Origin of the sequence: Micromonospora sp. DT178 (assembly GCF_049841695.1) — a bacterium.
Lineage (GTDB): Bacteria > Actinomycetota > Actinomycetes > Mycobacteriales > Micromonosporaceae > Micromonospora.
Window position 1 is genome coordinate 1 of record NZ_JBNCKV010000026.1, and the last position, 88,697, is coordinate 88,697.

At 74.4% G+C, this 88,697-nt stretch carries 35 protein-coding genes and 2 pseudogenes; 31 read left to right on the forward strand and 6 right to left on the reverse strand.

Translation table 11 applies throughout. The annotated features are described in order from the left end of the window. The first annotated feature begins 450 nt into the window (after positions 1 to 450). From ACLQ22_RS30080 to idi, 7 genes are read left to right on the forward strand one after another with little or no spacing between them, the layout of a single operon-like run. Positions 451 to 624 (forward strand): hypothetical protein, encoded by a 174-nt coding sequence (locus tag ACLQ22_RS30080; RefSeq protein ID WP_425695283.1) that lies wholly within the window; start codon positions 451 to 453, stop codon positions 622 to 624. Between the two features lie 55 nt (positions 625 to 679). Continuing rightward, positions 680 to 1,471: a thioesterase II family protein gene (locus ACLQ22_RS30085; protein WP_425695284.1), complete on the forward strand. Its 792-nt coding sequence runs from the start codon at positions 680 to 682 to the stop codon at positions 1,469 to 1,471. A 45-nt stretch (positions 1,472 to 1,516) separates the two neighbouring features. Continuing rightward, complete coding sequence (locus ACLQ22_RS30090) at positions 1,517 to 4,264, forward strand: AAA family ATPase (RefSeq protein ID WP_425695285.1); 2,748 nt, start codon at positions 1,517 to 1,519, stop codon at positions 4,262 to 4,264. Next, the gene (locus tag ACLQ22_RS30095) at positions 4,261 to 5,247 is read left to right on the forward strand and encodes an L-tyrosine/L-tryptophan isonitrile synthase family protein (protein ID WP_425695286.1); all 987 of its coding nucleotides are present in this window, start codon (positions 4,261 to 4,263) and stop codon (positions 5,245 to 5,247) included. Before ACLQ22_RS30090 ends, ACLQ22_RS30095 begins: the two co-directional genes overlap by 4 nt. After that, positions 5,244 to 6,050, forward strand: coding sequence for a TauD/TfdA dioxygenase family protein (locus ACLQ22_RS30100; protein WP_425695287.1), 807 nt, complete (start codon positions 5,244 to 5,246; stop codon positions 6,048 to 6,050). Before ACLQ22_RS30095 ends, ACLQ22_RS30100 begins: the two co-directional genes overlap by 4 nt. Before the next feature lie 59 nt (positions 6,051 to 6,109). Beyond that, complete coding sequence (locus ACLQ22_RS30105) at positions 6,110 to 7,075, forward strand: UbiA family prenyltransferase (protein ID WP_425695288.1); 966 nt, start codon at positions 6,110 to 6,112, stop codon at positions 7,073 to 7,075. A gap of 21 nt (positions 7,076 to 7,096) precedes the next feature. Continuing rightward, positions 7,097 to 7,681 (forward strand): isopentenyl-diphosphate Delta-isomerase, encoded by a 585-nt coding sequence (gene idi, locus ACLQ22_RS30110; RefSeq protein ID WP_425695289.1) that lies wholly within the window; start codon positions 7,097 to 7,099, stop codon positions 7,679 to 7,681. A gap of 49 nt (positions 7,682 to 7,730) precedes the next feature. On the opposite strand, the gene ACLQ22_RS30115 is transcribed toward idi, so the two are convergent. Then, the gene (locus ACLQ22_RS30115) at positions 7,731 to 8,864 is read right to left on the reverse strand and encodes a sensor histidine kinase (RefSeq protein WP_425695290.1); all 1,134 of its coding nucleotides are present in this window, start codon (positions 8,862 to 8,864) and stop codon (positions 7,731 to 7,733) included. A 673-nt stretch (positions 8,865 to 9,537) separates the two neighbouring features. Here ACLQ22_RS30115 and ACLQ22_RS30120 point away from each other — a divergent pair. The 13 genes from ACLQ22_RS30120 to ACLQ22_RS30180 all read left to right on the forward strand — a co-directional run bounded on the left by ACLQ22_RS30120 (position 9,538) and on the right by ACLQ22_RS30180 (position 27,210). Next, positions 9,538 to 10,560 (forward strand): 3-oxoacyl-ACP synthase III family protein, encoded by a 1,023-nt coding sequence (locus tag ACLQ22_RS30120; protein ID WP_425695291.1) that lies wholly within the window; start codon positions 9,538 to 9,540, stop codon positions 10,558 to 10,560. A 76-nt stretch (positions 10,561 to 10,636) separates the two neighbouring features. Beyond that, on the forward strand, positions 10,637 to 11,650 hold the full coding sequence (locus ACLQ22_RS30125; protein ID WP_425695292.1) for a hypothetical protein: 1,014 nt from the start codon (positions 10,637 to 10,639) through the stop codon (positions 11,648 to 11,650). Then, entirely contained in the window at positions 11,637 to 14,186 is a 2,550-nt protein-coding gene (locus tag ACLQ22_RS30130; RefSeq protein WP_425695293.1) for a heavy metal translocating P-type ATPase, read from the forward strand. Before ACLQ22_RS30125 ends, ACLQ22_RS30130 begins: the two co-directional genes overlap by 14 nt. 45 nt (positions 14,187 to 14,231) lie before the next feature. Further along, complete coding sequence (locus ACLQ22_RS30135) at positions 14,232 to 15,077, forward strand: alpha/beta fold hydrolase (protein ID WP_425695294.1); 846 nt, start codon at positions 14,232 to 14,234, stop codon at positions 15,075 to 15,077. Between the two features lie 105 nt (positions 15,078 to 15,182). After that, on the forward strand, positions 15,183 to 16,055 hold the full coding sequence (gene scoE, locus ACLQ22_RS30140) for a (3R)-3-[(carboxymethyl)amino]fatty acid oxygenase/decarboxylase (RefSeq protein ID WP_425695295.1): 873 nt from the start codon (positions 15,183 to 15,185) through the stop codon (positions 16,053 to 16,055). Between the two features lie 93 nt (positions 16,056 to 16,148). Next, entirely contained in the window at positions 16,149 to 16,385 is a 237-nt protein-coding gene (locus ACLQ22_RS30145; RefSeq protein WP_121396260.1) for a phosphopantetheine-binding protein, read from the forward strand. Further along, the gene (locus ACLQ22_RS30150; protein ID WP_425695296.1) at positions 16,378 to 20,211 is read left to right on the forward strand and encodes an amino acid adenylation domain-containing protein; all 3,834 of its coding nucleotides are present in this window, start codon (positions 16,378 to 16,380) and stop codon (positions 20,209 to 20,211) included. Before ACLQ22_RS30145 ends, ACLQ22_RS30150 begins: the two co-directional genes overlap by 8 nt. After that, positions 20,208 to 21,689: an MFS transporter gene (locus ACLQ22_RS30155; protein ID WP_425695297.1), complete on the forward strand. Its 1,482-nt coding sequence runs from the start codon at positions 20,208 to 20,210 to the stop codon at positions 21,687 to 21,689. Before ACLQ22_RS30150 ends, ACLQ22_RS30155 begins: the two co-directional genes overlap by 4 nt. Then, positions 21,686 to 22,714 (forward strand): ABC transporter substrate-binding protein, encoded by a 1,029-nt coding sequence (locus tag ACLQ22_RS30160; protein WP_425695298.1) that lies wholly within the window; start codon positions 21,686 to 21,688, stop codon positions 22,712 to 22,714. The genes ACLQ22_RS30155 and ACLQ22_RS30160 overlap by 4 nt, the downstream gene beginning before the upstream one ends. Before the next feature lie 5 nt (positions 22,715 to 22,719). After that, entirely contained in the window at positions 22,720 to 23,820 is a 1,101-nt protein-coding gene (locus ACLQ22_RS30165; protein ID WP_416612981.1) for a FecCD family ABC transporter permease, read from the forward strand. Further along, positions 23,817 to 24,599: an ABC transporter ATP-binding protein gene (locus tag ACLQ22_RS30170; protein WP_425695299.1), complete on the forward strand. Its 783-nt coding sequence runs from the start codon at positions 23,817 to 23,819 to the stop codon at positions 24,597 to 24,599. Before ACLQ22_RS30165 ends, ACLQ22_RS30170 begins: the two co-directional genes overlap by 4 nt. 288 nt (positions 24,600 to 24,887) lie before the next feature. Then, a complete protein-coding gene (locus ACLQ22_RS30175) occupies positions 24,888 to 25,463 on the forward strand; it encodes a sigma-70 family RNA polymerase sigma factor (RefSeq protein WP_425695300.1) in 576 nt (191 codons plus the stop codon). 547 nt (positions 25,464 to 26,010) lie between these two features. Next, on the forward strand, positions 26,011 to 27,210 hold the full coding sequence (locus tag ACLQ22_RS30180) for a histidine kinase (protein ID WP_425695301.1): 1,200 nt from the start codon (positions 26,011 to 26,013) through the stop codon (positions 27,208 to 27,210). On the opposite strand, the gene ACLQ22_RS30185 is transcribed toward ACLQ22_RS30180, so the two are convergent. The 3 genes from ACLQ22_RS30185 to ACLQ22_RS30195 all read right to left on the reverse strand — a co-directional run bounded on the left by ACLQ22_RS30185 (position 27,106) and on the right by ACLQ22_RS30195 (position 31,658). Next, positions 27,106 to 27,702 carry a response regulator transcription factor gene (locus tag ACLQ22_RS30185; protein ID WP_425695314.1) on the reverse strand — a complete coding sequence of 199 codons (597 nt, stop codon included), beginning with the start codon at positions 27,700 to 27,702 and terminating at the stop codon, positions 27,106 to 27,108. The genes ACLQ22_RS30180 and ACLQ22_RS30185 overlap by 105 nt on opposite strands. 137 nt (positions 27,703 to 27,839) lie before the next feature. Continuing rightward, on the reverse strand, positions 27,840 to 29,309 hold the full coding sequence (locus tag ACLQ22_RS30190) for a SagB family peptide dehydrogenase (RefSeq protein WP_425695302.1): 1,470 nt from the start codon (positions 29,307 to 29,309) through the stop codon (positions 27,840 to 27,842). Between the two features lie 42 nt (positions 29,310 to 29,351). After that, positions 29,352 to 31,658, reverse strand: coding sequence for a TOMM precursor leader peptide-binding protein (locus tag ACLQ22_RS30195; protein ID WP_425695303.1), 2,307 nt, complete (start codon positions 31,656 to 31,658; stop codon positions 29,352 to 29,354). A 292-nt stretch (positions 31,659 to 31,950) separates the two neighbouring features. Here ACLQ22_RS30195 and ACLQ22_RS30200 point away from each other — a divergent pair, with 292 nt between their 5' ends. The 11 genes and pseudogenes from ACLQ22_RS30200 (at position 31,951) to ACLQ22_RS30250 (ending at position 73,950) form a co-directional block, all read left to right on the forward strand. Then, the gene (locus ACLQ22_RS30200) at positions 31,951 to 32,979 is read left to right on the forward strand and encodes an AfsR/SARP family transcriptional regulator (RefSeq protein WP_121396250.1); all 1,029 of its coding nucleotides are present in this window, start codon (positions 31,951 to 31,953) and stop codon (positions 32,977 to 32,979) included. A gap of 55 nt (positions 32,980 to 33,034) precedes the next feature. After that, positions 33,035 to 33,607, forward strand: coding sequence for an FcoT family thioesterase (locus tag ACLQ22_RS30205; RefSeq protein WP_425695304.1), 573 nt, complete (start codon positions 33,035 to 33,037; stop codon positions 33,605 to 33,607). 36 nt (positions 33,608 to 33,643) lie between these two features. Further along, positions 33,644 to 35,212: a fatty acid--CoA ligase gene (locus tag ACLQ22_RS30210; RefSeq protein WP_425695305.1), complete on the forward strand. Its 1,569-nt coding sequence runs from the start codon at positions 33,644 to 33,646 to the stop codon at positions 35,210 to 35,212. Between the two features lie 5 nt (positions 35,213 to 35,217). Continuing rightward, positions 35,218 to 35,553 carry a hypothetical protein gene (locus tag ACLQ22_RS30215; RefSeq protein ID WP_425695306.1) on the forward strand — a complete coding sequence of 112 codons (336 nt, stop codon included), beginning with the start codon at positions 35,218 to 35,220 and terminating at the stop codon, positions 35,551 to 35,553. A 48-nt stretch (positions 35,554 to 35,601) separates the two neighbouring features. Beyond that, a pseudogene (locus tag ACLQ22_RS30220) lies at positions 35,602 to 40,791 on the forward strand (type I polyketide synthase); the annotation flags it as partial. A 4-nt stretch (positions 40,792 to 40,795) separates the two neighbouring features. After that, a complete protein-coding gene (locus ACLQ22_RS30225; protein WP_425695307.1) occupies positions 40,796 to 51,157 on the forward strand; it encodes an SDR family NAD(P)-dependent oxidoreductase in 10,362 nt (3,453 codons plus the stop codon). Positions 51,158 to 51,218: 61 nt separating this feature from the next. Beyond that, a pseudogene (locus tag ACLQ22_RS30230) lies at positions 51,219 to 62,027 on the forward strand (type I polyketide synthase); the annotation flags it as partial. A gap of 27 nt (positions 62,028 to 62,054) precedes the next feature. After that, complete coding sequence (locus ACLQ22_RS30235; RefSeq protein ID WP_425695308.1) at positions 62,055 to 71,312, forward strand: type I polyketide synthase; 9,258 nt, start codon at positions 62,055 to 62,057, stop codon at positions 71,310 to 71,312. Between the two features lie 58 nt (positions 71,313 to 71,370). After that, a complete protein-coding gene (locus tag ACLQ22_RS30240) occupies positions 71,371 to 72,567 on the forward strand; it encodes an alpha-hydroxy acid oxidase (protein ID WP_425695309.1) in 1,197 nt (398 codons plus the stop codon). Positions 72,568 to 72,795: 228 nt separating this feature from the next. Beyond that, positions 72,796 to 73,617, forward strand: a complete 822-nt coding sequence (locus ACLQ22_RS30245) for an FG-GAP-like repeat-containing protein (protein ID WP_425695310.1) — start codon at positions 72,796 to 72,798, stop codon at positions 73,615 to 73,617. Between the two features lie 87 nt (positions 73,618 to 73,704). Continuing rightward, positions 73,705 to 73,950, forward strand: a complete 246-nt coding sequence (locus tag ACLQ22_RS30250; RefSeq protein ID WP_425695311.1) for a ferredoxin — start codon at positions 73,705 to 73,707, stop codon at positions 73,948 to 73,950. 239 nt (positions 73,951 to 74,189) lie between these two features. On the opposite strand, the gene ACLQ22_RS30255 is transcribed toward ACLQ22_RS30250, so the two are convergent. Together ACLQ22_RS30255 and ACLQ22_RS30260 are read right to left on the reverse strand one after the other, a co-directional pair. After that, positions 74,190 to 87,227 carry an SDR family NAD(P)-dependent oxidoreductase gene (locus ACLQ22_RS30255; RefSeq protein ID WP_425695312.1) on the reverse strand — a complete coding sequence of 4,346 codons (13,038 nt, stop codon included), beginning with the start codon at positions 87,225 to 87,227 and terminating at the stop codon, positions 74,190 to 74,192. A 56-nt stretch (positions 87,228 to 87,283) separates the two neighbouring features. Next, on the reverse strand, positions 87,284 to 88,495 hold the full coding sequence (locus ACLQ22_RS30260; protein ID WP_425695313.1) for a cytochrome P450: 1,212 nt from the start codon (positions 88,493 to 88,495) through the stop codon (positions 87,284 to 87,286). Between the last annotated feature and the right edge of the window lie 202 nt (positions 88,496 to 88,697).

Below are 88,697 nucleotides of genomic sequence, written 5' to 3' on the forward strand. Positions count from 1 at the left end.
GTCATTGGGTTGGCAGTGTGGAGTTGCTGGTCAGGCATTGTCGGGTGGTGGTGGGGCATGAGACCGTCACCCGGGTCGGGTGAACGGCGCACGGCCGGCCGGGGAACGGTGCCGGTGAGCTGCCGAAGGTTGCTCCCACGACCGGTGGGGAGCAATTCCCCCGGCCCGCTCCGCCGGCCGCCGCAGCGCACCTGAGGCCCTGTCACGCAAGGGATTCCCTGGTCGCGGATCCGGCCTGGAGGCCGCGCTTCCGGCGCCTGGGCGGCCCGCTAGGGTATTGACAAAAGTCACCGGGCCTGCCGCGCGTGACGGGTATGAGCGATTCACGAATGCGCTGTGATGAACCTTCGTGTAGACGATGAACGCAGACCTTGTTGAAACCCGTACCCGTACAGCAGGTTTAGGTGGCGTTCGGTACCACCGGGCCAAGCTGTGCGAGAGGGGACTCCCATGTCTGTCAATGCGACCGAGATTCTCAATGCCTTCTTCTTCGACGGCGCCGACGCTCCGGCGGAGAGCGACGTCCGGATCGACGTCGTGGACAGCTGGACCACCGGCGACCTGGCGGCCGTCCGGCCCACCACCATCAGCTGGAGCGAGGCCCGGGTGGACGCGGGCCACTGACGGAGCCCGGGGCGACCGCCACCGGCAGCCACCATCCGATTCGCGGGGGAACGAGATGACGGACACCGACCTGTGGGTGCGACGGTTCCACCCGGCGGACGACGCGGCGACCAGGCTGCTGTGCCTGCCGCACGCCGGCGGCTCGGCGAGCTACTTCGCCCGGGTGGCCAGGACGCTCGCACCCGAGATCGACGTGCTCGCCGTCCAGTACCCCGGTCGGCAGGACCGGTTGCGGGAGCCCGGCCTCACCTCGGCCCACGAGATCGCGGACCGACTGGTGGCGGCGCTGCTGCCGCTGGTCGACCGGCCGATCACCGTCTTCGGCCACAGCCTCGGCGCGACCATCGGCTTCGAGGTCGCGCTGAGGCTGCGGCGGGCGGGCGTCGGCCCGACCGCGCTGTTCGTCTCCGGCAGGCGGGCGCCGCACCTCCACAGGGAGGAGCGGACCCACCTGCGGGACGACGCCGGCCTGATCGCCGAGGTACGCGCCCTGGCGGGCACGGACAGCGCGCTGCTGGAGGACGAGGACGTGCTGCAGATGGTCCTGCCGGCCATCCGCTCCGACTACACCGCTGCCGAGACCTACGAGTACCGGCCCGGGCCGCGCCTGGACTGCCCGATCGTCGCGCACATCGGCGACAGCGACCCGCGGGTGACGGTCGACGAGGCGAAGGCGTGGCGGGAACACACCGACGCGGAGTTCGAGTTCGTCGTCCACCCCGGTGGTCACTTCTATCTCAACGACAACATGTCCGCGGTGCTGCGCAGCATCAGGGCGCACACCCGGTCGCTCAGCTCGGCCTCGCGCGGCGCCGCCACGGTCGCCAACGCCGAACAACCGGGGTGAGTCGCCGGTCGACCCGAGCCTCAGGAGTGTCCGGAGGTGACCCACATGGCACTGATCGAGAGAGAACACCTGCTGTCCGACCTCGCCGAGGCGTACGCGACGGCTGCCGCGGGACAGGGCCGGGTCGCGCTGGTCGACGGCGGCGTCGCCAGCGGGAAGACCCGACTGGTGAACGCCGTGACCGAGGTGGCCGTCGGCGAGGGCGCGCTGGTGCTGACCGCCGCCTGTTCGGTCGCGGAGAGCATGATCCCCCTGGGGGTGGTGGGACAGCTGTTCCACAGCCTCCGGGCCCAGACCACCTCGACCGACCACCTGCCGCTGCTGCGGCGCGACACCGGGCCGGCGGGGGACCCGGACGCCCCCACCCTGCGGCACGGTGACGCGCAACTGCTGGAGGACGTCTGCCAGGTCCTCCTCGACGTCGCCGCCGACCGGCCCCTGGTGGTGGTCGTCGACGACGTCCAGTTCGCGGACTCCCTGTCGTTGCAGGCGCTGCTGTACCTGCAACGGCGCATCCGTTTCGCGCGGGTGCTGCTCGTGCTGAGCGGATGCGTGGGCGCGCGGCCCGAGGCGGCGGCGTTCCGTGCGGAACTCACGCGCCAGCCGCACTGCCGTCACCTGCGGCTGCTCCCGCTGTCGCCCGACGGCGTCGGGCGGCTGCTCGCCGAGCGGATCCGGCCGGAGGCCGCCCGGCGGCTCGCCGCGTCGGCGCACGCCGTCAGCGGCGGCAACCCGATGCTCGTGCACGCGCTGCTCGACGACGCCCTCACCGGCGCCGACGGGGAGGTCGCGCCGACGGTGGGCGCGTCGTTCGTCCAGGCCGCGCTCGCCTGCCTGCACCGCAGCGACCCCCGGCTGCTCGACGTCGCCCGCGCGCTCGCGGTCGTCGGCCCGGCCGCGTCCGCCGGGCTCGTCACCGGGCTGGTGGGCCTCTGCGCGGCGACCACCCGGCAGGTGCTCGGCGCGCTCGCCGAGGCGGGCCTCACCGAGGGGCACTCCTACCACCATCCGGCGGTACGTGCGGCGGTGCTCGACGACTGCCCGCCGCAGACGCAGTCGGCACTGCGGTCGCGGGCCGCGCGCCTGCTCCACGAGGACGGCGCGTCCGCCGCCGAGGTGGCCGCGCACCTGGTGGGCGTCGGTGAGCCGGCCGGGTCCTGGGCCGCGCCGGTGCTGGTCGCGGCGGCCGGGGAGGCCGTCGCCGGGGGCGCCGCACGGCACGCCGTGGACTGCCTGGAACTGGCGCTGCGATCCACCGAGGACGCCCGCGAGCGGGCCGCCGTGGAGGCGGCCCTCGTCCGGGTGCACTGGCGCAGCGACCCCGAGGCGGTTGCGCGGCACCTGTCGTCGCTGGCGGCGGCGGGGCGCGCCGGTCACCTCGACGAGGCCGACACGCTGCTGCTCGCCCGGTCGCTCGCCTGGCAGGGCCGGCACGACGAGGCGATGGAGGCGTTGGGCGCGGTGGGCGACCTCACCACGCACCCGGACCCGGACCTGGGCGCCGACCACCTCGCGACGCGCGAGTGGCTGCGGCACTGCCGCCCGCACGGCGGCGACGATCCGGGCGACCCCGGGCCCGGCGCGGCGGTCGACCGCGCCGAGGAGGTGCTGCAACGCGCCCGCCCCGGTGACTCCCTCCTGGTGTCGGTGTGGCACGCGCTGCGGGTGCTGATCGGCGCCGACCAGCTCGACCGCGCCGCCGACTGGTGCGAGAAGCTGGCCGAGGAGGCCGAGGCGCACGGGATCACGAGCTGGCGGGCCGTCCTGACCGACGTACGGGCCGCCGTCGCCCTGTGCCGCGGCGACCTCGCCGCCGCCGAGCGGCACGCGCGCGACGCGCTGGCCACGATGCCGCCCGCCGCCTGGGGCGTCGCCGTCGGATCGCCGCTCGCGCACCTGGTGCTGGCCTGCACGATGACCGGGCAGCTCGCCCGGGCCGAGGCCGCCCTGCGGGAGCCGACGCCGGCCGCGATGCGCCAGAGCCTGTTCTGGCCGCAGTACCTGCGGGCCCGGGGCGTCTACTACGACGCCGTGGACCGGCGGCACGCCGCGCTCGCCGACTTCCAGACCACCGGCCAGCTCGCCGTGACCTGGGGCGCCGACGATCCGTCCGCGCTGCCGTGGCGGGTCGACCTCGCCCGGCTGTACGTGCGGATGGGCCGGCCCGACCAGGCCCGGAAGCTGGTCACCGAACACCTGGCGCTGCCGGGTGGCGACGCCCCGCGCGCCAAGGGCATGGGGCTGCGGGCGCTGGCGGCGGCGTACGCGCCGAAGCAACGCCAGGTGATGCTGCGCGAGGCGATGGACCTGCTGCACGCCAGCGGGGACCGGCACGAGCTGGCGCACGTCTTCGCGGACCTGAGCCAGACCGGGCACGCGCTCGGCGAGTTCGGGCGCGCCAAGATGATGGGTGCGCACGCCCTCCAGCTCGCCGAGGGGTGCCACGCCGAGCTGCTGCGACGCAAGCTCAAGCCGTCCGACGACACCCTCGACCCCGCCGTGGCCGGCGGGAAGGACGGGCTCGCCACGCTGACCGACGCCGAGCGTCGCGTCGTGAACCTGGCCGCCCGCGGGCACACCAACCGGGAGATCGGCGACAGGCTGTTCATCACCGTCAGCACCGTCGAGCAGCACCTGACGCGGGCCTACCGGAAATTGAAGATCAGCACCCGTACGGAGCTGGTGCACATCGACCCGCCGAAGGGCGCGCGCGGCGCGCGGCGCCGGCGCGTCGCCCCGGTCGGTCCGCCCTCCGGCGACAAGGAAACCACGATGCGATCGGACACGACATGACCGTTGCCGAGGACGAACAGGTCGGCAGCCGGGAGCGCACGCTCGCCCGGCAGATACTCGAACTGGTCTTCCGCTTCCGCCGTCTCGAACACGCCGACGACCCGTGCGCAGCGCAGCCGTGCGACGACTGCTTCGCGACCCACGAGGAACGGGTGGGCCGGTACGTGCGCAGCGGCGAACCGCTGCACTTCGTGCTGCCGGCGTTCCCCGCGAAGTCCCGCAACCCGGAGAAGGTGGTCGGCTCGCTGCCCGACCTCGGCGAGCGGATCTCCGTGGAGTTCCTCCAGTCCTTCTGCGAGCAGGTCAGCCACTACCACCCGACGGGCGCGCGGATCCTCATCTGCTCCGACGGCCACGTCTTCTCCGACCTGCTCGGCATCCCCGACGAGGACGTGACCGCGTACCGCACCGAACTGCAACGCATCATCGACCAGACCGGCGCGTCCTCGGTCTCGATGTACTCGCTCGACGACGCGTTCGGGGCGATGTCCTACGACGAGATGCGCGGGCGGCTCCTCGCCGAGTACGCCACGCCGTTGGAGGACATCCGGGCCGAGGTGCTGACCGACCTGGGCGCCCGGTCGCTGTTCAACGGCATGCACCGGTTCATGCTCGAGGACCAGGGCCCGCTGCACCCCGACCTGAGCCGGACCAAGCTGCGCGAGCACTGCAAGGAGTTCGCGTACCAGATGATCCGGCGCAGCCGCGCCTGGGGAGACCTGGTCGGCACGAAGTTCCCCCACTCGCTGCGGCTGTCGATCCACCCGCAGCCCCGGCACGCCGAGAAGATCGGGCTGCACCTCATCCGTACCAGGGACAGCTGGCTGACGCCGTGGCACGGCGTCGTCCTCGACGACGGCGTGAACCTGACGCTGGTCAAGCGCAGCCAGGCCGAGCGGGACCGGGCCTCGCTCGTCTGGCGCAACGGCCGGCCGAGCCACTACGTCAACCCCCACTTCCGGCAGGAGGAGATCGCCTCATGACCACGGCAGACGAGCTGCGGGTGGAGCGGACGGCGCTGGCGCCGTTCGGCACGCTGGTGACCGCGGAGCACGACGGCGCCGACCTGCGGGACATCGCGCCCGCGACGCTGGAGCGCTGGACGATCGAGTCCAAGGTGGTCGTGCTGCGCGGCTTCCCCCTGCTGAGCAGGGAGGACCTGATCGCCTACTGCGAGACCTGGGGCGAGGTGCTGACCTGGGACTTCGGCGCCGTCCTGGACCTGGTGGTCCAGGAGGACCCGAAGAACTACCTGTTCAGCCGTACGGACGTGCCGTTCCACTGGGACGGCGCGTTCGCGCGGGCCGCGCCGCGGTACTTCCTCTTCCAGTGCCTCGAGGCGCCGGTGCCCGGCGGCGGTGGCGAGACGGTGTTCTCCGACAGCACCGACGTGATCCGGCGCGCCTCGCCGGAGCTGGTCCGCGAGTGGGCGACGACGGAGGTCAGCTACCGCACGGAGAAGCTCGGCTACTACGGCGGCGAGACCGTGTCGCCCCTGCTCACCACGCACTCGGAGACCGGCGAGACGATCATGCGGTACGGCGAGCCGCTCGACCCGGAGCGCTACCGGAACCCGGTGTGGGTGTCCATCGGCGGCAGGTCGGCGGAGGAGGCCGAGCCGTTCATGGCCGACCTGCGCGACCGGCTGCACCACCCGGACGTCTGCTACCACCACGAGTGGGTCGACGGCGACATCGTCGTCGTCGACAACCAGGCGCTGCTGCACGGCCGCAACGCCTTCCGCGGCAACTCCTCCCGGCACCTCCAGCGGATCCAGATTCTCTGACCACGGTCAGGGCCGCTCACGGGCGCCATCGAAGGTCCTCAACCCCGAAGGAAGACACCATGACCGTCGAAGAGGCGCGCGCGGGCGCGCCCACACCGACGCCGACATCCGCGCGGCGCCCGATCTACCACTCCATCCGCATCCGCCGGGTCGAGTTCCTGCCCGTGATGCTGGCCATCTACGCGATCCCGTCGCTGCTGTCGGTCGACGAGCTGAGCACCCTGGCCTCGGTCCACTTCGCACTGGTGATCGTGATGGCGCTGTCCATCATGCACTTCATCGACATGACCAACGCGTACGCGGACCGCGACGTCGACGCCGTGTACAAGACGTGGCTGTCCCAGGCGGTGTACGGGCTGGGGCTGCGCAACGTGCGGTGGCAGATCGCCGCCACGGGCGCGGGTGTGCTGGCCCTCGCGACCTACTTCACCTTCCGCACCGGGCACTGGGACATCCTGCCCCTGGTCGCGTTCACCCTCTGGATCGGCGCCCAGTACTCCATCCCGCCGGTCCACCTGAAGAGCTCCGGCGTGGGGCAGATCCCGGGCCTCGCCGCGGTGCTGATCTGGCTGCCGATGCTCGTCGTCGTCCGGTCCGTGCCCGGTGAGCTGTCGTGGCCGCTGCTGGCCGTGATCATCGGGTTCGGCGCGAACCAGGTCGGCATCGTCATGGTCAACACCGCAGAGGACTGGCCGGAGGACGCCGCGTTCAACATCCGTACCTGCGTCCGCGCGCTGGGCCTGTCCCGCGCGATGGCGGTCGCGAGCGGGCTGATCGCGGTCGGCGGCTCCACGGTGTGCGTGTCGGTGCTCGCCATCGGCGGCTTCACCTGGGGCGCCGTCCCGATGATCGCGGCCATCGCGTTCGCGCTGGTGCACGTGTCGGGAACCTGGCGCGGCGTGCGCGGCAAGCCCCTCGCGGACGCGCTGGCGTTCCTGCGGCCCCGGGCGAAGCTGGTGCCGTTGCAGGTGGCGAGCACCGGGTGGGGAACCGTGATCGCCGCCGCCTTCGCACAGGCGAGCTGAATCCCGGTGGGGAGGGACACCATGGCGCAGGTCGTGCTGCTCGACGAGGAGGGACGGCCGGTGGGTGCCACCGAGGGCGCGACGGTGCACCACCTGCGTACGCCGTTGCACCTGGCGTTCTCCTGTTACGTCTTCAACAGCGACGCGAAGCTGCTGCTCACCATGCGCAGCGACCGGACGCGCACCTGGCCGGGGATCTGGACGAACTCGTGCTACGGGCACCCCGCGCCGGGGGAACCGGTCCCCGCGGCGGTGACCCGCACGGTACGCGCCGAGCTCGGCCTGGCCGCGCCCGCGCCGGAGCTGGTCCTGCCCTCCTTCCGCTACCGCGCCACGATGGACAACGGCGTGGCGGAGAACGCCGTGTCCCCGGTGTTCCGGGTGGTGACCGACGAGCGTCCGACCCCCGACCCGGCCGCGATCGGCGACTTCGAGTGGGTCGCCTGGGCGGACTTCGTGTACGCGGTGGGCACCGGCGACATCTCCGTGTCGCCGTGGTGCCGCCTCCAGGTCGCCGAACTCATCATGCTGGGCGACGACCCGACGCGGTGGCCCACGGCCGACGAGTGCCTCCTGCCCGGCGGAGCGTTGACGGCCACCGGCTGAGCGGCGTGCGGCGGACCGTGCCCACCGGCGGGGTGGGCGCGGTCCGTCGTCATGCCGCGGTGGTGCTGTCGGGCCCGCCGGCCCGGACGCTGGCCACCACGGTGAACGTGCCGTCCTCCCGCCATGTGCGCAGGGTGCCGCCCGCGTCCCGCAGCCGGTCGGCCAGCTCCGGCAGCCCGCTGCCGTCGAGCTCCGGAGCGCCGTCGCCGGCCCCGTCGTTGACCACCGTCAGCCGCGCCCCGGACCCCTCGCGGGCGATCTCGATCGTGCACCACCGCGCCTCGCCGTGCCGCAGCACGTGGGCGCCCGCCTCCCGCAGCACGGACACCAGCGGCCCGGTGAGCGCGGGCGGTAGGTCGCGCTCCGGCTGCGTCACGGAGCACCGCACGCCGGCGTTGCGCAGCACCCGGGCCACCGTCTGCGCCTGCTCGCGCAGGCCGACGCTGCGGTAGCCGTGCACGGCCTCGCGCATCCGGGCCGACGCGGCCGCCGCGAGCGCCCGCATCTCGGCGGTCTCCTTCCTGGTCCGCTCCCCGTCGACCATCGCCAGCCGCGACGCCAGCTCCGCCTTGAGGACGAGTGCCGACAGCTCGTTCGCGAGCAGGGCGTAGACGTCCCGGGCGCACCGTAGTCGCTCCTCGGCCGCCGCCAGGCGGGCCAGGGCGTCGCGCCCCTCCCGGGCCTGCGCCCGGAACGTCCAGAACCACAGGTGCAGCACGTTCCACGTCGCCACCGTCAGCCCGAGCACCACCGTGACGGTCACCGCGTCCCGCACGGGACCGCCGAGCCACCAGGCCGTCGCCGCGGCCACCAGCACCGTCCCGGCCATCAGGGTCACCGCGTAGCGGACCGGCAGCAGCAGTGGCGCGGCCCCCACGAGCGCGGCCCCCACGAACGCCCAGGCCCGGCCCGGGGTGCCGCCGACCGGCCCGACGAGCGGGACGGACAGCACGGCGGCCGTGGCGCAGCCGGCGATCAGCCACCGGCCGGTCGCCGCCGGCCACGGCATGACCGAGCGGTGCAGCGCCCCGGCCAGCGCCACGACCAGGAGCAGCGCCCCCGCCGCGCCGGACACGATCCCGCGCGGGTCGGGCTCGCGACGCAGCTCCAGGGCGGCGAGCAGCACGCACGCCGCCACCCCGCTCGCGGCGCCCGCCAGGATGCACAGCCTCGCCCGCCGCATGCCCGGGGTCGACAGGGCTTCAGCCGGCCCGGCGGGCCGGATCCCGGTGACCATCAACGCCACGGCTCCCGGCGGACGTGGCGCGTGCCGGGCGGCGCCGGCACGCCAGGACGCGCCGCCCCGGGCGGCGACACGCCCGGTATCGTCGCCTGCCGGATCCCGATCGCCACGGAATGCATGGTATCGGTCACGATCAGTTCGTGTCGACGTGGACCCGTCCCCGCCGTCGCGTCCCGGGGCCGCCACCCGTCGGGCTCGCCCGTGGGGTGGGTGGTCTCGAGGAGCTGCGCTGTCATCGGAGGGCCTCCGTCCGGTCCTGGTCGCGTGGGCGCCGGCGGGCGCCGGTCCGCCCCGCGGGTCGCCGGCCGTGCCGCGGGCCGTCGCCACGCGGTCGGTCGTGCCGTCAGCATGGCGGCGACGACACGTCGGATCCCATCCCCGGGTGTCACGTCCGTCCCGGGAGAACTGCACGGGTGAACCGTGCGTCGATGGGTCGACGGCGGGTTCCCGGGCGGCCCGGAAATTGCGCGTTCCATCGCCTCGAAATTGTTTCCGCCATCGTCCGGTAATTTGCGCCGTGGGCTCTGTCGACAGCTGGCGCACGTGATTGCGGTCGATGGTTCCACTCGGCTAATTTGCAGACACGAAATGCCTCTCCTCTCTGGAGGCTGCTGTGTCCTCATCCGTCGGAATTCTGGGCACCGGATCCTGGGTGCCCGCGCGAGCATTGCCGAACGAGGAAATCGCGCGTCGCGTACCGGGAGCCAGCCCGGAATGGATCGTACGCAAGACCGCCATTCGTTCGCGCCGTTTCGCGGCGGCGGAGGAGGCCACGTCGGACCTCGCCGTGCGGGCCGCGGCCCGCGCGCTGCGGGACGCGGGCCTCGGCGTGGACCGCGTCGACTACCTCATCGTGTCGACGTCGACCCCGGACCACCCGCAGCCGCCGACGGCCTGCCTGGTGCAGGACCGCCTCGGCGCGTACGGGGCGGCGTGCTTCGACGTCAACGCGGTGTGCGCGGGATTCGTGCACGCCCTGGTGCTGGCGCAGTCGCTGGTGGCGGACCGGCCGGGCACCCACGCGCTCGTGGTCGGCGCCGACGTGTACTCGCGCATCCTGGACTTCGAAGACCGGCGTACCGCCGTGCTGTTCGGCGACGGCGCCGGCGCGGCCGTCGTGGGGACGACGTCACCGGGGCGCGGTGTCGTCGAGTACGAGCTGGCCAGCCGGGGCGACGCCAGCGACCTGATCGGGGTGGCGGCGGGTGGCAGCAGGCTGCCGGCGTCCGCGACGACGGTGGCGGACGGCGGCCACTTCTTCCGCATGCACGGCCGCGACGTCACCGAGCTCGTCCTCCAGGAGGTCCCGCCGTTCGTGGACAAGCTGCTGGCCAGGGCGGGCGTCGGCGCGGCGGACGTCGCGCACGTGGTGCCGCACCAGCCCAACGGCCTGCTCCTCGACGAGCTGGTACGCGCGTGCGGGCTGACCGCCGCGCACACGCACCGCACGGTGGAGGAGTACGCGAACGTCGGCAGCGCCTCGGTGCCGCTCACCCTCGACCACGCCAACCGGGCCGGGCTGCTCCGCGACGGCGACCTCGTCCTCCTGCTGGGGTTCGGCGGGGGGATGTCGTTCGGGGCGTGCCTGCTGCGGTGGGGCCGGACGCCCGGCCCGGACCCCGGTGGTGACCGGTGAGCCCGCCGGCCGGCCACCGGACCCCGCAAACCCTGCCCGCTTCCACGCCAACCCTGTCGAAACAGGACGGTTATTCATGAAGACCTTGACGAAACTCGGCGCGTTCGCGCTCGCCCTGGTGCTGGTGCTCGGGAGCGCCTACACCGTCGGCCGCGTGGTCGGGCCCCCGCCGACCGCCGCACCCGCAGCCGCACCCGCCGCCAAGCCGGCCGCCGTGGCCGAGGAGTCCTCGTACGGCCTGACCGTCAACCACGAGAGCATGAACCTGAAGGTGATCACGGACAACGTCCGGGCGGGCACGAAGCAGACCTTCGCCTTCCAGATCCTGCAGCACGACGGCACGCCGCTGGTGAAGTACAAGCCGCAGCACGAGAAGCTGATGCACCTCATCGTGGCGCGGCGCGACCTGACGAACTTCCAGCACGTCCACCCGAACCTCGGCGCGGACGGCGTGTGGCGGGTGCCGCTGACCTTCGCGGCGGCGGGCGAGTACCGGGTCTTCGCCGACTACATGCCGCTGTGGGGCATCCACGGCGAGACGCTCGGGGCGGACGTGTCGGTCTCGGGCGACTACCGGCCGGAGGCGCTGCCCGCGCCGTCGACCACCTCGACGGTCGACGGGTACACGGTGACCCTCGGCGGCGAGCTCAAGCCCGGCAAGAGCGGCAAGCTGACGCTCAGCGTCGCGAAGGACGGCAAGCCGGTCACCGACCTGGAGCCGTACCTCGGCGCGTTCGGGCACCTGGTCGCGCTCCGCGACGGCGACATGGCGTACCTGCACGTCCACCCCGACGGCACGCCGGGCGACGGGAAGACCGCCCCCGGTCCGGACGTCCTGTTCCACGCCACCGCGCCCAGCTTCGGCGACTACCGGCTGTTCCTGGACTTCCAGCACCAGGGCGTCGTGCGCACGGCGTCGTTCACCCTGCGCGTGAACGGCCCCAACCCGCCGCCGCACGGCCTGACCGAGGAGGCCTTCGCGGCGGCCAAGGCCCGCAACGAGGAGGCCGTACGCAACGGCGGAGCCGCTGTCCCCGCCGACACGACCGGCGGCGGCACGGAGGGGGGCACCGAGCATGGCCACGGCTGAGAACCACCTGGAACTGCTGATCGGCGGCATGACGTGCGCGGCCTGCGCGGCGCGCATCGAGAAGCAGCTCAACTCGATCGACGGGGTGGAGGCGACCGTCAACTACGCCACCGAGAAGGCGAAGGTGCTGGTCCCGCCCGGGATCACGCAGGCGCGGGTGATCGCCGCCGTCGAGGAGATCGGCTTCACGGCCCGGCCGGTTAGGCCGCGTACGGCCAGGGCCGAGAACCACCTGGAACTGCTGATCGGCGGCATGACGTGCGCGGCGTGCGCGGCGCGCATCGAGAAGCGCCTCAACGACATCGACGGGGTGGAGGCGACCGTCAACTACGCCACCGAGAAGGCGAAGGTGCTGCTCTCGCCCCAGGTCTCGCGCGAGACGGTGATCGCCGCCGTCGAGGAGATCGGCTTCACGGCCCGGCCGGTGCAAGCGCCCGAGGCGACGACGGCGGACGCTCCGGATCCGGCGGCCGAGGAGGCGGCCGAGCACGACCGTGAGCTGCGGGCGGCCCGCCATCGCCTCTGGGTCGTCGCCGTGCTGGCGGTGCCGGTCATCGCGATGTCGATGTTCTCCCAGCTCCAGTTCGAGTACTGGCAGTGGGCCTGCCTGACGCTGAGCGCGCCGGTCGTGGTGTGGGGGGCGTGGCCGTTCCACCGGGCCGCCTTCGCCAACCTGCGGCACGCCGCCGCCTCGATGGACACGCTGGTCTCGGTGGGCACGCTCGCCGCGTTCGCGTGGTCGCTGTACACGCTGTTCCTCGGCACCGCCGGCGAGCCCGGCATGCGGCACCCGTTCCGGATCACCCTGGAGCGGACGCCCGGCGAGGGCAACATGTACCTGGAGGTCGCCGCGGGCGTGACCCTGTTCATCCTCTGCGGCCGGTACTTCGAGGCCCGCGCGAAGCGCCGCTCCGGCGCCGCGCTGCGCGCGCTGCTGTCGCTGGGCGCCAAGGACGTGACGGTGCTGCGCGACGGCGCCGAGGCGATCGTGCCGATCTCGGCGCTCGCGGTCGGCGACCGGTTCCTGGTGCGGCCGGGCGAGAAGGTGGCCACCGACGGCGTCGTGGAGGAGGGCTCCTCGGCCGTCGACGCGAGCATGCTGACCGGCGAGTCCGTGCCCGTCGAGGTGGGGCCCGGCGACGAGGTCGTCGGCGCCACGGTGAACGCCGGCGGGCGGCTCGTCGTCCGCGCCACGCGGGTGGGCAGCGAGACGCAGCTCGCGCAGATGGCCAAGCTCGTCGAGGAGGCGCAGACCGGCAAGGCCGACGTCCAGCGGCTCGCGGACCAGGTGTCGGCGGTGTTCGTGCCCGGGGTGATCGCGCTGTCGCTCGCCACGCTGGGCTACTGGCTCGGCTCCGGCCAGCCGGCGGCGGCCGCGTTCACGGCGGCGGTGGCCGTGTTGATCATCGCCTGCCCGTGCGCGCTGGGGCTGGCGACGCCGACCGCGCTGCTGGTCGGCACCGGTCGGGGCGCCCAGCTCGGCATCCTCATCAAGGGACCGCAGGTGTTGGAGTCCACGCGGACCGTCGACACCGTCGTGCTCGACAAGACCGGCACGGTGACCACGGGCGAGATGTCCGTCGTGGAGGTCGTGCCCGTCGACGGGGAGAGCGACGTCCAGCTGCTGCGGCTCGCCGGCGCCCTGGAGAGCGCGTCGGAGCACCCCATCGCCCGGGCCGTCGTCGCGGGGGCCAGGGACCGGTGCGGCGAACTGCCCCCGGTCGCGGACTTCTCCAGCGAGACCGGCGTCGGCGTGCGCGGCACGGTCGACGGGCACGAGGTCATCGTCGGCCGGGCGTCGCTGCTGGGCGCGTGGGCGACCGACCTGCCCGCGGAGCTGACCGCCGCCAAGGCGAAGGCCGACGCGGCGGGCCGTACGTCGGTCATGGTCGGCTGGGACGGCGCCCTGCGGGGGATGCTCGTCGTGTCCGACCGGGTGAAGCCCACCAGCAGGGCGGCGGTGGCGCAGTTCAAGCGGCTGGGCCTGCACCCGATCCTGCTGACCGGCGACAACGCCGCGGTCGCGGCGGCGATCGCGGCGGAGGTGGGGATCGACGACGTGGTCTCCGAGGTCCTCCCCGCCGGGAAGGTCGAGCTGGTCAAGCGGCTCCAGGCCGACGGCAAGGTCGTCGCGATGGTCGGCGACGGCGTCAACGACGCCGCCGCGCTCGCGCAGGCCGACCTGGGCATCGCGATGGGCACCGGCAGCGACGTGGCGATCGAGTCGGGCGACCTGACGGTGGTACGCGGCGACCTGCGGGTGGTCGCGGACGCCATCCGGCTGTCGCGCCGCACCCTCGGCACGATCAAGGGCAACCTGTTCTGGGCCTTCGCGTACAACGTCGCGGCCATCCCGCTCGCGGCGAGCGGGCTGCTCAATCCGATGCTGGCGGGTCTGATCATGGCCGGCAGTTCGGTGTTCGTGGTGTCGAACAGCCTGCGGCTGCGGCGGTTCAAGGCGCTCGCGGGCAACGAACTCCCGGACCGGGCCGACACGACCGAGGCGTCACGCGCCCCGATGGTCACCGCCTCCTGACGCGTCGAACGGGCACGTCCGCACGGAAAGAAACGGAGCCGCACCATGGCCGAGCCGAGCCGGCTCGCGGAGGATCCTCAGCTCCTGCTGCTGCACGCGGCCGGTCTCGGCCGGGCGAGCTGGGACGCCGTCGTCGAACGTATCCCGGGCTTCGCCCGGACCCTCGCGATCGACCTGCCCGGTCACGGCAGCGTGCCGGGGCTCGCGTACGACCGTGACGTCGTGCCGAGGCTCGCCGAGTACGTCGCGGAGCGGATCGCCGCGCTGGGGCTGCGCAGGCCGCACGTGGTCGGGCACTCGCTCGGCGGGGTGATCGCGCTCGAACTGGCGCGTCGGGTGCCCGTCGCGGCGGTGACCGCCCTGTGCAGCATCGGGTTCCGGGCGGTCTGCCACGCCTCGATGTGCGTGGTGCGGACCCACGCGATCCTGCGGATGACCGGCGCGGTGGGGCCGAGGACGCGGGGGCGGCTGCTCAACAGGGGGGTGGTCCGCAGGATGGTCATGGGCAGCGTGTCGGCCCGGCCCGCCGCCCTCCGGCCGGACGTGGCCGCCGCCGACGTGACCTCGATGATCACCAGTGACCTGTCCGCCCTGAGCCGGTACGCGGGGCTCTACTCGTTCCGCGCCGACGCCACCGACACGACGCCGGTGAACCTCGTGTGGGCCGACCAGGACCGCGTGGTCCCGTTGCGTGACGCGCTCCGGGCCCGGCGGGTGCTCCCGAGGGCGCAGCACTTCGTCATCCCCGGCAGCGGTCACTTCGTCGTACGCGACGACCCGCACGGCGCCGCTGCCGTCATCCACGCCTGCCACACCCAGGTGCTGCGGGAGAGGCAGGCCGAGAATCGCAGAGGAGCCCGCGGAAATGTGAACCCACAGCGCGGTAATTGAGCTGGCAATTTGGCCCCGCACACCTGTCGGGGCGGGAACTGTTGACCGACCGGACGCGACTACTGAGGTACTCGGATCCCGGGACCACCGCTCAGAGGAGTGCGAATGAAAATCACCCCGCAGGCTGGAAAGAAGTTCGGCGTGATCGTGGAGGGTTTCGACGCGGAAACCGCCTCGGCGCAGGACATCGTCGAGCTGAAGAAGGCCATCTACTCGAACAAGATCGTCGTACTGAAGAACCAGGACCTGTCGCCGCAGCAGTTCCTGGCGCTCGGTCAGCGGCTGGGCCGGGTCGCGGAGTACTACGAGCCGGTCTACCACCACCCCGAGGTGAAGGAGGTGTTCGTCTCCTCCAACGTCAAGGAGGAGGACGGCCGCCAGATCGGGGTGCCGAAGACCGGCAAGTTCTGGCACTCGGACTACCAGTTCATGCCGCGTCCGTTCGACATCACCATGATCTACCCGCAGGTCGTGCCGTCGAAGAACCGTGGCACCTACTTCATCAACCTGGCGACGGCCTACGAGCAGCTCTCCGAGGAGCTGAAGCTGGCCGTCAAGGACACCACGGCGACGCACAGCGTGCTGCGGTACTTCAAGATCCGGCCGACCGACGTCTACCGGCCGATCTCGGAGATCATCGACGAGGTCAACGCGAAGACCCCGCCGGTGACGAGCCCGCTCGCGTTCCCGCACCCGCACACGGACGAGACCCTGCTGTACATCAGCGAGGGCTTCACGCTGTCGGTGCAGGACGCGGACGGCAACGACCGGCCGGAGCTGCTGGCCGAGCTGCTCACGGCCACCGGCCAGCTCGACCGCACCTACCAGCACGAGAACATCCACCTCCAGACGTTCGAGAAGGGCGACATGCTCCTCTGGGACAACCAGAGCCTGGTCCACCGGGCGCTGCACACCGCGACGCCGGAGCCGGCCGTGTCCTACCGCGTCACCGTCTACGACGACGTGGACGCCGCTTAGTCCCTCACGGACGTTCGATCCGCGGTGGGATCCGGCGGTGTCGACCGTCGGATCCCACCGGTGTCCACATCGCACGAGGTCGAGAGGCATGACGTGGCAGACCAGTTGACGGCGGCGACGATCCGGGCGGACGTCGCCGAGATGCTCCACCGTCGCCCGGACGAGAGCTTCGACACGGAGGACCTGTTCGACTGCGGCCTGGACTCGGTGCGGTTGATGACGCTCATCGAACGGTGGCGCGACGCCGGGGCCCGGGTCAGTTTCGTCGACCTGGCCGAGCGGCCGACGGTGGAGCACTGGGTGAAGCTGCTGGTGGGCCGGGATGACTGAGCCGCTGCCGTTGGGCGCCGCCCAGGAGGGGATCTGGACCGGTCAGCAGTTCGACCCGGACAGTCCCGCCTTCAACACCGCCGAGTACGTGGAGATCCGCGGCCCGGTCGACGTGCGGCTGCTGGAGGCGGCGGTGCGCGGGGCGGTCGGCGAGGCCGAGGCGCTCAACGTCGTGTTCGAGGAGGACGCCGACGGCCGCCCGTGGCAGCGTCCCCGCGAGAACCACGGATCGTGGCCCCTGCACCTGGTCGACACCAGCGCCGAGGCGGATCCGCTCGCCGCCGCGACGGCCTGGATGCGCGCGGACCTCGACAACCCCGTCGACCTCCGCAAGGACCCGCTGTTCCGGCAGGCGTTCCTCCGGCTCGGCCCGGACCACCTCCTGTGGTACCAGCGTGTCCACCACATCGCCCTGGACGGGTACGGGCTGTCGCTGGTCGCCCGCCGGGTGGCCGAGCTCTACACCGCCCTCGTCGAGGGGCGGGAACCACCGCCCCGCACGTTCGGGTCGCTGTCCGCCGTGGTCGACGAGGACCGGGCCTACGCCGACTCGGACCGGTACGCCGCCGCGCGCGAGCACTGGACGTCCCGGGCGCAGGGCAGGCCGGCGCCGGTGGTGCTCGCCCGCCGCACGGGGAAGCTGGCGCGGACGGTGGTCCGCGCCACCGCCGACCTCGACGCCGCCGGCATCGACGCGCTGAAGGCGGTCGCCAAGGCCACCGCGACCACGTGGAGCGAGACCGTCATCGCAGCCTTCGCGGCGTACCTGCACCGGATGACCGGCGCGGACGAGCTGACGCTCGCGCTGCCGGTCATGTCGCGGCTCGGTTCGGTGTCGCTGCGGGTGCCGTGCATGGTCACCAACGTCGTGCCGCTGTGGGTCCGTGTCGAGCCCACCGCCACGCTGGCAGGCCTCACCGCGCAGGTCGCCGCGGAGCTGCGGGCCGGGCGCCCGCACCTGCGCTACCGGTACGAGCAGCTGCGCCGCGACCTGCGGATGGTCGCCAGCGAGCGCAAGCTGTTCGGCCCGTCGGTCAACATCATGCCGTTCGACTACGGCCTGAGCTTCGCCGGGCACCGGGGCGTCGTGCACAACGTCAGCGCCGGGCTCGTCGAGGACCTGGTGGTCCACGTGTACGACCGGGCCGACGGCAGCGGGCTGCGGATCGTCCTCGACGCCAACCCGAACTGCTACGACGACGAGGAACTCACCGGTCACCTGACCCGGTTCCTGGCCTTCCTGCGCCGCGTGACCGACGCCGCCGACACTCCGGTCGCCGACGTCGACCTGCTCCTCGACGGCGAGCGCCGGCTGCTGCTCCAGGAGTGGAACGACACGGCCCGGCCCCTGCCGGCGGTCACCGTGCCCGCGCTGTTCGCGGCGCAGGCCGCCGCGACGCCGGACCGTACGGCGCTGGTGGCCGGCGACGCCACGCTGACCTTCGCCGAACTCGACCGCCGCGCCGACCGCCTCGCCCACCTGCTCGTCGCCCGGGGGGCGGGCCCCGACCGGCACGTGGGGCTCCTGCTGCCCCGCACCTCGGAGGCGATCGTGGCGCTGCTCGCCGTGCTCAAGGCCGGCGCCGCGTACGTGCCCGTCGACCCGGACCTGCCCGCCCGGCGGGTCGCGGCGATGCTCGCCGACAGCGCACCCGTCGTGCTGCTCGCCACCGGGGCGCTGTGGGCCGGCCACCGGCAGTCGGAGGTCCCGGTCCTGCTCGTGGACGACCCCGCGACCGTCGCGGAGCTGGCCGAGGCGCCCGACGTGCCCGTACCGGACGCCGGCCTCGCGCCGGAGCACGCGGCCTGCCTCATCTACACGTCCGGCTCCACGGGGGTGCCGAAGGGCGTCGTGGTCGAGCACCGTGGGCTGGTCAACCTCTTCCACCACCACCGCGACACGATGATCCGGCCGGCGGCCGGCGGTCGGGTGTGCCGGGCCGTGCTGTCCGCGTCGCTGTCGTTCGACACGTCGTGGGAGGGGCTGCTGTGGCTGCTCGACGGCCACGAGCTGCACTTCGTCGACGACGACCGGCGTCGGGACCCGGCCGCGATGCTCGACTACGTCGACCGGCACGCGATCGACTTCATGGACATCACCCCCACGTACGCCGAGGAGTTGGTGGCGAACGGGTTCCTCGACGCCGGCCGGCACCGGCCCGCCGTGCTCGCGCTCGGCGGCGAGGCCACCGGCCCCGCGCTCTGGACGGCCCTGCGCGACGCCGGCATGACCGTCTACAACCTGTACGGCCCCACCGAGTGCACGGTCGACACCCTCTGGTGCCGGCTCGCGGAGAGCGCCGAGCCGATCGTGGGCCGGCCGCTCACCAACACCAGGGCGTACGTGCTGGACCCGGCGCGCAGGCTCGTGCCGCCCGGCACGGTGGGCGAGCTGTACTTCGCCGGGGCGCCGGTCGCCCGCGGCTACCACGACCGCCCCGAGCAGACCGCGGAGCGGTTCGTGGAGGACCCCTTCGGGCCCCCGGGCGGTCGGATGTACCGCACCGGCGACCTGGCCCGCTGGCGGCGCGACGGCACCCTGGAGTTCCTCGGCCGCGCGGACGACCAGGTCAAGATCCGTGGCTTCCGCATCGAACCGGGGGAGATCGAGGCGGTCCTGCTCGCCCACCCCGCGGTCGCCCAGGCGGCGGTGGTGCCCCGCGAGGACGCGCCCGGTCAGGTGCGGCTCGTCGGCTACGTCGTGCCGGCGGGCGACTCCGCGCCGGAGCCCGCCGCGCTGCGGCAGTTCGTGGCGGAGCGGCTGCCCGACTACATGGTGCCGCCCGCGTTCGTCGCGCTGGAGGCGATCCCGCGTACCACGAACGGCAAGCTCGACCGCGCGGCCCTGCCCGCGCCGGACCTGACCGCTACGGTCGGCGGTCGCGCGCCGCGCGACCACCGCGAGGCGGTCCTGTGCGGTCTCTTCGCCGAGCTGCTCGGTCTGCCCGAGGTCGGCATCGACGACGACTTCTTCTCGCTCGGCGGGCACTCCCTGCTCGTCGCCCGGCTGATGGGCCGGGTACGCGCGGAGTTCGGCGCGGAGATCAGCATCCGGACGGTGTTCGAGGCGCCGACCGTCGCGAAGCTCGCGCCGGCGCTCGCCACGGACACCGGCGGTGGCTCCACCGAGGTGCTGCTCCCGTTGCGGACGCGGGGGAGCGGGCCGCCGCTGTTCTGCGTCGCGCCGGCGACCGGGCTGGCGTGGTCGTACGCCGCGCTGCTGGCGAGCCTGCCCGACCGCCCGCTGTACGGGCTCCAGTCGGTCGCCGCCACGGACTGCGCCAGCGTCGCCGACCTGGCCGTCGACCACGTACGCCGCATCCGTGAGATCCAGCCCGCCGGGCCCTACCACCTGCTCGGCGCGTCGTTCGGCGGCCTGGTGGCCCACGAGATGGCCACGCAGCTCGCGGAGTCCGGCGAACCGGTGGCCCTGCTCGCGCTGCTCGACTCGTTCCCGGTCCCGGCCGCCTGGCGGGAGCTGCCGCCGCCCGGCGAGCACGACGCCGCCGCCGCGGTGCTCGGCCAGGCCGTGCTCGGCGGCCTCGACGAGGCGCAGCGTCGCCTCGCGTACGACGCCTTCGCGCGCAACTCGCGGCTGGCCGCCGGCTGGACGCCCCGGCGCCTGCGCGGCGACGTGCTGGTGATCGAGGCGACCGACGGCAAGACACCGGACTGGCCCGGTCCGCAGAGCTGGGAGCCACACGTCGACGGGCGCATCGACGTGCACCGGCTCGACTGCACCCACGACGGCATGCTCGCCGCCGGTCCCCTGGCGCGGGTCGGCGCCGTACTCCCACCAGTCGGCGACCTTCGGAGGGCAGCATGAGCGAACGACGTGAGTGGCTCGGACTCGGCGCGGTCCTGGCCGCGACGTTCATGACCCAGGTGGACGGGTTCGTCGTCAACGTGGCCAGCCCGTCCATCCAGCGCGACCTCGACGCGGGCTTCGACCAGATCCAGTTCGTCGGCGCGGCGTACGTGATCGCGTTCGGGGCCCTGATGGTCACCGGCGCGCGGCTCGGCGACCGGGTGGGGCAGCGCACCGTGTTCCTCTGGGGTGTCGCCGGCTTCACGCTCACCTCGCTCCTGTGCGGCATCGCACCGGACGCCGACCTGCTCATCGTGGCCCGGTTCCTGCAGGGCGCCACGGCGGCGTTCATGGCGCCCCAGGTGCTCGCGATCATCCGGGCCACCGTGCAGGACCCGGACCGGCTCGCGCGGGCCATCAGCGTCTACGGCGTCGTCATCGGCCTGGGCGTGATCAGCGGCATCGCGGGCGGCGGCCTCATCGTCGAGGCCGACATCCTCGGCCTCGGCTGGCGGCCGGCGCTGCTCGTCAACGTGCCCGTCGGGATCGCGATCCTGGCGCTGGGCGGGATCCTGCCGCGTACCGTGCCGAAGGCTTCGCAGCGGCTCGACCTCGCGGGCGCGGCGCTCACCATCGTGGCGGCGCCCGCCCTGCTCGTGCCCCTGGTCTTCGGGCCGGGCGGCCCGGCGTGGCTGTGGCTCGGGGTGCCGGTCGCGCTCGCCGTGGCCGTCGTGCTCGTGAACCAGCAGCGGCGCCTGCACCGCGAGGGCGGCAACCCGCTGTTCCCGCCGCGGGTCGTCACCGCCCCCGGGATGCGGCTGTCCCTGCTGACCGTGCTGGCGCTGTTCGCCACGAACTCGGGGCTCTTCCTCGTGTTCACCTACTACCTGCAGACCGGGCTGCGCTTCACGCCGCTCACCGCGGCGCTGATGTTCGTGCCGCTCGGGATCGGCTTCTCGCTGGGCTCGGCGGCGAACCGGCGGGTGGGGCGCCTCGTGACGACACCGACCCCGGTCTGGGGCTGCGGCCTGCTGGCCGCCGTCCTGCTGGCGAGCGCGGGGGTCGTCCAGGCTCCCGAGTCCGCGCAGGCACCGATGCTCGTCGCGGTGGTCACGCTGGCCGGCTTCGGGCAGGGCCTGGTCGTCTCACCCCTGGTGGCCGGGATCCTCGGCCGGGTCCGGCCCGCCGAGGCGGGCGCGGCGTCCGGCATGGCGACCACCGTGACGCAGTTCGGCCTGGCGCTCGGGGTCGCCGTCGCGGGGGTCTGCTACCGCACCGTGCTCGGCGCGACGCCCGGCGACCCCGACGTGCCCTTCGCCGACCACGCGACGGCCTTCGCGGTCACCGCGCTCCTGCTCGCGGCCTCCGCGACCTGCGCCGGCCTGGTCAGTGTCCGTCTGCACCACCTGCCCGGGTCCGCGGCCAAGGCAGCGGAACCGGAAGCGGCGGCGGCGCCGTCGCCCGTCGCCACGTCAACCGTTCGGAGGACCGGATGAATCTCAAGCGTTTCCCCCTCGCGGCGGCCGTCGCCGCCCTGCTGCTCACGACGGCCTGCACGGCGGCCAGGAGCGAGGCCGACCAGCCGAACGACCCGCCGAAGGCGGGCTACCCGGTGACGATCACCAACTGCGGCAAGAAGTACACCTACCAGCAGGCGCCGAGCCGCGTGGTCGTGATGAACGGCGGGTCGGTCGCGGAGGTCTCCGCGCTGCTGGAACTCGGCGTCGCCGACCGGATCGTCGCCAACGCGCAGTCCTACGGCGCCTCCGAGGTCGACGGCCGGGTCGACGCGATCAAGAAGCTGCCGACGGGGAACATCAAGCTCAACGACATGTCGGACATCCCGCGCGAGGCCATGATCGGGCTGACGCCCGACTTCGTGATCTCCACCTACGACGGGGGCTTCCGCGCCGAGGCGGGCTTCGCCACCCGCGACGACCTCGCGGCCGTCGGGGCCAACACGTACGCCCCGAAGAGCTCGTGCGGCGAGGTCGGCACGGTCTCCGGCACGCCGACCGTCGAGGACAGCTACGCGCTGCTGCGCGACCTCGGCGCCATCTTCGGGGTGTCCGAGCGCGCCGAGAAGATCATCGCCGACTCCAAGGCGCAGATCGCCGCCGTCGGGGCGAAGACCGCGAACCTGCCGAAGCAGAAGGTCATGCTGATCATCCCCGGCATGGCGATGGGCGGGGAGTTCAGCTCCGTCGGCGGCAACGGGATCTGGAACGACATCATGGCCAAGTCGGGTGCGGTGAACGCCTTCGAGGGCGCCACCGACCAGATGTTCGCCAACCTCTCCCGCGAGCAGGTCGCCAAGGCCGACGTGGACGTCCTGCTCGTCGTGAACTACATGTCGAAGGATCCGGACGCGGACGCGAAGAAGCTGCTCGCCCAGTTCCCGCAGTGGGACGCGGCGAAGAACAACCGCTACGTCGTGTTGTCCGACTCGATCTACCTCGGCCCCAGCAACCACCTCGCGGTCTCCAAGATCGCGCAGGCCGCGCACCCCGAGGCGTTCTGAGCGCCATGACCACCTTGTCGCGTTCCACGAACGGCCGGGTGTCGGCCGCGCCGAAGCGCAGCACCACCCGGCCCGCCCCACTGCACGGCGCGCCCCTCCCGCTGTGCCTGCTCGTGCTCGGCGTACTGCTGGTCGTCCTGATCCTCGTCGCGGCGGCCGTCGGCTCGGTGCCGGTCTCCATCGGGGACACCGGCCGGATCGTCTGGGCGCACCTGACCGGGGCGACCCCCGCCGTCGATCCGGCCCACGACCAGATCGTCTGGACCTTCCGGATCCCACGGGTGCTGCTGGCCGCGCTGTGCGGCGCCGGGCTCGCGGTCGCGGGCGTCGTGCTGCAGGCCCTCGTGGCCAACCCGCTCGCCGATCCCTTCATCCTCGGGGTGTCGGCGGGCGGCTCGGTCGGCGCCGTCACCGTGATGGCGCTGGGCGCGGGCGCGGCCGGCGGACTCGGGGTGTCGGGCGCGGCGTTCGTCGGCGCGATGCTGGCGGTGGCGCTGGTCTTCACCCTCGGGCAGCAGCACGGCCGGCTCAACCCGGTCCGGCTCGTGCTCGCGGGGGTCGCGATCAGTTACGTGTTCACCTCGATCACGAGCCTGCTCCAGTTGCAGACGACGCCCAACAACATGCGTCAGATCATGTTCTGGCTGCTCGGCAGCGTCGCGGGCGCCCGCTGGGAGCAGCTCCAGGTCGCGGGCGTGGTCGTCCTCGCGGTGACCGTGCTGCTGACCCTGTACGCCCGGCAGTTCAACGCGCTGGTCACGGGCGACGAGTCGGCGACCGCCCTCGGGATCGACGTCAAGCGACTGCGGATCGTCTCGATCGTCCTGACGTCGCTGCTCGCGGGCGTGCTCATCGCCGTGGCCGGCGGCATCGGCTTCGTCGGGCTGATGGTGCCCCACCTGGTGCGGCTCGCGTTCGGCGTGGACCACCGCCGGGTGCTGCCCCTCGCGGCCCTCGTCGGCGCGGTCTACCTCGTGATCGTCGACCTGCTGTGCCGGACGGTCGACCCGCCGAACGAGTTGCCCCTCAACATCCTGACCGCCCTCTTCGGCGCACCGTTCTTCATCTGGCTGATGCGCCGGGATAGGAGCCTGTCCCACTCATGAAGCTTCAGGTGCAGCAGGTGTGCGTCTCCATCGGCGGCACGCCGATCCTCCGCGACGTCAGCATGGAGGTGGCGCCCGGCGAGGTCGTCGGCCTGATCGGCCCCAACGGCAGCGGCAAGTCCACGCTCCTGCGGACCATCTACCGGTCGGTCCGGCCCGCCGGCGGGCAGGTGCTGCTCGGCGACGAGGACGTCTGGTCGCTGTCGGCGCGGGCGGCAGCGCGGCGGACCGCCGCCGTGTTGCAGAACAGCCCCACCCCGCCGGGCCTGACCGTGCGGGAGGTCGCCGCGCTGGGCCGGACGCCGCACAAGGGGGTCTTCGACCGCGAGACGGCCGACGACCACGACATCGTCGTCGACGCGCTGGAGCGCACCGGCATGCTGGGGCACGCGGAACGGATCTACGGCTCGCTGTCCGGCGGTGAGCGGCAGCGGGTGCTGCTCGCCCGGGCGCTGGCGCAGCAGCCGCAGCTCCTGGTGCTCGACGAGCCGACCAACCACCTGGACATCCGGGCCCGGTTCGAGCTGTTGGAACTGGTGCACACGCTGGCCGTCACCACGCTGGCGGTGCTGCACGACCTGGACCTCGCGGTGCGCAGCTGCGACCGCCTCGTCGTGCTGGACCGCGGGGAGGTGGTCGCGTCGGGGCCGGTGCTGGAGGCGCTCACGCCCCAGGTGCTGTCCGGGGTCTTCGGGGTCACCGCCGAGACGGAACGGCACGACGACGGGGTCGTCCGCGTCACGTACGGCGCCCGGCCGCTGGCCAGGACCGGCGGCTGAGTCGGGGTGCGGCGGACGTGCCCGCCGCCCGGCCGGGCCCGGCCGGGCGGCGCCTCGCCGGGCGGCCGGCGCGCCCTGGGCGCACGGCCCTCGCCGGGCTTGCGCCCGTCGGCGGACCCGTCGCCGGGTTCCCCGCGTCCGCGCGCCAGCCGCGGCGCCGCGCGGTCCCCGGGACGCCCGACACGCTGGCCGAACGGTTCCATCGAATTCTGGTTCCCGGCGATGAGGCCGGCTGGACCGCCACTGGAGTCCGTTCTTCTCGGCATTCCGTACGATTACCGTGAATTCATGTCGGAGTCACTGGGAGAAGGCGCGGTCACGGCACTGGTCCTGGCCGTCGGGCGCGGCGACCGTTCCGCGGCGGATCGTCTCGTCCGCAGCACGCAGCGGGACGTCTGGCGGTTCCTGGTCTACCTGGTGGGGCACGCCGACGCCGAGGACCTGACGCAGGAGACGTTCGTCCGCGCGCTGGGCAGCGCGCACCTGTTCACCGGTCGCCACCACGCGCGGTCCTGGCTGCTGGCCATCGCGCGGCACGTGGCCGCCGACCACTTCCGCGCCGCCGCGAGCCGGCCCCGGATCGTGTCCGACCAGGACTGGCAGGCCACCGCGGAGCGCTCGGGGGCCCACCACCTGCCCGGCGTGGACGACACGGTCGCGCTCAACCTGGCGGTACGCACGCTGCCCGCGGCCCGCCGCGCCGCGTTCGTGCTCACCCAGGTCGTCGGCCTCGGGTACGCGGAGGCGGCCGAGTTGTGCGGCTGTCCCGTCGGCACGATCCGCTCCCGCGTCGCGCGGGCCCGCCGCGACCTCGTGTCGGTCCTGGCGCCGGCCCCGCGGCGGCTTCCGGCGCTGCCCCGGTAGGCCCTCGCCGCCGCCCGGCGGCCCCCGCGTCAAATGTCCCTACTAGAGGATATGACGTGACGGTGGCAAATGTTCCCTAGCATCGATTAGGACCCTTTCGCGCTGCGGTGGCCAGGGGCGGACGGCTTGACGGCCGTCATTTTTTTGTGGAAAGGTCGACCCTCAAGGGGGAAGGTGTCCGTAGGGGCACATCGCAATTCGGGGCCGGGAATCCGTCAAAAACGTTTGCGTTGCGTAACAACTCTGTGGGCTGCGGCGCCTGTCGGCGTCCGATCGGCCGCACCGGGTTCCTACGCGGGTCGACGTGACCATTCCCGTCGTCGGGTCGATCGCTGGGGAGAGTGTGTCGTGGTTGTTGGATCGTCGCCCGTCAGCGGGCATCGTGGCCGCCGGGGGGCCGGCCACACCGGGTGCGGGGCGAGTTGGCCTCTGGGCGTACGCCGGCTGCGCTAGAGCAAACGAGAGCGCTGCTGCCGTGAACCTCTCCGTCACACCAGGGCGCTCATCATCGCGAGAGGTCGCGCCGCTGCCGGCGCCCCGGCTCGCGATGGGCGTCGTCACCGCCGTCTTCGCAAGCATCAGTCTCATCGGCTTTCTCCACGTCATGTTCCTGCCGGTCGGTCCGGTCGCGATCGCGCTGTCGTTCACCTGCATCGCCGTGCTGATGGCGATGCAGTTGCTGTGGTATGGCCGGGACAACGGGCGCCTGCGTACGCCGCTGGGCTACGGCGTCCTCGCCACCCAGGCCGCGCTGGTCTACCTGCCGATCCTGACCTTCGGCCAGGCGTGGGTCGGCATGCCGGGCTTCCTGGCCGGCAGCGTGCTGCTCGTGCTGCGGGCGGTAACGGCGTGGGTGACCTTCGCCCTCATCGTCGCCTCGATGGCCGTCGCCCAGTGGCTCTTCACCCAGGCGCCGATCGACATGCTCTACACCGCGATCTCCACCGTCACGACGGGGCTCGTGGTGTACGGGCTGTCCCGGCTGACCGCCCTCGTCGTCGAGGTGCAGGAGAGCCGCGCGGAGATCGCGCGCATGGCGGTGCTGCGGGAGCGGCTGCGGTTCGCCCGCGACCTGCACGACCTGCTCGGCTACAGCCTGTCTGCCATCTCGCTCAAGATCGAGCTGGTGCACCGGCTGATGGAGAAGTCACCGCAGGAGGCGAGCGACCAGCTGCTGGAGATCCTGGAGATATCGCGGGTCGCCCTCTCCGACGCGCGGACCGTCGCCAGCGGCTACCGCGAGTTGTCGCTGGAGGAGGAGTGCCGCTCAGCCGTGTCCGTGCTGTCCGCCGCGGACATCCAGGTGCGGCTGGACAGCGACCACCTGGACCTGCCGGTCCAGGTGAGCACGGTGCTCGCCACGGTGCTGCGGGAGGGGGTGACCAACATCCTGCGGCACAGCAAGGCCAAGCGCTGCGACATCACCATCCGGCAGACGCAGGACGACGCCTGGATCGAGATCGTGAACGACGACCTGGCCGTCGGCCCGCCGCGGGACCCGGGCAGCGGTCGCAACGGGCTGCGCAACCTGTCCGTACGCGCCGAGGAGATCGGCGGTTCGCTGACGGTCGACCAGCAGCCCGACCAGTTCCGGCTCTGCGCCAAGGTGCCGCTGCGGCTGGAGCGCCACGGGGCGACCCGGTCACAACCAGCCGGCCTCCCGGGCGACCCGGATGGCGTCGACGCGGTTGCGCGCGGAGAGCTTGTTGACGATCGTGGTCAGGTAGTTGCGGACGGTGCCGACTGACAGGAACATCTGCGCCGCGATGTCGACGGCCTGGAGTCCCTCCGCCGTGAGGCGGAGGACTTCGGTCTCGCGCGCCGTGAGCGGGCACTCGGCGCTGTCCCAGGCGGACATGGCGAGCTGGCTGTCGACGACCCGACGGCCGGCGGCGACGCTGCGGATGGCGTCGACCAGCTGCTCGGTCGGGGCGTCCTTGAGCAGGAAGCCGGTCGCCTTGGCGGACAACGCCCGGCGCAGGGTGCCCGGTCGGCCGAGCGCGGTCAGGACCAGGGTGCGGATCTCCGGCAGGTGGGCCTGGATGTCGGCGATGGCGGAGAGCCCGTCCTTGCCCGGCAGGTCGATGTCGATCACGGCGACGTCGGGCCGGAACCGCTGCGCCATGGGCAGGATCTCCGTGCCCGAGGCGACCGCGGCGACGACCTCGATGTCCGGCTCCAGGTTGAGCAACGCGACCAGCGCATCTCGGACCATGTGCATGTCCTCGGCCAACAACACCTTGATCAACTTGGCATCCCCTGTCGGGCCGGCGCAATTAACCCCGTTCTATCACGCGCCAGCACGCATCATGAATGCTCTTTTCGCGCCCGCGCGCGAGGTGTCGCAAAGCCATTTCCGACGGTCGATCGACCCATTCACATTCCGTGTACGCCCAGATACTCCTCGTTACAGGAAATGTCGTTTTCGGGTAGTCCGACGGCAAATTCGCCGACGCCGACCTCCGCCGGCCAGTCGAGCCCGAAAGCCGATGCGGAAACCCTGGCGTCGCCCATGGTGAGCGCGCACGTGGCGAGCCCGAGCATCGTGGCGACGAGGCAGAGCGTCTGCTGGAGCATGCCGACGTGCTTCAGGGTGCTGGCGTAGGAGATGCTGTCGTACACCCAGGAGAGCCGGCCCACCCGCGCGGTCATGGTGATCAGCACCGGCGGGGGCCGCCGGCCCCCGACGGAGACGCGGGCGTTGTCGAGCAGTTCGTCGACGTCCGCCGGGCTGGCGTTGACGAGGGTCAGCGCGTGCTCGGCCGGGCTGTAGTGGTAGATCCCCCGCCGCAGGTCCGGGCAGCGGTCCACCGTCAGGTACAGCTCCAGCTCGTACAGCGAACCCGCGCTGGGATACGGCCGCCGCGTCACCGTGTACCGCACGTTGTCGGGAGCCGTGGCCACCGTCTGCATCCGGACCCTCGCCGCGTGGAACAGCAGCTCCCCGAGTTCGCGGGTCGACGGCGCCGCCTCGGCGAACGTGCGGGTGGACCGGCGCCGGTCGAGGGCCTCGGTGAGCGTCATCCCGTGCGGAACCGTGACGGGCGGCCGGTACATCGGGATCCGCGGCCCGGCGGGCGCCGGCTTGACGGCGGGCGGTGGCGGCAGGGTCGCGACGTGACGGAACGTCGCGCCGGCGGGGTCGTCGTGCGTGCCGAGCCTGCTGCGCGAGTGGAACAGCAGGTCGTACGGCGACCACATCGCCAGCGTGGGGTCGGAGTCCTCGTGGAACCGCGACGTGCCGGCCTCACCGACGACGACCATGCCCGCGCCGACCAGGTAGGCGACGATGTCGGCGACCCCCGGGAGCGCCAGGCCGACCCGCCGCGCCACCTCGACGACGGTGGTCGCGCGGGGAAGCGCGCCGAGCACCAGCGACACCTGCGGCCGGTGCAGCACCACCCGGTGGTGCGACAGCGGGGACTCGAGCACCAGCTCGCCGTCCCGCTGGTGCGCGAACGCGAAACGGGACAGCCTGACCGGTTGGTCCTCGGCCACCTCCGGCAGCTCGAACACCCCCAGCGGGGACACCGGCTGGACGGACAGCAGCGGCACCGGCGAGTCCCGCGAGCCGAGCGAGCGGACTATCCGGCCGGGCAGCCGGTCGAAGACCGCCCGCAGGACGCGCCCGTCCAGCCCGGCGACGTTGCCGAGCGCGACCGGCCCGTAGGTCATGCGGTGCAGGACCTCCTCGACGGCGGGCGCGGGGCGGCCCACCGGGACGTCGCCCCAGCGGGTGAGGATGGTCAGACTGCCGTCCTCAGCCGTCTCGATGGTCACGTCGTCCCGGAAGGACCACAGCGACAGGCTCGGTCCGGGGCGGGACGTGTCGGCGTCGGATGGCAACCTGGCTCCTCGACGGGCGTGGCCGGGCCACGTGCGCCCGCTCTACACGAAAAGTGGTATCGGGTTGAGGTTCTCGTACTCCGTGGGTCGGTCGAGCCTGCCGAGCTGCACCGGGACGTCGAACAGTCTGCCCGGCGCGAACCTCGCCCAGAAGCCGCGCATCCCCGGCACGATGGCCTTCACCACGGGGAGCCCGACGTCCGGGCGGGTCTGGTCGAGCACGAGCACGTCGAGTCCCAGCGCCTCCAACCTGTGCTGAACCGAGCGGACATCGGACAGCAGATCATCCGTCGGGGTGTGGCGGTAGTCGCTGAGCCGGCGTGCCGGCACCGCCGGATCGGGCCGCAGGTAGGCGTCCCCGGCCCAGGTGGCGGTGCGCCACCACCGTACGGCGTCGGGATCGGACCAGCCGTACCCGTCGTCGTCGTCACCGCCGACCTCGGCCACGGTCGGCATCAACTGGTTCATCTCGGTGAGCGCGCGGACCAGCGCCGCCCGCGGGTCGGGGTGGGTGCCGAAGCCGAACATGATGTCCTCGCACCGCTTGTCGGTGCGCCGGGACAGCGCGGCCATGGTGGGGATCCCGACGTCCGACGACACGTCCAGGACCCACACCTCGCGGTGCAGGCCCGCGTAGACCTCCCGCAGCTCGTCGATCCAGCGGTCGCGGAAGCTGTCCAGGTCCACGGCGGGGGCCTGGGTGCGGTTGTACCACCAGAGGGCCACCGCGTCGCGTTCCACCACCTCCAGCAGGCCCTGGAGCAGCGCGTCCTCCAGACTGCTGCCGGCGGCGTTGCCGTTGGAGTCCGCGCACAGCGACATGCCGCCGTGCTGCTCCGGCACGTTGAAGTAGAGCATCGAGGTGGGCAGCAGGCGGTGCCGCTGCTCGGTGAGCGACCACACCGGGGTCCAGCTCGTCACGGCCGCGTCGTCGAACGGCGCGCACACGTACTGGAACGGCGAGCAGGTGGCGTTCCAGCGGGCGCGGTCGGCGTACTGCCGCTCGTCGAACAGCAGGCAGTCGTCGGGATGGATGGCGGTGTCGGCCAGCTCGGTGTAGCTGCCGGTCACCCGGGCCTCGTCGCCGTGGAAGTAGGCGCTGTGCCGCTCGATGGCCTCGCACAGCGCGCTCACCTCGGCGTGCACGGGGGTCACCCCCTTGCCGCCGTTCTCGGCCCGGAGCGCGAAACGCATCTGCTCGGCGTTCCTGCGCGTGGTCATCGCGAGGTTCGGGCCGGAGCGGAACGAGTTGAAGAAGGCCGGGCCCCGCCCGTCGCGGGTGATCTCCTTGACCACGCCGCTGACCGGGCTCACCAGGTGCCCGTAGTCGCGCAGCACCCGCTCCGGCGGCAGGGCCCGGTGGCTGCCCCCGGAGCGGGACGCCTTCGGCCGGCTGCGCAGCGGCACCGGGCGGAACGCCCGGTCACGCTCGATGCCGGGGTCGCCGCACTCCGGGCACTGCGGCCGGGCGCGCACCTCGTGGTGGGCGCCGCGCAGCGTGACGCTGTCCAGCGTCCACACCGCGCGCTGCCCGTCGTGCCGGAGCCCGGCCGTCCACTTCGCGGCCTCCAACGCCACCAGGTGCAGGGCGGCGGCGCCGAGCGGGGGCAGCGACACCGGCGGAGTGCTGATCTCCGCGTCGGAGCCGACGACGGCGCGCAGGCGCGTCTCGGCCTGGCGGTGGCCGCGCAGCCGGTGCCCCAGGCAGTGCCAGCACCCCGTCGCGGCGGCGGGGTCGAACACGGGCCCCACCCACACCTGTGCGCCGCCGGGCTTCGCGAGGAGCCAGGGCCGGCGTGCGGCGCGATGCGCGGCGTCGACGGCAGCCAACCCCTCGTCGAGGTAGTCCTCACAGAGCACAATCGATAAGTCGGTCGGCGGGGCCGATAAGTTCCCGGACTCCCGCGTCACCGTCAGACCGGCCGCGCGCAGCGCGGCCTCCGCCGCCCCGGCATCCTCCGCACGACCGCCGACGCGGACGAGGCCGACGCGGGCGGCGGTGGTGGCCCGTACGGCGGCGGTGGGGTCCAGACCCGCCGACTCCCAGTACGCGAGCGCGGGCTCGTCGGCCTCCGCCTCCTGCGCGGGCCGCAGCGTCACCAGGCCGGCGTCGACGAGGCGCCGGACGACCGTGCCGATCTCGGCGGGCGACATCCCGGCAGGACTGTCGCGGACGAGTTCCGTCAGGTCCCGGGTGCCGTCGAGCAGCGGGGCCAGCGCCTCGACGTGCGCCCCGCTGACCGAGGTCGCCCCACGCTCGGAGAGCAGGTAGACCGCGTCACCGCGTACCACGTGGGCCCGCAGGTGCCGCTTGAACCCGACGCGCAGTTGCGCATCCCCACCCGACATGGCTGCTCCCTGCTCGACCAGTGCCGCTCCAGCGACACTCCAGCGTGCCTCCAGCCAGCCTCGCGGCAGCGCAGGCTGCGGGCAAGTGCCGCGGTCACATGCTCCCCCCTCGTTTGGTCACGCCCGTCCATGACGCGGTCACTATCGGCTCGACCTTGACTTGGAATAGCGTGGAAGCCTGTCCTGACTCCCCCTGGTCGGAATCGTCGCTCCCGTCACGGAACCAGTACGCCGACACCACTCGTCGGCGGTGGAAAGTGCGGTGGATCCGACTGATAGCGAGGTCGGCGAAATGATTACCAAGTTTGCGGAACTGGGATCGATGTCGCACGAGGAGAAACTGACGCTCCTCGCCGCGTTGCTGGAGTCGGCGGCCGACCCCGCAACGGAGATCCGGCGCCCCGAGCCGCCGCCGGTCGCGCCGCCGCGGCACCCGGCGGGAAACCCGCTCGCCGGACTGCGGTTCGAACTGCTCGGACCGCTCGTCATCCGGCACGACGGGGTCGACATCGCACCGAGCGCACCGAAGCTGCGGCTGGTCCTGTCCGCGTTGCTGTTCAACGCGAACCAGCCGGTCGGCGCGTCGGTGCTCGTACGGGAGCTGTGGAGCACGGGGGCGCCCCGCACCGCCCACGCCACCCTCCAGACGTACATGTTCAAGGTGCGCAAGCTCTTCCGCGGCGTGCTCGGCGGCTCCGTCGAGGACATCGCGCGCGACGTCCTGCTCACCTGCTCCGGGGGCTACACGCTGCGGGTGGACCCGAAGCAGCTCGACATCGTCGAGTTCGACGAGCTGGTCACGGCGGGCACCGCGGCGATGCACGCGGGCGACTACGAGCAGGCGGGCGCGCACCTGCGCCGGGCGCTGGCGCTCTGGCGCGGCAACGTCGTGCACCAGGGGCAGTGGGGCCCGCAGCTGCGCGCCCAGGCCGCGCGGCTCGAGGAGCGCCGGTTCTACGCGTACACCACCAGGATCGACGCCGACCTGTGCCTGGGCCGGCACCGGGAGGCGACCTCCGAGCTCGCGTCGCTGGTCGTGGAGCACCCGCTGCACGAGTCGGCGCACACGATGCTGATGCTCGCGCTGCACCGGTCGGGCCGCACGCCGGCGGCGCTGGAGGTCTACCTGCGGTTCCGCCGGCGGATGATGGGCGAACTCGGCATCGAGCCCTCGGAGCGGATCCAGGCGCTGCACCTGGCGCTGCTGTCGACCGACCCGCTCCTGGCCGATCTGTCGCTCACCTCCGACATGCTGCTGGACCGGCTCGTCGGTCGGGCCCGCCAGGGGCGTCGGCTGAGTTCTTCCGCTGTTACCGGGTGATGGACCGGCCGCGATTACCTTCAATTTCGCACTCGTGCGCAAAGGAGGAATAGCAATGACCACATCGCCGGTGAAGAACAGTGCGCCTATCGGGCGTGCGACATTTGCCAACGACCCGGGACTGCTTTCGGACGTGCTGCGCCCGTACGCGAGGCCGAAGACCCAGTACCTGAAGTCCGCGACGGTCACCGTCGCCAACGGGCTGGCGAGCGCGGAGGGCGAGTTCGCCATCCCGTACCCGTGCTACATCGACGACACCGGTCACCTCAACTCGGTCGAGGTGAACATCTGCTTCAACCAGCTCATGTACTACCTGATCGCCAAGTGCGTCCAGGACCGGGCGGTTCCCGCGCTGGCCGCGTGGACGATGGACGACTACTGGGCCAAGCAGTTGCCGGACATGCTCATCGCGAACTTCACCAGCAGGTTCCGCCGGCCGATCGACTCGTCGTCGTTCCGCGGCGAGGTGTCCTTCGCCGAGTTCAGCGAGCGCAACCGCAGCAAGCCGGTCCAGATCATCGACATGCCCTGGCGCTTCTGGGACGCCCAGGGCGGCGTCGCCGACGGCGAGGTGCGGATGGCGCTGGTCAACCCGCCCGGCATGCGTTTCCAGGCCGACGCGGCCTGAGCCGCCCCCACCCGCACGTCCCCTGAGGAGGACCCGGTGACTGTTCAGTTGCGCACCCTCGTCGACGTGGTGCGCAGGCACGCCGTCCAGCAGCCGGACGTCGTCGCCATGGTCTGCGAGGGCCGGCGCGTCGACTACGCCACCCTGCACCGCGTCAGCAACCAGGTCGCGCGCGGCCTCCAGGCGGCGGGCCTGCGCCCCGGCGACCGCATCGCCTACCTGGGCAGGGAGTCCGAGCACTACTACGAGCTGCTCTTCGGCGCCGCCAAGACGGGCGTGGTGCTGGTGCCGATCAACTGGCGGCTGGCCGCCGGCGAGGTCGAGCACATCCTGCGCGACTCCGGTGCCGCCCTGCTCTTCGTCGACTCCGACTCGGCCGCCACCGCCGAGAAGCTGGCGGCGGAACTGCCGACGCTGACCGGGGTGGTCGGGCTCGACGAGCCGGGTGCCGCCGGCGCCGGCTTCACCGCCTGGGTCTCGGCGCAGCCGGACGCGAACGTGCTGGCCAGGGTCACCCCCGACACGCCGCTGGTGCAGATGTACACCAGTGGCACGACCGGGCTGCCGAAGGGCGTCGTCCTCGCGCACCGCAGCTTCTTCGCGGTCCGCCAGGCCCTCGCCTCGGCGGAGCTGGACTGGATCGACTGGCGCGAGGGCGACGTCAGCCTCGTCGGCATGGCCGGTTTCCACATCGGCGGCCTGTGGTGGGCGACGCAGGGCTTCGTGTCGGGCGTGACGAACGTGGTGATGCGCGAGTTCACCACGGCGGGCGCGGTCGAACTGATCAGGACGCTGCGCGTCACCACCGCCTGCCTGGTGCCCGCGATGCTGCGGCTGCTGCTGGCGGAGCCCGGCGTGTCGAGGGAGGACTTCACCTCGCTCCGCAAGGTGATCTACGGCGGCGCGCCCATCTCGGCGGCGCTGCTGGCCCGCTGCGTCGAGGGCTTCGGCTGCGAGTTCGCCCAGATCTACGGGCTGACCGAGACCGGCAACACGGCCATCTGCCTGCCCCCGGCCGACCACACGCCGGACAGCGGCAGGATGCAGGCGGCGGGGCGTCCCTACCCGGGTTTCGAGGTCAAGATCGCCGACGACAAGGGCCAGCCGCTGCCGCCCGGCGAGATCGGCGAGGTCTGGCTGCGGACCCCGGCGGCGATGGTCGAGTACTGGAACATGCCCGAGGCCACGGCGAAGACGCTTGTCGACGGCTGGGTCGTGACCGGGGACGCCGGCGTGCTGGACGAGGACGGCTACCTGTTCATCCGGGACCGGATCAAGGACATGATCATCGTGGCGGGGGAGAACGTCTACCCCGCGGAGGTCGAGCACGTCATCGGACGCCACCCGCTGGTCGCCGAGTCGGCGGTCGTGGGCGTGCCCGACGAGCGCTGGGGCGAGGCCGTGCACGCGTTCGTGGTGCCGGTGGAGGGCCAGCAGCTCACCGAGAGCGACCTCGCCCTGCACCTGCGCGGCAAGCTCGCCGCCTTCAAGCAGCCCCTGCACTACGAGTTCATCGACCGGGTGCCGCGCAACCCCAGCGGCAAGATCCTGCGCCGTGAGCTGCGTGAGCGATTCTGGCAGGGTCACGAGCGCAGGGTGAGCTGAGCGCGATGACCGCGGCGACCATCGGGCGCGACACCCGTGCCCCGCTGTACCGGCTGCCCGGGCCGGCGCGGCGGCACGGCGGCACGCCGCTCGACGCCCTCGCCGAGGTCGCCGCCATCCACCGCACGACGATCGCGGCGCCCGGAGAGACCGGACGCCGCGAACTCGTGGCGCGAGGCGTCGCAGCCCACGTGCGCGTCGTGGGCGGCCCCGACCGCGCACCCGACCCCGGCGTGGTCGACGAGGTCGTCCGCCCGGAGGAAACCCGGGCCCGTCCCGTGTCCGCGCTCGCCGCCGGCCTCGTCCGGCGACGTGGCGCGCACGGGCACGTCCCGCTCTGACACACGATCCCCTACCGGTCCGCTCTTGGAGTGACGTCGATGCCCGACAACGAGGAAAAGCTGCTCGACTACCTCCGGCGGACGACAGCGGAGCTGCGCGAGACGCGGCGGAAGCTGCGCGACGCGGAGGAGGCCGCGCACGAGCCCATCGCGATCGTCGGCATGGCGTGCCGGTATCCGGGGGGCGTGCGTACGCCGGAGGACCTGTGGGAGCTGGTCGCCGCCGGACGCGACGGGATCGGCGGCTTCCCCACGGACCGGGGCTGGAACGTGGGGGAGTTGTACGACCCGAACCCGGGCGCCCCGGGCCGGTCGTACACCCGGGAGGGCGGCTTCCTGCCCGACGCCGCGGACTTCGACGCCGAGTTCTTCGGGATCAGCCCGCGCGAGGCGTTGACCACGGACCCGCAGCAGCGGCTGCTGCTGGAGACCTCGTGGGAGGCGTTGGAGAACGCCGGCATCGACCCGGCGGGGCTGCGGGGCAGTGCCACCGGCGTGTTCGCCGGGATGATGTACCACGACTACGCGGGTAACAGCTCCACGGGCTCGATCGCCTCGGGCCGGGTGGCGTACACGTTCGGGCTGGAGGGGCCGGCGGTCACCGTCGACACGGCGTGCTCGTCGTCGCTGGTGGCCCTGCACCTGGCCGGGCAGGCGCTGCGCAACGGCGAGTGCACGCTGGCGCTGGCCGGCGGCGTGACGGTGATGGCGACCCCGGAGACCTTCATCGAGTTCTCCCGGCAGCGCGGGCTGTCGCCGGACGGCCGGTGCAAGTCGTTCGCCGCCGCCGCCGACGGGACCGGCTGGTCCGAGGGCGTCGGCGTGCTCGTGGTGGAGCGGCTGTCGGACGCGCGGCGCAACGGCCACCGGGTGCTGGCGGTGGTCCGGGGCACGGCCGTCAACTCCGACGGGGCCTCGAACGGCCTGACCGCCCCGAACGGGCCGGCGCAGCAGCGGGTCATCCGGGCCGCGCTGGCCAACGCGCGGCTGTCGGCGAGCCAGGTCGACGTGGTCGAGGCGCACGGCACGGGCACCGTCCTGGGCGACCCGATCGAGGCGCAGGCGATCCTGGCCACCTACGGGCGCGACCGGGACCGACCGCTGTGGCTGGGCTCGATCAAGTCGAACATCGGTCACACCCAGGCCGCGGCCGGCGTCGCCGGCCTGATCAAGATGGTGGGCGCGCTGCGGCACGGGCTGCTGCCGCGCACGCTGCACGTCGACGAGCCGTCCCCGAAGGTCGACTGGTCGGCGGGGGCGGTGTCGCTGCTGACCGAGCCGGTGGCGTGGCCCGCCGGCGACCGTCCGCGGCGTGCCGCCGTGTCGTCGTTCGGCATCAGCGGCACCAACGCCCACGTGGTGCTGGAGGAGCCGGAGCCGGCGGAGTCCCCCGAGCCGGCCGCCGCGGCCGAACCGCCGGTGATCCCGTGGGTCCTCTCCGGACGGACGCCGGAGGCGGTACGGGCACAGGCCGCGCGCCTCGCCGGCGCGGTGGCGGGCCGCGACCCCCAGGACGCCGGGTTCGCCCTGGCCGTCGGGTTCACGCTGGCCGTGGGGCGCACCGCGTTCGAGCACCGCGCCGCGGTGGTGGGCCGCGACACCGAGGAGCTGGTACGCGCGCTGGAGGCCGGCGTGCAGCCGACCCCGGCGGGCACGGGCGGGCGGCTCGCGTTCCTGTTCACGGGGCAGGGGGCGCAGCGGTTGGGCATGGGCGCCGAACTCGCCGCCGCGTACCCCGTCTTCGCCGCCGCGTTCGACGAGGTGTGCGCCGTCCTGGACAAGCACCTCGACCGGCCCCTACGCGAGGTCATCGACACCGACGAGCTGCACCAGACCGGCTACACCCAACCCGCCCTGTTCGCCTTCGAAGTCGCCCTCTACCGACTCGTCGAATCCTGGGGCATCCGCCCCGACCACCTCGCCGGACACTCCATCGGCGAACTCACCGCCGCCCACATCGCCGGCATCCTCGACCTCACCGACGCCGCCACCCTCGTCACCGCCCGCGCCCGCCTCATGCAGAACCTCCCCACCGGCGGCGCCATGATCGCCGTACAGGCCACCGAAGACCAGGTCGCGCCCCACCTCACCGATGGGGTCGGCATCGCCGCCATCAACACCGCCACCGACCTCGTCCTCTCCGGCGACGAGACCGCCACCCACACCGCCGCCGAAACACTCGCCACACTCGGACACAAAACCAAACGCCTCACCGTCTCCCACGCCTTCCACTCCCACCTGATGGAACCCATGCTCGACGACTACCGTGCCGTCGCCGCGTCCATCACCCACCACCAACCCACCATCCCCGTCATCTCCACCGTCACCGGCCGACCCCTCACCCCCACCCCCGACTACTGGGTCGACCAGGTCCGCCACACCGTCCGCTTCCACGACGCCATCACCACCCTCACCACCACCTGCAACGTCGACACCTTCCTCGAGATCGGCCCCGACACCGTCCTCGCCACGGCCGCCGCCACCGGCGACACCACCGCCATCGCCACCACGCGCCGCGGACAACCCGAAACCGCGACCCTCGTCAGGGCCGTCGCCGCCCTCCACACCCACGGCGTCCCCGTCGACTGGCCCACCTTCTTCGCCGGCGCCCGGACCACCGACCTGCCGACGTATCCCTTCGAACGCCAGCGGTACTGGGTGGAGAACGCGGCCGCGACCGGGGCGGCGAGCCGGCTCGGGCTCGCCGACACCGAGCACCCCCTGCTCGGCGCGGCCGTCGCGCTGCCCGACTTCGACGGCGTCGTCTACACCGGCCGGCTGTCGACCGGCACCCACCCGTGGCTCGCCGACCACGTCGTCGCCGGCGCCGTGCTCGTCCCGGGTGCGGCGCTTGTCGAACTCGCGGTGCACGCCGCGGACGCGGTCGGCTGCCCGGTGGTGGAGGAGCTGACCACCGTCGCCCCGCTGGTCCTGCCCGCCGACGGCGCGGTGCAGCTGCGGCTGCGCGTCGGCGAGCCGGACGAGCAGGGCCGCCGCACCGTCGAGATCCACTCGCGCGGCGAGCACACCGAGACCTGGACGGCGCACGCCACCGGACTCGTCACCGCGGAGGCGGTCACCGTGCCGGACACCGTGACCGAGTGGCCCCCCGCCGACGCCCGGCCGGTCGACCTGACCGACGCCTACGACCGGCTCGCCGACCGGGGTTACGAGTACGGGCGGGCGTTCCGTGGCGTCACGGCCGTGTGGGAACGCGGCGACGAACTGTTCGCCGACGTCGCCCTCCCCGAGGCGGACGAGCGCTTCGCGCTGCACCCCGCCCTGCTGGACGCGGCCCTGCACGCCCCGCTGCTGGCCGACCAGGCCGGTACGGGGAGCGCCGTGCTGCCGTTCTCGTGGCAGCAGGTGGTGCTGCACGCCACGAACGCCACCGCCCTGCGGGTCCGGATCGTCCCGGTCGAATCCGGCTGGGCGATCACCGCGACCGACGGCACGGGCGCCCCCGTGGTGTCGGTGGGCAGGCTGGAGACCCGGCCGGTAGGCGCGCTCGACGCCCGCCCGGGCCACCACGACTCGCTGTACGAGCTGACCTGGACCCCCGTGCCGGCCGCCGGGGAGCAGGACGGGGACGTGCGGGTGCTCGACACGACCACGTTCCCGCCCGGCCCCGCCCCGGCGGACACCCCGGCCGGCGTCCGTGCCGTGCTGCACCGCGTCCTCGACGAACTCACGTCGTGGCTGGCCGAACCCACCGGCGCGCGCATCGTCGTGCGTACCCGGGGGGCGGTGGCCCTGCCCGGCGAGGACGTCACCGACCTCGCGGGCGCCGCCGTGTGGGGGTTCGTCCGCTCGGTCCAGGCCGAGCACCCCGACCGCGTCGTCCTGGTCGACGGCGACGTGGTGCTGGCCGACGACGAGCCACAGCTCGTGGTCCGCGACGGCGTCCCGCACGCCGCCCGGCTGGCCCGGGCGACCACCGCCGACCCGGTCGACACGGACTTCGGCTCCGGGACGGTGCTGGTCTCCGGTGCCTCCGGCGCGCTGGGCGCGGTGGTGGCCCGGCACCTGGTGACGGTGCACGGGGTGCGTGACCTGCTGCTGGTGTCCCGTCGGGGCGCGACCGCGCCGGGCGCCGCGGAGCTGGCGGCGGAGCTGACCTCGTCGGGCGCGTCGGTGCGGTGGGCGGCCTGCGACGTGGCCGACCGGGACGCGGTGGCGGCGCTGGTCGCCGGCTGTGAGCTGTCGGCGGTGATGCACGTTGCCGGCGTGCTGGACGACGGTCTGCTGGCGTCGTTGTCGCCGGAGCGCCTGGACCGGGTGCTGGCGCCCAAGGTGGACGCGGCGTGGCACCTGCACGAGGCGACGGCCGGGACGGGGCTGTCGGCGTTCGTGGTGTTCTCGTCGGCGGCGGGCGTGTTCGGCAACGCGGGCCAGGCGGCGTACTCCGCCGCGAACGCGTTCCTGGACGCGCTGGTCGTGCGCCGCCGGGCGGCCGGCCTGACCGGGCAGTCCCTGGCGTGGGGCATGTGGGACGGCGGGATGGCGGGCGAGCTGACCGCCGCGGAGCGGCAGCGGCTGGCCCAGGCGGGCGTACGCGCCCTGCCGGTCGACGAGGCCCTGCGGCTCTTCGACGCCGCGCTGACCTGCGCCGCGCCGGTCCTCGTACCCATCGGGCTCGACCTCGGTGTGGTCGACGGTCCGCTCTACCGCGGCCTGGTGCGCCCCCGGACCCGGCGGGCGGCGTCCACCGGCAACGGCCTCGCCGCGCGCCTGGCCGGCAGGTCCGGCCCGGAGTGCGCGGACCTACTGCTGGACCTGGTCCGCACGAACGTCGCGACGGTGCTCGGGCACCGCGACCCCGACGCCGTCGACCCCGGTCGCGCCTTCACCGAGCTGGGCTTCGACTCGCTCGCCGCGCTGGAGCTGCGCAACCAGCTCAACGCCGCGACCGGCCTGCGGCTGCCCGCCACCCTGACCTTCGACCGCCCCAACACCCGCGCGGTCGCCGAGCTGCTGTACGAGCGGCTCGTCCCCGACACCGGCGGCGACGGCGGGCTGCCCGAGGACGAGGTCCGCCGCATCCTGCTCGCCATCCCCCTCAGCCGGCTGCGGGACGCCGGCCTGATGGACAGCCTGCTCGAACTGGGCGGCGTACGGGTCGCCGCCGCCGAGCCGGACGCCGCACCCAGCGGATCCATCGACGACATGGACGCCGACGCACTGATCAGCATGGCGCTCGCCGACCTCGGTGAAGCGACGACGGAAGCGGGGAGCTGACCACATGGCCAACTCGGAGGAGAAGCTCGTCACCGCGCTGCGGGCCTCGCTCAAGGAGAACGAGTGGCTGCGGGAGCAGAACCGCAAGCTGAACTCGACGCTGCGCGAGCCGATCGCCATCGTGGGCATGGCCTGCCGCTACCCCGGCGGGGTGCGGACCCCCGACGACCTGTGGGACCTCGTGGCCGCCGGCGGGGACGGGATCACCGGCTTCCCCACCGACCGCGGCTGGAACGTCGCGGAACTCTACGACCCCACGCCCGGCACGCCGGGGCGGTCGTACACCCGCGAGGGCGGCTTCCTGCACGACGCGGCCGAGTTCGACCCGGAGTTCTTCGGGATCAGCCCGCGCGAGGCGCTGACCATGGATCCGCAGCAGCGGCTGCTGCTGGAGACCTCGTGGGAGGCCTTCGAGAACGCGGGCATCGACCCGACCGGGCTGCGCGGCAGCGACACGGGCGTCTTCGCCGGGATGATGTACCACGACTACGCGGAGAACAACGCCACCGGCGCCATCGCCTCCGGCCGGGTGGCGTACACCTTCGGCCTGGAGGGGCCCGCCGTCACCGTCGACACCGCGTGCTCGTCGTCGCTGGTCGCCCTGCACCTGGCCGTGCAGGCCCTGCGCAACGGCGAGTGCTCGCTCGCGCTGGCCGGCGGGGTCACCGTGATGGCGACCCCGGAGACCTACGTCGCGTTCTCCAAGCAGCGCGGGCTGTCGCCGGACGGCCGGTGCAAGTCCTTCGCCGCCGCCGCCGACGGCACCGGCTTCGCCGAGGGCGTCGGCATGCTGATCGTGGAGCGGCTCTCCGACGCCCGGCGCAACGGGCACCCGGTGCTCGCCGTCGTCCGCGGGACGGCGGTCAACCAGGACGGCGCCTCCAACGGCCTGACCGCCCCGAACGGGCCGGCGCAGCAGCGGGTCATCCAGGCGGCGCTGGCCAACGCGCGGCTGTCGGCCAACCAGATCGACGTGGTCGAGGCGCACGGCACCGGCACCACCCTGGGCGACCCGATCGAGGCCCAGGCCATCCTCGCCACCTACGGCCAGGACCGGGACCGGCCGCTGTGGCTCGGCTCGGTCAAGTCCAACATCGGTCACACCCAGGCCGCCGCCGGCGTCGGCGGCATCATCAAGATGGTGCTCGCCATGCGGCACCGGCTGCTGCCGAAGACGCTGCACGTGGACGCCCCGAGCGACCAGGTCGACTGGACCGAGGGGTCGGTCGACCTGCTGACCGAGGCCGTCGCCTGGCCCAGGGGCGCCGAGCCGTCCCGCGCCGGCGTCTCGTCGTTCGGCGTGAGCGGCACCAACGCCCACGTGATCATCGAGGAGCCGCCCGCGCAGGAGACCGCGCCGCCCGCCGAGGCGGCGACCGGGCCCGTGCCCTGGGTGCTCTCCGGCCGTACGCCCGAGGCCCGCCGCGACCAGGCGGCCCGGCTGGCGGCCCACCTCGACCTGCACCCCGCCGCCCCGGCCGACGTCGCCGCCGCCCTGGCGACGCGCGCCCGGTTCGAGCACCGGGCGGTCGTGGTCGGCGCGGACCCCGCCGAGCTGCGGGCCGCTCTGGCCGCCGTCGCGGCGGACGAACCCGCGCCGACCGTCGCCACCGGCGCCGCGCTGGGCGACGAGCCCCGGGTCGTCTTCATGTTCCCCGGCCAGGGCTCGCAGTGGGCGGGCATGGCCGTCGAGCTGATGGACACCGCCGAGGTGTTCGCGGACCGGATGGACGAGTGCGCGCGGGCCGTCGACGCGTTCACCGACTGGTCGCTGCTGGACGTCGTCCGGGGTGTGCCCGGCGCGCCGTCGCTCGACCGGGTGGACGTGGTGCAACCCGTGCTGTTCGCCGTGATGGTGTCGCTCGCGGAGCTGTGGCGGTCGTACGGCGTGCGGCCCGCCGCCGTGGTGGGGCACTCGCAGGGCGAGATCGCCGCCGCCGTCGTCGCCGGCGCGCTCAGCCTCGACGACGGCGCCCGCGTGGTCGCGCTGCGCAGCCGGGCGATCGCCGCCGGGCTGGCCGGGCGCGGCGGCATGGCCTCCGTGGCGGCGCCCCGGGCCGACGTGCAGGAGCGCCTCGCCCGGTGGGGCGAGCGGATCTCCGTCGCGGCGGTCAACGGTCCCGCCGCCACCGTCGTCTCCGGCGAGCCCGACGCCCTCGCCGAGCTGCTGGCCGCGTGCGAGGCCGACGGCGTGCGGATGCGGATGATCCCGGTGGACTACGCCTCGCACTCCGCGCAGGTCGAGGCCATCCGGGACGAGCTGTTGCGCGTCCTCGCCGACGTCCGGCCGCGCAGCGCCGACGTGCCGCTGTACTCCACGCTCACCGGCGAGGTCGTCGACACCGCCACCCTCGACGCCGGGTACTGGTACGCGAACCTGCGCGGCACGGTCCGGTTCGAGGAGGCGATCGACCGCCTGCTTGCCGACGGGCACGACGTCCTCGTGGAGATCAGCCCCCACCCCGTGCTCGGCATGGGCGTACGCGAGATCCTGGACCGCGCCGACGCCCCGGCCGCGCTCGTCGCCTCGCTGCGGCGCGACGAGGGCGGCCTGTCGCGCTTCCTGCTCTCCCTGGCCGAGGCGTACGTCCGTGGGGTCGCCGTCGACTTCTCCCGGCACACCCGCGGCGTCCCGGCCCCGCTGCCGACGTACGCGTTCCAGCACCAGCGGTACTGGCAGCTCGCGGCGGCGTCCGCCGTGGACGCCCGCGGCCTCGGCATCGACGTCGTCGGTCACCCGCTGCTCGGTGCCGCGCTCACCGTCCCGGAGCGGGACCTCGTCGTGCTCGCCGGCCGGATCAGCCTGGAGACGCACCCGTGGCTGGCCGACCACGCCGTCCTGGACACCGTCCTGCTGCCCGGCACGGCGCTGGTCGAACTTGCCGTGCGGGCCGGCGACGAGGTCGGCTGCCCGGCCGTCGAGGAACTCGTCATCACCTCCCCGCTCGTCGTCCCGGCACACGGCGGGGTGGCCCTGCGGCTCACCGTGGAGGCACCGGACGAGCACGGCCGCCGCGCGCTCGGCGTCTACGGGCAGACCGACACCGAGGCGAAGATCGGCATGTGGACCCGGCACGCCACCGGTGTCCTCGCCGCCGCCACGGGAGCGGGGGAGCGCCTCACCCAGTGGCCGCCCGCCGACGCGTCGGCCGTCGACCTCGGCGACCTGTACGACCGGCTCGCCGGCCTCGGCCTCCAGTACGGCCCGGTGTTCCAGGGCCTGCGGGCGGCGTGGCGGCGGGGCGACGAGACGTTCGCCGAGGTGGCCCTGCCGCAGGGGATCGACGTCGACGGCTTCGGCCTGCACCCGGCGCTGTTCGACGTCGCCCTGCACGCCCTCGCCGCGGACGTCGGGGACGGCGCGGCGAAGCTGCCGTTCTCCTGGAACGGCGTGACGCTGCACGGGGCCGGCGCGACGAGCCTGCGCGTCCGGCTCACCAGGACGGGGGCGGACAGCGCGACCCTGCTCCTCGCGGACCACACGGGCGCCCCGGTGGCCACCGTGGCGGCGCTCACCGTACGCACGGTGGCCCCGCAGGCCCTCAAGGGACGCAGCGGCTTCGTCGAGTCGCTGTTCCGGCTGGAGCAGGCGCCGCTGACCGCCGGCCGGGGCGAGCGCGGTACGTGGCAGACCCTGGGCGGCACGGCGGTCTTCGGCGCGCCGCCGGTGGCGCTGGCCGACGTGGCCGCCGACACGCTGTTCCTGCCGTGCTTCTCCGACGCGCCCGGCATCTCCGGGGTGTCCGACCTGACGGCGTACGCGCTGGGCACGATCCAGCGGTGGCTCGCCGATGCCCGGCAGGCCGAGACCCGGCTCGTCGTGGTGACCCGCCCGGACGACCTCGCCGGCGCGGCGGTGCACGGCCTGGTCCGCTCCGCGCAGGCGGAGAACCCGGGGCGGATCGTCCTGCTGGAGGCCGACGACACCGCCGACGAGCTGGTGGCGGCGGCGCTGGCGACGGGCGAGCCGGTGCTCACCGTCCGCGACGGCGTGGTGCGCGCGCCCCGCCTGGCCCGGGTGCCCGAGCAGGACGTCGCCGGGCCGGCGGTGTTCGGCCCGGACAGCAGGGTGCTCGTCACCGGTGGCACCGGCACCCTGGGCGGGCTGGTCGCCCGCCACCTGGTCACCGCGCACGGCGTACGCGACCTCGTGCTGACCAGCCGCCGCGGCCTCGCCGCCGCCGGCGCGGAGGAGCTGCGCGACGAACTCGCGGAGCTGGGCGCGACCGTGACGGTGCTGGCGTGCGACGTCGCGGACCGCGACCAGGTCGCGGCCCTGCTCGCGGCGCACCCGGTCACCGGCGTCGTGCACACCGCGGGCGTGATGGCCGACGCCACCATCGCCACGCTCACCCCGGAGCGGCTCGCCGAGGCGCTGCGCCCCAAGGTGGACGCGGCCTGGCACCTGCACGAGCTGGCCGGCGACGTCACCGCCTTCGTGCTGTTCTCCTCGGCGGCGGGCATCTTCGGCAGCCCCGGCCAGGGCGCCTACGCGGCGGCGAACGCGCTGCTCGACGCGCTCGCGGCGCGACGCCGGGCCGCGGGACTGCCCGCCCACTCGCTCGCCTGGGGGCTGTGGGCCGAGCGCAGCGAGATGACCGCCGAGGTGGGCGGCGCGCAGCTGAGCCGGATGGCGCGCAGCGGCATGAGCGAGCTGTCCAGCAAGGACGGCCTGGCGCTGTTCGACGCCGCGATCCGGACGGCCGACGCGCTGCTGGCGCCGGTGCCGGTGGACCTCGCCGCGTTCGGCCGGGACGACCGGGAACCGCCGGAGCTGCTGCGCGGCCTGGTCCGCGCCCCCGCCCGCCGGGCGGTGGGCGGCTCCTCCCTCGCCCAGCGGCTGGCCGAGGTGCCCGCCGAGCGCTGGACCGAGGTCGTGCTGGAGGCGGTGCTCACCCGGGTCGCGTCCGTCCTCGGCTACGCCCGGGCGGACCGGCTGCCGGCGGGCCGCCCCTTCAAGGAACTGGGCTTCGACTCGCTCACCGCGCTCGACCTGCGCAACCAGCTCGGCGTGGCGACCGGGCTGCGGCTGCCGGCGACCCTGGTCTTCGACTACCCGACGCCCGAGGCGCTGGCCGGGCACCTGGTGGAGCAGCTGGCCGGCGGGCGGACCGCGACGGCGGACGTCGCCGTGGCCCGGCACGACCACGAGCCGGTCGCGATCGTCGGCATGGCCTGCCGCTTCCCCGGCGACGTGCGCACCCCCGAGGACCTGTGGCGGCTGCTGGTCGGCGGCGGCGACGCCATCGGGCCGTTCCCCACCAACCGGGGATGGAACCTCGACGCGCTCTTCGACCCCGACCCGGACACGTCGGGCACCAGCTACGTCGACCAGGGCGGCTTCCTCCACGACGTGGCCCACTTCGACCCCGGCTTCTTCGGCATCTCCCCGCGCGAGGCGCTGGCGATGGACCCGCAGCAGCGGCTGCTGCTGGAGACCTCGTGGGAGGCGTTGGAACGGGCCGGCATCGACCCGACCACGCTGCGCGGCAGCCGGACCGGCGTGTACGCGGGCGTCATGTACAACGACTACGGCACCGTGCTGAGCGCCTCCGCCGAGTCCGTCGACGGGTTCCTCTCCACCGGCAACTCCGGCGGCGTGATCTCGGGCCGGATCTCGTACACGTTCGGGCTGGAGGGCCCGGCGATGACCGTCGACACCGCCTGCTCGTCGTCGCTGGTCGCCCTGCACCTCGCCGTCTCCGCGCTGCGCAACGGGGAGTGCTCCCTCGCGCTCGCCGGCGGCGTGTCGGTGATGTCGACGCCGGGCACCTTCCTGGAGTTCTCCCGGCAGCGCAACCTGGCCCCCGACGGGCGGTGCAAGTCGTTCGCGGGCGCGGCCGACGGCACGTCGCTCTCCGAGGGCGTCGGCGTGCTGGTGGTCGAGCGGCTCTCCGACGCCCGGCGCCACGGGCACCCCGTACTGGCCGTGGTGCGCGGCTCGGCGGTGAACTCCGACGGCGCCTCCAACGGGCTCACCGCGCCCAACGGGCCGTCGCAGCAGCGGGTGATCCGGGCCGCCCTGGCGGACGCGCGGCTGTCCCCGTCCGACGTCGACGTGGTGGAGGCGCACGGCACCGGCACCACCCTGGGCGACCCGATCGAGGCGCAGGCCGTCCTCGCCACGTACGGGCAGGAACGGGCCGCGCCGGTGCTGCTGGGTTCGGTCAAGTCGAACCTCGGGCACACGCAGGCCGCCGCCGGCGTCGCCGGCATCATGAAGGTGGTGCTGGCGCTGCGGCACGGCGTGCTCCCGCAGACCCTGCACGTGGACGAGCCCTCGCCGCACGTGGACTGGTCCGCCGGCGCGGTACGCGTCGCCTCGGCCGCCACGCCGCTCACCGCCGCCGACCGCCCGGTGCGCGCCGCCGTGTCGTCCTTCGGCATCAGCGGCACCAACGCCCACGTCGTACTTGAGCAGGCCGACCCGGCGCCGCCGGCCGACGAGCCGGACGTGCCGTTCACGCCGTGGCTGCTCTCCGCGCGGACCGAGGAGGGGCTGCGGGAGCAGATCCCGCGGCTGCGCGCCCACGTCGCCGCCGACCCGACGCTGCGCCCGGTCGACGTCGCGTACACGCTCGCCACCGGGCGGGCCGGGTTCCCGCACCGCGCGGTGCTGCTCGACGACCAGGTGGTGACCGGCACGGTCGACGGCGGGAAGCTCGCGGTGCTCTTCACCGGTCAGGGGGCGCAGCGGGTCGGGATGGCGGGGGAGCTGATGGGCTTCCCGGTGTTCGCGGCGGCGTTCGACGAGGTGTGCGGCGCGTTGGACGAGCACCTGGAGCGGCCGTTGCGGGAGGTGCTGGGCACGGAGGACGTGCACCTGACGGGGTGGGCGCAGCCGGCGTTGTTCGCGGTGGAGGTGGCGCTGTTCCGGTTGTTCGAGTCGTGGGGTGTGCGGCCGGACTTCGTGGCGGGGCACTCGATCGGTGAGCTGGCGGCGGCGCACGTGGCGGGCGTCTGGTCGCTCGCCGACGCGGCGAGGGTCGTCGCGGCGCGCGGCCGGCTGATGCAGGCGCTGCCCACCGGCGGCGCGATGGTGGCCGTACGCGCCACGGAGGACGAGGTCGCGCCGCTGCTGCCGCCTACGGTCGCCGTCGCCGCGGTGAACGGGCCGGAGTCGGTGGTGCTCTCCGGCGACGAGACCGCCACCCTCGCCGTGGCCGAACAGCTGTCGGGCAAGGGCCGCAGGGCGCGGCGGCTGACCGTGTCGCACGCGTTCCACTCGCCGCTGATGGACCCCATGCTCGACGGGTACCGCGCGGTCGTGGCCCAGGTGGACTGCCGGGAGCCGGCCGTCGCGCTGGTCTCGACGGTGACGGGCGAGCCCACCATCCTCGACACCGACCACTGGGTGCGGCAGGTGCGCGAGCCCGTCCGGTTCGCCGACGCGGTCGCCACGCTGGCCGCGTCCGGGGTCACCACCTTCCTCGAGATCGGCCCCGACGCGGTGCTGACCGCGCTCGGCCGGAACGTGGCCGAGGGCGAGTGGATCCCGGTGTGCCGCAAGGGCCGCGCCGAGCCGGAGACCGTGGCCACCGCGTTGGCCCGGCTCGCGGTGCGCGGCACCACCATCGACTGGCCCTCGGTGGTGCCGGGGCGGACCGTGGAGCTGCCCACGTCCGTGTTCCAGCACCAGCCGTACTGGCCGCGGGCGGGCGCCGGCACCGGCGACGCGAGCGGGCTGGGCCAGACGCGGGCGAACCACCCGCTGCTGGGCGCGGCGGTCGAGCTGCCGGACGGCGGCGCGGTGTTCACCGGCCGGCTCGCGCTGACCACCCACCCGTGGCTGGCCGACCACGCGGTGGCGGACGTGGTGCTGCTGCCCGGTGCGGCGCTGGTCGAGTTGGCGGCCCACACCGGCCGCGAGGTCGGCTGCCCGCGCGTCGAGGAACTGACGTTGGAGGCGCCGCTGGTGCTGCCGGACTCCGGCGGCGTGCAGGTGCGCGTGGCGGTGGGCGAACCGGCGCCGGACGGCGGCCGGGAGGTCAGCGTCCACTCGCGGATCGAGGACGGGGACGGGTGGACCACCCACGCGGTGGGCCGGCTGACCCCGGCCGGGGCCGCCGGCGCCGACCTGCGGGCCTGGCCGCCGGACGCGGAGCCGGTCGACGTCGCCACGGCGTACGACGACCTGTTCGCGCGCGGCCTGCGCTACGGCCCGGTCTTCCAGGGCCTGACCGCGGCGTGGCGGCGCGGCGACGAGGTGTTCGCGGAGATCACCCTGCCCGAACAGGCCCACGACGATGCCGGCCGCTTCGGCCTGCACCCGGCGCTGCTGGACGCCGTCCTGCACGCGGTGGCGTCGACCGGCGACGGCGACCCGGTGCTGCCGTTCTCGTGGCGCGGGTTCACCGTGCACGCGGCGGGCGCCAACCGGCTGCGGGCCCGGATCGTGCCGGGCGACGGCACGGCGGCCATCACCCTGGCCGACGCGACCGGCGCCCCGGTGGCCTCGGTCGAGGCGCTGGCGGTACGGCCGGTGTCGCCCGAACAGCTGGCGGCGCTGCGCCGCGACCGGCACGAGTCGCTGCTGCGCCTGGACTGGACGCCGCTGACCGCCTCGCCCCGGCCGCGTACCGTCGCGGTGCTCGGGGAGCGGATCGACGGCCTCGACGCGACCGCGTACCCGGACCTGGCGGCCCTCGCCGCCGCCGTCGACGCCGGCGCCGCGGTGCCCGACGTGGTGGTGGCGCGGTGCGCCCCGGACCGGGGCGTCGCGGAGGACGCGCGGGCCCGCGCGGCCACCCATCAGGTCCTCGCCCTCGCGCAGCAGTGGCTCGCCGACGAGCGGTTCGCCGCCGCCCGCCTCGCCGTCCTGACCGGCGGCGCGGTGGCCACCCGTCCCGACGGCGACGTCACCGACCTCGCCGGTGCGGCGGCCTGGGGCCTGGTGCGGTCCGCGCAGTCCGAACACGGCGACCGGTTCGTCCTGGTCGACGTCGACGACCAGGGCACCGGGACCGGCCTGTCGGCCGCGCTCGGCTCCGACGAGCCGCAGCTCGCCGTCCGCGGCGCCGAGGTCCTGGTGCCCCGCCTGGCGCGGGCCGGCGCCACCGACGAGACCGCCGCGACCGCCTTCGAGGGGACCGTCCTGGTCACCGGCGCCACCGGCGCGCTCGGTGGGCTCGTCGCCCGGCACCTGGTCACCCGGCACGGGGTCCGCGAGCTGGTGCTGGTCAGCCGCACCGGCCCCGCCGCCGAGGGCGCGGCCGAGCTGCGCGACGAACTCGTCGCCCTGGGGGCCGAGGTCACCGTCGCCGCGTGCGACGTCGCCGACCGGCACGCGCTCGCCGCGCTGCTCGCGGCGCACCCGGTGCGCGGGGTGGTGCACACGGCCGGCGTCGTCGACGACGCCGTCATCACCTCGCTCACCCCGGACCGGATCGACCCGGTGCTGCGGCCCAAGGTCGACGCCGCGACGAACCTGCACGAGCTGACCCGGGACCTGACCGCGTTCGTGCTGTTCTCGTCGGCCTCCGGGGTGCTCGGCGGACCGGGCCAGGGCAACTACGCCGCCGGCAACGCCTACCTGGACGCGCTCGCCCAGCACCGGCGGGCGAACGGCCTGCCGGCCGTGTCGCTGGCCTGGGGCCGCTGGGAGCAGGCGGGCATGGCGGAGCAGCTGACCGAGGCCGACCTGCGGCGCATGTCGCGCTCCGGCGTCGGCGCGCTCGCCGTCGAGGAGGCGCTGGCCCTGTTCGACGCGGCGCTGCACACCGGGGGCATGGTGGCGCCCATCAAGCTCGACCACCGGGCCCTGCGGGAACGCGCCGTCGCGGGCATGGTGCCGCCGGTGCTGCGCGGCCTGGTCCGGGTGCCCGCCAGACGGGCGGCCGACACCGACGCGGGAGCGGCCGACGCGCTGCGGCAGCGGCTCGCGGGCCGGGACGCCGAGGAGGCCGAGGCCGTCCTGCTCGACCTGGTGCGTATCCAGGTGGCGGGGGTGCTGGCCTACCCGGACCCGGGCGCGGTCGCCGCCGACCGGCCGTTCAACGAGCTCGGCTTCGACTCTCTCACCGCGGTCGAGCTGCGCAACCGGGTGAACGCGGCGACCGGGCTGCGGCTGCCCGCGACGCTGGTGTTCGACCACCCGACGTCGAAGGCCCTGGCCGCGTACCTGCGGGCCGAACTCTCCGGCGAGGCGGGCGACACCAACGCGGTGCTGGCCGCGTTCGCCGAACTCGACCGCCTCGAGGCGGTCCTGTCGGACGTCGACGAGCAGTCCCGTACGCGGCTGTCCCTGCGGCTGCGCGACGTGCTCTCGAAGCTGGGCGGCGAGCCCGCGTCCACCGGCAACGACATCGAATCCGCGACCGACGACGAGGTCTTCGCTCTCATCGACAGCGAACTCGGGATCTCATGACAGTGCGAGGAGGGCGACCCTAGTGGCTAACGAGGACAAGCTCCGGGACTACCTGAAGCGGGTCACGGTCGACCTGCAGAAGACCCGGCAGCGCCTGCACGAGGTGGAGGCGTCCGCGCACGAGCCGGTCGCGATCGTCGGCATGGCCTGCCGCTACCCCGGGGGCGTGGCGAGTCCCGAGGACCTGTGGCGGCTGGTGGAGTCCGGGACCGACGCCACCGGCGCGTTCCCGACCGACCGCGGCTGGGACCTGGAGTCGCTGTACGACCCCCAGTCGCTGCGCGAGGGCACCTCCTACACCTCGCGCGGCGGCTTCCTGTACGACGCGGCCGACTTCGACCCGACGTTCTTCGGCATCAGCCCCCGCGAGGCAATCGGCCTGGACCCCCAGCAGCGGCTGCTGCTGGAGGTCGCGTGGGAGACCCTGGAGCGCGCCGGCATCGACCCCGCCTCGCTCGCCGGCAGCCCGACCGGCGTGTTCACCGGCCTGATGTACCACGACTACCTGGGCAGCAACAGCTCCGGCAGCGTGGTCTCCGGCCGGGTCGCCTACACGCTGGGGCTGGAAGGGCCGGCGGTCACCGTCGACACCGCCTGCTCGTCGTCGCTCGTGGCGCTGCACCTGGCGATCCAGGCGCTGCGTCGGGGCGACTGCACGCTCGCGCTCGTCGGCGGCGTCTCGGTCATGGCGACGCCGCTGACGTTCGTCGAGTTCTCCCGCCAGCGCGGCCTGTCGCCGGACGGACGGTGCCGCTCGTACTCGGCGGACGCCGACGGCACCGGGTTCGCCGAGGGCGCCGGCGTGCTGCTGGTGGAGCGGCTGTCGGACGCGCTCGCGCACGGTCACCGCGTCCTGGCGGTCGTGCGGGGCTCCGCGGTCAACCAGGACGGCGCGTCGAACGGGCTGACCGCGCCGAACGGGCCGTCGCAGCAGCGGGTCATCGAGGCCGCGCTGGTCGACGCGGGCCTGTCGACGCGCCAGGTCGACGTGGTCGAGGGGCACGGCACCGGCACGACCCTCGGCGACCCGATCGAGGCGCAGGCGCTGCTCGCCACGTACGGCCAGGACCGGGAGGACCCGCTCTGGCTCGGCTCGGTCAAGTCGAACATCGGCCACACCCAGGCCGCCGCCGGGGTGGCCGGGGTCATCAAGATGGTGGAGGCGATCCGGCGCGGCGTCCTGCCCGCGACCCTGCACGCCGAGCAGCCGTCGGACCAGGTCGACTGGACGGCCGGGAACGTCCGGCTGCTGACCGCCGCCACGCCGTGGCCGCGTACCGGGCAGCCGCGCCGGGCCGCCGTCTCGTCGTTCGGGTTCAGCGGCACCAACGCGCACGTGATCGTGGAGCAGGCGCCGGCCGCCGCCGCGCCCGAGCCGGCCGCCGCGCCGGTGACGTCGCTGCTGCTCACCGCCCGCGACGCCAACGCGCTGCGGGACCAGGCACGGCGGCTCTCCGCCGTGGTGTCGCAGGTGGAGCCGGCCGAGCTGGGCTACGCCCTGGCCACCACCCGGTCCCGCTTCCCGCACCGGGCCGCGGTGCTCGGCGGCACCGCCGAGGAACTGGCCGCCGGCCTGGCCGCGCTGGCCCGCGACGAGCAGGCCGCCAACCTGGTCCGTGGCCGGGCGACGGACGGCCGGGTCGGGATGCTCTTCTCCGGGCAGGGCGCGCAGCGCCTCGGCATGGGCCGCGGGCTGTACGCGGCGTACCCGGAGTTCGCGGCGGCGTTCGACGAGGTGTGCGCCGCCCTGGACCCGCACCTGGACCGGCCGCTGCGCGAGGTCCTCGACACCGAGGAGCTGCACCGGACCGGCTGGACCCAGCCCGCCCTGTTCGCCGTCGAGGTGGCCCTGTACCGGCTCGTCCGGTCCTGGGGCGTCACCCCCTCGGTCCTGGCCGGGCACTCGATCGGCGAACTGGCCGCCGCGCACGTCGCGGGGGTGTTCCCGCTCGCCGACGCGGCCCGCCTGGTCGCGGCCCGGGGCCGGCTGATGCAGGCCCTGCCGGCGGGCGGGGCGATGCTCGCCGTGCAGGCCACCGAGGACGAGGTCGCGCCGCTGCTCGGCGCGGACGCCGACATCGCCGCCGTCAACGGGCCGGACTCGGTGGTCGTCTCGGGCACCGAGGAGGCGGTGGCGGCGGTGGCCGCGCGGTTCGCCGACCGGCGCACCCGGCGGCTGACCGTGTCGCACGCCTTCCACTCGCCGCTGATGGACCCGATGCTCGCGGAGTTCCGGGCGGTGGCCGAGACGATCTCGTACGCGCCGCCGACGATCCCGCTGGTCTCCACGGTCACCGGCGCGCCGGCGGGCGACGAACTGGCGACCCCGGAGTACTGGGTCGGGCAGGTCCGCGCGACCGTGCGCTTCGCGGACGCGGTACGCGCCGCCGCCGCGACCGGCGTCACGACGTTCCTCGAGCTGGGCCCGGACTCGGTGCTCGCCACCATGGCGGCCGACTGCCTGGACGGCGACGTGCTGGCCACGCCGGTGCTGCGCCGGGACCGCGACGAGCCGCCCGCCCTGGTGGAGGCGCTGGCACGGCTGGAGACCCGGGGCGTCACGATCGACCCGGAGGCGTTCTACCACCGGTCCGGTCCGTCCTGGGTCGACCTGCCGACGTACGCCTTCCAGCACGAGCGCTTCTGGCAGGACAGCGTCGAGCCGGCCGCCGTGGGCGAGGCCGGCGACGACGACGGCCTGTGGGCGGCGGTGGACAGCGGTGACCTCGACACGGTGGTCACCACGCTCGACGTGGACCCGCAGGCGCCCCTGGCGTCGGTGCTGCCCGCGCTCTCCGCGTGGCGCCGGGGCCGGCAGGAGCGGTCCGCGCTGGACGGCTGGCGTTACCAGGCGCGGTGGGAGCGCCGCCCCGGCGGCACGCCGGCGGCGCTGGCCGGCACCTGGCTGCTGGTGGTTCCCGAGCCGGCGGTGACGGGCGACGCGGGTGGCGCGGTCGCCGACGCGCTCGCCGCGCACGGTGCCACCGTCGTCACCACCGACCCGGCCGCCGTCGCGGACCACCTCGACGGGGAACTCGCCGGCGTGGTCTCCCTCCTCGCGCTCGACGAGGCGTTCCTGCCCGGGCACCCCGGCGTCCCGGCGGGCGCCGCGGCCACCCTCGACCTGATCCGTACGCTCGCCGGGCGGGGCGTCGCGCTGTGGTGCCTCACCCGTGGGGCCGTCACCACCTCCCCGGCCGACCCGGTGACCGGCGTCGCGCAGTCGCAGGTGTGGGGCCTCGGCCGGGTCGCCGCGCTGGAGCTGCCCGACACCTGGGGCGGCCTGGTCGACCTGCCCGCCGAGCTGGACGGGCGCTGCGCCGCCGCGCTGGCCGGCGTGCTCGCCGGCATCGGGGAGGACCAGGTAGCGGTGCGCCCGGACGGGGTGTTCGTCCGCCGGCTGCACCGCGCGCCGGTCAGCGGCAACCCGCGCTGGCGCGGCGCGTCCGGCACCGTCCTGGTCACCGGTGGCACCGGCACCCTCGGCATCGAGGTCGCCCGGCTGTACGCGCGGCACGGCGCCGAGCGGCTCGTCCTGCTGAGCCGGCGCGGCACCGCCCCCGCCGAACTCCTCGACGAGCTGCGCGGGCTGGGCCCGGAGGTCGACGTCGTGGCCTGCGACGTGGCCGACCGGGCGGCCCTGGAGGCGGTGGTCGACCGCTACCCCGACGTGCGCGCCGTGGTGCACGTGGCGGGGCTGGCCCAGCTCACCGGCATCGTGGACATGGACCTCGCCGAGTTCACCAATGTCGTCTCCGCGAAGGTCGCCGGCGCCGCCAACCTCGACGCGATCTTCGCCGAGCGGGACCTCGACGAGTTCGTGCTCTTCTCCTCCGTGGCCGGCGTCTGGGGCAGCGGCGGCCAGGCCGCCTACGCCGCCGGCAACGCCCACCTGTGCGCCCTCGCCGAGGCCCGGCGCGGCCGGGGACAGCCGGCCACCGCCCTCGCCTGGGGACCGTGGGCCGAGAGCACGCTGGTGGACGACGAGATCTCGGCCTCGCTGCGCAAGCGGGGCCTGGCGCCGATGGCGCCGGAGCGCGCCGTCGCGGCCATGCGTACCGCCCTGGCGGCCGGCGACACGGACGTGCTGCTCGCCGACGTGGACTGGGCCACCTTCGTGCCGTCGTTCACCGCGCTGCGGCCGAGCCGGCTGTTCGACGCCATCCCCGAGGCGGTCGCCGACGAGGCGCCGACCGACACGTCCACCTCGTCGGACTTCGCCCGCCGCCTCGCCGACCTGCCGGAGGCGGAGCGCCTCGACCACGTCGTCGGGCTGGTCCGCACCCAGGTCGCGCTCACGCTCGGCTACGCGGGCCCGGAGGCGGTCGAACCGGCCTCCGCGTTCAAGGAACTGGGCTTCGACTCGGTCACCGCCGTGGAGTTCCGCAACCGGATGGTGGAGGCCACCGGCGTACGGCTCTCCGCGGCCGTGGCCTTCGACTACCCGACCCCGGTCGCGCTGGCCGAGCACCTGTTGGAGACCGGTCGCACCGAGGTGGTCGTCGGCACCGTCGCCGCCGACGAGCCGATCGCCATCGTCGGCATGAGCTGCCGCTTCCCCGGCGGCGTCAGCTCGCCGGAGGAGCTGTGGACGCTGCTGCGCGAGGGTCGCGACGGCATCGGCCCGTTCCCCACCGACCGCGGCTGGGACCTCGACGGTCTGTTCCACCCCGACCCGGAGCACTCCGGGACCAGCTACGTCCGCGAGGGCGGCTTCCTCGCCGACCTGCCGGGCTTCGACGCGGCCTTCTTCGGCATCAGCCCCCGCGAGGCGGAGGCCATGGACCCGCAGCAGCGGCTGGTGCTGGAGGCGTCCTGGGCGGCCTTCGAGGACGCCGGCATCGACCCGACCACGCTGCGCGGCAGCGCGACCGGGGTGTACGTCGGCGCCAACAACATCGACTACGCCCGGATCACCGGCGCGGCCGGGGCGAGCGCGGAAGGCTTCATGGCCACCGGCAACGCCGCGAGCATCATGTCCGGTCGCCTCTCGTACGTGCTGGGGCTGGAGGGCCCGGCCGTGACGGTGGACACCGCCTGCTCGTCGTCGCTGGTCGCGATGCACCTGGCGGTGCGGGCGCTGCGCTCGGGCGAGTGCGCGATGGCGGTCGCGGGCGGCGTGACCGCCATGTCGACGCCGGGCGCGTTCCTGGAGTTCAGCCGGATGCGCGGGCTCGCCCCGGACGGGCGCTGCAAGGCGTTCGCGGCCGGCGCGGACGGCACCAACTGGGGCGAGGGCATCGGCGTGGTCGTGCTGGAGCGGCTCTCCGACGCGCTCGCCGCCGGCCACGAGGTGCTCGCCGTGGTACGCGGGACCGCCGTCAACCAGGACGGCGCGTCCAACGGGCTGACCGCGCCCAACGGGCCGGCGCAGCAGCGGGTCATCCGGCAGGCGCTCGCCGACGCCGGACTCTCCACCGCCGACGTGGACGTGGTGGAGGCGCACGGCACCGGCACGACGCTGGGCGATCCCATCGAGGTCGACGCGCTCTTCGCCACCTACGGCCGGGACCGCGCCGGGGACCGGCCGCTCTGGCTGGGCTCGGTGAAGTCGAACATCGGGCACACCCAGGCCGCCGCCGGCGTCGCCGGGGTGATCAAGATGGTGCTCGCGCTGCGGCACGGCGAGCTGCCCCGGACCCTGCACGTGGACGAGCCGACGGCGCACGTCGACTGGTCGGGCGGGGTGCGGCTGCTGGCCGAACCGCAGCCGTGGCGACGCAACGGCCACCCGCGTCGCGGCGGCGTCTCGTCGTTCGGGTTCAGCGGCACCAACGCCCACCTCGTCATCGAGGAGGCCCCGGAGGCGCCCGAGGCCGAGCGGTCGTACGACGACGGGCCGGTCGCGCTCGTGCTCTCCGCCCGCTCGGACGGCGCGCTGCGCCGGCAGGCCGCCGACATCGAACCGCTCCTGGCCGGGGTGGCGCCCCGCGACCTGGCGTACTCGCTCTCCCTGCGGGCCACCCACCCGCGCCGCGCGGTCGTGGTGGGCGGGCCCGACGAGCTGCGCGCCGGCCTCGCCGCGCTCGCGGCGGGGGAGCCCGCGCCGAACCTGGCCACCGGGGTCGCCGCCGGCACGCCGGGGAAGGTGGCCTTCTCCTTCCCCGGGCAGGGCTCGCAGTGGATCGGCATGGCCGTGGAGCTGCTCGACGCCTCCCCGGTGTTCGCCGCGCGGATGGCCGAGTGCGAGGCGGCGCTGGCGCCGCACGTCGACTGGTCCCTCGAGGCCGTCCTGCGGCGGGGGGAGGGGTTGGACCGGGTGGACGTCGTCCAGCCCGTCCTGTTCGCCGTCATGGTGTCGCTCGCGGCGCTGTGGCGCTCCCACGGGGTCGAGCCCGCCGCCGTGGTGGGGCACTCCCAGGGCGAGATCGCCGCCGCCTGCGTGGCGGGCGCGCTCTCCGTGGCGGACGCGGCCAGGGTCGTCGCCCTGCGCAGCCGGGCGCTGCTGCGCCTGTCCGGCAAGGGCGGCATGGTCTCCGTGCCGCTGCCGGTGGCCGAGGTGCGGGAGCGGCTGGAGCGCTTCGCCGGCCGGGTGACCGTGGCGACCGTCAACGGGCCGCGCTCGACGGTGGCGGCCGGCGAACTGGACGCCCTCGACGAGCTGCTGGCCGAGTGCCAGCGCGACGGCGTGCGCGCCAAGCGCATCGACGTGGACTACGCGTCGCACTCGGCGTACGTGGAGGAGCTGCACGAGGAGCTGCGCGACGTGCTGGCCGGGCTGGAGCCCCGCCGGCCCGAGGTGCCGCTCTACTCGACGGTGGACGACCGCTGGCTGGACGACGTCGCGATGGACGCCGAGTACTGGTACCGCAACCTGCGCCAGACCGTGTGGTACGAGCCCGCCATCCGGGCCCTGCTCGACGCGGGCGTCACCACGATCGTCGAGGTCAGCCCGCACCCCGTGCTGACCATCGGCGTGCAGGACGTCATCGACGACGCGGAGGCCGCCGCCACCGTGGTCGGCTCGCTGCGCCGCGACGAGGGGGGCCTGGCGCGCTTCCTGCTCTCCCTGGGCGAGGCGCACGTGCACGGCGTGCACCCCACGTGGGGGGTCGAGGGCGCGCGGCGGGTCCGGCTGCCCGGCTACCCGTTCCAGCACGAGCGGTACTGGCCGGCCGTCGGCACGGCCACCGCCGACGCGGCCGGGCTGGGGCTCGCCGCCACCGAGCACCCGCTGCTCGGCGCGGCGGTCGCGCTGGCCGACACCGACGGCTTGCTGTTCACCGGCCGCATCTCGGTGGCCGCGCACCCGTGGCTGGCCGACCACCGCGTCGGCGGGCAGGTGTTCGTGCCCGGGACCGCGCTCGTGGACCTCGCGGTCCGCGCGGGCGACGAGGTGGACTGCGGGCGGGTCGAGGAGCTGACCCTGACCGCGCCGCTGGTCCTGCCCGACAAGGGCGGGGTCCAGGTGCAGATGCGCGTCGGCGCGCCCGACGGGAACGGGCAGCGGCAGCTGACCGTCCACTCCCGGCCGGACGGGGTCGCCACCGACGCGGCGCCGTGGGTGCGCAACGGCGTGGGCCTGCTCGCCCCCGCGGAGCCGGCGGGCGGTTTCGACACCGCGTGGCCGCCGGCGGCCGAGCCCGTCGCGTCCGACGAGCTGTACGCCACCCTGGCCGCGGCCGGTCTCACGTACGGCCCGACGTTCCAGGGCGTACGCCGGGTGTGGCGGCAGGGCGAGGAGATCTTCGCCGAGGTGGCCCTGCCGGCGGAGGCCGCCCGGACGGCGGCCGGATACGGCCTGCACCCGGCGCTGCTCGACGCCGCCCTGCACCCGCTCGCGCTCGTCACCAGCGGCACCGAGGCGCTGCTGCCGTTCGAGTGGAGCGGCGTGACCGTGCACGCCGTCGGCGCGACGGAGTTGCGCGTCCGGCTGCGTCCGCGCGGCCGGAACACCGTCGCGGTGACCGTCGCCGACCAGAGCAACACCGTGGTCGCCGAGGTCGAGTCGCTGGTGCTGCGGGAGGCCACCGCCCCCGCGCAGCCGGGCACGCACCACGACGCCCTGTTCCGCCTGGAGTGGACCCCGGTCGCCGCGCCGGCGGCCGCGCCGGACGTCCGCTGGGCGGCGCTCGGCGGGTGCACCCTGCCGCAGGACGCCGGCCTCGTCACCGACACCTACCCGGACCTGGCGACGTTGCGGGCCCGGGTGGCCGACGGCGCGCCGACGCCCGCCCTGGTCGTGCTGCCCTGCGCGGCCGGCACGGCCGACGACCCCGCCGGGGCGGCCCACCGGGTCGTGCACGACACCCTCGCGGTGCTGCGCGAGTGGCTCGCCGACGAGCGGTTCGCCGACGCCCGGCTGGTCGTCGTCACCCGGGACGCGGTGAGCGTGCGGGAGGCGGCCCCCGACCTGGCCAGCTCGCCGGTGTGGGGCCTGCTCCGGTCGGCCCAGAGCGAGCACCCGGACCGCTTCGTCCTGCTCGACGTCGACGACCGGGAGCCGCACCGGGCGCTCGCGGCGGCGGTCGCGGCCGACGAGCCGCAGCTCGCCGTCCGCGACGGCGTCCTGCTGGCCCCACGGCTCGCCCGCGCCGCGGGCGGCTCCGCGCTGGCGGCGCCGCCGGCCGGGCGCTGGCGGCTGGACGTCACCGAACGCGGCACGCTGGACAACCTCGCGCTGCTGCCCGAGACGGAGGAGCCGCGCCCGCTGGGTGCGGGCCAGGTGCGCATCGCGATGCGGGCCGCCGGTCTGAACTTCCGGGACGTGCTGATCGCCCTCGACATGTACCCCGGCGGCGGCGTGATGGGCGGCGAGGGGGCGGGCGTGGTCGTCGAGACCGCGCCGGACGTGACCGGCGTCGCGGTCGGCGACCGGGTCATGGGCCTGTTCTACGGCGCCTTCGGCACCGAGGTGGTCACCGACGCGCGGATGGTCGTGCCGGTGCCGTCGGGCTGGTCGTTCGCCACGGCGGCGTCGACGCCGATCGCGTTCTGCACCGCCTACTACGCGCTCGTCGACCTGGCGCAGGTGAAGCCGGGGGAGCGGGTGCTGGTGCACGCCGCCGCCGGTGGCGTCGGCATGGCGGCGGTCCGGCTCGCCCGGCACCTCGGCGCGGAGGTGTACGGCACCGCCAGCACCGGCAAGTGGGACGCGCTGCGCGGGATGGGGCTGCCGGACACGCACATCGGTAACTCCCGCACGCTGGAGTTCGAGGAGCGCTTCGGCGCGGCCGGCATCGACGTGGTGATCGACTCGCTGGCGAAGGAGTTCGTCGACGCCTCGCTGCGCCTGCTCGGCGCGGGCGGCCGGTTCGTCGAGATGGGCAAGACCGACGTGCGGGACCCGGACCGGGTTGCCGCCGACCACCCGGGCGTCGCCTACCAGGCGTTCGACCTGCTCGCCATCGATCCGGACCGGGTCGGCGCGATCCTGCGCGACGTGGTCGCCCTGTTCGGCACGGGCGACCTCACGCCGCTGCCGGTGCGGCCGTACGACATCCGGCGCGCCCCGGAGGCGTTCCGGTTCATGTCCAAGGCCCGGCACGTCGGCAAGCTCGTGCTCACCGCGCCGCCCCGGCGGGACCCCGACGGCACGGTGCTCGTCACGGGCGGCACCGGCACCCTCGGCGGTCTGCTGGCGCGGCACCTGGTGACCCGGCGGGGGGTGCGGCACCTCCTGCTGACCAGCCGTCGTGGCCCCGACGCGCCGGGGGCCGCCGAGCTGGTGGCCGAGCTGACCTCGTACGGCGCGCAGGTCACCGTCGCGGCGTGCGACGCGGCGGACCGCGCGGCGCTGGCCGGGACCCTGGCCCGGGTGCCCGCCGCGCACCCGCTGACCGCCGTGGTGCACACGGCGGGCGTCCTCGACGACGGCCTGGTGGCCGCGCTGACCCCGGAGCAGGTCGAGGCGGTGCTGCGGCCCAAGGTCGACGCGGCGGTCAACCTGCACGAGCTGACCCTGGACGCCGAGCTGGCCGAGTTCGTCGTGTTCTCCGCGGCGGCCGGCACGATGGGCGGCCCCGGGCAGGGCAACTACGCGGCGGCGAACACCTTCCTGGACGCGCTGGTGGCGCGGCGCCGGGCGGCCGGGCTGCCCGCCCGTTCGCTCGCCTGGGGCCTGTGGAGCGAGGCGAGCGGGATGACCGCGCACCTCGACGCCAACGACCGCGCCCGGATGGCCCGCGTCGGGCTGCTGGAGCTGTCGGTGGAGCAGGGCATGGCGCTGTACGACGCGGCGGAGCTGATCGACGAGCCGCTGCTGGTGCCCATGCCGGTGGACCCGGCGGCGCTGCGCGAGCTGGGCCGGGCGGGCGTGCTGCCCGCGCTGCTGCGTGGCCTGGTGCGGGGCCCGTCCCGACGGTCGGTGGAGCAGTCGACGCAGTCGCCCGGCGCGCTGCGGGATCTCCTGGCGAGCCAGAGCGGCCCGCAGCGGCGGCACACCGCGCTGGAGTTCGTCAAGGCACAGGCCGCCGCCGTGCTCGGGCACGCCGGGGCGGGCGCGGTCGACCCCGACCGGCCGTTCACCGAGCTGGGCTTCGACTCGCTGACCGCGGTCGAGTTCCGCAACCGGCTGAAGGCGGCCACCGGCCTGAAGCTCTCCGCCACCATGGTGTTCGACCATCCGACCGCCACGGCGCTCACGGACCACCTGCTGGCCGGGCTGGCCCCGGCCGAGGTGGACCCGGCCGCGGGGCTGTTGGCCGAGCTGGACCGGCTGGAACGCTCGTTCGCCCAGGCCGGCGCGGCGGGCCTGGAGGACGCGGTCAAGGCACGGATTACCGAACGGTTGCACGCGGTGATGTCGAATTGGCGTGGCAGGTCCGACGTGGACGCCGAACCCGACGGACCGGACGTGGGCCTGGTGCTGAAGACCGCCTCCGCCGACGAGCTGTTGCGGTTCATCGACGACGAACTCGGCGCCGCCTGAACCGCACGCGCTGAGGAGGGCTTACTGATGGCGAACGAAGAGCAGCTTGTCGAGTACCTCCGGCGCGTGACGGCCGATCTGCACGAGACGCGGCGGAAGCTGCGTACCGCCACGGAGCGGGAGCCGATCGCCATCGTCGGCATCGGCTGCCGCTTCCCCGGCGGCGTACGCTCCGCCGACGACCTGTGGGAGCTGGTGTCGTCCGGCGGCGACGGCATCACCGACTTCCCCACCAACCGGGGCTGGGACCTGGACGAGCTGTTCGACCCGGACGGCGGCACCGGCACCAGCTACGTGCGGCGGGGCGGCTTCATCCCGGACGCGACCGACTTCGACGCGGGCTTCTTCGGCATCAGCCCGCGCGAGGCGCTCGCCATGGACCCGCAGCAGCGGTTGATGCTGGAGACCTCGTGGGAGGCGTTCGAGCACGCCGGGATCGACCCGCACTCGCTGCGGGGCAGCCGGACCGGCGTCTTCGTCGGCGCGAACAGCGTCGAGTACCTGAACGCCATGCAGCGCGATGTCGACGCGCTGATCGGCTACACGATGACCGGGGTCGCGGGCAGCGTCGTGTCCGGCCGGGTGTCGTACGTGCTGGGGCTGGAGGGCCCCGCCGTCACCGTGGACACGGCCTGCTCGTCGTCGCTGGTGGCGGTGCACGTGGCCGCGCACGCGCTGCGCAGCGGCGACTGCGACCTGGCGCTGGCCGGCGGCACCTGCGTCATCTCCACCCCCGGCACGTTCGTGGAGTTCTCCAGCCAGAAGGGGCTCGCCCCGGACGGTCGGGTGAAGGCGTTCGCCTCGGCGGCGGACGGCACGGCGTTCGGCGAGGGTGTCGGCGTACTCGTGCTGGAGAAGCTGTCGGACGCGCGCCGCAACGGGCACCGCGTCCTGGCGGTGGTGCGCGGCTCGGCCGTCAACCAGGACGGCGCGTCGAACGGCCTCACCGCGCCGAACGGGCCGTCGCAGCAGCGGGTCATCCGGGCCGCGCTGGCGAACGCCGGGCTCACCACGGCCGACGTGGACGCGGTGGAGGCGCACGGCACGGGCACCACGCTGGGCGACCCGATCGAGGCCCAGTCGCTCATCGCCACCTACGGCCAGGAACGGGACCGGCCGCTCTGGCTCGGCTCGGTGAAGTCGAACCTCGGGCACACCCAGGCCGCCGCCGGCGTCGCCGGCATGATCAAGATGGTCATGGCGCTGCGGCACGAGGAGCTGCCCCGCACCCTGCACGTCGACAAGCCGTCGCACCACGTGGACTGGGCCGAGGGCGCGGTCCAGCTGCTCAGCGAGCCGGTGCGGTGGCCACGGGGCGACAACCCGCGGCGCGCGGGCGTCTCGTCGTTCGGCATCTCGGGCACCAACGCGCACGTGCTGATCGAGGAGCCACCGGCCGCCGAGGCCCCGGAGAGCGCCCCGCCGGCCGAGGGCCCCACCACGTGGGTGCTGTCGGCCCGGACCGAGGCGGCGCTGCGCGACCAGGCGGTCCGGCTGCGCGAGCGCCTGACCGACGACCTCGACGCGCACGACGTCGCGTACGCGCTCGCCAGCACCCGCGCCCGCCTCCCGCACCGCGCCGTCCTCGTCGGGGACCGCGACGAGCTGTCCACCGCGCTCGACGCCCTCGCGGACGGCGGCGCCGCCCGCAACCTCGTCACCGGGCTCGCCGACGCCGGCGACCGCACCGCCTTCCTCTTCCCCGGCCAGGGCTCGCAGTGGCTGGGCATGGCCGCCGAGCTGCTGGAGACCTCACCCGTCTTCGCCGCCCGGATGGCGGAGTGCGCCACCGCCGTGGACCGGCACACCGACTGGTCGCTGCTCGACGTGCTGCGCGGCGTCCCGGGCGCCGCCTCCCTGGACCGGGTCGACGTCGTCCAGCCCGCGCTGTTCGCGATGATGGTCTCGCTGGCGGCGGTGTGGCGCTCGCACGGCGTCGAGCCCGCCGCCGTCGTCGGACACTCCCAGGGCGAGATCGCCGCCGCCTGCGTGGCCGGCGCGCTCTCCCTGGACGACGCCGCCCTGGTGGTGACCCGGCGCAGCCAGCTGATCGCCGTGGACCTCGCCGGACGGGGCGGCATGGTGTCCGTCTCCGAGCCGGTCGCCAAGGTCGCCCGGCGGCTGCGGCCCGGGCTGTCGGTCGCCGCCGTGAACGGGCCGTCCACCGTGGTCGTCTCCGGCGCGCCCGAGGCGCTCGACGAGCTGCTTGCCGAGTGCGAGCGTGACGGGGTCCGCGCGCGGCGGATCGACGTCGACTACGCGTCGCACTCGGCGCACGTCGAGTCGATGCGCGAGGAGCTGCTCCGGGTCCTCGCCCCCGTGCGGCCCCGCACCAGCGACGTCCCGCTCTACTCGACCGTCACCGGTGAGCTGCTCGACACCGCCGAGCTGGTCGCCGAGTACTGGTACCGCAACCTGCGGCAGACCGTCGAGTTCGAGCAGACCGTACGCGGCGTCATCGCCGACGGCATCGACTCCTTCGTCGAGGTCAGCTCGCACCCGGTGCTCGTACCCGCCGTGCAGGACCTGCTCGACGAGGCGGGCGGCGGCTCGGTCGTCGGCACGCTGCGCCGCGACGAGGGCGGCGTGCGCCGGTTCCTGCTGTCGCTCGGTCAGGCGCACACCCGTGGTGTGCAGCCGGACTGGGCCACGCTGGTCACCGCCCCGGCCCGGCCGGTCGCCCTGCCGACGTACGCCTTCCAGCGCCGGACCTACTGGCCCAGCGGCGCGGGCGGCCCGGTCGACGCCACCGGCCTCGGCCTGGGCTCCACCGGACACCCGCTGCTCGGCGCGACCGTGTCGCTCGCCGGCGCGGACGGGGTGCTGCTCACCGGCCGGCTGTCGACCTCGGCGCACCCGTGGCTCGCCGACCACCGGGTGGCGGGCCGGATCTTCCTGCCCGGCACGGCCTTCGTCGAGCTGGCGATCCGCGCGGGCGACGAGGTGGGCGCCACCGAGGTCGAGGAGCTGACGCTCGAAGCGCCCCTGGTGGTGCCGGAGCGGGGCGCGGTGCAGGTCCAGCTCCGCGTCGGCGAGCCCGGCCCGGACGGCGCCCGGCGGCTGACCGTGCACTCGCGGCCCGACGGCGACGGCCCGTGGACCCGGCATGCCACCGGCACCCTGGGCGCCGGCGCGCCCGGCGCCGTCGACCGTGCCGCGGCCCCGGCGGGCGTCTGGCCGCCCGAGGGCGCGGAGGCGCTGGACACCGCCGAGCTGTACGACCGGTTCGCCGCGCTCGACGTGACGTACGGCCCCGCCTTCGGCGGCCTCGGCTCGGTGTGGCGCCGGGGCGACGAGGTGTTCGCCGAGGTCACCGCCCCCGAGGGGGCGAAGGTCGCCGGCTTCGGCCTGCACCCCGCGGTGCTCGACGCGGCGCTGCACCCGCTCGGCCTGGGCGTGTTCACCTCGGACGACGGCGAGGGCGGGCCCTGGCTGCCGTTCGCCTGGCACGGGGTGACCCTGCACGCCACCGGCGCCGCCCGGCTCCGGGTCACCATCCGGCCGGCCGGCCCGAACGCCGTCGCGGTGACCGTCGCCGACCAGGCCGGCGCGCCGGTCGCCACGATCGACACGCTGGCCGTCCGCCGCCTGCCCGCGAGCGCGCTCGCCGACCTGACCAACCCGCGCCACCAGGCGATGCACGTGCTCGACTGGGTGCCCGTCCCGGTGGCCGACGGCGGGGCCACAGCCACGGTCGCGGTCGTGGGCGGCGAGCTGCCCGGCGCCACCGCGTACGACAGCCTCGCCGCGATCGCCGAGGTCCCCGACTACGTGGTCCTCCCGGTCGCCCAGGACGGCGACGACCTCATCGGGGCCACGTACCGGGCGGTGGAGCGCACCCTCGCCGCCACCCAGGAGTGGCTCGCCGACGACCGGTTCGCCGCCGCCCGTCTGGCCGTCCTGACCGAAGGGGCCACCGACGCCACCGAGCCCGCGCTCGCCGCCGTGTGGGGCCTGCTGCGCTCGGCCCAGTCCGAGAACCCCGGCCGGATCGTGCTCGTCGACGTCGCCGGCGGGCAGTGGGCGCCGAACCTCGTGCCCGCGCTGCGCTCGGGCGAGCCGCAGCTCGCCCTGCGCGGCACCGAGGTCCTCGTGCCCCGCCTCGCGAAGGCGTCCGGGCAGCCGGGCACGCCGCCGGAGATCACCGGCACCGTCCTCGTCACGGGGGCGTCGGGCACGCTCGGTCGTCTCGTCGCCCGGCACCTTGTCGCGCGGCACGGCGTACGTCGGCTCGTGCTCGCCGGCCGCCGTGGCATGACCGAGGACCTGGCGACGCTGCACGAGGAGCTGACCGCCCAGGGCGTCGACGTGACGGTCGCCGCCTGCGACGCCGCCGACCGCGAGGCGTTGGCCGCGCTCGTCGCGGAGCATCCGCCCACGGCGGTCGTGCACACGGCCGGCGTCCTGGACGACGGGATGATCCCGTCGCTCACCCCCGAGCGGGTCGCGACCGCGCTGCGCCCCAAGGTCGACGCGCTCGTCAACCTGCACGAGCTGGCCGGCGACCTGAGCGCCTTCGTCGTGTTCTCCTCGGCCGCGGGCGTCCTCGGCGGCCCCGGGCAGGGCAACTACGCGGCGGCCAACGCGTTCGTCGACGCGTTCGCCGCCCACCGGCGCGCCCGGGGCCTGCCCGCGGTGTCGCTGGCGTGGGGCATGTGGGAGCAGCGCACCGGCCTCACCGGCGCCCTCGACGACGCCGACCTCGCCCGGATGCGGCGCTCCGGCGTGCGGCCGCTCTCCACCGAGGACGGGCTCGCGCTCCTCGACGAGGCGCTCTCCGCGCCCGAGCCGGCCCTCGTGCCGATCCACCTGGACCTCGCCGCCCTGCGGGAGCAGGCGACCGGCGGCGTGCTGCCCCCGGTGCTGCGCGGCCTGGTCCGCACCCCGGCGCGACGCCAGGTCTCCGCCGACGCCGCGGCGGCCTCCGACCTGGTCGCGTCCCTTGCCGGTCGCGGCCCGGCCGAGCGGCGCAAGGAGCTGGTCGACATCGTCCGTACGCAGGTCGCGGTCGTGCTCGGGCACGGCGGCGCCGAGGCGGTCGGCGCGACGAAGGCGTTCAAGGAGCTGGGCTTCGACTCGCTCACCGCCGTCGAGTTCCGCAACCGCCTCAACGCGGTCGTCGGCCTGCGGCTGCCCGTCACGCTGGTCTTCGACTACCCGAACCCGACGGTGCTGGCCGAGCACCTGGACGCGGAACTCTTCGCCGGCGGGTCGGCCGCCGCCGTGGTCGTGGCCACGTCCGACGGCACCGACGACCCCATCGCGATCGTCGGCATGGGCTGCCGGTTCCCCGGCGGCGCCAGCTCGCCGGAGAAGCTGTGGGACCTGGTCGCGGGGGGCGTCGACGCGGTGGCCGGCTTCCCGACCGACCGCGGCTGGGACATCGACAACCTCGTCGACCCGGATCCGGACAAGCCCGGCCGCACCTACTGCGGGGAGGGCGCCTTCCTGTACGACGCGGCCTGGTTCGACGCCGAGTTCTTCGGCATCTCCCGCCGCGAGGCCCTGGCCATGGACCCGCAGCAGCGGCTGTTCCTGGAGACCTCGTGGGAGGCCGTCGAGCGGGCCGGCATCGATCCCAGCAGCCTGCGCGGCAGCCGTACCGGGGTGTTCGCCGGCCTGATGTACCACGACTACAGCGCGCACCTTCAGCACCTGCCGCCCGAGCTCGACGGCTTCATCGGCACCGGCGTCGCCGGCGGCGTGGTCTCCGGCCGGGTGTCGTACGCGCTGGGGCTGGAGGGGCCGGCGGTCACCGTCGACACGGCGTGCTCGTCGTCGCTGGTCACCCTGCACCTGGCCGCCCAGTCGCTGCGCCGGGGCGAGTGCGCGCTCGCCCTCGCCGGTGGCGTGACCGTGCTCGCGACGCCCAACGCGTTCATCGACTTCAGCCGCCAGCGGGCCCTCGCCCCGGACGGCCGGTGCAAGTCCTTCGCCGCCGGCGCCGACGGCACCGGCTGGGGTGAGGGCGTCGGGGTGCTGGTGCTCGAGAAGCTCTCCGACGCGCGCCGTAACGGCCACCCGGTGCTCGCCGTCGTGCGCAGCACCGCGGTCAACCAGGACGGCGCGAGCAACGGCATGACCGCGCCGAACGGGCCGTCGCAGCAGCGCCTGGTCAACCAGGCGCTCGCCGACGCGGGGCTGCGACCGGCCGACGTGGACGCCGTCGAGGCGCACGGCACCGGCACCACCCTGGGCGACCCGATCGAGGCCCGGTCGCTCATCGCGACGTACGGCCGCGACCGGGGCGAGCACCCGCTCTGGGTCGGCTCGATCAAGTCGAACATCGGGCACACCCAGGCCGCCGCCGGCGTCGCCGGGGTGATCAAGATGGTGGAGGCGATCCGGCACGGCGTGCTGCCGCCGACGCTGCACGTCGACGCCCCGTCGCCGCACGTGGACTGGGCCGACGGGGCGGTCCGGCTGCTGACCGGGGCGGTGCCCTGGCCGGAGACGGGACGCCCGCGCCGCGCCGGCGTCTCCTCGTTCGGCATCTCCGGCACCAACGCGCACGCGATCATCGAACAGGCGCCCGAGCCGGTGGTGGTGGACTCGACGGCCCAGGTGCCGGTGGTGCCCCTGGTGGTGTCCGGCCGGGACCAGGCCGCGTTGCGGGACCAGGCGGCCCGGCTCGCCGCCCACCTCACCGACGAGGCGTCCGCCGTGGACGCCGGATTCTCGCTCGCCACCACCCGTACCGCCCTGCGGCACCGGGCGGCCGTGCTCGGCCGGGACCTGGCCGAGCTGCGCGCCGGACTGTCCGCGCTGGCCCGTGGCGAGAACGCCCCCGGGGTGGTCGGCGGGGTCGCCGACACCGCCGGGGCGACCGCCGTGCTCTTCACCGGTCAGGGGGCGCAGCGGGTCGGGATGGCGGGGGAGCTGATGGGCTTCCCGGTGTTCGCGGCGGCGTTCGACGAGGTGTGTGGTGCGTTGGACGAGCACCTGGAGCGGCCGTTGCGGGAGGTGTTGGGCACCGAGGAGGTGCACCTGACGGGGTGGGCGCAGCCGGCGTTGTTCGCGGTGGAGGTGGCGCTGTTCCGGTTGTTCGAGTCGTGGGGGGTGCGGCCGGACTTCGTGGCGGGGCACTCGATCGGTGAGCTGGCGGCGGCACACGTGGCGGGGGTCCTCACCCTGCCGGACGCCGCCCGGCTGGTGGCCGCCCGCGGCCGGCTGATGCAGGCGCTGCCCGCCGGCGGCGCGATGGTGGCCGTACGCGCCACGGAGGACGAGGTCGCGCCGCTGCTCTCCGACGCCGTGGCGGTCGCCGCCGTCAACGGCCCCACCTCGGTCGTGCTCTCCGGCGAGGAGACCGCCACCCTGGCGGTCGCCGAGGAACTGGCCGGCGGCGGTCGCAAGACCAGACGGCTCACCGTGTCGCACGCGTTCCACTCGCCGCTGATGGAACCCATGCTCGACGAGTTCCGCGCGGTGGCCGGGTCCGTCACCCACCACCCACCGACGATCCCTGTGCTCTCCACGGTCACCGGCGAGCCCGCCGAGCTGACCCCGGAGTACTGGGTGCGTCAGGTGCGGGCGACCGTGCGGTTCGCCGCGGCGGTCGAGGCGCTGGCGGCACGCGGCGTACGCACCTTCCTCGAACTGGGCCCGGACGCGGTGCTCACCGCGCTCGGCCGGGAGTGCGTGGCGGAGGCCGAGTTCGTGCCCGCGCAGCGCGCCGACCGGGACGGGCAACTGGTGGCGACCGAGGCGCTCGCCCGCCTGCACAACCGCGGCGTACCCGTCGACTGGCCGGCCTTCTTCGCCGGCGCGCGCCCGGTCGACCTGCCCACGTACGCCTTCCAGCGCACCCGCCTGTGGCCGGACGCGCCCGCCGTCGCCGCGCCGGGCGACGACTTCTGGGCCGCCGTCGACCGCGACGACCTGGGCGCGCTGCTGGGCCTGGACGACTCCGCGACCCTGAAGGACGTCGCGGTGGCGCTGGCGTCGTGGCGACGCGGGCCCGCGCCCGGCTACCAGCTGCGCTGGTCCCCGGTCACGGAGCTGCCGGTGGCCGCGCTGCGAGGCGTGTGGCTGGTGCCGGCGGACGCCGAACGGATCGCCGAGGCGATGACCCGGCACGGCGCCGACGTGCGCGTGTACCGCGACGGCACGGCGGACGAGCTGCTCGACCTGACGCCGGAGCACGTGGCCGCGGGGCTGCTGACCACCTCCGCCGGCCCCACCCCGGCCGGGCTGCTGCGGGCCCTCGACGAGGCCCGCGTCGAGGCTCCCGTGTGGTGCCTGACCCGGGGCGCGGTCGCGGTCACCCCCACCGAGCGGATCGCCGACCCGCACGGGGCGGCGGCGTACGGCTTCGGCCGCTCGACCGCCCTCGCCACGCCCCGGGCCTGGGGCGGGGTCGTCGACCTGCCCGAGACGCTCGACGACCGGACGCTGACCGCCCTGTGCCGGGTGCTCACCCGGGGTGCCGGCGAGGACCAGGTGGCGCTGCGCTCGGCGGGCGTCTTCGCCCGCCGGCTCGTCGCGGCCCCCGCGCCGACCGGTGAGCCGTGGCGGCCGGCGGGCCCGGTCGCGCTGCACGGCGGGCCGCTGGCGGACCGGATCGCCGCCCTGCTGGAGGCGGCGGGCGCGACGGTCACCACGGGGGCCGCCGACACGGTGGTCGTCACCAGCGACGCCGACGACCCGGTCGCGACCGCCCTCGCCGCCCGCGCCGAGCGGCTCGTGCTCGTGCACACGGTCGACGAGATGTTCGGCGTCGCCGGCGCCGCCGAGACGGCGGCCGTGTTCGACGCGATCGCCCAGCAGCGCGACGGGGTGGTGTCGATCGCGGTCGGTCCGGACCTCACCGTCGAGCAGTTCGGCGCGGCGGTGGGCGCGGGCGCGGTCGGCCGGGTCGCCGCCGCCGTGGACTGGCCCTCGTTCGTGCCCGACTACACCCGGTACCGGCCGAGCCCGCTGCTGCGGGACCTGCCGGACGCGATGCGCCACATCACCGAGGCCGCCGAGGACACGCTCGACGCCGACAGCCCCGACGCGTTGCGCCGGCTGCTCGACGGCGCCGACGAGGCCGAGACCCGCGCGGTGCTGTCCCACGTGGTGCGGGCCCAGACCGCGTACACGCTCGGTCTGCCGTCGGCCGCCACGGTCGACGAGAACCAGGAGTTCCTCGACATCGGTTTCTCCTCGCTCACGGCCGTGGAGCTGCGGCGCCGGCTGGAGGCCCTCACCGGGCTGGAGCTGACGGCCGCGCTCGTCTACGACCACCCGACGCCTGCCGAGGTGGTCGAGGAACTGCTCGCCCAGCGGGCCCTCGTCGCGTAGCCGACCCCCACGACGTGGCGCGGCCCCTTCCTCACCCCCCTCACAGAAGGAAGCCCACATGAGCAAGTCCGCTCGGATGAGCAGCCTGATCAAGCCGCCCAAGGTGGCGTGGAACCCGACCGAACGCCGGCTGCTGCGCGCGGCGGGCATCGCCGACCTGCGCGCCACCGCCCGCAGGGCCGTGCCCCGGATGGTGTTCGACTACTGCGACGGGGCGGCGGACAGCGAGCGCAGCCTCGACCGCGCGCGGGAGACGTTCGCCAACATCGAGTTCCAGCCGTCGGTGCTGCGCGACGTGTCCAACCTGGACACCAGCCGGACGGTGCTCGGCAAGCGGCAGAAGCTGCCGTTCGCCCTGGCGCCCGTCGGGTTCAACCGGGTGATGCACGCCGAGGGCGAGCCGGCGGTCGCCTCGGTCGCGCAGCAGTTCGGCGTGCCGTACTCCGTCTCCACGCTCGCCACCACGTCGCTGGCGGACGTCGCCGCCGCCGCGCCGGAGGGCCGGCACTGGTTCCAGCTGTACTTCGCCGAGGACCGGGCGATGGTCAAGGAGTTGATCGCGCTCGCCGAGGAGGCGAAGTTCGACACCATCCTGCTGACGCTGGACACGCCGATCTCCGTGCCGCGCCGCCGCGACATCCGCAACGGGCTCACCATCCCGCCGTCGATGAGCATCGGCACCATCGCCGAGGCGTTCCTGCACCCGGGCTGGTGGATGCGGCAGTGGCGGGCCGGCACCCCGTCCCCGCAGGTGCTCAAGGCGACCGGCGGGTCCGCCTCCGACATGATCAAGAGGGTGTTCAACCCGCGACTGTCCATCGACGACGTCGAGTGGCTGCGCGGCGCCTGGTCGGGCAAGCTCGTCGCCAAGGGCGTGCAGAGCGTCGCCGACGCCAAGCGGGTCGCGGACGTCGGGGTCGACGGGGTGTGGCTCTCCACGCACGGCGGACGCAAGCTCGACCGGGCCCCGGTGCCCGTCGAACTGCTGCCGCACGTGGTCGACGAGGTCGGCGACCGGGTCGAGGTGCTCGTCGACACCGGCATCACCTCGGGCGCGGACATCGTCGCCGCGATCGCGCTGGGCGCCACCGCCGCCGTGGTCGGCCGGGCCTACCAGTACGGGCTGATGGCCGGCGGCCGGCGTGGCGTCGTACGGGCCATGGAGATCCTGAGCCGGGAGATCGAGGTCACCATGAAGCTGCTCGGGGTCTCCTCGGTGGGCGAGCTGAACCGTTCGCACGTCAGGTTCCGCTGATTCCCGCGGTTCTCGGTTCCCGGATGGACCGCCGCGAAGGGCGGATGGTGGCCGTTCGTGGCGGTCTCTTCACGGGTGGTGAGGGGTGTCGGTAGGGGTTACCCCTCCCGGAGCCCTTCGTAATGATCGGACTGTCGTATTTCGGGGCGTACGTGGAGGTTATTTGTGGCACGCATGGGCGGGAATGGTCACTGCCGTTCGTTCAACGGGAACGGGAGGATGGACATCATGGTCCGTGACGACGTCACGGGCGAACTGCTGGTCTTTCCGCACAGCGGCAGCTTCCGTGGTGGCGAGACCTTCGACGAGCCGGTGCTGATCAGCACCGGTTTCCACCCGGAGCGGAACCACGGGCTGGTCCGTCCCATCGACGTCAACGGCAACGGCTACGCCGACGTCATCGGCGTGAGCATGACGCACATGAACGAGACGCACGGGATCTTCCTCTACCCGAACAAGGGCGGGCTGAACGGTCTCGACACCCTCGGTGAGCCGATCCGCATCTCCGGCGCCCGCGACGACAAGAAGTGGGAGACCCTGGGCATCGCGGACGTCGACCTGGACGGCTGCGACGACATGTTCGGCCGCGAGCAGAACGCCGGCCACGTGGACGCGTTCTTCAACCAGCGGCAGGTCAAGCAGAACGAGACGTACGACCGCACCGCGCACCGCCTGGTGACCGTCGACGTCGAGGACTTCCCGCTGGCGATGGCCGACCTCACCGGCACCGGCCGGCCCGACCTGCTGGTCCGGCGGGCGAACGGCGACCTGGACCTGTACGAGTTCGCGCACGACACCTCCGGCGAGGGTCCGTGGTGGCGGGGCGAGGGCCGTTGGTTCACGCTCGGCCGGGGCTGGCAGGAGTACGAGATCATCACGGTGACCGACATCGACCTGGACGGCCGTCCGGACCTGCTGGGTCTGCGCGCCGACGGCACGCTCGTCGTCCACCTGCACAACGGCAAGTTCGACCCGGACCGGCCGTTCGCGACGCTGTCCGAGCCGGAGGTCGTCGCGACCGGCTGGCAGAAGTACTCGGTGGTGAGCTGACGTGGGTCAGCTCGCGCCGCAACCGGGCGGGCCGCCACGCGCGGTCCCGCGACCCGGCACGGTGGACGTACGACGAGAGGGGCAGTGGTGAGCGCGAACGAGGCCGGCGACCAGGCCGGGTGGCGGTTGGTGGTGGAATCGAAACGCTGCATCAGCTCGGGTTTCTGCGTGGGCAGCGCGCCGGACCACTTCGCGATGGACCCCGTCTCCCGGCCGCTGGCCGACGTGGTGGCGCCGTCCGATCCGGTGGTCGAGGCCGCTGAGTTCTGCCCGGTGGAGGCCATCTCGGTGCTCGACGCGCAGGACGGGACGCTGATCGCCCCGAAGCGATGACGGCGGGGGCCCGCCGGGTGTGACCACGCCCGGCGGGCCGACGCCCACCCCCAGGCCGCCGTGGGCGGCCTTTTCCGTTTCCGGCCGCGGCCGGGTCCGGGCGGGTCACCGTGGCCTTCTCCTCGCCGGTCAGGTCCTTGCCGCCGCCGGCCAGCAGGGGGCGGCCCCGGGTCAGCTCGATCGACCGGGCGAGCTGCGCTGACGGACGGGGCGGCGCCTGCCGGCGCCGCCCCGTCGGTTCAGATCTTGTCCAGTTCGTTGTCGAGGATGTCGAACAGGTCGTCCGCGGTGACGGAGGCGAGGTCGGCGCTCTCGGCCGGCGCCGGGTTGGACTTGTCGCGCCACTTCGTCAGGAGCCGTTGCAGGGCGGTGGCGATGTCCGTCTCCGCCGCGTCCGCCGTCTCCAGCTCGTCCAGCGTCGCCTCCAGCCTGGCGATGCCGTCGACCAGGGTGCGCAACCGCAGCTTCTCCTGGTTGCCGCCCAACTCCTCGATCAGGTGCTCGACGAGCGCCGTGGGCGTGGGGTGGTCGAACGTCAGCGTCGCCGGCATCCGCAGGCCGGTGGCCTGGTTGAGCCGGTTGCGCAGCTCCACCGCCGTCAGCGAGTCGAAGCCCAGCTGCTTGAACGCCTGGTCCGCCGCGATGGTCTCCACCGACTCGTGGGCCAGCACCGCGGCCACGTTCGTGCGTACCAGGGTCAGCAGCACCTCGCGCTGTTCCGGCTCGGTGAGCCCGGCGAGCCGGCGGGACAGCGGCACCGCGCTGCCGGCCGAGGAGGCGTGCCGGGGGCGGGTGAAGGAGCGCAGCGGTGGCGGCGCCGTCGTGCTCGTGCGCAGGGCGCCCACGTCCAGCCTGATCGGGACCAGGCACGGCTCGTCGGTCCGGCAGGCCGCGTCGAACAGCGCGAGCCCCTCCTCGACGGTGTGCGCCAGCACGCCGGTGCGCCCGATGCGGGCGAGGTCGGTCTCGGTCAGCCCACCGGTCATCGCGCCACCGCTGCGCCACAGGCCCCAGGCCAGCGACGTCGCCGGGAGGCCGGCGGCCCGGCGGTGCGCGGCGAGCGCGTCCAGGTAGGCGTTCGCCGCCGCGTAGTTCGCCTGGCCGGCCGTGCCGAGCACCCCGGTCGCCGAGGAGAAGAGCACGAACAGCTCGACGTCGCCGGCCAGCTCGTGCAGGTTGAGCGCGGCGTCGACCTTGGCCCGCAGGACCGTGTCCACCCGTTCCGGCGTGAGCGACTCGATCGTCCCGTCGTCCAGCACGCCCGCGGCGTGCACGACGCCGACCAGGTCGGGCTGGGACGCCAGGAGTTCCGCCAGCGCGGCCCGGTCCGCGGCGTCGCAGGCGGCGACCGTGATCCTGGCGCCCAGCGACTCCAGCTCGGCCGTCAGCTCCGCGGCGCCCGGCGCGGCCGGTCCCCGGCGGGAGGTCAGCACGAGGTGCCGCGCACCGTGCGCGGTGACCAGGTGGCGGGCCAGCGCGGCGCCCAGTGCTCCGGTGCCGCCGGTGACGAGCACGGTGCCCGCCGGGTCGAACAGGCGGCGGTCCGAGGCGGCCGCGAACGTCGCGAGCCTCGGCACGGTCGACACCCCGTCGCGGACGGCCACCTGCGGTTCGCCGGTCGCGACGGCCGCGCCGACGAGGGCCGGGTCGTCGGTGTCGACGAGGACGAAGCGGTCGGGGTGCTCGGTCTGCGCGGAGCGGACCAGGCCCCAGACCGCCGCCCCCGCCGGGTTCGTGCCGTCGGTCGCGCCCCGGGACACGAACACCAGCGGGGAACGGTCGCCGGGCAGCCACTCCTGGACCGCCGCGAGCGCGTCGTGCACGGCGGCCCGCACCGCCTTGGCGTCCGTGCCGGTGCCGACCGGGAACACGTCGAAGGCGTCGGCGGGGGTCACGGGCGTGGGGACCGGCAGCCACTCCAACCGGTGCAGCCCGTCCGGGCCGGCGGTGGAGCGCAGCTGCTCGATCGTCACCGGGCGCGCGACCAGGGACTCGACCGTGGCCACCGGCATCCCGGTGCCGTCGGCGAGGGCCAGGGCGTACGCGTCCTGAGCGGTGGGCGTGATCCGTACCCGCAGCGCCGTCGCCCCGGTGGCCAGCACCCGTACGCCGTGCCAGCTGAACGGCAGGCGCAGCGGACCGTCGGTCCCGGTGGCCAGGGAGATCGGGTGCAGGGCCGCGTCCAGCAGCGCCGGGTGCAGTCCGAAGCGGCCCGTGGGCGCGTCGGCGGGGAGCGCGACCTCCGCGAGCAGTTCGTCGCCGCGGCGCCAGGCTGCCACCAGTCCCCGAAACGCGGGGCCGTAGTCGATGCCGAGGTCGGCGATGCGGTCGTACAGGTCCTCGACCGGGGCGGGGACGGCGTCGGCGGGTGGCCACTCACCGGCCCAGCCGGTGTCGGGCTCCGTGGCGGCGTCGAGCAGGCCGCTCGCGTGCTGCGTCCACGGCTCGCCGTCGGGTGCGTCCTCGCGTCGGGAGTGCACCCGCAGCGGCCGGCGGCCGGCCTCGTCGGGTTCCCCGACCTCCACCTGGATCCGTACCGCGCCGTCCGGCGGCAGCACCAGCGGCGCGTGCAGGGTCAGCTCCTCGATGAGGTCGAGGTCGACGTGCTCGGCGGCCCGCCGCGCGAGTTCGACGAACGCGGCGCCCGGCAGCAGGACGGTGCCCAGGACGGCGTGGTCGGCGAGCCAGGGCTGCTCGCGCAGGGACAGCCGGCCGGTGAGCACGCTCCGCTCCGAATCGGCGAGTCCCAGCACCGCGCCGAGCAGTGGGTGGTCCGCCGCCCCGAGGCCGAGTCCGCCGGCGTCGGCGGGGGAGTCGTCGGGGACCAGCCAGTACCGCTGGTGCTGGAACGGATACGTCGGCAGCTCCACCTCGCGGGCGCCCGCCAGGTACGCGCCGGCGTCGGGGCCGGCTCCGGCGGTGAAGAGCTGCCCGACGGCCTTGACGAGGGTCGCGGTTTCGGGTTGTCCGCGGCGGGTGGTGGCGATGGCGGTGGTGTCGCCGGTGGCGGCGGCGGTGGCGAGGACGGTGTCGGGGCCGATCTCGAGGAGGGTGTCGACGTTGCAGGTGGTGGTGAGGGTGGTGATGGCGTCGTGGAAGCGGACGGTGTGGCGGACCTGGTCGACCCAGTAGTCGGGGGTGGGGGTGAGGGGTCGGCCGGTGACGGTGGAGATGACGGGGATGGTGGGTTGGTGGTGGGTGATGGACGCGGCGACGGCACGGTAGTCGTCGAGCATGGGTTCCATCAGGTGGGAGTGGAAGGCGTGGGAGACGGTGAGGCGTTTGGTTCGGTGGCCTTGTGCGGCGAGTGTTTCGGCGGTGGTGAGGGTGGCGGTTTCGTCGCCGGAGAGGACGAGGTCGGTGGCGGTGTTGATGGCGGCGATGCCGACGCCGTCGGTGAGGTGGGGCGCGACCTGGTCTTCGGTGGCCTGTACGGCGATCATGGCGCCGCCGGTGGGGAGGTTCTGCATGAGGCGGGCGCGGGCGGTGACGAGGGTGGCGGCGTCGGTGAGGTCGAGGATGCCGGCGATGTGGGCGGCGGTGAGTTCGCCGATGGAGTGTCCGGCGAGGTGGTCGGGGCGGATGCCCCAGGATTCGAGGAGTCGGTAGAGGGCGGTTTCGAAGGCGAACAGGGCGGGTTGGGTGTAGCCGGTCTGGTGCAGCTCGTCGGTGTCGATGACCTCGCGTAGGGGCCGGTCGAGGTGCTTGTCCAGGACGGCGCACACCTCGTCGAACGCGGCGGCGAAGACGGGGTACGCGGCGGCGAGTTCGGCGCCCATGCCCAACCGCTGCGCCCCCTGCCCCGTGAACAGGAACGCGAGCCTGCCGGCCCCGGGGGTGCCGGTGACCAGGTTGGCGGCCTCCCGGCCGGCGGCCAGCGCGGCGAGGCCGTCGAGGAGTTCCCGCCGGTCGGTCCCGACGACGGCGGCCCGCTGCGTGAACCGGACCCGGGCGGCCAGGGATCGGGCGACGTCGGCGTCCGGCAGTTCGGGCCGGGTCGCGAGGTGGTCGTGCAGGCGGCGGGCCTGCTCCCGCAGGGCCTGCTCCGAGCGGGCGGACAGCAGCCACGGCAGCGCCGGCGGCGTGCCGGCGTCTGCGCCGTCCGGTTCGGCGGGCGGCTCCTCGATGATCACGTGCGCGTTCGTGCCGCTGACGCCGAACGAGGAGACCCCGGCGCGGCGCGGGTGGCCGTTCGGCTGCCACTCGGCGGGCTCGGTCAGCAGCGCGACGGAGCCCGCCGACCAGTCGACCTTCGGGGACGGCTCGTCGACGTGCAGGGTGCGCGGCAGCAGCCCGTTGCGCAGGGCGAGGATCATCTTGATGACGCCGCCGACGCCGGCGGCGGCCTGGGCGTGGCCGATGTTGGACTTGAGTGAGCCGAGCCAGAGGGGGCGTCCGCGGTCCTGGCCGTAGGTGGCGAGGATGGCCTGGGCCTCGATGGGGTCGCCGAGGGTGGTGCCGGTGCCGTGTGCCTCGACGGCGTCGACCTGGTCGGGGGTGAGGCCGGCGTTGGCGAGTGCGGCGCGGATGACGCGCTGCTGCGAGGGGCCGTTGGGGGCGGTGAGGCCGTTGGAGGCGCCGTCCTGGTTGACGGCGGAGCCGCGTACCACTGCGAGCACGCGGTGGCCGTTGCGGCGCGCGTCGGAGAGCCGCTCGACCACCAGTACGCCGACGCCCTCCGCCCAGCCGGTGCCGTCGGCTGCGGCGGCGAACGACTTGCACCGGCCGTCGCGGGCGAGGCCCCGCTGCTTGGAGAACTCGACGTAGAGGCCGGGCGTGGACATGACGGTCACGCCGCCGGTGAGCGCGAGGGAGCACTCGCCGGAGCGCAGCGCCTGCACGGCGAGGTGCAGGGCGACCAGCGACGACGAGCAGGCGGTGTCGACGGTGACCGCGGGCCCCTCCAGCCCGAACGTGTACGCCACCCGGCCCGAGGCGACGCTGCCGGCGGTTCCGGTGCCCCAGAACCCTTCGACCTCGTCGGGTACGGCGCCCGACCGGGCGGCGTAGTCGTGCGTCATGAGGCCGGCGAAGACACCGGTGGGTGAGCCGCGCAGCGTGTCCGGTCGCAGGCCGGCGTTCTCCAGCGCCGCCGAGCAGGTTTCCAGGAACACCCGCTGCTGCGGGTCCATCGCCAGCGCCTCGCGGGGGCTGATGCCGAAGAACTCCGCGTCGAACCCGGCCGCGTCGAGCAGGAATCCGCCCCGGTCGACGTAGCTGGTGCCGGGGGTGTCCGGGTCTGGGTCGAACAGGGTGTCCAGCTGCCAGCCACGGTCGGTCGGGAAGCCGGTGATGCCCTCGCGGCCGTCAACCAACATTCGCCACAGCTCGTCCGGCGAGGTGACGCCGCCGGGGTAGCGGCAGGCCATGCCGACGATCGCGATGGGCTCGTCGGTGGGACGGGCGGCGACCGCCGCCACGGCGCGCTGCGGCTCGTCCTCGCGGCCGCCCAGCTCGCCGCGCAGGTACTCGACGAGGACCTCCGGGGTGGGGTAGTCGAAGGTCAACGTCGCGGGCAGGCGCAGCCCCGTCGCGGTGTTGAGCCGGTTGCGCAACTCGACGGCCATCAGCGAGTCGAAGCCGAGCTGACGGAACGGTTCGGCCACGGAGACCGCGTCCACGTCCGGCTGGGCGAGGACGGTGGCGACCTGCGTACGCACGATGTCGAGCAGCAGCCCGCGCTGCTCCTCTTCGCTGCGCCCGGCCAGCTCGCGGGCCAGCGCGGTGGCGCCCGGCCGGGTCGCGGCCTGTCGCCGGCGCGGCACCCGGGCCAGGCCGTGCAGCGGCGGCGCGGCGTGCGTCGCGGCGCGCACCGCGGCGACGTCGATGGTGACGGGCACCAGGTGCGCCTCGTCCGAGCGGCACGCGGCGTCGAACAGCGCGTGCCCTTCCTCGACGCTGTGCGGCAGGAGACCGCCGCGCGCGATGCGGGCCAGGTCGGTCTCGCCGAGCTGGCCGGTCATGGCGCTGGCCTGCGCCCACAGGCCCCAGGACAGCGAGGTCGCCGAGCGGCCCTCGGCCCGCCGCTGTGCGGCCAGGCCGTCGAGGAACGCGTTCGCCGCCGCGTAGTTCGCCTGCCCGGCGGTGCCGATGACGCTCGCGACCGAGGAGTAGAGCACGAACAGCTCCACGTCGCCGGCCAGCTCGTGCAGGTGGAGTGCGGCGTCCATCTTGGGCCGCAGGACGGCGTCCAGGCGTTCGGGCGTGAGCGACTCCAGGATGCCGTCGTCGAGCACGCCCGCGGTGTGGACCACGCCCGCCAGCGGCCGGGCGAGCCCGGCGAGCAGTGTTTCCAGCGCCTCGCGGTCGGCGGTGTCGCACGCGACGACGTCGACCGTGGTGGCGCCGAGGGCGGCCAGCTCCTCGGTCAGCTCGGCGGCGCCGGGCGCGTCCGCGCCGCGCCGCGAGACGAGGAGCAGGTGTTCCGCGCCGTGCCGGGTGACCAGGTGGCGGGCGAGCGCGGCGCCGAGCGTACCGGTGCCACCGGTGATCAGGACCGTGCCGGCCGGGTCGAAGAGCGCGCCCTCGGGGGCGGCGGAGGGGTGCCGCGCGAGCCGCGGCACGGTCAGCGCCCCGTCGCGGACGGCGAGCTGCGGCTCCCCGGTGGCGATCGCGGCGGCGAGGGCGCGCTCCGACCTGTCGGTGCCGTCGGTCTCGACGAGGACGAAGCGGTCCGGGTGCTCGGTCTGGGCGGAGCGGACCAGACCCCAGGCGGAGGCCCCCGCGAGATCCCCGCGGCGGGTGACCACGGCCAGCCGTCCGGTGCCGGCCGCCGCCTCCTGGACCCTCGCCAGGGTGAGGTGCAAGGACCGCCGTACGGCGTCGGCGGTGTCGCCCGCCTCGACGCGGAACACCTCGACGTCGGGCGTGCCGGTGCCCGTCGGGGCGGTCACCGGCACCCATTCCGTGTGGTAGAGGGCCGCGCTGGGGCCGCTCGCGCCGGTCAGTCCGCTCGTCGTGACGGGGCGCACCGCGACCGCGTCGGCGCTCAGCACCGGGTTGCCCTCGTCGTCGGTGGTGCTCACCCGCAGGGTGTTCTCGCCGGCCGGGGTCAGCCGGACCCGCACCGCCGAGGCCCCCCGGCGGTGCACCCGCACCCCGCGCCAGGAGAACGGCAGCCACGCCCGGCCCGCCGGGTCCCCGCCGCCGTCGACGTGCAGCACGAGCGGGTGCATGGCGGCGTCGAGCAGCGCCGGGTGCACGCCGTAGCGCACGGCGGCCGGCTCGTCCTCGGCGCGCAGGGTGGCCCGGGCGAACAGTTCGTCGCCGCGCCGCCACACCTCCTGCACGCCCTGGAAGGCGGGGCCGTAGCAGAAGCCACGCGCCAGCAGCCAGCCGTAGAAGTCGCCGATGTCGACGGGCTCCGCGCCGGGCGGCGGCCACTCCTCCACGGCCGGGGCCGGCGTCGGCGCGTCGGCCAGCATGCCCGACGCGTGGCTCGTCCACTCCGCGCCCGGCGTGTGCCCGGCCGGCTGGGAGTACACGCCGAACTCGCGGCGGCCCTGCTCGTCGGGTCGGCCGACCCACACCTGGATGTTGACCCGCTGCTGCTCGGTCAGCGTCAGCGGGGCCTGGAGGGTGAGTTCCTCGATCGTGCCGCTGCCGGTGTGCTCGGCGGCGTGCGCGGCCAGTTCCAGGAACGCCGTACCGGGCAGCAGGACGGTGTCGAGGACGGCGTGGTCGGTGAGCCAGGGCTGCTCGCGCAGGGAGAGCCGTCCCGTGAGCACGAGCCGGTCGGTGTCGACGACGCCCAGCACCGCGCCGAGCAGCGGGTGGCGCGCCGCGGTGAGGCCCGCCGCGGCCACGTCGCCGCCGCCCGAGGGCCGCAGCCAGTACGACCTCCGCTGGAACGGGTACGTCGGCAGCTCGACGGTCCGGGCGCCGGTGAAGTAGCGGTCGGCGTCGGGGGCGGTGCCGGTGGTGAAGAGGTGTCCGACGGCCCTGGCGAGGGTGTGGGTCTCGGGGTGTCCCCGACGCATGGTGGCGATGCCGGTGGCGTCGCCGGTGGTGGTGGCCAGGACGGTGTCGGGGCCGATCTCCAGGAAGGTGTCGACGTGGTGCTCGGTGGTGAGCCGCTGGACGGCGTCGCGGAAGCGGACGGCCCGGCGGACCTGGTCGACCCAGTGCTCGGGGGTGGAGCGCAGGGGCCGTCCGTCGACGGTGGAGATCAGGCCGATGCGGGGTTCGTGGTGGGTGATGGACTCGGCGACGGCGCGGTAGGCGTCGAGCATCGGGTCCATCAGGTGGGAGTGCGCGCCCAGCGGGATCGGCAGCCGCTTGGTCTTGTGGCCGAGCGCGGCGAGCTGCTCGGCGGCGGCGAGCGTCGCGGCCTCGTCGCCGGAGATGACCAGGTCGGTGGGGGTGTTGATGGCGGCGATGCCGACCTGGTCGCTCAGGTAGCCGGTGACCTGCTCCTCGGTGGCCTGCACGGCGACCATCGCGCCGCCCAGGGGCAGGGCCGCCATGAGGGTGGCGCGCGCGGCGACGAGCTTCGCGGCGTCGGCGAGCGACCAGACCCCGGCGACGTACGCGGCGGAGAGCTCGCCGAGGGAGTGTCCGGCCACGAAGTCGGGGCGGATGCCCCACGACTCGACGAGCCGGTGGAGGGCGACCTCGAAGGCGAACAGGGCGGGCTGCGTGTACGCGAACCGGTGCAGGTCGTCGCTGCGGATGATCTCGCGTACCGGCCGGTCCAGGTGCCGGTCCAGCTCGGCGCAGGCCTCGTCGAACGCGTTCGCGAAGACGGGGTACGCGGCGGCGAGTTCGGTGCCCATGCCGAGGTACTGGGCGCCCGTACCGGTGAACAGGAACGCCAGCCCGCCGGAGCCGGCGGTGCCGGTCAGCACGTCGGGCGCACTCCCGCCGGCGGCGAGGGCGGCGAGGGAGTCGAGCATGTCCTGCCGGGTGGCGCCGGTGACGGCGGCCCGGTGGCCGAAGGCGACCCGGGTGGTGGCGAGGGAGCGGCCGACGTCGGCGACCGCCAGGTCGGGGCGGGCGGTCAGGTGCTCGTGCAGGCGGTGGGCCTGCTCCCGCAGCGCCTGCTCGGAGCGCGCCGACAGCAGCCACGGCACCACCGACGGCGTGGCGTCCGGGGCGGCGGCGGTGGCAGTGGCGTCCGGGGCGGCGGCGTCCGGGGTGGCGGCGGCCTCCGGATCGGCGGCGGGCGGCTCCTCGATGATCACGTGCGCGTTCGTGCCGCTCATGCCAAAGGACGAGACGGCGGCGCGGCGCGGACGGTCGCCGGCGGGCCACGCGACCGGCTCGGTCAGCAGCGACACCGCCCCGGCCGACCAGTCCACCTTGCGGCTCGGCTCCGAGACGTGCAGGGTGCGCGGCAGCAGCCCGTTGCGCAGGGCGAGGATCATCTTGATGACGCCGCCGACGCCGGCGGCGGCCTGCGTGTGCCCGATGTTGGACTTGAGTGAGCCGAGCCAGAGGGGGCGTTCGCGGTCCTGGCCGTAGGTGGCGAGGATGGCCTGGGCCTCGATGGGGTCGCCGAGGGTGGTGCCGGTGCCGTGTGCCTCGACGGCGTCGACCTCGTCGGCGGTGAGGCCGGCGTTGGCCAGCGCGGCCCGGATGACGCGCTGCTGCGAGGGGCCGTTCGGGGCGGTGAGGCCGTTGGAGGCGCCATCCTGGTTGACGGCGGAGCCGCGTACCACCGCGAGCACGCGGTGGCCGTTGCGGCGCGCGTCGGAGAGCCGCTCGACCACCAGTACGCCGGCGCCCTCGCCCCAGCCGGTGCCGTCGGCGTCGTCGGAGAACGCCTTGCACCGCCCGTCGGGGGAGAGGCCCTTCTGCCGGGAGAACTCGGTGAAGGTGTCCGTGCCGGACATCACCGTCACCCCGCCCGCCAGGGCCATCGCGCACTCGCCGGAGCGCAGCGCCCGGACGGCCAGGTGCAGGGCGACCAGCGACGCCGAGCAGGCGGTGTCGACGGTCATCGCCTGGCCCTCCAGGCCCAGGGCGTACGCGATCCGGCCGGACGCCACGCTGCCGTGGGTGCCGGTGATGAGGAAGCCGTCGACCCCGTCCTCCTCGCTGTGCCCGGCCCGGCCGTAGTCCTGCACGTGCAGGCCCGTGAAGACGGCGGTGTCGCTGCCGCGCAGCGAGTTCGGCGGGATGCCGGCGTGCTCCAGCGCCTCCCACGCGGTCTCCATCAGCACCCGCTGCTGCGGGTCCATCGCCAGCGCCTCGCGGGGGCTGATACCGAAGAACTCCGCGTCGAACTCGTCGGCGTCGTACAGGAAGCCGCCGGCGGTCGCGCTGCACGTGCCCGGCCCGTCGCCCGCGAAGAGCGCGGCGAGGTCCCAGCCGCGGTTGGTGGGGAACTCGCCGATGGCGTCCACCCCGCCCTCGACGATCCGCCAGAGGTCGTCGGGGGAGGTGACGCCGCCGGGATAGCGGCAGGCCATGCCGACGATCGCGATGGGTTCGTCGTCGTCGTGGGTTTCGGCGACTGTCGCTTCCTGCTCGACCGCGCCGAGGCCCAGGGCGTCCAGCAGGTGGCCGGCGACGATGTCGGGGGTCGGGTAGTCGAAGACCAGGCTCGCCGGCAGGTTCAGGCCGGTCGTGGCGCAGAGCCGGCCCCGCAGCTGTACGGCGGTGAGGGAGTCGAAGCCGAGCTGGCGGAACGGCGTCTCGCCCTCGATCGTCGGGGGCGCCTGGTCGCGCAGGACCTCGCGCGTGGCGGCCCGTACGACGTCGCGCAGCAGGCCGAGGCGGTCGGGCTCCGGCACGGCCAGCAGCCGCTCGGTGAGGGCGGCCCGGGTGCCCTCGGGGTCGACCTCGGCGGGCGCCACGGGACGCGCGGCGACCACGCAGGGCTCGCCCGCGGCCAGCGCGGCGTCGAGCAGGGCGGTGCGGCGTGCCACGGGCAGTTCGGCGAAGCCGGGAGCGGCCCAGGCCACGGAGACGCCGGGCAGGTCGCGCGCGCGGCGGTGCCGCACCAGCGCGTCGGCGACGGCGGTGGCGGCGGCGTCCTGGCCGCCGGTGAGCAGCACGAGCGCGGTCGCGGCGGGCGCGGGCGTCGCCTCGTGCAGCGCCAGCAGTTCCTCGGTCGTGAGGTCCACTGCCACGACGGCGGTGAGCGGCCGGTCGCCGAGCACGGCCGCCAGCGACTCCCGGTCGAACGGCACGCCCGGGTGCACGGCCGCCTCGGCGCCGTACGCCGCCAGTTCGGCCGCCGCGTCGGCGGGAACGTCGTCGGGTCCCACCAGGACCAGGTCGCGGACGTCGTGGGCCGCCACGAGGTGGCGGGCGAGCGCCGCGTCGTACGAGCGGGCGACGAGCGCGACCGTGCCCCGCTGCGGTGCGCCGCCGGCCCGGGTGGGGACGGCCGCGTACCTCGGCAGGAGCAGTTCGCCCGCGCGTACGGCGAGCACGTCCTCGCCGGAGGCCACGGCGGCGCGCAGCACGTCCGTGCTGACCTCGTCGGCGTCCACCAGCACGAGCCGGTCGGGGTGGCGCAGCTGGTGGGCCCGCGCCACCGCCCACGCGACGGCCCGCCGGGGATCCGTGGCGTCGTCGCCGTGGACGGCGCCACGGGTCAGCACGACCAGCCGGGAATCCGCCGGCCGGTCCTCGTCGAGCACCCGGGTCAGCAGCTCGGCCAGCGCGGCGGGGTCGGCGTAGGTGTCGACGGCGGGTCCGTCGCCGGCGAGGCCGGCGGTGAGTTCGGGCGGGCCCGCCACCGACCAGGTCGGCCGGGTCGCGGCGGCGTCCGTGCCGGCCTGCTCCGGGTGATCGGCGGTCGGCGCCGGCTCCCAGTGGAGCGCGTGCAACGCGTCGTGCCGCGACGCGGCCACGCGGAGCAGGCGGCCGGGCAGCCCGGGCAGCCGGTGGCGCGCGGGGCTGCCCATGGCGGTGCGCGGGATCTCCCGCACCAGGTACGTCTCGACCGGCACGGCCGCCGCGGACAGCTCCGCGCGGCACGTCGCCAGCAGGCGGTCGGCATCCACGTCGGACCCGACCACGTACGCCACCGGCCCGTCCGAGGAGGCCCGGGTCGCCGCGTCGCGCACCCCGGGCACGGTCCGCAGCACGGTGTCGGTGCGGTCCAGCCGGACCCGCTCGCCGCCGACCTCGGCCACGTCGGCCAACCGGCCGGTGATCGCGAGGTGCCCGGAGTCGTCGCGGCGGGCCAGGTCGCCCGTGCGGTACCAGCCCCCGCGCAGCGCCTCGGCCGTCTCGGCGGCGCGGTCGTGGTAGCCGCCGGCCATCACGTTCGGGCCGCTGACCCAGACCTCACCCTCCTGGCCGGGGCCCAGGTCGGCGCCCGATGCGGGGTCGACCACCCGCAGGCTCGACCCCGGCAGGGGCAGGCAGCGCCGTTCGGCGTCGCCGTCCGGCCAGCTCACCGCGATCAGGCCGGACGTCTCGGTGGTCACGTATCCGGTGAGCAGCGGCGCGGCGAACGCCGCCTCGAAGGGCCGGCGCAGCGTCGCGTCCACCGGGCCGAGGGCCAGCGCGATCCGTACGCCCTCCGGGGCCGGGCCCGGCGCGTCCAGCAGGGCCCGGTGCGTCGGGCCGGTGCCCACCAGCACGGTGCTGCCCTGCGCGGCGAGCGCGGCCCGCAGCTCGTCGGGGGAGAGGCCGCCCGCGAGCCGTACCGACGCCCCCGCCGCGGTGGCGGCGAGCAGCTGCCCGAACCAGGCGTGCACGGGCGGCATCCACAGCACCCGGTCGTCCGCGGTGCAGCCGAGTCCGGCCACGTACGCCGCCGCGGCGGCGGGCCACAGCGCGTTGCGCTGCGTGGACAGCACACCCTTGCGGGGGCCGGTCGTCCCCGCGGTGTAGGTGAGGAACGCCAGGTCGTCGAGGCCGGCGTCGTCCTGGGGCGGCGACGACGGGTCGGTCGTCGCCAGCTCCTCGAACGAGTGCGCCTCGCCGTCGTACGCGCCGTCGACGACGAGGACCGACACGGCCACCCGCGCCGCGTTGGCCGCGTCGGTGACCACCGCGTCGGCGCCCGCGTCCTCGACCAGCCGGGCCAGCTCGGCGTCGTCCAGGGCCGGGTCCAGCGGCACGGCGATGCCGCCGGCCCGGACGACCGCGAGGACGCCCTCCACCGCCGCGACGCCGTCGAGCAGGACGACGACGCGGTCCGCCGGCCACACGCCGAGATCGGCGAGGTGGCCGGCGAGCCGCGCTGTCCGTTCCGCCAGCTCCGCGTGGGTCACGCTCCGCCCTGAGTCGGCGTACGCGATCCGGGTGCCGGACCGTTCGGCGTTGGTCCGGAGCAGTTCGGGCAGGGGACGGAGCAGATCGGTACGCGGCATGGTTCAACAACCTCTTGTCGGACAGGAGTTGCGATGCGGGCCGGGAAGGAGAGCGCTCAGACCGTGACCGGGAGGGAGACCAGTGCGGGCACCAGCGGCGTACGCCGGACCTTCAGCGACTCCCGGGGTGCGGCGAGCTTGATGTTCGGGAAACGGGTGAACAGCTGACGCAACGCGATGGTCGTCTCCATCCGGGCCAGCTCCGAACCCGAGCAGAAGTGGGGGCCGCCGCCGAACGCCACGTGTCCCTTGTCCTCGCGGTCGATGTCGAGCACCTGCGGATCGGGGAACCGCTTCGGGTCGTTGCCCGCCGCCGTCAGGTGCAGCAGCACCGTCTCGCCCTTGGCGATCTTCGTGCCGTCGATCTCCAGGTCCTCGGTGGCGAAGCGGCGGAAGCCGTGGTGCACGGAGCCGTGCTTGCGCAGCAGCTCCTCGACGGCCACGTCGAACAGGTCCGGGTCCTTGCGGAGCCGCTCCAGCGTCTCCGGGCTGTCCAGCAGCGCCAGCGCGCCCCGGCCGATCATGCCCGCGGTGGTGTCGTACCCGCCCAGCATCGTCAGCAGGGCCAGGGCCATCACCTGGTAGACGTTGAGTTCGGGCTCGCCGTCGGCGTTCTTGGCGTGGATCCAGTACGAGAAGAGGTCCTCGCCGGGCTCCTTCGTCTTCTCCTCGCGGACCATGTTCATGAAGTGCGACATCTTCGTGCGGACCATCGCGTTGGTGTCGTTGTCGCCGCTGAACACCAGGTCCGCCCAGTGCTTCAGGTCCTTGCGGTACTCCTCGCGGATGCCGAGCACGTCGCAGACGATCGTGATCGGCAGGATGGCCGCGTAGTCCTCGACCAGGTCGCCGCCGCCCGCCGCCTCGATCGCGTCCAGCCGGGCCTCGACCAGCTGGTGGACCCGGGGGCGGAAGGTCTCCAGGTTGCGGGGGAGGAAGGTAAAGTTGATCATCTTCTTGAGCCGCGTGTGCTCCGGCGGGTCGAGGGTGACGATCGTCCCGGTCGCCTCGCCCTCCGGGAAGCGCTTGCTGGTGAAGTCGCCGTTGCTGTACTCGCGGGGCCGCGCGAGGCGCCTGTCGCGCAGCGCGGAGTAGACCTCGGCGTGGCCGGTCACCAGCCACACGGGGCCGTGGTCGTCGAGGCAGGTCCGGTGGACGGCGCCCTTCTCGTGCAGTGACGCGTATAGCTCGTACGCCGCGTACGGGCTCGCGAAGTAGTCGTCGTCCATCAGCATCTGATGCCCGTGCGCCGGGCACTTGTTCGCCATGTCGTCCTCGCTGTGGTCGCTGAGCAGGAGTCGCCGTCGGCCTCTGGTGCGCCAGGCGTCACGGACCGCGCGCGCCCCTGATGTTGCCCGTAACTGGTCCACGCTCGGGTAATCGTGGAAGCGATCGTGGCTGGTGTGGGGGTGGGTCAGTGGGTCAGTGCGGGGATTTGGATTTTGGCGTCGTGTTCGAGGATGCGTTGTT

Coding starts and splice junctions, on each gene's coding strand:
- ACLQ22_RS30080 (WP_425695283.1), top strand. CDS start 451: ATGTCTGTCAATGCGACCGAGATTCTCAATGCCTTCTTCTTCGACGGC.
- ACLQ22_RS30085 (WP_425695284.1), top strand. CDS start 680: ATGACGGACACCGACCTGTGGGTGCGACGGTTCCACCCGGCGGACGAC.
- ACLQ22_RS30090 (WP_425695285.1), top strand. CDS start 1,517: ATGGCACTGATCGAGAGAGAACACCTGCTGTCCGACCTCGCCGAGGCG.
- ACLQ22_RS30095 (WP_425695286.1), top strand. CDS start 4,261: ATGACCGTTGCCGAGGACGAACAGGTCGGCAGCCGGGAGCGCACGCTC.
- ACLQ22_RS30100 (WP_425695287.1), top strand. CDS start 5,244: ATGACCACGGCAGACGAGCTGCGGGTGGAGCGGACGGCGCTGGCGCCG.
- ACLQ22_RS30105 (WP_425695288.1), top strand. CDS start 6,110: ATGACCGTCGAAGAGGCGCGCGCGGGCGCGCCCACACCGACGCCGACA.
- idi (WP_425695289.1), top strand. CDS start 7,097: ATGGCGCAGGTCGTGCTGCTCGACGAGGAGGGACGGCCGGTGGGTGCC.
- ACLQ22_RS30115 (WP_425695290.1), bottom strand. CDS start 8,864: ATGCGGCGGGCGAGGCTGTGCATCCTGGCGGGCGCCGCGAGCGGGGTG.
- ACLQ22_RS30125 (WP_425695292.1), top strand. CDS start 10,637: ATGAAGACCTTGACGAAACTCGGCGCGTTCGCGCTCGCCCTGGTGCTG.
- ACLQ22_RS30130 (WP_425695293.1), top strand. CDS start 11,637: ATGGCCACGGCTGAGAACCACCTGGAACTGCTGATCGGCGGCATGACG.
- ACLQ22_RS30135 (WP_425695294.1), top strand. CDS start 14,232: ATGGCCGAGCCGAGCCGGCTCGCGGAGGATCCTCAGCTCCTGCTGCTG.
- scoE (WP_425695295.1), top strand. CDS start 15,183: ATGAAAATCACCCCGCAGGCTGGAAAGAAGTTCGGCGTGATCGTGGAG.
- ACLQ22_RS30150 (WP_425695296.1), top strand. CDS start 16,378: ATGACTGAGCCGCTGCCGTTGGGCGCCGCCCAGGAGGGGATCTGGACC.
- ACLQ22_RS30155 (WP_425695297.1), top strand. CDS start 20,208: ATGAGCGAACGACGTGAGTGGCTCGGACTCGGCGCGGTCCTGGCCGCG.
- ACLQ22_RS30160 (WP_425695298.1), top strand. CDS start 21,686: ATGAATCTCAAGCGTTTCCCCCTCGCGGCGGCCGTCGCCGCCCTGCTG.
- ACLQ22_RS30165 (WP_416612981.1), top strand. CDS start 22,720: ATGACCACCTTGTCGCGTTCCACGAACGGCCGGGTGTCGGCCGCGCCG.
- ACLQ22_RS30170 (WP_425695299.1), top strand. CDS start 23,817: ATGAAGCTTCAGGTGCAGCAGGTGTGCGTCTCCATCGGCGGCACGCCG.
- ACLQ22_RS30175 (WP_425695300.1), top strand. CDS start 24,888: ATGTCGGAGTCACTGGGAGAAGGCGCGGTCACGGCACTGGTCCTGGCC.
- ACLQ22_RS30180 (WP_425695301.1), top strand. CDS start 26,011: ATGGGCGTCGTCACCGCCGTCTTCGCAAGCATCAGTCTCATCGGCTTT.
- ACLQ22_RS30195 (WP_425695303.1), bottom strand. CDS start 31,658: ATGTCGGGTGGGGATGCGCAACTGCGCGTCGGGTTCAAGCGGCACCTG.
- ACLQ22_RS30200 (WP_121396250.1), top strand. CDS start 31,951: ATGATTACCAAGTTTGCGGAACTGGGATCGATGTCGCACGAGGAGAAA.
- ACLQ22_RS30205 (WP_425695304.1), top strand. CDS start 33,035: ATGACCACATCGCCGGTGAAGAACAGTGCGCCTATCGGGCGTGCGACA.
- ACLQ22_RS30215 (WP_425695306.1), top strand. CDS start 35,218: ATGACCGCGGCGACCATCGGGCGCGACACCCGTGCCCCGCTGTACCGG.
- ACLQ22_RS30225 (WP_425695307.1), top strand. CDS start 40,796: ATGGCCAACTCGGAGGAGAAGCTCGTCACCGCGCTGCGGGCCTCGCTC.
- ACLQ22_RS30235 (WP_425695308.1), top strand. CDS start 62,055: ATGGCGAACGAAGAGCAGCTTGTCGAGTACCTCCGGCGCGTGACGGCC.
- ACLQ22_RS30240 (WP_425695309.1), top strand. CDS start 71,371: ATGAGCAAGTCCGCTCGGATGAGCAGCCTGATCAAGCCGCCCAAGGTG.
- ACLQ22_RS30245 (WP_425695310.1), top strand. CDS start 72,796: ATGGTCCGTGACGACGTCACGGGCGAACTGCTGGTCTTTCCGCACAGC.
- ACLQ22_RS30255 (WP_425695312.1), bottom strand. CDS start 87,227: ATGCCGCGTACCGATCTGCTCCGTCCCCTGCCCGAACTGCTCCGGACC.
- ACLQ22_RS30260 (WP_425695313.1), bottom strand. CDS start 88,495: ATGGCGAACAAGTGCCCGGCGCACGGGCATCAGATGCTGATGGACGAC.